This window comes from Leptothoe sp. ISB3NOV94-8A (assembly GCF_043421595.1).
GTDB classification, from domain to species: Bacteria; Cyanobacteriota; Cyanobacteriia; order Phormidesmidales; family Phormidesmidaceae; genus Leptothoe; species Leptothoe turfae.
The window spans coordinates 3,460,294-3,575,636 of sequence record NZ_JAXSQW010000001.1 but is presented as its reverse complement, the minus strand read 5'-3'; the positions used below and the strand labels follow the sequence as shown (position 1 = coordinate 3,575,636).

Annotated in this window: 98 protein-coding genes and 2 pseudogenes (2 of these 100 only partly in view); 58 read left to right on the top strand and 42 right to left on the bottom strand. The window is 48.1% G+C overall.

Features of this window, described 5'->3' with window-relative positions; genetic code table 11:
• From SPB21_RS15115 to SPB21_RS15105, 3 genes are all read left to right on the top strand, one after another.
• On the top strand, positions 1-139 hold the end of the coding sequence (locus tag SPB21_RS15115) for a DCC1-like thiol-disulfide oxidoreductase family protein (protein WP_499867044.1). 1,271 nt of this gene lie to the left of the window's left edge; 139 of the gene's 1,410 nt are visible here — the last part of the coding sequence; its start codon lies off the left edge, out of view; its stop codon occupies positions 137-139.
• Positions 140-231: 92 nt separating this feature from the next.
• Positions 232-1,521, top strand: coding sequence for a proton extrusion protein PcxA (locus SPB21_RS15110; protein ID WP_163698411.1), 1,290 nt, complete (start codon positions 232-234; stop codon positions 1,519-1,521).
• 187 nt (positions 1,522-1,708) lie between these two features.
• Positions 1,709-3,922, top strand: coding sequence for a protein kinase domain-containing protein (locus tag SPB21_RS15105; protein ID WP_499867042.1), 2,214 nt, complete (start codon positions 1,709-1,711; stop codon positions 3,920-3,922).
• A 20-nt stretch (positions 3,923-3,942) separates the two neighbouring features.
• Here SPB21_RS15105 and SPB21_RS15100 read toward each other — a convergent pair whose 3' ends face one another.
• Positions 3,943-4,806, bottom strand: a complete 864-nt coding sequence (locus tag SPB21_RS15100) for an alpha/beta fold hydrolase (RefSeq protein ID WP_499867041.1) — start codon at positions 4,804-4,806, stop codon at positions 3,943-3,945.
• Positions 4,807-4,937: 131 nt separating this feature from the next.
• On the opposite strand from SPB21_RS15100, the gene SPB21_RS15095 reads away from it, so the two are divergent.
• The gene (locus SPB21_RS15095) at positions 4,938-5,669 is read left to right on the top strand and encodes a HepT-like ribonuclease domain-containing protein (RefSeq protein WP_499061846.1); all 732 of its coding nucleotides are present in this window, start codon (positions 4,938-4,940) and stop codon (positions 5,667-5,669) included.
• Positions 5,670-5,681: 12 nt separating this feature from the next.
• Here the strand turns inward: SPB21_RS15095 and SPB21_RS15090 are convergent, their stop codons facing one another.
• The gene (locus SPB21_RS15090; RefSeq protein WP_499867040.1) at positions 5,682-6,524 is read right to left on the bottom strand and encodes a DNA adenine methylase; all 843 of its coding nucleotides are present in this window, start codon (positions 6,522-6,524) and stop codon (positions 5,682-5,684) included.
• Between the two features lie 111 nt (positions 6,525-6,635).
• Between SPB21_RS15090 and SPB21_RS15085 the strand changes: the two genes are divergently transcribed.
• The 4 genes and pseudogenes from SPB21_RS15085 to SPB21_RS15070 all read left to right on the top strand — a co-directional run.
• Positions 6,636-6,833, top strand: coding sequence for a DUF751 family protein (locus SPB21_RS15085; protein WP_006515175.1), 198 nt, complete (start codon positions 6,636-6,638; stop codon positions 6,831-6,833).
• 92 nt (positions 6,834-6,925) lie between these two features.
• Entirely contained in the window at positions 6,926-7,348 is a 423-nt protein-coding gene (rbfA, locus tag SPB21_RS15080) for a 30S ribosome-binding factor RbfA (protein WP_163667902.1), read from the top strand.
• A 192-nt stretch (positions 7,349-7,540) separates the two neighbouring features.
• Positions 7,541-9,175: a glycoside hydrolase family 3 N-terminal domain-containing protein gene (locus SPB21_RS15075; RefSeq protein ID WP_499867039.1), complete on the top strand. Its 1,635-nt coding sequence runs from the start codon at positions 7,541-7,543 to the stop codon at positions 9,173-9,175.
• 50 nt (positions 9,176-9,225) lie between these two features.
• Positions 9,226-9,300, top strand: a pseudogene (locus SPB21_RS15070) (PIN domain-containing protein); the annotation flags it as partial.
• Here SPB21_RS15070 and SPB21_RS15065 read toward each other — a convergent pair.
• Entirely contained in the window at positions 9,298-10,086 is a 789-nt protein-coding gene (locus SPB21_RS15065; RefSeq protein ID WP_163667906.1) for a DUF4058 family protein, read from the bottom strand. The pseudogene SPB21_RS15070 and the gene SPB21_RS15065 sit on opposite strands and share 3 nt — an antisense overlap.
• Positions 10,087-10,431: 345 nt before the next feature.
• On the opposite strand from SPB21_RS15065, the gene SPB21_RS15060 reads away from it, so the two are divergent.
• Positions 10,432-11,523, top strand: a complete 1,092-nt coding sequence (locus SPB21_RS15060) for a hypothetical protein (protein ID WP_499867038.1) — start codon at positions 10,432-10,434, stop codon at positions 11,521-11,523.
• A 17-nt stretch (positions 11,524-11,540) separates the two neighbouring features.
• Here the strand turns inward: SPB21_RS15060 and sppA are convergent, their stop codons facing one another.
• Complete coding sequence (sppA, locus tag SPB21_RS15055; RefSeq protein WP_499867037.1) at positions 11,541-13,361, bottom strand: signal peptide peptidase SppA; 1,821 nt, start codon at positions 13,359-13,361, stop codon at positions 11,541-11,543.
• A gap of 63 nt (positions 13,362-13,424) precedes the next feature.
• Positions 13,425-14,486, bottom strand: coding sequence for a type 2 isopentenyl-diphosphate Delta-isomerase (gene fni / locus SPB21_RS15050; RefSeq protein WP_348918244.1), 1,062 nt, complete (start codon positions 14,484-14,486; stop codon positions 13,425-13,427).
• A gap of 505 nt (positions 14,487-14,991) precedes the next feature.
• Between fni and SPB21_RS15045 the strand changes: the two genes are divergently transcribed.
• From SPB21_RS15045 to SPB21_RS15030, 4 genes are all read left to right on the top strand, one after another.
• Positions 14,992-16,380 (top strand): carbohydrate porin, encoded by a 1,389-nt coding sequence (locus SPB21_RS15045; protein ID WP_499867035.1) that lies wholly within the window; start codon positions 14,992-14,994, stop codon positions 16,378-16,380.
• Positions 16,381-16,481: 101 nt separating this feature from the next.
• On the top strand, positions 16,482-18,758 hold the full coding sequence (locus tag SPB21_RS15040) for a tetratricopeptide repeat protein (RefSeq protein WP_499867034.1): 2,277 nt from the start codon (positions 16,482-16,484) through the stop codon (positions 18,756-18,758).
• 61 nt (positions 18,759-18,819) lie between these two features.
• Complete coding sequence (locus SPB21_RS15035; RefSeq protein WP_163667916.1) at positions 18,820-18,966, top strand: hypothetical protein; 147 nt, start codon at positions 18,820-18,822, stop codon at positions 18,964-18,966.
• A gap of 149 nt (positions 18,967-19,115) precedes the next feature.
• A complete protein-coding gene (locus SPB21_RS15030; protein ID WP_163667918.1) occupies positions 19,116-20,408 on the top strand; it encodes a family 8 glycosyl hydrolase in 1,293 nt (430 codons plus the stop codon).
• A gap of 7 nt (positions 20,409-20,415) precedes the next feature.
• Here the strand turns inward: SPB21_RS15030 and pyrR are convergent, their stop codons facing one another.
• Together pyrR and SPB21_RS15020 are read right to left on the bottom strand one after the other, a co-directional pair.
• Positions 20,416-20,955, bottom strand: a complete 540-nt coding sequence (gene pyrR, locus SPB21_RS15025) for a bifunctional pyr operon transcriptional regulator/uracil phosphoribosyltransferase PyrR (RefSeq protein WP_163667920.1) — start codon at positions 20,953-20,955, stop codon at positions 20,416-20,418.
• A 160-nt stretch (positions 20,956-21,115) separates the two neighbouring features.
• Positions 21,116-21,547, bottom strand: a complete 432-nt coding sequence (locus SPB21_RS15020; RefSeq protein WP_006515165.1) for an Rrf2 family transcriptional regulator — start codon at positions 21,545-21,547, stop codon at positions 21,116-21,118.
• Between the two features lie 547 nt (positions 21,548-22,094).
• On the opposite strand from SPB21_RS15020, the gene SPB21_RS15015 reads away from it, so the two are divergent.
• Complete coding sequence (locus SPB21_RS15015) at positions 22,095-22,493, top strand: AbrB family transcriptional regulator (protein WP_006515164.1); 399 nt, start codon at positions 22,095-22,097, stop codon at positions 22,491-22,493.
• A 59-nt stretch (positions 22,494-22,552) separates the two neighbouring features.
• Complete coding sequence (locus SPB21_RS15010) at positions 22,553-24,037, top strand: hypothetical protein (protein ID WP_163667921.1); 1,485 nt, start codon at positions 22,553-22,555, stop codon at positions 24,035-24,037.
• On the opposite strand, the gene SPB21_RS15005 is transcribed toward SPB21_RS15010, so the two are convergent.
• Entirely contained in the window at positions 24,018-25,331 is a 1,314-nt protein-coding gene (locus SPB21_RS15005; RefSeq protein ID WP_499867032.1) for a GAF domain-containing sensor histidine kinase, read from the bottom strand. The genes SPB21_RS15010 and SPB21_RS15005 overlap by 20 nt on opposite strands.
• 287 nt (positions 25,332-25,618) lie before the next feature.
• On the opposite strand from SPB21_RS15005, the gene SPB21_RS15000 reads away from it, so the two are divergent.
• Positions 25,619-25,924: a DUF3155 domain-containing protein gene (locus tag SPB21_RS15000; protein ID WP_036018428.1), complete on the top strand. Its 306-nt coding sequence runs from the start codon at positions 25,619-25,621 to the stop codon at positions 25,922-25,924.
• A 138-nt stretch (positions 25,925-26,062) separates the two neighbouring features.
• Here SPB21_RS15000 and SPB21_RS14995 read toward each other — a convergent pair whose 3' ends face one another.
• The 4 genes from SPB21_RS14995 to ntcA all read right to left on the bottom strand — a co-directional run bounded on the left by SPB21_RS14995 (position 26,063) and on the right by ntcA (position 29,897).
• Entirely contained in the window at positions 26,063-26,587 is a 525-nt protein-coding gene (locus SPB21_RS14995; RefSeq protein ID WP_499868710.1) for a cofactor assembly of complex C subunit B, read from the bottom strand.
• A gap of 127 nt (positions 26,588-26,714) precedes the next feature.
• Complete coding sequence (locus SPB21_RS14990) at positions 26,715-27,092, bottom strand: PadR family transcriptional regulator (protein WP_006515159.1); 378 nt, start codon at positions 27,090-27,092, stop codon at positions 26,715-26,717.
• Between the two features lie 638 nt (positions 27,093-27,730).
• Positions 27,731-29,137 carry a DUF3084 family protein gene (locus SPB21_RS14985; RefSeq protein WP_163667928.1) on the bottom strand — a complete coding sequence of 469 codons (1,407 nt, stop codon included), beginning with the start codon at positions 29,135-29,137 and terminating at the stop codon, positions 27,731-27,733.
• 94 nt (positions 29,138-29,231) lie between these two features.
• The gene (gene ntcA, locus SPB21_RS14980) at positions 29,232-29,897 is read right to left on the bottom strand and encodes a global nitrogen regulator NtcA (RefSeq protein WP_006515157.1); all 666 of its coding nucleotides are present in this window, start codon (positions 29,895-29,897) and stop codon (positions 29,232-29,234) included.
• A 422-nt stretch (positions 29,898-30,319) separates the two neighbouring features.
• On the opposite strand from ntcA, the gene fabI reads away from it, so the two are divergent.
• The 3 genes from fabI (at position 30,320) to SPB21_RS14965 (ending at position 34,024) form a co-directional block, all read left to right on the top strand.
• Positions 30,320-31,096, top strand: coding sequence for an enoyl-ACP reductase FabI (gene fabI, locus SPB21_RS14975; protein ID WP_499867031.1), 777 nt, complete (start codon positions 30,320-30,322; stop codon positions 31,094-31,096).
• A 44-nt stretch (positions 31,097-31,140) separates the two neighbouring features.
• Positions 31,141-31,590 (top strand): SRPBCC family protein, encoded by a 450-nt coding sequence (locus tag SPB21_RS14970; protein WP_006515154.1) that lies wholly within the window; start codon positions 31,141-31,143, stop codon positions 31,588-31,590.
• Between the two features lie 64 nt (positions 31,591-31,654).
• Entirely contained in the window at positions 31,655-34,024 is a 2,370-nt protein-coding gene (locus SPB21_RS14965; protein ID WP_163667932.1) for a DNA methyltransferase family protein, read from the top strand.
• 13 nt (positions 34,025-34,037) lie between these two features.
• Here SPB21_RS14965 and SPB21_RS14960 read toward each other — a convergent pair whose 3' ends face one another.
• Positions 34,038-34,481, bottom strand: coding sequence for an ATP-binding protein (locus SPB21_RS14960; protein WP_163667934.1), 444 nt, complete (start codon positions 34,479-34,481; stop codon positions 34,038-34,040).
• A 2-nt stretch (positions 34,482-34,483) separates the two neighbouring features.
• On the bottom strand, positions 34,484-36,118 hold the full coding sequence (locus tag SPB21_RS14955; protein WP_499867030.1) for a SpoIIE family protein phosphatase: 1,635 nt from the start codon (positions 36,116-36,118) through the stop codon (positions 34,484-34,486).
• 277 nt (positions 36,119-36,395) lie between these two features.
• Here SPB21_RS14955 and SPB21_RS14950 point away from each other — a divergent pair, with 277 nt between their 5' ends.
• Positions 36,396-37,232, top strand: a complete 837-nt coding sequence (locus SPB21_RS14950) for a hypothetical protein (protein WP_499061854.1) — start codon at positions 36,396-36,398, stop codon at positions 37,230-37,232.
• A gap of 56 nt (positions 37,233-37,288) precedes the next feature.
• Here SPB21_RS14950 and rsmH read toward each other — a convergent pair whose 3' ends face one another.
• Complete coding sequence (rsmH, locus tag SPB21_RS14945; protein ID WP_163667942.1) at positions 37,289-38,182, bottom strand: 16S rRNA (cytosine(1402)-N(4))-methyltransferase RsmH; 894 nt, start codon at positions 38,180-38,182, stop codon at positions 37,289-37,291.
• Positions 38,183-38,382: 200 nt separating this feature from the next.
• Here rsmH and SPB21_RS14940 point away from each other — a divergent pair, with 200 nt between their 5' ends.
• Positions 38,383-39,567, top strand: coding sequence for an NAD(P)H-quinone oxidoreductase subunit H (locus SPB21_RS14940; protein WP_163667944.1), 1,185 nt, complete (start codon positions 38,383-38,385; stop codon positions 39,565-39,567).
• A gap of 69 nt (positions 39,568-39,636) precedes the next feature.
• Here SPB21_RS14940 and SPB21_RS14935 read toward each other — a convergent pair whose 3' ends face one another.
• Positions 39,637-40,389 (bottom strand): pentapeptide repeat-containing protein, encoded by a 753-nt coding sequence (locus SPB21_RS14935; protein ID WP_163699326.1) that lies wholly within the window; start codon positions 40,387-40,389, stop codon positions 39,637-39,639.
• A gap of 493 nt (positions 40,390-40,882) precedes the next feature.
• On the opposite strand from SPB21_RS14935, the gene SPB21_RS14930 reads away from it, so the two are divergent.
• On the top strand, positions 40,883-41,587 hold the full coding sequence (locus SPB21_RS14930) for a hypothetical protein (RefSeq protein WP_163667948.1): 705 nt from the start codon (positions 40,883-40,885) through the stop codon (positions 41,585-41,587).
• A gap of 81 nt (positions 41,588-41,668) precedes the next feature.
• Positions 41,669-42,652, top strand: a complete 984-nt coding sequence (locus SPB21_RS14925) for a pentapeptide repeat-containing protein (protein ID WP_163667950.1) — start codon at positions 41,669-41,671, stop codon at positions 42,650-42,652.
• Positions 42,653-42,676: 24 nt separating this feature from the next.
• Here the strand turns inward: SPB21_RS14925 and SPB21_RS14920 are convergent, their stop codons facing one another.
• Positions 42,677-43,432: a hypothetical protein gene (locus tag SPB21_RS14920; protein WP_163667952.1), complete on the bottom strand. Its 756-nt coding sequence runs from the start codon at positions 43,430-43,432 to the stop codon at positions 42,677-42,679.
• A gap of 842 nt (positions 43,433-44,274) precedes the next feature.
• Between SPB21_RS14920 and SPB21_RS14915 the strand changes: the two genes are divergently transcribed.
• From SPB21_RS14915 to SPB21_RS14880, 8 genes are all read left to right on the top strand, one after another.
• Positions 44,275-46,581 (top strand): cellulose biosynthesis cyclic di-GMP-binding regulatory protein BcsB, encoded by a 2,307-nt coding sequence (locus SPB21_RS14915; protein ID WP_250564717.1) that lies wholly within the window; start codon positions 44,275-44,277, stop codon positions 46,579-46,581.
• Between the two features lie 2 nt (positions 46,582-46,583).
• A complete protein-coding gene (gene bcsA, locus SPB21_RS14910) occupies positions 46,584-49,250 on the top strand; it encodes a UDP-forming cellulose synthase catalytic subunit (RefSeq protein WP_163699332.1) in 2,667 nt (888 codons plus the stop codon).
• A gap of 564 nt (positions 49,251-49,814) precedes the next feature.
• Positions 49,815-50,927, top strand: coding sequence for a response regulator (locus SPB21_RS14905; protein ID WP_163660718.1), 1,113 nt, complete (start codon positions 49,815-49,817; stop codon positions 50,925-50,927).
• A 104-nt stretch (positions 50,928-51,031) separates the two neighbouring features.
• On the top strand, positions 51,032-51,406 hold the full coding sequence (locus SPB21_RS14900; protein WP_006515139.1) for a response regulator transcription factor: 375 nt from the start codon (positions 51,032-51,034) through the stop codon (positions 51,404-51,406).
• 10 nt (positions 51,407-51,416) lie between these two features.
• Entirely contained in the window at positions 51,417-51,935 is a 519-nt protein-coding gene (locus tag SPB21_RS14895) for a chemotaxis protein CheW (RefSeq protein WP_499867028.1), read from the top strand.
• A gap of 108 nt (positions 51,936-52,043) precedes the next feature.
• Complete coding sequence (locus tag SPB21_RS14890; protein ID WP_499867027.1) at positions 52,044-55,256, top strand: methyl-accepting chemotaxis protein; 3,213 nt, start codon at positions 52,044-52,046, stop codon at positions 55,254-55,256.
• An 83-nt stretch (positions 55,257-55,339) separates the two neighbouring features.
• The gene (locus SPB21_RS14885; protein WP_499867026.1) at positions 55,340-58,507 is read left to right on the top strand and encodes a hybrid sensor histidine kinase/response regulator; all 3,168 of its coding nucleotides are present in this window, start codon (positions 55,340-55,342) and stop codon (positions 58,505-58,507) included.
• A gap of 105 nt (positions 58,508-58,612) precedes the next feature.
• Entirely contained in the window at positions 58,613-58,861 is a 249-nt protein-coding gene (locus SPB21_RS14880) for a MoaD/ThiS family protein (protein ID WP_163660726.1), read from the top strand.
• Between the two features lie 54 nt (positions 58,862-58,915).
• Here SPB21_RS14880 and SPB21_RS14875 read toward each other — a convergent pair whose 3' ends face one another.
• Genes SPB21_RS14875 through SPB21_RS14865 form a run of 3 tightly spaced genes read right to left on the bottom strand, consistent with a single transcriptional unit; the run spans position 58,916 to position 60,736 of the window.
• Positions 58,916-59,281: a DUF2237 family protein gene (locus SPB21_RS14875; protein WP_163660728.1), complete on the bottom strand. Its 366-nt coding sequence runs from the start codon at positions 59,279-59,281 to the stop codon at positions 58,916-58,918.
• Between the two features lie 10 nt (positions 59,282-59,291).
• On the bottom strand, positions 59,292-60,179 hold the full coding sequence (locus SPB21_RS14870; protein ID WP_163660730.1) for a hypothetical protein: 888 nt from the start codon (positions 60,177-60,179) through the stop codon (positions 59,292-59,294).
• A gap of 32 nt (positions 60,180-60,211) precedes the next feature.
• Positions 60,212-60,736: a hypothetical protein gene (locus SPB21_RS14865; protein ID WP_163660732.1), complete on the bottom strand. Its 525-nt coding sequence runs from the start codon at positions 60,734-60,736 to the stop codon at positions 60,212-60,214.
• Between the two features lie 184 nt (positions 60,737-60,920).
• Here SPB21_RS14865 and SPB21_RS14860 point away from each other — a divergent pair, with 184 nt between their 5' ends.
• Positions 60,921-61,175 (top strand): hypothetical protein, encoded by a 255-nt coding sequence (locus SPB21_RS14860; RefSeq protein WP_006515131.1) that lies wholly within the window; start codon positions 60,921-60,923, stop codon positions 61,173-61,175.
• A 13-nt stretch (positions 61,176-61,188) separates the two neighbouring features.
• The gene (gene mltA / locus SPB21_RS14855) at positions 61,189-62,340 is read left to right on the top strand and encodes a murein transglycosylase A (RefSeq protein ID WP_499868708.1); all 1,152 of its coding nucleotides are present in this window, start codon (positions 61,189-61,191) and stop codon (positions 62,338-62,340) included.
• Here the strand turns inward: mltA and SPB21_RS14850 are convergent.
• Positions 62,297-63,070, bottom strand: a complete 774-nt coding sequence (locus SPB21_RS14850; protein WP_499867024.1) for a P-loop NTPase family protein — start codon at positions 63,068-63,070, stop codon at positions 62,297-62,299. The genes mltA and SPB21_RS14850 overlap by 44 nt on opposite strands.
• A gap of 544 nt (positions 63,071-63,614) precedes the next feature.
• Between SPB21_RS14850 and SPB21_RS14845 the strand changes: the two genes are divergently transcribed.
• Positions 63,615-65,384: an ABC transporter ATP-binding protein gene (locus tag SPB21_RS14845; RefSeq protein ID WP_163660738.1), complete on the top strand. Its 1,770-nt coding sequence runs from the start codon at positions 63,615-63,617 to the stop codon at positions 65,382-65,384.
• A 184-nt stretch (positions 65,385-65,568) separates the two neighbouring features.
• Complete coding sequence (locus SPB21_RS14840) at positions 65,569-66,393, top strand: hypothetical protein (RefSeq protein ID WP_163699345.1); 825 nt, start codon at positions 65,569-65,571, stop codon at positions 66,391-66,393.
• Here the strand turns inward: SPB21_RS14840 and SPB21_RS14835 are convergent.
• The gene (locus SPB21_RS14835) at positions 66,341-66,790 is read right to left on the bottom strand and encodes a CoA-binding protein (RefSeq protein WP_499867023.1); all 450 of its coding nucleotides are present in this window, start codon (positions 66,788-66,790) and stop codon (positions 66,341-66,343) included. The genes SPB21_RS14840 and SPB21_RS14835 overlap by 53 nt on opposite strands.
• Before the next feature lie 32 nt (positions 66,791-66,822).
• Between SPB21_RS14835 and SPB21_RS14830 the strand changes: the two genes are divergently transcribed.
• The gene (locus tag SPB21_RS14830) at positions 66,823-67,263 is read left to right on the top strand and encodes a secondary thiamine-phosphate synthase enzyme YjbQ (protein WP_499867022.1); all 441 of its coding nucleotides are present in this window, start codon (positions 66,823-66,825) and stop codon (positions 67,261-67,263) included.
• A 78-nt stretch (positions 67,264-67,341) separates the two neighbouring features.
• Here SPB21_RS14830 and SPB21_RS14825 read toward each other — a convergent pair whose 3' ends face one another.
• Both SPB21_RS14825 and SPB21_RS14820 read right to left on the bottom strand, forming a co-directional pair.
• Entirely contained in the window at positions 67,342-67,692 is a 351-nt protein-coding gene (locus SPB21_RS14825) for a cupin domain-containing protein (protein WP_163699350.1), read from the bottom strand.
• 161 nt (positions 67,693-67,853) lie between these two features.
• A complete protein-coding gene (locus SPB21_RS14820; protein ID WP_499867021.1) occupies positions 67,854-68,249 on the bottom strand; it encodes a DUF1823 family protein in 396 nt (131 codons plus the stop codon).
• Positions 68,250-68,289: 40 nt separating this feature from the next.
• Here SPB21_RS14820 and SPB21_RS14815 point away from each other — a divergent pair, with 40 nt between their 5' ends.
• From SPB21_RS14815 to SPB21_RS14805, 3 genes are all read left to right on the top strand, one after another.
• The gene (locus SPB21_RS14815; protein ID WP_499867020.1) at positions 68,290-69,201 is read left to right on the top strand and encodes a biotin--[acetyl-CoA-carboxylase] ligase; all 912 of its coding nucleotides are present in this window, start codon (positions 68,290-68,292) and stop codon (positions 69,199-69,201) included.
• Between the two features lie 128 nt (positions 69,202-69,329).
• Positions 69,330-70,973, top strand: a complete 1,644-nt coding sequence (locus SPB21_RS14810; RefSeq protein WP_499867019.1) for a M23 family metallopeptidase — start codon at positions 69,330-69,332, stop codon at positions 70,971-70,973.
• Positions 70,963-71,418, top strand: a complete 456-nt coding sequence (locus SPB21_RS14805; RefSeq protein WP_163699356.1) for an acyl-CoA thioesterase — start codon at positions 70,963-70,965, stop codon at positions 71,416-71,418. The genes SPB21_RS14810 and SPB21_RS14805 overlap by 11 nt, the downstream gene beginning before the upstream one ends.
• Here SPB21_RS14805 and SPB21_RS14800 read toward each other — a convergent pair.
• From SPB21_RS14800 to menA, 3 genes are read right to left on the bottom strand one after another with little or no spacing between them, the layout of a single operon-like run.
• A complete protein-coding gene (locus SPB21_RS14800; RefSeq protein WP_163699358.1) occupies positions 71,312-72,715 on the bottom strand; it encodes an AMP-binding protein in 1,404 nt (467 codons plus the stop codon). The genes SPB21_RS14805 and SPB21_RS14800 overlap by 107 nt on opposite strands.
• Before the next feature lie 41 nt (positions 72,716-72,756).
• Positions 72,757-73,740 (bottom strand): o-succinylbenzoate synthase, encoded by a 984-nt coding sequence (locus SPB21_RS14795; RefSeq protein WP_163660755.1) that lies wholly within the window; start codon positions 73,738-73,740, stop codon positions 72,757-72,759.
• Between the two features lie 40 nt (positions 73,741-73,780).
• Positions 73,781-74,740 carry a 2-carboxy-1,4-naphthoquinone phytyltransferase gene (gene menA, locus SPB21_RS14790; RefSeq protein WP_284681681.1) on the bottom strand — a complete coding sequence of 320 codons (960 nt, stop codon included), beginning with the start codon at positions 74,738-74,740 and terminating at the stop codon, positions 73,781-73,783.
• 73 nt (positions 74,741-74,813) lie between these two features.
• On the opposite strand from menA, the gene SPB21_RS14785 reads away from it, so the two are divergent.
• Together SPB21_RS14785 and SPB21_RS14780 are read left to right on the top strand one after the other, a co-directional pair.
• The gene (locus tag SPB21_RS14785; RefSeq protein ID WP_499867018.1) at positions 74,814-75,053 is read left to right on the top strand and encodes a hypothetical protein; all 240 of its coding nucleotides are present in this window, start codon (positions 74,814-74,816) and stop codon (positions 75,051-75,053) included.
• A complete protein-coding gene (locus SPB21_RS14780; protein WP_163699361.1) occupies positions 75,025-75,828 on the top strand; it encodes a hypothetical protein in 804 nt (267 codons plus the stop codon). The genes SPB21_RS14785 and SPB21_RS14780 overlap by 29 nt, the downstream gene beginning before the upstream one ends.
• Positions 75,829-75,871: 43 nt before the next feature.
• On the opposite strand, the gene SPB21_RS14775 is transcribed toward SPB21_RS14780, so the two are convergent.
• Positions 75,872-78,328 (bottom strand): endonuclease MutS2, encoded by a 2,457-nt coding sequence (locus tag SPB21_RS14775; protein ID WP_499867017.1) that lies wholly within the window; start codon positions 78,326-78,328, stop codon positions 75,872-75,874.
• A 188-nt stretch (positions 78,329-78,516) separates the two neighbouring features.
• On the opposite strand from SPB21_RS14775, the gene SPB21_RS14770 reads away from it, so the two are divergent.
• The 5 genes from SPB21_RS14770 to SPB21_RS14750 all read left to right on the top strand — a co-directional run bounded on the left by SPB21_RS14770 (position 78,517) and on the right by SPB21_RS14750 (position 82,040).
• Positions 78,517-79,749 (top strand): DUF790 family protein, encoded by a 1,233-nt coding sequence (locus tag SPB21_RS14770; protein ID WP_499867016.1) that lies wholly within the window; start codon positions 78,517-78,519, stop codon positions 79,747-79,749.
• A 242-nt stretch (positions 79,750-79,991) separates the two neighbouring features.
• Positions 79,992-80,360 carry a response regulator transcription factor gene (locus tag SPB21_RS14765; protein WP_006515114.1) on the top strand — a complete coding sequence of 123 codons (369 nt, stop codon included), beginning with the start codon at positions 79,992-79,994 and terminating at the stop codon, positions 80,358-80,360.
• Positions 80,361-80,487: 127 nt separating this feature from the next.
• A complete protein-coding gene (gene upp / locus SPB21_RS14760; RefSeq protein ID WP_163660765.1) occupies positions 80,488-81,144 on the top strand; it encodes a uracil phosphoribosyltransferase in 657 nt (218 codons plus the stop codon).
• 12 nt (positions 81,145-81,156) lie between these two features.
• Positions 81,157-81,474, top strand: a complete 318-nt coding sequence (locus SPB21_RS14755; protein WP_163660767.1) for a ssl2009 family thylakoid membrane protein — start codon at positions 81,157-81,159, stop codon at positions 81,472-81,474.
• A gap of 266 nt (positions 81,475-81,740) precedes the next feature.
• Positions 81,741-82,040: a YggT family protein gene (locus tag SPB21_RS14750; RefSeq protein WP_006515111.1), complete on the top strand. Its 300-nt coding sequence runs from the start codon at positions 81,741-81,743 to the stop codon at positions 82,038-82,040.
• 101 nt (positions 82,041-82,141) lie between these two features.
• On the opposite strand, the gene SPB21_RS14745 is transcribed toward SPB21_RS14750, so the two are convergent.
• From SPB21_RS14745 to SPB21_RS14735, 3 genes are all read right to left on the bottom strand, one after another.
• Entirely contained in the window at positions 82,142-82,576 is a 435-nt protein-coding gene (locus SPB21_RS14745) for an FxLYD domain-containing protein (protein ID WP_163660769.1), read from the bottom strand.
• Positions 82,577-83,038: 462 nt separating this feature from the next.
• Entirely contained in the window at positions 83,039-84,574 is a 1,536-nt protein-coding gene (locus SPB21_RS14740; RefSeq protein WP_499867014.1) for an AAA family ATPase, read from the bottom strand.
• 67 nt (positions 84,575-84,641) lie between these two features.
• Entirely contained in the window at positions 84,642-85,835 is a 1,194-nt protein-coding gene (locus SPB21_RS14735; RefSeq protein WP_163660773.1) for an AI-2E family transporter, read from the bottom strand.
• 163 nt (positions 85,836-85,998) lie between these two features.
• On the opposite strand from SPB21_RS14735, the gene recJ reads away from it, so the two are divergent.
• Together recJ and SPB21_RS14725 are read left to right on the top strand one after the other, a co-directional pair.
• Complete coding sequence (recJ, locus tag SPB21_RS14730; RefSeq protein WP_499867013.1) at positions 85,999-88,365, top strand: single-stranded-DNA-specific exonuclease RecJ; 2,367 nt, start codon at positions 85,999-86,001, stop codon at positions 88,363-88,365.
• 123 nt (positions 88,366-88,488) lie between these two features.
• On the top strand, positions 88,489-89,523 hold the full coding sequence (locus SPB21_RS14725; protein ID WP_499867011.1) for a hypothetical protein: 1,035 nt from the start codon (positions 88,489-88,491) through the stop codon (positions 89,521-89,523).
• 126 nt (positions 89,524-89,649) lie between these two features.
• Here SPB21_RS14725 and SPB21_RS14720 read toward each other — a convergent pair whose 3' ends face one another.
• From SPB21_RS14720 to SPB21_RS14705, 4 genes are all read right to left on the bottom strand, one after another.
• A complete protein-coding gene (locus SPB21_RS14720) occupies positions 89,650-89,976 on the bottom strand; it encodes a hypothetical protein (protein WP_163660779.1) in 327 nt (108 codons plus the stop codon).
• Positions 89,977-90,373: 397 nt separating this feature from the next.
• On the bottom strand, positions 90,374-91,297 hold the full coding sequence (locus tag SPB21_RS14715) for a formylglycine-generating enzyme family protein (RefSeq protein ID WP_499867010.1): 924 nt from the start codon (positions 91,295-91,297) through the stop codon (positions 90,374-90,376).
• A gap of 73 nt (positions 91,298-91,370) precedes the next feature.
• Complete coding sequence (locus SPB21_RS14710; protein WP_163696898.1) at positions 91,371-91,511, bottom strand: hypothetical protein; 141 nt, start codon at positions 91,509-91,511, stop codon at positions 91,371-91,373.
• Between the two features lie 72 nt (positions 91,512-91,583).
• Complete coding sequence (locus tag SPB21_RS14705; protein ID WP_163660783.1) at positions 91,584-91,964, bottom strand: Cif family virulence factor; 381 nt, start codon at positions 91,962-91,964, stop codon at positions 91,584-91,586.
• Positions 91,965-92,065: 101 nt separating this feature from the next.
• Between SPB21_RS14705 and SPB21_RS14700 the strand changes: the two genes are divergently transcribed.
• Positions 92,066-93,049 (top strand): GlxA family transcriptional regulator, encoded by a 984-nt coding sequence (locus SPB21_RS14700; RefSeq protein ID WP_163696894.1) that lies wholly within the window; start codon positions 92,066-92,068, stop codon positions 93,047-93,049.
• Positions 93,050-93,072: 23 nt separating this feature from the next.
• Here SPB21_RS14700 and SPB21_RS14695 read toward each other — a convergent pair whose 3' ends face one another.
• From SPB21_RS14695 to SPB21_RS14675, 5 genes are all read right to left on the bottom strand, one after another.
• The gene (locus SPB21_RS14695) at positions 93,073-93,615 is read right to left on the bottom strand and encodes a sunset domain-containing protein (RefSeq protein ID WP_163696892.1); all 543 of its coding nucleotides are present in this window, start codon (positions 93,613-93,615) and stop codon (positions 93,073-93,075) included.
• A 194-nt stretch (positions 93,616-93,809) separates the two neighbouring features.
• A complete protein-coding gene (locus tag SPB21_RS14690) occupies positions 93,810-94,943 on the bottom strand; it encodes a DUF1822 family protein (RefSeq protein WP_499867009.1) in 1,134 nt (377 codons plus the stop codon).
• Positions 94,940-96,145, bottom strand: coding sequence for a sigma-70 family RNA polymerase sigma factor (locus SPB21_RS14685; RefSeq protein WP_499061878.1), 1,206 nt, complete (start codon positions 96,143-96,145; stop codon positions 94,940-94,942). The genes SPB21_RS14690 and SPB21_RS14685 overlap by 4 nt, the downstream gene beginning before the upstream one ends.
• Positions 96,146-96,265: 120 nt before the next feature.
• Positions 96,266-96,439, bottom strand: a complete 174-nt coding sequence (locus tag SPB21_RS14680) for a hypothetical protein (protein WP_499867008.1) — start codon at positions 96,437-96,439, stop codon at positions 96,266-96,268.
• Positions 96,420-96,845, bottom strand: a complete 426-nt coding sequence (locus SPB21_RS14675) for an NUDIX domain-containing protein (RefSeq protein ID WP_163660796.1) — start codon at positions 96,843-96,845, stop codon at positions 96,420-96,422. The genes SPB21_RS14680 and SPB21_RS14675 overlap by 20 nt, the downstream gene beginning before the upstream one ends.
• Positions 96,846-97,051: 206 nt before the next feature.
• Here SPB21_RS14675 and malQ point away from each other — a divergent pair.
• The 5 genes and pseudogenes from malQ to SPB21_RS14650 form a co-directional block, all read left to right on the top strand.
• A pseudogene (malQ, locus tag SPB21_RS14670) lies at positions 97,052-98,569 on the top strand (4-alpha-glucanotransferase); the annotation flags it as partial.
• Between the two features lie 329 nt (positions 98,570-98,898).
• Positions 98,899-99,663 carry a response regulator transcription factor gene (locus tag SPB21_RS14665; protein WP_163660800.1) on the top strand — a complete coding sequence of 255 codons (765 nt, stop codon included), beginning with the start codon at positions 98,899-98,901 and terminating at the stop codon, positions 99,661-99,663.
• A gap of 163 nt (positions 99,664-99,826) precedes the next feature.
• Positions 99,827-101,407 carry a gamma-glutamyltransferase gene (gene ggt, locus SPB21_RS14660; RefSeq protein WP_499867007.1) on the top strand — a complete coding sequence of 527 codons (1,581 nt, stop codon included), beginning with the start codon at positions 99,827-99,829 and terminating at the stop codon, positions 101,405-101,407.
• A 240-nt stretch (positions 101,408-101,647) separates the two neighbouring features.
• Positions 101,648-107,032, top strand: a complete 5,385-nt coding sequence (locus SPB21_RS14655; RefSeq protein WP_499867006.1) for a translocation/assembly module TamB domain-containing protein — start codon at positions 101,648-101,650, stop codon at positions 107,030-107,032.
• 211 nt (positions 107,033-107,243) lie between these two features.
• Positions 107,244-108,113 carry a tetratricopeptide repeat protein gene (locus tag SPB21_RS14650; RefSeq protein ID WP_163660806.1) on the top strand — a complete coding sequence of 290 codons (870 nt, stop codon included), beginning with the start codon at positions 107,244-107,246 and terminating at the stop codon, positions 108,111-108,113.
• Between the two features lie 132 nt (positions 108,114-108,245).
• Here SPB21_RS14650 and SPB21_RS14645 read toward each other — a convergent pair whose 3' ends face one another.
• Complete coding sequence (locus tag SPB21_RS14645) at positions 108,246-108,641, bottom strand: response regulator (RefSeq protein ID WP_036020131.1); 396 nt, start codon at positions 108,639-108,641, stop codon at positions 108,246-108,248.
• Positions 108,642-108,882: 241 nt separating this feature from the next.
• Here SPB21_RS14645 and gyrA point away from each other — a divergent pair, with 241 nt between their 5' ends.
• Positions 108,883-111,387 (top strand): DNA gyrase subunit A, encoded by a 2,505-nt coding sequence (gene gyrA, locus SPB21_RS14640; protein WP_499867005.1) that lies wholly within the window; start codon positions 108,883-108,885, stop codon positions 111,385-111,387.
• A 40-nt stretch (positions 111,388-111,427) separates the two neighbouring features.
• Positions 111,428-112,660, top strand: a complete 1,233-nt coding sequence (locus SPB21_RS14635; protein WP_499867004.1) for an ABC transporter ATP-binding protein — start codon at positions 111,428-111,430, stop codon at positions 112,658-112,660.
• A 45-nt stretch (positions 112,661-112,705) separates the two neighbouring features.
• On the opposite strand, the gene SPB21_RS14630 is transcribed toward SPB21_RS14635, so the two are convergent.
• A complete protein-coding gene (locus SPB21_RS14630; RefSeq protein WP_163702487.1) occupies positions 112,706-113,461 on the bottom strand; it encodes a hypothetical protein in 756 nt (251 codons plus the stop codon).
• A 528-nt stretch (positions 113,462-113,989) separates the two neighbouring features.
• Between SPB21_RS14630 and SPB21_RS14625 the strand changes: the two genes are divergently transcribed.
• Both SPB21_RS14625 and SPB21_RS14620 read left to right on the top strand, forming a co-directional pair.
• A complete protein-coding gene (locus SPB21_RS14625) occupies positions 113,990-115,123 on the top strand; it encodes an ATP-dependent 6-phosphofructokinase (RefSeq protein WP_163660814.1) in 1,134 nt (377 codons plus the stop codon).
• 212 nt (positions 115,124-115,335) lie between these two features.
• Positions 115,336-115,343 carry the 5' end (the start) of a TetR/AcrR family transcriptional regulator gene (locus SPB21_RS14620; protein ID WP_006515089.1) on the top strand. It continues 616 nt past the right edge of the window, so the window shows 8 of its 624 coding nt (coding positions 1-8); the start codon lies at positions 115,336-115,338; its stop codon lies beyond the right edge, outside the window.

Sequence of the window (115,343 nt, the reverse complement as noted above, 5' to 3'; positions counted from 1 at the left end):
TCAACAACCGGCTGTGGCGTTACTGCGTCAGGTAACCGATGGTCCGATAGTGCGAAGTCTAGCCCCTTTAGGCCAAGCGGCCCGGCTGGATCAGTCCTGGCACATTTTCTCCCCTGATGCTGATGGACAAGAGAGTTGAGTGCGATCGCAACCCTACCCAAGACTCCCCATTCCCCACTTCCCTGGACTTGATACTATAGTTCTGGCATTCCAGCGCACCCCAGTATCTCCATGCAGCTTCGCGCATTTTTTCGCAACGCAGGGCAGTGGCTTTTTAAGTCTCCTGACCAATCACTTGATCAGGCCTACGGAGCTGCTTTAGCTATCAAAAAGATAGAAGACGACTACTTCGACGGTAAACCCATCACTCAAGACAATAGTGAGTACGGGGACAGTGCCTATCGCTACATCGAAGGAGAAGTTGAGCGTAACATTGCCCTAATTCGGCAGCGAATGGAGGAATTTGAAGCTACTCGATCCAGCCTTTCTCAAGGGCGGCAGATGGAAGTGCAGTCCTACGACGATCAGCAGGATGAATATACCCTCGATCTAATTGATCAATCTGCCATCATCTTCAAGAAATTACGGTTTATTGATGAGATTTTGGGGCGCTACAACGACCTGTCTGCTTCGCTCACCTTGAGCAAGGTCAATGACACCAAGACAACTCAGCAAAATTCAAATAATGTCGCAGGCAAAACTGAGAAGAGCCGAGCCGGACTAGCCGCTCGCAGTAGCGTGTTACCACGCTCCATCTTGCGTACGGTCGATCGGGTTAAACAAGATCTCGATCCTAAGGCTGAAGCTGACGTGATGCGCGGTTTTCGCAAATCTCAGAATAAGACGAAAATAGCCTTACGCTTTATATTGCTGCTGGTGATTGTGCCCCTGCTTACCCAGCAGTTGACCAAGCACTTCATTGTTGGCCCTGTGGTGGACTATGTGCGCGAAACCACAGCAGCTGAGGTATTTCTCAACGATGAGATGGAAGAAGAAGCCCTACATGAACTACAGCAGTTTGAAGAGCGACTGCGGTTTGAGGTGATTTTAGGCAAAGTGGCTGCCCTGAATGAAATTCAATTAGAAGAGCGAGTATTAGCCAAAGCCTTAGATATTGAAGAAGAGTATCGTGAACGTAGTGCCGATTCAGTCAAAAATGTTTTTGCCGATATTTTTGCGGTGTTCGCGTTTTCACTATTGTTGAGTACCTGCAAACGTCAGGTTGCCACCCTCAAGGCCTTTATCGATGAAATTGTTTACGGCTTGAGCGATAGTGCCAAGGCATTCATTATCATCCTGTTCACGGATATTTTCGTGGGATTCCACTCTCCCCATGGCTGGGAGGTGTTATTGGAAGGTCTATCGCGCCACCTGGGGTTTCCGGCCAACCGCGACTTCATTTTTCTATTCATTGCCACGTTCCCGGTGATTTTAGACACGGTGTTTAAGTATTGGATTTTCCGTTATCTCAATCGGATTTCGCCATCCGCCGTGGCCACCTACAAAAATATGAACGAATAGGGGGAGGCCACTGGTAGAGACGTTCCATGGAATGTCTTTACCAATGGCCATAAAAAAAATTAAAGACGGTGGTTGCATCCGTGGGAAAACCCACTACACTGACCAATTAGTCCCGATACTGGTAGGGGGATACTTCCCCCGATCAACTTTTAGTGGGGCGCACACTCACCTGTGAAGGAGCCGATCAATGAGCACACCCTGGGAACCTGGCACCCCGTTGGGCGCACGCTATAACGTACTGCGAGAACTGGGAGAAGGGGGGTTTGGTCGTACCTATTTATCTGAGGACCTACATCGGTTTAAAGAGCTTTGCGTGTTGAAAGAATTTGTGCCCCAAATTGACGATCCGGGCTTATTAGCCAAGGCGCAGGAACTATTTGAGCGGGAAGCCAAGATACTTTATCAGTTGGAGCATTCCCAGATTCCCAAATTTCGCGAGTTGATGCGGGAAGGCGGCCAGCTATTCCTGGTACAAGACTATGTGGCAGGGACTACGTACCGTAGCTTGCTAAAAAATCGTCAGGACTATGGCGGTCATTTTAGTGAAACGGAAATTACCCAGTTGCTGTATCAGCTGCTGCCAGTGCTGGACTATATTCACGGCTTGGATATCATTCACCGTGATATTTCCCCTGAGAACTTGATTTTACGCACCCAGGATGGGCTGCCAGTGCTGATTGATTTTGGCAGCGTTAAAGAAATCGCCGCAACTGTGGAGCAAGAGCTGTCAGCGGCAGCCAATAAGACCCGCATTGGTAAAGCTGGCTATGTGCCGCCAGAACAGTTTCAGTCTGGCTCGGTGGATGCCACCAGCGATCTATACGGCCTGGCGGCAACCCTGGTGGTTTTGGCCACTGGAAAAGAACCTCAAGAACTTTTTGACATTTACGAAGGCGTCTGGAACTGGGAGCGTTTTGTCACCCTGGGTGAACCCCTAAATCAGGTGCTCAAGAAAATGTTGGCTCCATCTCCAGTGCAGCGCTATGCTTCTGCTGCTGCGGTGATGCAGGCTTTGCAAGGAGAGATGTTTGGGCAAGAAATGCCAGCAGAGGCTGATCTACCCTTTGATGAGACTGAGCTGCCGCCTATATACACTGATGGTGGTAGTTCTGTCGGTGGCAACGATGCTGACGTCTATCCCACCACCGAGGCAACTCAGGTTGTTTCTCCCTCATTAACGGCAACGACGCTAGATACACCTAGTGCTGTTAGTCCGATGAAGCAAACTGGCGATAGAAGCGGGTTTATTCAAGCCACAATTGGCTTGCTAGCGTTACTGGGCATCACGAGTTTGATCCTGGCATTGGTGGTGGGATTGGGGTTCCGCCCGCGCTGGCCTTTTGGGCAAAGAGCATCCCAGCCTGATCCTGTTGAGGATGTGCAAAATGGGATCACCCCAGATGAACGTGCTCGTAAACAGGAACTATTAGAGCGGCGTCAATCGTTAGGTGTGGGCGAAGCTTGGCTCAATCTTTGGGTAAATCAGCGTTTCTATGAGCAGTACCCAAACCTCCGGGGGCGTCCCTTAACGGTGTCGATGGAAGATGCTCCGTTGCGACTACGTTGGGACAACCTATCGATGGATACTCTTGATACGCTGGAGCTGCATTTGAGTATGCCAGCGCGACGTGGATTGGGGGCCTATGGAGCTGACGATCGTGAAAGCTGGCGCAGAACGGTAAATCAGCTCAATGTCAGCAGTCGGGCCCTGGATGATTTGGCCGATGCAAAGTTTACGGCTATTTTTCCTCAAGAGCGACGCGATGGGATTTTGGATCAGCCCATTGGTCAAGTATGGTATGCCCTGGCTCAAGATGGTGTGGATGATTTGAAGTCTGGCGACACCCTGGAACGGGTAGAGTTTGAACCGGGGACGTTTAGAGAACGGTTAACTGGGCAGCTAACCCCTGGTGAAGGGAAAGTATTTGTCTTGGATCTGGAAGCCGGGCAAAATTTGCGGCTCAATTTGCAAGCACCTCAGGAGAGTACGTTAATGTCTCTCTATTTGCCGGAGCCCACCCAAGACACGCCGTTTTTGCTGTCTGATTCATCTGAAACTACCTGGTCAGGACGGTTGCCCCAAAGTGGTTATTACGAAGTGGTGGTGGTATCTAATTCTCCCAATCCTCTCAACTATGCCCTGACAACGGCTGTCGACAACATTCGCCCCACACCTCCCCCAGATGAGACGGGTGAGGAGGAGGCTGAGAGTGGTGATACGCCGCCGACTAATGAAGGCTCAGCCCCCGATGGAGATGAGGCGACGGATGAAACTCCATCTGAAGGTGGTGACTCTACAGCCCCTGATAATGAAACGGATGATGCTGACGCAGAAACCCCAGATGGCAGTGACCAGAGTACTGATACCGATACCTCTGATACTCCCATCGTTGATTTTTAGTGGCTCTAGCATTGGCAAGTCTACAGCTCGTTCACGAAGGGTAAAAGTGCATCAATAAACTCAGCTGTTGATTCATAGGGCAGCACATTACGTCCTGGAATAAAGACGCCACGGGCGTTGGGAAAATGGTCAGTGTAGTCATCAAGACGCTGCTGGGCTGTTGTGTCTTGAGCGGTTCGGTCAATGGTGGATGCGGTTTTGCCCATGATGACAAGGACGGGCTGTTGGATGGCTGCGATCGCAGCCCCATAATCCTGTCGCCAAAACCCAGCCAAAAACGAATACACGGCATAGCGAGTGCCCATATCCCGCGAGCCGCCCTTGAGCATGGCTAACCAGGCATCAGTGACATCCTCTGCTCGATCAAACAGCTGTCGTTCAGAAAATGACTTGAGAAATTTTTGAGTGCGGGCGTATTGATAAAAGCCCCAGCCCAGGGGCGATTTAAATAGCGACCAGTTCAGCCGTTGTCGCCACTGCGGTGTCGGTGCAGTGATCAAGCGCCAGGCCGGTGGTCCCGATAGGGCCGCTCCTGCGACCGACTGAGTCATGGTTTTATCTGCCATCAGTTCCAGAGCCACCGGTAGCAGCGCCCCCTGCACCACAATGATGACGGGCCGTTGAATGACTTCCGAAATAAAGTAATGCAGCTGCTCCGCCCAGGCGCGGGGACTATAGGCACGACTGGGTAAATCACTGTCGCCACAACCCAATAAATCAGGCACATACAGGGGTCTCCCCTGCCACTGTTCGATCAATGGCTGCCAAAACTTGCCCGCTAGCCCCACACCAATGGGATGAATTAAAAGCAAAGGCGTTTCGGTGCTTTCTGTATTGTGTGTCTCATAGGCGCAGGTATACTGCTGCCAGCGATAGACTGCCATGGTCCTCGTTTCATAATGAAGTCGGTGCCAATTTTATCCCTGTCTGTGGCTATAGGTATAGTGCAGTAACCATCTGGGACATAGGCAATAAAAGAGGTGATAATAAGCCCATGGGGCAAGAGGTGTGAAGTATGAAAACCAATACAGTTTCAGCTTTGCCGTCTGTGCTGGTGGACAGATTGAACTTGACTGAGTCTGAAATTATTGATTTTTGTCAACGCTGGCATATTAAGGAACTGGGGCTATTTGGTTCTGCTATCCGAACAGATTTTCGAGAGGATAGCGATATTGACGTGTTGGTCGTCTTTAATAGCGATGGGGATTATTTAAATAGCGAGAACGTTCAGTGGGAACTGAACCAGCTAGTTAGACGTGAGGTGGACCTAACCCAAAAACGGTTACTACTGAATCCCTTTAGCCGGGCAGAAATACTGCGCACCTATTGTGTGCTTTATCCGTCAGAGCAAAGGAATTTTACGAACTTGATAGAGTGTGAGCCCACAATGACCGAGACAGCCCGAAATAATGCTGCGTTGCTTGACATGGTGAAAGCGATGGAAGCCATTGCTCGGTTTCTAGTAGGACGCACCTACGACGATTTGTTAGACGATGAACTGTTTCAAAGTGCTGTAGAGCGTCAATTAGAGATTATGGGCGAATCGGCGAATCGTTTGAGTGCTGATTTTCAAGCGACCCATGGAGATGTTGATTGGAGTGGTGCGATCGCATTGCGAAATATCATCATTCACAAGTACGACGACATTGACTATGCTCGCCTTTGGCAAATTGTGTCAGACGAAGTTCCGCAGATTTTAGGGCAGGTTAAGCCGCTCGTTCCACCATTACCGGAAGTGGATGAATAAAGGATTTCGATATCAGTAATTCATCACTAGAATTTCGTCTACCTTGCCGCGCTTTGTTGCGTTTGAATTAATGGCCCGAGTGGCGCTGACCCGTACGCAGCGATAGTCCCGATACAGGTCCTGAATAAATTCTGTGTAGGCGTTGCTCAGCAGTACTTTGCAGCCCCGCATGGTGAGGTCATCGACCACCGCTTTCAATCGTTCCTGTTCAGCGCGTTCAAAGCCGTTTCTGTAGTAACCCGTAAACGATGCTGTGGTAGACACCGGATCGTAGGGCGGGTCGAAATAGACAAAATCATCTGGGCCTGCATCAGCAACGGCGACGGCAAAGTCTGCTTGTCGGATGGTGACATTGGCCAGATTTAGATAGGCGCTGACGTTTCTTAAAACGATTTCATCGGCAATGGTAGGGTTTTTGTAGCGACCAAAGGGGGCATTAAATTGACCTTTGGAATTGACCCGGAATAGGCCATTATAACAAGTTTTGTTAAGAAAAATAATGCGGGCAGCCCGCTGGGTTGCAGTTTTATTGATAAAGTCAGTCTGACGGTCCCAACTACGGACTTCGTAGAAATAGGCCTTCTCGTTTCGGTGTTGCTGTAGGTTTTGAATGAGGTCATCGACGGAGCCTTTGACCACCTGGTAGCAGTTGATCAGTTCCTGGTTGCGATCGCTAATCGTTGCCCGTTCAGGCCGCAAGGTGAGTAGCAATGCCCCACCGCCGATAAATGGCTCATAGTAGCGACCATAGGAATCAGGCGCATACTTAAGTAGTTCCGGTATTAACTGCCGTTTACCCCCAGCCCATTTTAAGAATGGACGTAGCGCTACAGATGGGGAGGATAGTTGAACCATAAACTCTTAAGAATTTTCCTCTCAGGAGAAGCAAGCACCTACGGTAGGATAGATAGAGCCTATAATAAGCTGCTTAACTCCAAGGGCTGCTGCCGAGCCTTAATTTAGACGATGCAAGACTTTTTTTCCAATGTATCGCGGTATCCGCGTTATTTTATTACATTTACCCTGGGCGTACTCTACAGCATTGTTAAGCCCCTTCTACCGTTGTTCGAAAATCGCGTGACTGCAATTGCTTTGGTAGGTGCTATAGTGGCTGGCTTTATGTTCCTAACCTTTACCCTGAGAGCAATGCTGGGTTTAGCATAGGGCCCCCCACAAAGGAGGCCCCCCAATAATCGGTGGACGAGTGGGCATCGCCTACGTTCAAAATCCCCACCATTCATAAATAGGAGAAAATCATGGCAACAAGTCGTCGAGTAGCAAAGGTATCGGCGTCGATTAAGCGTGAAATTAGTCAGATGCTGGTGTCCGATATCAAGGATGACCGTGTCGGAGCGGGTATGGTGAGTGTCACTGCTGTTGATGTGTCCGGTGATTTGCAACACGCCAAGGTGTTTGTCAGCATTTACGGCACTGACGAAGCTAAAGCCGAAACAATGGCAGGCCTAGCAGCAGCCACACCCTATGTGCGCGGGGCATTGGGGCGGCGGTTACGCTTGAGACGTACACCCGAAATCATGTTCAAAGAGGATATTTCAATTGAGCAGGGCACTGACGTGCTCAACTTACTGAGCCGGTTGAAGCACGAACGCAATAGCGTTGATGAGAATGGTATTCCGACTGTGGTACCCAGTGCCGTTGAAGATGAGGATGGTTTGTAAGAACCACAATTTTCATCAAATTTAAGCAAATTAGCATGATTCCGTAGGAGCGCACTGCTGTGCGCCCAATGCAGGATATTGATAATTTGCCTAGATCTTGAAAAATGCACATTGATGCAAATCAGATATTGATAATTTGTCTAATTTGTCTAGATTTCGGAGGGTGCACGTCGGTATGCCCCTACGGCGTAAATGCTAAAACCCATTCTCCCCGACCCAGATAGCCTGTCACTACAGCAGCTCGTCGCCCAGATGATTGTGGTTCGGACCACCGGGCATCTGTTTGACCATGAAATCGCATATCCCCAATGGGAAGCCAACCAAGAACAGTTAGCACACTACATCACTGATCTGGGCGTAGGTGGTGTCATCCTGCTAGGCGGTAGCGGTGCTGAAGTTGCCCTACGTTGCCAGGCACTCCAAGCCATGGCGGATATTCCCCTCTTGATGGCAGCGGATATTGAAGAAGGTGTGGGTCAACGGTTTAGTGGTGCCACCTGGTTTTCACCACCCATGGCCTTAGGGGAAATTGCCCGAACGGATTTATCCCTAGCGAAAACCTATGCCCATCAGTTTGGCCAGTGCACAGCCTGCGAAGCCATGGCCATTGGTCTGAACTGGGTATTGGCTCCAGTGGTGGATGTGAACAATAATCCAGAAAATCCGGTAATTAATGTACGGGCGTTTGGAGAAACACCGGAGATTGTTGCTGAACTGACCCAAGCATTTATCGAGGGAGCGCAGGAGTATCCAGTACTGACAACGGCGAAACATTTTCCGGGCCATGGAGACACGTCAATCGATTCGCATCTGAGTTTGCCAGTTATTGACCACGATTTAAGCAGGTTAGATCGGGTGGAACTCTTGCCATTTAAGGGCGCGATTTTTACTGGGGCAGGTAAGGCCGTAGATAGCGTGATGACGGCCCACATTTGTTTGATTGCTTTAGATAAGCAGTATCCTGCCACGTTATCTAAAGCAATCTTGACGGGGCTATTGCGTCAGGATCTGGGGTTTGATGGGTTGATTGTCACCGATGCGATGGTGATGGGGGCGATTACGGAAACCTATGGCCCGTACGAGGCAGCGGTGCTGGCAGTGGAAGCGGGGGCAGATGTGATCATGATGCCTGCGGATGCGGAGGGTTGCATTCAGGCAATTTGCGAAGCAGTACGGGTAGGTCGCATAGATGAGGACCAGATTCGGGCATCGGTGGAGCGCATTTGGCGAGCTAAGTATAAGGTTTCGGGGCCTTTGGGGACTGGGCCGTCCTGTTATAATTGGGAGCCTGCGGAGCCAGTAACTCAGGTGCAGCAGCTGGCACAGCCTGAGACGTTAGGGCTAGCAAGGTCTATTTTGAAAGCATCAAGTCGGCGGGGGGGTGCTGAGTTTAGGCCAAAGGGACCGGGGCAAAATGTGATCCTCGTAGACGATGTTTTGAATTGTCGGTATTTATCGAGGACTGCTCCGGCGATTACTGAGCCGATGGGATGGGACTATGGGCTGACGCTGCTGGATAGTCGGTCGTCACAGTTGCCGAGGACAGGTTTGCCGACACTGGTGCAGTTGTTTGTGCGGGATAATCCATTTCGGCGTGGGGAGCCTGTGGTTCAGTTGGCCCGCAAGTATTTGGAGATGCTTGCAGGGGATTTGCAGGCGGTGGTTGTTTACGGCAGTCCTTATTTATTGGAGAAGTTGTCGCTGACGGATGATGTGCCCTGGGTGTTTAGCTATGGGCAGATGTCGATGGCTCAGACATTAGCGTTGACAACTCTAATGGGTGAAGCAGTTGCTGTTAGGGCGGTGGATCAAAGTTTTACAGATTAGCGGATTTGCGTTCTGTCAATTAGGTTAGGGGGAGGGCAGATAAGGATTTTTTGGATACAAGCGTATTAAATCGACCGTTTGATGACCAAACGCAACCTCGTATTGCCTTGGAAACCCAAGCATTATGTCGACTCTAACAGTGCAGCAATCCAGTCTTTGTCAGCTTGAGAAAACCTAGGGGGTGGCAACGGCTGCGAGTAGTCAATGCGTAAATCGTAACTGGCTCGCTCATATACCCCTGCAACAATAGTTTGCAAGTTTACCAAGACCTTCTCGTTAGCGACTTTTAGCGGTACTGGAAATTCCGGTAATGGATCACGGATGGTGGCTGCATACAGTGTTGCTTGAGGGCGTTGTTCTGCTCTGCTGACCAAGACATGGTAATGGGCAAGTTGTACGGCTCCCTGCATTGGCATTGGAGAGTCGCTACGCAACAAATCGATTTCAATTAGGTGAGAAGCGCTACCTAAAATGGTTTGTCGCTTTTCTTCGTAAACATTGCGACCTTTACCTTTCCGCTTATTTTTGGGAGACAGCACTTCTATCACTGTAATAACGGCATTACTACCGACTTCACGCACCTCTAGATAGCGTTCTTTGATTTCCGCTGGCATGGGTAGGGTAACGGTTTGAGGCTGAAATTGTCCTTCTATGCCAGGTGTTGATGGGGAATCTGGTGGCTTCGGATTATTTTGGGCGATACCGGCTAAAACTACTGCATCTGGAATGCCTACTAGTAGCTCATCGTCAGGAATATCTTTGTAAGTTCTGGTTTCAACTTCAATGAAGTAGTGGGGACGAAGTTGAGGGGCTAGGGTATCGGCAATCGCTACAATTAGTCGACTATGAAAAGACGACCAGAATGTTGGCTGTTCTAGATATGGATCCATCCCTGGAAATGGTGAGGGCATGGTGGCTGTGACAGTTTAAGCTTGCAGTGTTCAGATTAATCATAGCTCTGCTTCCCCTTTCCTTGTTCCCAGGCTCAGCCTGGAGAAGACTACTGTGGCTCTGCCACACTAAAACGAGACTGAGTGGAGCAACAGCAGACTTAGGTGCCGTCACAACATCAATTGATTCGCCCAGGACATGGAAGATTTCAAGGATTTAACCTTCTTCGATGCCTTCAGTATCGAGGACAGTATCGATCCATAATTTCAATCAATGCTTGCAATATTGTTAGCACAGAAGGGCTGTGCCAACATTGTATGGATTATTGTTGATGGCAACACGCTAAAACTTACCCGGTGCGGCAAATGAGTCATTGGCTTTCAAAATGCTTCAGGCAGGCGATCCAAAATACCGTTGCTGATTCAGGGGATGAAGCGAGCTGGCGGGCTGGCCCGATATCAGCATTTTTCAGATTAAATCCTCCCGAAGGTCCGCAGCCTCCCCAAAAGTATGATCCTGTCAGGCGTGTAACTCCCAAGGGGGTTGGGCTCAGCCTGCTGATCATTTCAGTTGCAGTACTCAGTCCTACGGCTGCCCAAGCTGCCAAGCTTACCCTGGGCGAACGGGCCGTCATTGGTCTATTTCGAGGGGCCGGTGGCTTACTGGGTTCTTTAAGTGGTGATTCTGGCCCACCAGGTATGGATACCCTCGCCAATCGTATCAGCACAGCCTTTCCGGACCATAACTTGACCGTTCAAGTCTTTGATTCTTACGAGGGGAATATCTTCAACTTTCAAGAAGTGGGCAGTGCTCAAGGGCTATCCTTTCTTAACCAGTTTGACGATGTTGGTGCTATTGGTCTAATTGGCTATAGTGGCGGAGGTCTGTCCGCGATGCGAACTGCTACCGGTCAGTCGCCTTCGCCGATTGATCTGCTGGTACAGATTGATTCCTATGAGCCACTGACTGGGAGGGACCAAGAAGATGAGGTTTTGCCCCCTAATGTGCAAACTGGCATTAATTACTACCAGCGTCGTAACCGCTTTAACTTTTTTAGGCCAGGTTGGGACCTGTTTGATTTAGGGGGAGCAAGCAACGTTAATGGGTCTGAGAATATTAATGTGGAGGAGTTATTTGGCGATCGCAACATCACCCACCGCACCATAGACGACGATACAAGATTGCATGATCGCATTGTGCAAGATATCGCCACCCATGTGTTGCCTAATCTCACCCTCCCATCCCATCCTCCTGAGGTCGCCACAGAAGATACTCCTCTTTTCGCGACATCCGCCCCGGTGCCAGTGCTGTCAGGTTTGGCAGATACAACAGATCTAAGCAGTTCGCCCGTAACTCTATTAGCTCAGTCTGATGCTAAATCTGTATCAGAACCCAGTTTGTTGCTTGCCCTTGGGGTAGTCGGAAGTGGGTTATGGGCGATTAGACAACAACATTAGACATCGTTGTTTAAAATCTACTCAATCTCGGTGGTAAACGGGAGTCTCATGTAGATTCCCTGGGGATCGTTGAGAGTTTTTAACAATGTTAGATCTTCTCTGAGTTTCATCGCTTCTTGAGAGATCGGATCCTGAGCCCAGGGTAACCTGGTAACAACGCCTACACCAAAGAGACTTTCAAAAAGTTGTTCTTCAAAGCTGGGAGGTTTGGGCAGTTCTTCCACGTGCCAATCATCCAATTCGGCAGCTTCGGCGGCAGCCGCGATCGCATCATTTAGTCCGCCCATTTGGTCCACCAGGTTGGCACTCTGGGCATCGGTGCCTGACCACACACGTCCTTGCGCCACCTGGTTGATTTTTTCTTTGGGGAGTTCTCGCCCATCTGCCACCAGACTCACAAAACGGTCGTATAAGGTGTTAACAAACCCCTGTTGCAGCTTCAGTTCATCCTCACTTTGGGGACGGCTAATGGTGTTAATATCGGCCAGCTTTGCAGTTTTAATTACATCCCAGGTAACGCCATTGCGGTTGGCAATTTCTTTGAAATTGAGCCGCAGGCCATATACTCCAATGGAGCCGGTTACCGTGCTGGGGGTGGCAAAAATCTGATCGCCAGGGGCCGCAATCATATAGCCCCCTGAAGCAGCGTAGTTACCCATGGAGACAATCACAGGTTTTTCCGCTGCTAAGAGTTCCACTTCACGGGCAATGATTTCAGATGCGATCGCACTGCCCCCTGGGCTATTGACCCGGAGCACCACCGCTTCAATATCATTGTCATGACGTACTTGGCGCAGCGTATCCGAGAGACCGCCGGAGGTAATGGTGCCAGGTGTGGTTCCCTCTCCATCGATAATTTCCCCACTGGCATACACAATAGCAATGGTATCCTTGCCAATATCAGGGCTTAGGGTCTGGCTGTAGCGATGAAGGCTAATCTGAGTGAAATCATCTTCATCCTCAACCCATTTTTCATCGGTTTGCTTAGTTAATGCCCTCAGCTCACTCAGCACATCGTCATAAAAAGCGACATTATCAATCAGTCCAGCTGTCTGGGCTTCGGCGGCTGGCAGTAAGCCTTGGTTCTCAGCAATTGCCTGAATGGATTCCGGTGTGGTTTCTCTAGCTTCACTGGCGGTGGTTAAAAACTCTTGCCATAGGTCAGTTAGCAGTGCTTGGGTCTGTTGCTTCTCTTCTGGGCTACTGGTGGTACGGGTAAATGGCTCGATGGCAGATTTGTAACGGCCAGCTCGCAACACTTGCACGCCCACACCATATTTGCTGAGCGCGCCCGCTAGAAACTGAATCTCGGCTCGAAAACCATTGAGTTCAAGAATACCTGCCGGGTTTAGATATAGAGAATCGGCTACCGAAGCAAGATAGTAGTCCCGCTCGCTCCAGACAGAGTTGTTTGCCAAAACCGGTTTACCGGAGTCGGCTTTAAATTTTTCCAGGGCGGCCCGGATCTCTTTTAATGTGCCCAGCCCAGCATTGGTATTGCCAGTGAGGTAAATGCCAGTGATATTGTTGTCGGTGGCAGCAGCCTCAATGGCTTCTAGGGCGCTATGCAGAGACATGGACCGATAGGGGTTACCGTAAAGCGTTTCTTCGAGTACGACACTGGCTCCTGAATAGGGCACCGCATCCACAATGTCGGTGGCCAGGTCAAAAACTAAGATCGAATTTTTTTCAACCTCAGGTTCTGTGTCACTGGACGCGGAGGTGATAAACAAGCCTGCCAGCCCGATTGCGCCCACACCCAGTAGGGCAATTAAACTGAATAGACCAACTAAAGTGCCAATGGCACTAGCTGCCATATATTTAAAAAAGTCTCGCATGGTGGGATGTGGGCAACGTTTGGAAAATCTGGGTTTGGAAAATCTGACTCAACGCAGATTACTCTATGGTATGCGCTGTAGAACTTGACTGTGTTTCAGGTCTTTAAGATTCCCTTGACCCGTACAAAACAGTGCAGTCTTAAGTTCGGCTATCAGGATATCGGCCAGGGTGTCCAGGGCTTCTTCGGAATTGTCAGCTGCTTTGAGGAATGGTAAGGCCATGCCGGCAATGTCAGCACCCAGGGCTAAGGTTTTAGCCACATCTAGACCGTTGCGTAGTCCGCCAGAGGCAATTAGGGGAATTTTGGGTGCGATCGCACGCACACTCACAATGCAATCAGCCGTGGGTATACCCCAGTCCGCAAAGGTTTGCCCCAGGCGACGTTGTTTAATATCCTGAGCCCGCTCACTTTCTACCCTGGCCCAGGATGTGCCACCAGCCCCAGCGGTATCAATGGCCGAGATACCTATATCAATAAGCTTTTTCGCCAAACCGCCAGAAATACCGTTGCCCACTTCTTTAGCAATGACCGGCACCGGCAGCTTTGCGCAGAGAGTCTCAATTTTAACCAGCAGACCGCTAAAGTCAGTGTCACCCCGGGTCTGCACACATTCTTGAAGTGGATTTAGATGCAAAATCAGGGCGTCGGCTTCTAACCAATCCACCACCCGCTGACAGTGTTCTAGCCCATAGCTATAGTTCAACTGCACCGCCCCCAGATTAGCCAGAAGTAGAGCACTCGGCGCATATCGACGGATATTAAACGTGGGCGCTAATTCTGGTTTTTCCACGGCCACGCGCTGAGAACCTACCCCCATGGCTAAGCCAAATTTCTGGGCGGCGACAGCCAGGCGTTGATTAATGACCCGAGCCTGTTCTGTGCCACCGGTCATGGAGGAAATGAGTAACGGTGTGGCCAGCTGTTTACCCAGGAATGTGGTGCTAATATCCACCTGGTCATAATTCAACTCAGGTAGACCACAGTGGATAAAGCGATAGTTTTCTAGACCAGTGGTGATCTGATGACATTGCACATCATCTTCGAGGCAAATGCGCAGATGATCCGCTTTGCGATCCTGAATAATTGCAGGATTGGTGTTGTCCAAGCTAACGGTTTGGCCCACGGTATGTTTCTATATTTTTGCTGATCTTGCTTTATCTAAAGTAAGCCCTAGGTTGAACCAATTATTGTTAGTCAACGTTTATTCACGCGTCTGACCAAGATACGTAAGATACATTGGGCGAACTCATGGCAAAACCGGAGTTTTCCTGGGGACGCATTCAAAGACTTTGTAAAGAACTGATAAAGGCGATTTGTCTTTAACTAAGAACTACAAGCCCAAACAGAGAGTTCACACTAGTTTTGGAACAAGATGGCGAATTAAGCATCTTGATATTCCAGGGTATTAAAGATGATTTGACCCGATGGGATAACTATGGGGTGAATACCGATGTGGCCCTAGATGTTTAATCTGTCACCGATATCAGGGTTAAAAAAACTATCTAAAAAGCTGTTGTTGGTTTTGTGGGATGGTTTTGTCTGTTTTGCCCATGGCATTACAGATTTACTGATTCCAAGGGTTAGCAACGCCCAAAATTCTTAAATAGGAACACTTATTGGAAAGGACTATGAGGGATATCGCTAGGAATTTTCAAGCCCTGCCGCTGGTGTCTTGGATGGTATGGATAGCCATGGCGGTAATTGCAGCTCCAGTGATGGCCTTACCTGTAGAAGCACTGCCGGAGACAGCGGAGACAGAAGAGGTTACCCTGGTGACGTCACTACCGGAATCTACTCCAGACGAAGCATCTAAGGAGGAGGAAGCGTCTGAGGAGGAAGAAGACGAAACGGCTGAGGCTACCAATGGGGCTGAAGCTGAGCAGATTCTTTTGGCCCAGGAAAATGCCAGTGATCTAGCGGAACCCGCAGACCCATTTTTCTTTGATGAAACCTCTGTTGAAGCATCTGAAGATGGCGTGCTTGCTCCTCTCTCGAATACGGAGTCAGAAATCGATGATGCAGTCACTGGAGAAGAGGTCGACGTCGAAGGGCCCCTCACACCACCGTCTCTCACACTTCAAACCGCTGCGATTGTAGAAGATGGTGATTTTTCTGCCCGAGCGCGTGTCTATGGTCACTACTTCTTGGAATCTAACGTTGCGTTTGTAGGTGCCGTTGACTTATCCACTGGCGATGCATTCTCAGACACGGATTCCACGGGTTTTAACGTCAGCGAACTTTATGTCGTTGCGTCTCCAACAAATTTGCCCAGTCTGCGAGGAGCTGCTGGGCTCATTGAGCTGACGTCCTTTTTTGATCGTAATAGCTTTGCTAAAGATAGTCTGACCCATTTCATTAATCCTGTTTTTCAGACGAATCCTGCCCTCGCGGCAACACAGCTTGAGTCCCAACCAGCAGCACTGATTCATTGGCGGCCCATTGATGAAATTATTCTCAAGGCGGCAACATTTTCGTCCGGTGGATTTGATGACTTGAACTTTGATGCCTTTGCTGGTGAATTGGGTATTAATGTCGGTAATTTTATTGTGCGTGGTACCTACGTGACAGCCACTGATAACGGTGATCGTGATGGTATCCCTGAGAGTTTTCAGCTCAACCGCAATGGCATTTTTGGCCCCCAGGAGGGGGATCGTGAAGAGTCCTACGGCATCAATGCCGAGTGGTTTATTCCTCAGCTCAATGCCGGATTGTTTGGTCGCTATGGTCATCACAGAAATACTGATTTAGATATTTCAGGCAATACCTACAGTTTTGGTGTTAATTTCCTAGACCTGTTCATGGAAGATGACCGTTTTGGCATTGGCTATGGTCGTGACCTTAGCGATGACGATCGACGTCAGGGAGATCGTCCTGATGTTTTAGAAACGTTTTATGACATCCGACTCGCCCCCAATGCTAGAGCCGCTGTTAGTTTGCAGCTGCGGGATGAATTCTCTGATGCGGTGTTTGGTGTCCGTGTTCGTGCCGATTGGGATTTATTGGAGCTTTTGGATTGATTCTGATCGGGTGGGCCGCCCACCCTTCTTTTTTGCCCTCCTTTTTGATTGATGTGTAGGCAGAACGCCATTCCCGGAGAAATATAGGAACCCTTATTGTTATGAACTGGTATCGTTGCACTTTAGGTCTATGCCTCGGTTTTAATTTACTGGCTGCTACGCCACTGATGTTGGCTCAGCCGGTGTTGGCCCAATTGCCCAATGCCCAATTGCCGGACTTAAATAATGAACCTGCCTTAGTGCAAGAAGGGTATGACCTATTTGAGAAAGGCTGGACTGATCAGGCCCTTGAAAAGTTTCTACAGGCGGTACAGCAGTATCCAGACTCTGTTCCAGCTCAGTTAGGGGTGGCTCGGTCCTATCTCAAGTTAGGTCAGGATGCCAATGCATTTGAAGAATTTCGTCGTTTGACAGGGCTTGATCCAACTAATATTGAAGCGCTGGAAACGTTGGGCTTTTTGGGGAGCTATCGCCCTGAATGGCGGACGGTTGGCATTGATGCGCTGACTACGCTGTTGGAGCAGCCGGGGTATGGACAGAATGGAGAGGTGCGATCGCAACGCGCCCTCCTCCTTTTTTATGATGGCCGCCTGGCTGAAGCCGTTGCTGACTACGAAATTGCCCTGGAGCAGTCCCCCCCATTGGCCACTCAGGTGGGCGCTGCCCAGGCCTTTGCCTATGGTGGACGCTCTGCCCAGGCCGTTGAATTGTTTGAAGGTTATATCAATGCTGGTCAAACTCTAACGGTGTTTGAAGCCCAGGCTTACAGTTTTGCCCTCCGCCAGCAAGATAATCCCAGGGCAGCAATCGAGGTGCTTACGCCGTTTCTCGATGCCAATGGCGATTCCATTCAACAGGCTCAAATTAAGGCAGAGCTTGCCACTTCCTATGCTGCAAATCGTGAATATGAGCGTGGGTTAGCATTACTAGATACCATTCAAGGCCAGCCGCTAGTGGTGGCTCGTGCCCTCAGAGGGATGACGTTCTACACAGATGCCCCTGTCGTGCAACGTCGTGCGATCTCAGCCTATCAAGGGGTCTTAACCAGCTCCAGCCTGACGGTGGGGGCCGCTCGTGAAGTGGCGGCTGCCCTGGGCGCTTATCCCAGTAGCCAGCCCACCACATTAGCGACCTATCGCCAGCTGTCGGCTCAATACCCCGATGACGTCAGCCTCTATGTACAGACCAGCATTTGGGAGCGACAGCTGGCTCAAATTTCGGCCTACGAGCTGCGACAGCGTCTGTTGTCGATCAACTTACCGCAAAATCCCACCCAGCTTCAGTACATTGCCACCAGCCTGGCCAGACTTGATCCCCCCGATGCAGAGCTAATCACGTTTTATCAGGATGTGCTTGCAGTGACTTCTGCTGAGCCATTTCTCCACTATCGTCTCGGCCAAATTTATCTTCAGAAAAATCAGTTGGACCTGGCCCAGGAGCAGCTGCGTCTTTATGCCGGAGATGATCCGGCTGTTTTTCTATTCCAGGCGGAACAAGCTCGTCGTCAAGATGATATCGACACGAGTATTGCACTATATCAGCAGCTGATTAATGACCCTACCAGTAGCAATGAGGTAGTGACCGGTGCTCTGCAAGGTCTGGCGGGTATCTATCAAGGTCAAGGTCAGTACGTTGAGGCCTTGGCTCTTTATGAAGAAATCATTGCCCTCAATCCCGGTAACGATGCCAAAATCCTGGGTCAAACCAGCCTGGCCTATCAGGGTAAATTTATTTCAGTCGAAACGGCGGAATCAGTTCTAGAGCAGTGGCTTGCCAATCACTCTACCAATGAAAACCCGCCTGAACTATATAGTCTGGTGGGTGCACTACCCGCGGATCCAGCCCGCAGCGAGCTGTATGAAGCGCTGCTGATAGCTAACTCTAATTCCATTGCGGTGCGTCAGCGTCAGATCCAGGTGCTGGCGATGACCGACCCCGATGCGGCTAATGAGGCTGCGGCGCAGCTCGTGGCTGATAACCCAGATGCTCCTGAAGTTTATCTGCTACAGGGACAGATTGCCCAAGACACCGATGATTTATCGACGGCGGCTAATGCGTATAACACTTTGCTAGAGCGAAACCCTGAGCAGTTTGATGCAATGGTCGGTTTGGCTGGGGTTCGTTTCCGGCAATTGCGCTATCAAGAGGCGCGCCGTCTATATGACCAGGCCATTGAACTGGCCCCGGACGATATTAATTTACGCCAGACCTCCATTAGCTTAACGGTGGCTCAAGATCGTCCTTTACGAGCATTGGAAGAAATCAATGCGCTGCAAAGTCGAGTCCCTAACAATTTTGGTCTGGAGCGCCAGGAAATTTTAATTAAAGAGGGATTACTACTTCATCGCGGTTTTCAACCTGTTTGGGAGCGTTATTAACCGTTTCTACATTTAGAGCCGTAATTTTTGGGTAAGACGTGAATCCAATCGCTCAATTTTGATGAGTTTCAGAGTGGTGTGGCAGGATAAGGACGTTTGCCGACAGCTTGGCACACTGGCTGTATATCGGTTTATATCAGTTTCCAGTCGATTTTCTATGGTGCAGGATGGACATCCTACACCGGATCAGCAAGCGATCACACCGTAAGTGATCACATTGTGCATCACACCGTAGTCAAAACTGAGTACTGATATACGTGGCAGCTAATTGAAGTGGCAACTAATGGGATATGTCGCGGTTTTAATTTGTTAGGACATGACTACAACGCTAGACCATATAAAAAGGATGGGACAAACATGTTGTCGAGAGCGGTTTTTAAATGGATACAGCGTTGGGGCTGTCTAGTCCTTTTGGGTCTTGTGCTTAATGTATGGATTACTGGTTGCTTGGTATCTGTGCGATCGCAGGCTATTTATAACCTACCAACACAGCTACCGGCTTCTATCACAATAGCTACGTCGGATGGTGCAGCTCAACAGTCTTTTTTTGAAACCACATGGCAGCGTTATCGCGATCGTTTTATTCAGGCTGATGGTCGGGTGATTGATTGGGAAAACGACGATCAGCGCACCACGTCTGAAGGTCAAGCCTATGCGATGTTGCGTGCATTGCTGATCGATGATCCTGAGACCTTTGATCGAGTACTGCAATGGGGCGAAGAAAATCTAGCGCGTCTGGATGAAGACGGTGAACTGCTCGACCATCTTTGGGCCTGGAAGTGGGGGCCTGATGCCGCACCGGGTGAAGCTCAGACATGGGGCATCCTTGACGAAAACTTTGCCACTGATGCCGATATCGATGCAGCGACAGCCCTGATTATGGCTGCCCGTCGTTGGAAAAAGCCAGCCTATTTGACCCTAGCAAAGATCAAACTCAAGGATATTTGGGACTTTTCGACAGCTGATATCGCCTTAAAAGATGATCTGTCTGGACATTATCTTTTGCCTGGCCCCATGGAGGCCTTTCATCCCTCCCCTGAAACCTGGTACCTAAACCCATCCTATGCAGCACCCTATGCTTTCCGGCTTTTTGCCCAAGTCGATCGACGGCGCGATTGGATGGAACTTGTCCATACCAGTTACAGAATGCTGGAAGAGAGTGCAAAAATCTCAGAACTAGGACTGCCTAGCGATTGGTTTTTGCTGCACAGTGAAGCCCCTCACTATCGAAAATTACCAGCCTCAGCCCCGCTTAGAAGTATTTATGGCTTTGATGCCTATCGAGTGTGGTGGCGAGTAGCCCTTGATTTGACTTGGTTTGAGGCTCCTCCAGCGGGCCACTACCTGAGCGAGCATCTCACACCCTTACTGGAACTTTGGCAACAATCTCAAAAGCTACCAGCCCAGATCGATCTGGCGGGTGAAGCGATGGTTGATTATGGGGCCACATCTCAATACGCCATGGTTTATCAGGCTGCTCGTCATTTAGATCCCAAGGCAGCCGAGGCGATTCGAGAAAATAAGTTGGCACTGGCAGACCCCAATGATTTTTGGGATGGAGATTCTGCCTACTACACGCAAAACCTTGCTTGGTTGGGGCTCTATCCTCCGGAATGGGTACCAGAATCCTGGTTCAGATCAGTTCGCTAGGCGTTTGTTAGGTCGGTTTCAATAACTCAACCGTGTCCTTGGGATCTACAGGCATAAGCTGTACATTGACCAACTCTTCGCGGGCAGTGGGTAGAGATTTGCCAATAAAGTCCGGATGAATAGGAACCTGCCGATGGCCCCGATCTATTAGCACAGCCAGACGAATCATATTGGGTCTGCCATAGTCCAGTACGGCATTGAGGGCGGCTCGAATGGTGCGCCCGCTAAAAATGACGTCATCCACTAACACAACTTTCTTCCCTGTCAGATCACAGGGCATCTCACTTTTTGCAGGTGTACGAGTGCTGATTTTATCGAGATCGTCTCGGTAAAATGTAATGTCGAGTTCTCCCACAGGAACTTTAATGCCTTCAAGCCGTTCCATTTGCTGGGCAATGGTATGGGCCAGGGGAATGCCACGGGTGTAAATGCCGACTAAGACTAAGTCATCCAGAGCATGGGTGCGTTCAATGATTTCAGAAGCCAAACGGTTTAGAGTACGGCGAATCGCCTCTGCGGATAGAATTTCAACAACCTGATCGGCCATAATTAAGGCGAGAAGTGAAAGCAATTTATGCCGTTGCTGATCAAGAGATACTTCTATCTATGTTGCCAGCGTACAATTGGCAATTCATAGATTAAGGGATCTCAAGGTACATTAACGCTTAGTTTAATAACCATAACGAAGACTTTCGACTTAGCAAGCCTTAAACCATAAAGTTTGTATCTTCACCTTGGGCCGCTTGCCAACTACGCGCATCGTAATAGAGTTCTTCTAGGGAAATTTTATAAAGCGTTTCTCTTAGTTTTTCCTGCAATTTTCGCCATAGGGTAAGTGTGACCCAGTCCTCAGCTTTTTCAGGAGATGCTAGCTCCAAAGGCGTAATTGGTTCGCCGACGGCATCTAAAATTTGGCCTAGATATATATGACTGGGCGCTTTTGCTAAACGATAGCCACCACGCGAGCCTCGAACTGATTCAACTAAGCCCGCTTGACGCAGTTGAATTAGCAGTTTTTCTAAGTAGGGAGCTGGTAGATTTTGTCGCTGAGCAATGAGTTTAACGGACGCTAAACGGGGTTGCAAACTCAGATCGAGCATTGCTTTAACACTATAGTGTCCGCGGGTTGTCAGTTTCATGGTTAAGGCGGATACTGGCTCGACTTTGAGGTTTAGAAAAAGGTGAATCTAGCCTCAGGTCAACAGGATAGATTAGGGAGAATTAGGGAAAAGTTAACATAAGAAGTTTCCATAATGATTAGACCCTGGACAAATTACTAGGTAAATCAACTCTTAATACAATTATCAAGAAATAAATGCAAACAGCGTGCACAAACGTATTTTAATCATGTATGATTCTGCTCGTTATCTACTGCGCAGTGAGTAGGTAATGTTTAAAAATAGTAATGGGCTGGGTGCTTCAGGGAGTTTAAAGCAATTTAATTGAAGCATTACTCGTGGACTCCTTCCCAAATATCTATGATTAGCTTTTGATATTGCGGACCAATGGAATGAATCCTGTATGAGGTGATAATTAGTTGATCATGTCTCCATTCAGAACGATGGTTTTTCTCGGGGAAAATATGAAGTTTACTCAGACATGGTTTAACAGTCACAGCAAGCAGAATCATTTCTTTAAGCAGTAAAAGCAAACTTCCAAACGTGTTCGTGTTAGAGATGTGGGTGAATGGCTAAACCGTCAAATTCAAATCCATTAACTGGTAAGACATTACTTAAAAAAGTAAAGGACTTAGAACATCTCTCTAGAGAGGAAAAGGCTAAAGCCTGTGGCTATTACACGGTGACAAAGAATGATGTTGTCCGTGTGAACATGATGAAATTTATGAATGCGCTGATTGATGCCGAAGGTATTCAATTGGATAGTATTCAAACAGGTAATGGGCGAGGCGGGCGTAGTGCAAGCTATCGAATTACTGTGCAATCTAACGGTAATTTGTTGATTGGAGCTGCCTATACCAAGCAAATGGGGCTAAAACCCGGAGATGAGTTTGAGATTTCTTTAGGTCGTAAGCATATTCGCTTAAAGCAGCTTAATGTCGATAGTGATGACGATGCTGACGAATAATCGTTTGTAATTGCGTCATCGTTAGTTGGCTCAATTCTTAGCTTTAATTCAGAAAAATTATGGGGTTGCCAGTAGTTTTAGATGTTGCCCTAGGGCTGGTGTTCGTTTATATGGCCTTGGGTTTGATTGCCAGTGAGGTGCAGGAAATTGTTAGCACTATGCTGCAATGGCGGGCTGAACATCTTAAGTATTCGATTGAGCAGCTGTTGGCAGGGGGACAATCTGCCGATCATCGTGCTGCTCGTAGGTTAGCCGACCAGATTTACAGTAGTCCCATGGTGCGTGACTTGAATTATGAAGCCCAGGGAATCATTGCTCGCTCGGCTCGGCAGATGCTCCATGTGATAGGTAGTGTGTATCGATTGGTGAGCCGTACCCGTAATGTATTTGGCAGGCAAACGTCCGGCCCTTCGTATATTCCGTCAGAAGCATTTGCAACCACACTGATGGAAACCTTGCAGTTGGAAGGGGTGCAAAAAACAGTAGTCGAAGCTCGCCTCAAGCGATTGTTGCAGGAGCGCATCATGCTTCCTTTAGGAGATACGCTGCATACGCTACGAGCAGCCGTTGGTGATGGTGCGCTGCTTGATGTCGAGCTGCGAAATTTGGAAGCGTCCTTAGAGAAAATATTCATAGACTATCGGACGGGGCGCACTGGTTTAGCCCAAATTGCCGATCGGGTCATGGCCGAGCTAGATCATTTTGCCGATCAGGGAGCTCAAGTTTTGCCTGAGAGCTATGGGGCAACCCAGGCGTTTACTCGGCGGCTAGGATACTTGCGATCGCAAATTGCCGGCGGCATGGATATGGCCGAAGGATTAGTCCATCAGCTACAGCCAAATTTGAAAGAATTGCTGGCGTTATTAACGAGTTCAGGTGAGCAAGCCGACTCCCGTTCTGAACTGGCCTATATCCGTCAAACCCTTGATGGCAGAATACCTGTACGTCTTCAAGAGAGTCTCAATATATTGGCTGAGCGAGTGAGTCGTCGCACCGGTGCCGCAGAGGATCAGTTTAAACTTTTCCAGCAGGAATTAGAACATTGGTACGACCGAGGTATGGATCGGGCCGCAGGGGTATATCGCCGTAACTCAAAAATAGTTGCCATTTTAATTGGTGTGGCGATTGCAGCTGCCGTTAATGCAGATACGTTTTACATTGTCAATCGTTTGACTGTAGATCAGGCGGTGCGTAATAGCGTAATTCAAACCGTTAACCAGGCATCCCTAGACACTCTCGTTTCCCCCTCTGACGATGCTAGAGCCCTAAGCGATGACCTACAGTCCTTAGGGACTGCTGTACAAACCACACTTTCGGACTATTCGCTGCCCATTGGCCGCTCTCCTAAACTGTTGGCGACTCAAGCGGTGCTAGAAGCTGATTGGCCCCTACCAATACCGCGCCATTGGTTTGGATGGATTGTGACAGGCTTGGCTGTTTCTATGGGATCTAACTTTTGGTTTGATGCTCTACGGCGGATAACGTCAGTCCGTTCAGCGGGGGCTAGACCTGCTAGTTCAACGGCTACTTCGGAGCGTCCATAATCGGTAGCCACACAATAAAAACTGTACCCTTATCAGCAGGTGATAGTTTTTGATGTAAGGGTACAGGTATCCATAGCGGTACTGCTGTTTGAGTCCAAATGGGGCTGATCAAGTCTATGGTCCCTCCCATTTGGATAACCAAATCTTTTGCGATCGCTAAGCCCAGGCCCGTACCACCAATGGCCCCCTGGGACTGAATCCCTCGGTAATGTCGTTCAAATAAATGAACTTGATCCTCTGCTGGAATTCCGGGACCATTATCGCCAATGACAATGCCTACGTAATTTTCTTTGGTTAATCCTCCCAGAAGCCAAACCCATGCTTGATGAGGTGCATACTTGAATGCATTGTCCAGTAAATTCGCAATCACTTCCTGTAATGCTTGGGCATCAACGCCTACGAGTGTTTGCGGGAAACCATCCAAGGGAGAATGCCAAAACTGTCGATTTCTTTCACTAGCAGCAGCTACCGTCACCATGATCAAGGGGTGAATCACATCTTCCAAACGTTGGGGGGTAATTTCTAAAGAGCGACCTAATGCAGGCAGCAGTGGCTTTTGACTAGTGTCAATGTTATCTGGTGGCAGCAGGGGAGGTGTGACTTCTTGGGCAATATCAGCATCCCCAATGTCAACTGCAGCGTCAAAATCAGTAACCAGTTCCTTCAGTCGTTGACTTTCACGTACAATACCGTCTGCCAATCTATAGTTGGGGTCATCTTGGGTTAATCGCCGCAGCATTAGCTTCCCAAACGTACCAATAGCGGTTAAAGGATTACGAAACTGATGTAGCAGGTTATGAAAAACGTCAGATTGTTCTCCTTGTAACGCCTGTTTGGTTTTGAGACGTTGACGTAACCATTGATTTTGCCGATCTAAAAAGCAACCGGCCGCTAAGCTCGTCGAGACCGTTTGTAAATACTGCTGTTCACTCGCTTGCCAGGCGCGGTCCGAACGCATGGTAACTAGGACGCCCATAACGATTTCCTGATGCATTAATGGCATAACCAGGCGTTCACCCCCCAAGTCTGGACCTGATGGTTCAATTCCAGTTAATTCTCCAGGTGAAGCACTATCTAGGTCTGATGGCGGTAGAGCATCGCGCTTAGTTCTAGGATCAAGCAAATCTTTGAAGTCGCCAGACTCTGGTAATTGAGCTATGGGAACCAGTATGGGTTCAGATTCTTGATCCATACCTAAGGTGAGATAGATGACAGACGATACCTCGCCGAATGTCCGGCGCAATAATTCGAGGTGAGCCTGACATAAATCTACTAATTCGGCACTGGCTGGCATGGTCTGGCCTTAAGTTGATCAATGGAACGATCCCTTGGGTATTTCACAAATCCGGATAAAATTATCTAAAGTTTAATTTTTATCAAGATAACCAGAAAAATTATGGGGTCTATATTGTCCCCGATTTTTTAGATGATTGTCACCAGCACACTTTCAGCCAGTACGCCACATTTTTAAAAGAAGTTGAAAATCTAAGGCACAACCGATATACTTTGCTGGGTTAAGTGTTTTTGTAACTATCAATACACGAAGCCGCTATTCAATAAATGCATGGGAGGTCAATTAACTTGGCACGGAGACGTAAACGCAAAAGCCGTCGCCGCCTCGAAGGGCGTCGTATTTTAGAGTCCGTTCCTCAATACAGCATAGAGAGTGGAGAAGCAAAGCCTGTGACTGCGGCTCGTAACTTCATCCATTCTGAAGGAATTCAACCACCTGCTGTACTACTGGTCAAGCGTAATGAGCATACCACTGACCGGTACTTTTGGGCAGAGAAGGGGCTGTTTGGTGCTCAGTATGTTGAAGAGAACCACTTTTTGTTTCCTAGTCTTCGCGCCTTAATTGGTGAAGAGGAAGAAGCAGTTCTGGGCTAAAAAGTAAAGGTTAAGTGCTTTGGTCAGCACTTAACCTGTTCAAACAAAACCTATAAAAGATTACCAGGGAGGTGTACCATTTGTGCCTCCCTTTTTGGCGAGTATTTTGATGCCACAAGCAGGCTGTTGTCCGACGTTTTACAAGAGTTGAAAGGGAGCATGGGCTTTAAGCTGAATAATTTCATCCCGATGACCCCTTACAGCTAGAGCACTCCCCTTATCTGTGCTGCTAATACGGAAAGCAACTTGTTCTTCACGTTTAGCCTGTTTCCAATAGGCAATGGCAACAACAGGGGATAACAAGACTAAGACAAAGAAAACTGGCCCATAGTTACTAAATAGAGTCGCCAATACCAAAGAAAAGCACATTAACGCTACAGCTGCTAAAAATGCCAAAAAAATAGCCAAAAAGATGCTAGGTCTCACTAAGCCAACTAACTTAACCCAAGTATCTTCATCAGATGCTGATACTTCGGGCATTAGGTGGTAGGCACGCTCCTCAAAATAGTCAAGTAGCTTTTGGTGTAATGTCTCTGGAGACTGATCGGTCAAAAATTCAGCGATCTCGGTACGATCCTTAGTAGCTGCTTTGATAAAAAAGAACAACCCTACTCCTAAAAGCATAGTTAGGAAAAAGGTTGACTGACTGACTGCACTTTCCACAACAGCTATCCCTGCAAAAACAACAACTACTGGAATCACATTGACTATACCCCAGTAGCTGTTGCTTATGCGGTTGACTGATTGCTAGATAGCTATCGAATCTAAGACGCATCCTTGAGACGATACCTTAAGAGCTCATTGCTCGACGCCTAGGTGTAGTATTACGCTGACCTAAAATATAACGCTGCCAAAGCTCTGCGAGCTCTCGTGCTTTAGTCTGCCAGTCAGGGCGTAGGCGGTACATTCTACGGGGACGGCCACGACCCTCAACCTTCTTCCAATAGCCCATAATCGCACCCTGATTCTCTAGGAATTTCAGAGCACTATAGAGCACTGTATCTGACAAACGATAGTCAGGGTACTCATTCTCAATCGCGTGAATCAGTTCAGTACCGTAAGAATCACGACGTATGAGTACCGAAAGGACGTAACAAACAGCTAATTCCTTATTGAGGTAGAGAGGCGGCGGATCTTCAAAAAATTGATAAATGTCCTCAAATTTCATGGTTTATTGCTCCGGCTGCAATAGGGATGGGTTTAAGACAGCTTGGCTATTGATGATTTGTTAATGGAGCATTGAAAAAGTGTTAGGTCCAACCTAACGGCTTTATAAATTAATGTTCCAAAGGCCCTTGAGTAGTTCAAGCTCAAGGGCTGGTGATGGTCACCAAACTTGGTAATGGTCACCACTATTTGGTGATAGTCACCATTACTTGGTGGAGATCACCAAATGAGAGGGCTTCTCAAAAGCTGACTGAGCTATTCAAGCTAAATGGTGACTATGACCTATGTTGCGTGTATACCCTTGTCATGGCAATAAGGAGCAAAAGCTACAGCCTCAACCTTAGATATTTCGCCAACCTAGATATTTCGTCAAAAGATTTTATTAAAAAATCTAAGCTTTATTTTAGACGCTAAAAAATGCTTAGTGGGATCGCTGCCTTATATAGTTACTATCCGCAAACAAAATATAAACTAGCTTGAGATTTTGATAATAAAAAATGCCTGATAGTCCTTTCTCCGTTCGCTGTTACTGATTTAGAGGATGAATCGATCCGTAAAATTTTCACCAGCCTAAATTTGGCAAACTGTACTAATAGTCAGAAATGCCATTTGATATTTTTCTAGTTCAAGGGCCTTGAGTTATGGTTCTTGTTCGTCCCTTGGTGAGGGTGATGAAGAGAGTTGGGTTTGGAATAGACGTTGACCGTCACGGCTAGCAACGAGTTCTAAAGCCAAAGGGCCTGTGGTGAAAATTTGCTTGCCTGCAACGGCTTCAATTTCCAGAGGAGCGCCATAGTTTTGCACCTGGTTAAGAAAATCGATAACAGGTTCACTAAAACCGCCAGCTACGCGAGGGTTATCTACGATGATGATGCCTTCTAAACTCGCTCTGATTTGAGCACTGGTAACCAGGGTGCGTAGGGCCTCTACTAAAGAAGGTGTGCTAGGGTAAGCTGCCTCGATAGGGACACGGGCTATGATTTCCCCCTGTTCAAAAACGATACGGTTGAGCTTGGCTTGCAGAGTGATTTCTACACATGGGGGAACTTCTTGCTGTACAACGCAGGGTTCACCGACTACATAGTTTCCCGAGACGCCAACGCGAATTACATATTGCTGACCGTCGGTGATATTCCTGGCGATTCCTCGAATGATTTGGGGATTAATGCGCAAAATTTGCACTGCCTTATTAGGGGCATCGGGCCAGATCGCATTTAAGGCTAATCGGTTGGCTTCTGATAAGAGTTGTTCGATTTCTGCTGTGGCGGCTGCAATGGAGGATGGCCGAGTGATTAGCAGGGCCAGGGTTTGGTTCCGACTAATGGCAACATTGCCAGCGCGTAATTTGAGGAACTCTGATTCTAAACGCTGGATCTCGTCCTCTAGAAAAGCTTGCTCAGTCTTCAATCGCTCCAGGGCTCCTTCTCGCTGGGCAATGGCGCGATCTCGCTGTAGCAACTCTTGGTCTCGCTGAGCCAGTGAGCGGTCTCGCTGGGCAATTTGTCGCTTGACCTCGGCCTGCTGACGTTGTAGAAGTTGACGATCCCGCTGTAGTCGGCTAATTTCTCCCTGGAGCTGATCGGCCTGTTCAGAAACAATGCCAAGCTGATTTTGAGTTTGACCAAGACGTTGTCGGATGATGGTTTCTCGTTCAGTGGCCTCATCTAAAAACGTAATCACTTCGGTCAGTTCACCTTCGGCATTAATTTTTTGACGAGTGACTCGATTGAGGGCTTGTTCTACTTCAGATTTAGCGATTTGAGTTTCTTCTAAGGCATTGCGGGCCTCTGATAAATTAGCCTGGGTTTCTTCAAACTCAAAAAGGCCTTTGCGTAGTTGCTCACTGGTGATCAGTAATAGACTCAAGGTTGAAGCCGAAATTACACTGCCCGTCAAAATACTGACAAGGGTGGCTGTTTGTCGGGGGCGAAGATTGAATAACGATAGACGTGCCTTTCCCACACGCATACCAATTCGGTCGCCCAGTGTGGCAATAAGGCCACCGAGGACGAGCACGGTCGTAATCAGTATTAGACCAACGTCCATCTAACGTCTATCCAACGGAGCAGAAGCACCTGAGCAGGCTCTCGTATAGGTTACTTGATTGTTTGTCACTGTGGTGAGTAAACCGACGATAACCCTAAGCAAACTGCTGGCTGAGAGCGACGGGATCGTGGACAGTTATTTTCTTTTTGTGAATAGATATCATCGTGTCTTGACGCAAATCCCCCAGTAGCCGTGTGACGGTAACTCGTGTGGAGCCAATGGCTTCGGCGATGGCCTGATGGGAAAGTTTGAGGTCTATAGTAATGCCGCTGGTGCTGGGCACTCCAAAATCGCGACAAAGAATGAGAAGAAAGCTGACAAGTCTAGAACCCATGTCCCGATGAGCCAGTGTTTCAATCATCATCTCAGTTTGCAAAATACGAGAGGATAACCCTTGGAGCAGCATAATAGAGAGCTCAGGATGTTCCTCAAGTGCCTGTTTCACTTGCTCAATGGGCATGGACATTAGTTCGACTGGTGTAAAGGCGACGGCATGGTAAAACCGATCTGACCGATTGCCTGTTAGCAGTGAAAGAACGCCAAAAACACTATTTTCCCTAAGCAGAGCTACTGTAATTTCTTCGCCAGCTTCATAGACTCTAGAAAGCTTAACGGCACCCTTCAGTAAAAAATAAACTCGTTCAGCCGGATCGCCTGGAAAGAAAATTGTCTTACCGCGCTCGTAGGTTTCGGCTACAGGGGGGAATGAGCCTGTGGATAGCTGCCGTAATAGGTTGGCAAGAGGTTTCTCTGTAGTCACGGTAGTGGGAGTATGCGATCTCAAAGCTATAGCAAATATTTGCAAATAAGAGTAGCTGAAAGCTGTAGTGGCAAACTGAGCCTTCAGGTTTTAAACCGATCAGAAGCGGAGATGCCGAAAACAATTTAGCAGCGTTTCTAACCAATCAGTGCCTCAGTAAAAATACTCAACCAATCGGTAGAAAACCTCCAATTGGTAAGATTTCCTGACTTTAGACCAATAAAACCCAAGTTCGTCGAGGCTTTTGTATAGCAATATACTAAACTTTGTTTTCCGGTCACCTTAATGACTAGCCTCAACGTTAATTGGGCTAACTCGCTGGCAAGGGTATTCATGGGAGCCATTTTTCAGTATGCTCCTAGGGGCCGTTCCGGCGGCATAGCCTTAATTAACTAATTTCGATACAGCTCCACCCAACTATCATGTTAGACCTGACTGGAAAAAATGCCTTGGTAACTGGTATTGCCAATAATCGTTCAATTGCCTGGGGAATTGCTCAGCAGTTGAGTAAGGCTGGTGCGAATATTGGTGTCACTTATCTTCCTGATGACAAGGGGCGCATGGAAAAAAAGGTTCGGGATTTAACCGAGCCTTTGCATCCTAGTTTGTTTTTGCCCTGTAATGTCCAGGATGATGAGCAGGTCCAGGCTACGTTTGATACCGTGAAGACCGATTGGGGCAAGTTGGACATTCTGGTTCACTGTTTGGCATTCGCCAATCGTGATGATTTAGCGGGAGATTTTAGCGATATTTCCCGTCAGGGGTTTCAAACTGCTCTGGATATCAGCGCTTACTCTCTGGTGAAGCTTGCTCAGCAGGCAAAAACTTTAATGATTGAGGGCGGCAGCATCCTTACCCTGACGTATCTGGGGGGTGTGCGGGTAGTGCCTAACTACAATGTAATGGGTATTGCCAAGGCGGCTCTGGAAATGAATGTTCGTTACCTAGCGGCAGAACTCGGGGCTAACAATATTCGAGTAAATGGGATTTCAGCCGGTCCGATCCGCACCCTGGCATCGTCAGCGGTGGGCGGAATTCTAGATATGATTCACCATGTAGAGGAAGTTGCTCCCCTGCGTCGTACAGTTACTCAGTCGGAAGTAGGAAATGCCGCAGCGTTCCTATGTAGTGATTTAGCCTCCGGTGTGACTGGGCAAATCCTTTACGTTGACTCTGGCTATGAAGTCATGGGAATGTAGTGGTCTTTGCAGCCATTAGTTCTTTGTTTTAGTCCATATCCCCCATGGCAAATTGGCTTGAACATAGCGTGTACGTTGATGTGGAGGCCCCCATTGAATTAGTGTGGGCTCTCTGGTCGGATCTAGAGCAGATGCCCCAGTGGATGAAGTGGATTGATTCGGTAGAACTTTTAGACGATCAGCCCGAACTATCTCGTTGGAAGCTAGCTTCGGGCGTTTGGGAATTTACTTGGATGTCTCGTACAGTTAAAGTGGTTCCCCATCAGATTTTGCAGTGGGAATCGGTAGATGGGTTGCCCAATCGTGGTGCAATCCGGTTTTATGGCCATCATGCTGGTAATAGCACAGTTAAGATGACCCTTTCCTATTCGGTGCCAAGTGTATTGGCCCGTTTTATGGAAAATGGCTGGTTGCGACAAATTGTCGACTCTACGCTACAGGCTGACCTGGAGCGATTTCGCCAAAAAGCTGAACAGGATGCTAAGGCTGGCTGAAGGGCATTTACTAGACCCTAGTGGTGATTGTTGATTACTTCGACGGGTGCTCATGAGCTTCGACATGCAGCAGGCAGAGACATGCTTGCAGTCTCTAGACCTGGTTATGTTGTTTACGGATGTGCTAGGGTGGGTCACCCCGGCTAATGGACGTGCGATCGCAATCAGAGCGTTCAATCACCCTTATCGTGCCCACTGCATCGCTCAGCGAGGTGATGCCCGAGTTTGGGAAATCAAGCTCAATAACCCCGAAGTTCTGACTGCAAAGCTAAAGACAAAACTCTATCAGTCCATCCATAAAAAATATCCGCATCCTTTAATTGTCTTTATTGATCGTCAGCGATGTCGGAGTCTTTGGTACTGGCAAAGCGCCTCTAAAAGTTCTCACTCAATGGTCTTTATCCCTCGGCAACCCTTAGCCGCATGGGAAGCTCGATTAAATTATTTGGCCGATTATAGCCCTGATTCAGGTTCCCTCGATTTACAGTCACAGTCTGTCAGCTGTGCTGAGTTTACTGAGCAGTTGCGACAACAATTAAATCATCTGAGTGACGGGATTATTGGGATCCCTAACAGCCATGATCGACGTTGGTATGCGGCTATATTATTGCAACGTTTGATTATTATCCACATACTTCAGCGGCGTGGATTTCTAAATCAAGATATTTGGTATCTGCATAATCAACTGGGGCGTAGTCAGCAACAGCAGCGAAATATCTTTTTTCGACAGGTGCTTCAGCCCCTGTTTACTCAAGGGTTATCTCTGCCTCCTCTTGAGCGTCCTCGACGGATTAGTTGGGCCGGTCAAATTCCTTACTTGGGAGACGTTTTTTACACCCATCCTCTTGAGCAGCAATATGGCGAGTTGGACATAGCTGATGCGCTGTTCGAGTCAATCTTAGTGTGGTTTGAGTCCCCCTTATGGCAACAGTTGACTCATTGCTCTCAAATCAGCACCATTGGTCTGGCGTTTGAACAAGTACTGATAGAGGGGCAGACTGATCATTCGGAGAATGTGACGGATGCTCTCGGTGTTTGTTGTGAGCTAATTCTTAATAAGTTCATGCTCTGTCATCTTGAGGTTGATCAAGGGCAAGCTGTGCCCGATTTCTGGGATATTCTATTTCGTGGACATCCTAGGCATCTACGCCAGCTAGTGCAGGACATTTTGCCGCAGTTTTCCGTTCTAGATCCAGCCTGTGGTGCTGGTACTTTGCTGCTGGCATTACAGTATCGGCTTGTTGACGTTTACAGTGCACTAATTGGGCAATTGGCCCATCAAGTTGACAGTCAGCTTGATATTTGGGTTAAAGGAGTACACACAGAACACCCTTCCTTGCTACAGACCATCTATCGCCGCGTCTTTAGGTATGGTCTTTATGGTGTGGACCTCAATCCAGCAGTGATTGATATCGCCCGTCTTCAGTTGCTGCTGGGATTGGTGACCATGGCGCGGCAACCGCAAGATATTGAACCCTTACCCAGTCTCGATTTCAATCTTGTTACGGGGGATAGCTTAGTAGGATTCATTCGGGTAGATGAGGCTGGATTTGATCGATTAAGAGCTTCAGAAACTCTGCTGCAGGGCAATTTGTTGCAGCCTTTAGCGGCTGAAAGCTATCGCACGATTCTCTCAGAGAAAAATATTGCTCTTGAACATTATCGGTCTCAGTCCTATGTGTTGGAGGAATTAAGTCAGGGTATCCCCCATTATGCTCGACTCGAATTTTTTCGAGATCAGATTAGTCGCCTTGATGTTAGAGCCCAGACCAAACTGAACGAGCTGTTGCTCACTGAATTTAGTCAAACCCTAGGTATCCAATTTAGAGAATCTCAATTACTGGAAGCTCCACGGCGGCGGTTGCTGCGTATTGAGGATATGACAGTCCTACGTCCTTTCCATTGGGGATATCACTTTAGCCATGTGCTGGAACAGTCCCATGGGTTTAACGTGATTTTATCTAGGCCTCCCCAAGGCTCGTTTCGACCCACTACCCAAGAATTTTTTCAACGCTTTTGTGACTTGGCTAAACGAAAAAATATTGATGTTCATACGTTTAAAACAGCTAAGCGTTCGCTGCTCAATACGGATGCTGAAATTGCGAATGCCTGGTTGTTGTACCAAAGCCAATATTCGTTACTAACCGATTATTTTTATCGTTCCCCACAATATGATCACCAAAGCCCTTTGCTTAAGGGGCAGCGGCAGCGGACTCAATTGCGTCGACACTGGCTTTTCATTGAGCGATGCTATCAGCTTTTGGCTCCTCAAGGCATCTGTGGCCTGGTCACATCCAATGACATCAAACATAGTCCTAGGGGAGTTGCTCTTCGCAGTTTGTTAGAGAACCAAACGGATAGTGGTTTATTAATGAATTTAACGGGTGCACAACTTTCTTCTGACCAATGCTTTCTTTGGTTTTGTAAGCAGTGACCTTGGGGTGAACCTATTTTGAGTATTCGACGGTTACACCTAAATCTTTTTCTAGGGTGAGGCAATTACGCCCATCTCCTACCCTGAGTTGATAGTCCACACGATCCATTAGCTGGTGCAGGATCAACCAGCCATAGCCTCCTTCTTGAGGGGAATTGGGGTTAGGCGTGCGATAGTTACGCATATCAAAACCATGGCCTTCATCCCAGACTTCTAGGGACAAGAAATAACCTTCAATACCGAGGCGTAGAACAACGGGAATATCAGGACGGTCTTGATGGGCATGGCGCACAATATTCGAATAAACTTCAACAATGACCAGTCGCAGTCGGCTTTCAACTTTTTGCCAATCTAGATCGGTATCGCTGCCTATTTCGGCTTTGAGTGAACTGAGTAGCCAATCTTCCACTACAGCCAAAAACTTTAAGTCACTGGGGATAGCAAGTTCAGTTTTCATAGCTAAAACCCTACCTCCAAAGACAAGATGGTTTGATCGTCATGTTGTTCGTTGGCTGCGGTATTCAATTGAGCCAGCAATTGCTCAAGATTCAACCCAGTGGTCTGTTTTTGCAGTAGCTGCCACAGGCCCTGTTGACCTAGCATCTTGTGCTGGCCATCAATGGTCACTAAGGCCTCAGTAATGCCATCGCTGGCCAATAGCAGAGCATCCCCATCCTTTAATGCTAGTTGGCCTGCTTGAGTCTGCCATTTCGGTAAAATTCCGAGGGGAACGCCGTTACCTTTCCTTAAATAAGTAGGTTCTGGTGGTGGCGCAGTGCCTTGCATTAAGAGTTTTTGGGACCACACCACTGGATAAACGTGGCCTGCGTTGGCATAGACTAGCTCCTTACTGGTGGGGGTGTATCGCACCAACACCATGGTAATCATGTGTTCGTTATTGACCAGATCAGCGTTGAGGGCCTGATTCAGGTTTGCCATGACGGTTTCAGGCCCCGGTGGTTGGCTGGCCGATAGTTCTCGACGCAGCAAGGAGATAGCACTAGCCATAAACAGAGCAGCAGGAACTCCCTTGCCAGAGACATCTCCGACGGCTAGCCAGATATCGCCTTGGGGATGGATAAAAACTTCGTAGAAATCACCCCCAACGGCTCGTGCCGCCTGACATTTTGCTTGAATTTTAAGACCAGGGATATCGGGCCAAACTTGGTGGAGCAGTTTATGCTGAATCTGCCGTGCCACCTCCAGCTCCGTACGCATCTGTTCAGTTTGTCGCTGGATATGATGGTGAAGTTTCGCCTGGGATATAGCCATCACTACTTGCTCAGTGATGCTGGTAAATAGGCTGACGGTCGTACTGTCCCATGTGCCTGCGATTTGGTACAGGGCAATCGACGCTAAGGGCTGATCTCGATAGGTAAACCTTGCCGCTAAACGAGTTAGGGAGGTATCTCCATGGGGGAACTTGTCTAACACGAGTTCCTGGCAGGGGGCACCTACTTCTGCCAAGTCAGCCATGGATTTTTCTGATTTAGCATAGGTGACCGGTTTGGGTGCTTCTCCGACTTCGACTGAATCCACGGGATATAAAACGGCATAATCGGCCTCAAAGGCTTTCCCTAGGGCCTCTGCCACTGTTTGGAGGGTACTGGCATAGTCCAGAGAACTCCGAATCGTTGTGGTAATTGAGTTATATAGCGATTCTTTTTTGAGGGACTGAGATAGGGCGCGAGTGCGTTGCTTGACAATGCGATATGTGTTGGCGGCTTGGTCAATAACTTGACGTAACTCGTTAGGTTTCCACGGTTTGGTAATGTATTTGAAAACTTTACCCGAGTTAATTGCATCCACTAAGTCTTCAACATCGGTGTAGCCTGTGAGGACAATACGAATGGTGTCGGGATATTGATCGGTGGTGAGGCTTAAAAACTCCGTACCATTCATTTTGGGCATGCGCTGGTCGGAAATAATGATCGCCATTTCACCGTACTGTTTAAGGCACTCCAGGGCGTCTTGACCACTACTGGCCCGATAGACACGATAGCTACGCCTAAAGGTGCGGTGCAGCAGCTCTAAGTTATCGAGTTCATCGTCGACAACAAGTAACTTGAGCTGTTCATGAGTGGTGGAACTCATACTATCCTGTGGGATATCTGATTCTCGGGGCATATTAGGGCCAACCTTGGGAAGATAATCACCAATTCACCAATATTTACCAGTCAATCTTAGTGTGCCCAGGGAAATCCTAGGGAGACTGTGCCCATTCCCATCAAAATTAATGCATTTCGCGTATATATAGGTGATGGACGTTCGGTTAGCTTTAAACTATGGTCTACCTAGAGATTTCTGCTGGTCGTTGATAACTATGGCTAAACATTCCTCAATTTGTTTAGGGCTTTCTGCAGTTTTTTCCATGGCGATTGCTTTATCGGGTGGGTGGGCTTATGGTCAGTCATCCCATCGTGATTTGGTTGAGGAGTTAGCGCAGCTAGATCGAGCAATTTGTCTTCAGCAGTGGGACCAAGCGATTAATATCACCAGTAGGTTGATAGCTTCTGCCTCTGTGTCATCTAGTTATCGTCAGGAATTGCTGAGTTTTAGACATCAGTTACAGGCATGGCGCATCAGTGAAACGACTCCTATCGTGCAAGTCAATTGCGATCGCACCCTCCCCATGTACCTCACCCTTACGGCTCCCGAGCCTGCTCAACCTCAGCCCTTAGATTGGAATAGCGCTTTAGCTACGTTTCGCAATCCTCGCCCCATTGTTCAGTTTGATAGCGACTTTGAGCCAACTGACACCTTAATTCCGCCTGAACTAACGGTGAACAGCCCTGACGCCCTAGTGGATTTTGCGATTCCCGTCGATACGACTGATGGTTTTAGTGTGGTGGGTGGCAGCATTAATAGCAGGCCGCAGGTATATAACCTGCTAGCTCGTTTAGGCGATCGCATATCCCTGGAGATAGATGTTACCCGGGCCTATATGGGGGGGGATCCCCATCTACTCCTATTCGATCACAGAGGGCGTTTGCTTGTGCAAAGCGAGATTGATGCTTTGCAGGCGTCAATTCAAGATTTTATGATTCCTAGCACGGATGTCTATTTTGCTGTGGTGAGTCCCCAAGGTACCAGCCCTATTCTGGATGCTGATGGTCTGATTGTGGGCTGGCAAACTAGTCAAAATAATAGCTTTGACTATACAGTGACCCTGACAGGCGTGACACCATATCAAGCGTTGTTGCCCTAGATTTGTTAACGGGTTGTGTTTTAGGCATAGGCTCTTTGAAGATGTAGAGCCCATGCCTAAATACGTTCTGCTAGCCGTAATTTTGCAGAGCGAGCCCTGGGATTGTGCCGCAATTCTGCCTCGCTAGCAGTAATCGGTTTTTTAGTTAAAACCTTGAGCTGTTCATGGTTCCGTAAGCCATGTTTGACCCGTCGATCTTCAAGGCTATGAAAGCTAATGATGGCTAGCTTGCCTCCTATTTTGAGCCAGTTAGGTGCTGTTTCGATTAGCTGTTCAAGCACGTCTAACTCTCGGTTAACGGCAATACGGAGGGATTGAAAAACCCGGGTGGCAGGATGAATGCGACCATGACGATATTTCCCTGGGACGCTAGCTGCGATCTCAGCAGCCAGCATGGTTGTGGTTTGAAACGGTCGACGCTCCACGATCCGACGGGCAATCCGGCGGGAGAGGCGTTCCTCACCATAGTGATAAAAAATGTCTGCCAGTTCACGTTCTGAACTGTGATTAACCAAGTCAGCCGCTGTCAGGGGTTGGTTGGGGTTCATACGCATATCCAATGTCCCCTCGTGGCGAAAACTGAAGCCTCGCTCAGGTTGGTCTAGTTGAGGGGAGCTTACGCCCAAATCTGCCAGCACGCCGTCAAAACCTTCGTCAGAAGGCTCAAAATCCGCAAAGTTACCATGCCAAAACGTCACCCTGTCCCCAAATTCCGCCAGGTTCCGTTGAGCGGCCTCTAAGGCCATAGGATCTTGATCTAGAGCCATCAAATGAACCGTAGGATCAGTTTCTAAAATCAAACGACTATGGCCCCCACCGCCTACTGTGGCGTCCAAATAATAACCATGGGGTTGAGGGGCTAACCCTGTCAAAACTTCCTCTGCAAGGACAGGTTGATGGTCAAAGGGCGTAGCTGAATTTAACGGGTCATCATTACTGACAGTATTCACGGATCGTCTCGTTGCAATTGGGACTGCATCATACCGCAGTGATGAGCTTGGCAAATGAGGTGAATTAATCGCTATATCTTGCTAGCGCAGAAAAATTAGGCAACAATCAGATCTACTTAATTGAGCTATTGCGCTTTTATTCAAACTTTCAGCGAAGAATCTTGCTAAAGTAAATCAGAGAATAATACGGCGTAGTTTCTATGACACGGCTCGAAACCAGAACAGAGCCCATGGTAATCAACCTGGGTCCTCATCATCCCTCAATGCACGGTGTGTTGCGACTCATCGTTACCCTCGATGGTGAGGATGTGATTGATTGTGAGCCCGTGATTGGCTACCTGCATCGCGGCATGGAGAAAATTGCCGAGAGCCGTACAAACGTTATGTTTGTGCCCTATGTTAGCCGTTGGGACTACGCGGCTGGCATGTTTAATGAGGCAATTACTGTCAACGCTCCTGAGCAGCTGGCTGATATTGAAGTGCCTAAGCGGGCCAGCTATATACGGGTGATTATGCTGGAGTTAAATCGCATTGCGAATCACTTGCTCTGGTTGGGACCATTTTTGGCTGACGTTGGTGCTCAAACCCCCTTTTTCTATATTTTCCGTGAACGGGAAATGATTTATGACCTGTGGGAAGCGGCTACAGGGGCAAGGTTAATTAATAACAACTATTTTCGCATCGGTGGTGTAGCAGCAGATTTACCCTACGGTTGGGTCGATAAGTGTGAAGACTTCTGTGATTACTTTTTACCCAAGGTTGATGAGTACGAAAAGTTGATTACCAACAACCCAATTTTCCGTCGTCGCGTTGAGGGTATTGGAACCATTACCCGTGAGGATGCTTTGAATTGGGGACTTTCAGGGCCTATGCTGAGAGGCTCTGGCGTTAAGTGGGACCTGCGCAAAGTTGATCATTATGAATGCTACGACGACTTTGACTGGGAAGTACAGTGGGAAACTGCTGGAGACTGTTTTGCCCGTTATATTATCCGCGTACGTGAGATGCGGGAATCCATCAAAATTATCCGTCAGGCCTTGAAAGCGTTGCCTGGTGGTCCCTACGAGAACCTTGAGGCCAAACGTATGGCAGAGGGACCTAAGTCTGAATGGAACAGCTTTGATTATCAATTTATTGGTAAGAAGATTGCTCCCACATTTAAGATTCCAGCAGGTGAACACTATGTTCGCTTGGAAAGTGGGAAGGGAGAACTCGGAGTCTTTATTGTTGGCGATGACAGCATCTACCCGTGGCGTTGGAAGATTCGTGCACCTGATTTTAATAACCTTCAGATCTTGCCTCATCTATTGCGGGGTGTGAAGCTGGCCGACATTATGGCAATTTTAGGAAGTATTGACGTGATTATGGGCTCAGTAGATCGCTAAATCGTTTTTTTTATGCGGCCCTGAGATTAAGCCGCTGTTAGGGATGGTGTGTAAGCAGCATCCCTGTTTTTATTCTGAACTACTTGACTCATCATCAATATTGCAGTCAGTAGCCTGATTTACTGAGTTGATGTAGCCTTCGTGAGCAGTTGATCCATCGGGGTAGGTGACAAAGGCCATGTCAGCCTGATCAAATCGAGTGTTGCGAGTAATGGCGTTGTACATGTCGGCGTAGCGCATATAGGCCTTTGTAAAATTAGCTCCGCTCATATCAGCTGCCCGTAAGATAGTGCCATAGAGACTGGCGCTTTCGAAGTTGCTGTTGACTAACCGAGCGGCACAGAGGTTAGCATCACGCAGTTCTGCATTAGTCAGGTCTGCCCGCTCTAAATTGCTATATTCCAAGGTGCCCTGGAGGATTTTGGCATTGCGTAGGTTAGCTCGTACTAAGCTGGCCTCCTCTAAATCAGCTCCTCGCATGTTGGTGTAGCTCAAATCCGCTTCATCCAACTTGGCTTCTCGGAAAACAGTATTAATCAATAAGCTATTACTAAAGTCAGCTCCCCGTAAATCGGAGCCAAAAAAATTGGCTCGACTCAAATCTTGATTGCTAAAATCCTTACCGCGCAGATCACAGCTAACACAGGTATAGTTTGGATGCTGTGGATCGGTCATAGCATCTAACGAATTATCCCGTTGAGTAACCGCTGCAGCAGGGTCGCTTGATTTTGATAGCGCCTTATTGACCTGTGGTAATCGCATAAGTAGTGGGGTCATGGCTGCAGATAAAATCAACAGGGTTAGCAGAAAGTTAAGTTTCATAGGCCATGCACTGCCGATAATAAAAGTTATCTAAAAAATCAAAATTATGGGCTCGTTTTAGAACCCAGAGTCAGAATAAAAACCTCTACCATTTATACCTGTCCTAATCCAAAGGACGCACACCAGAACATTCAGACCATGGTTATAGGTTTTACCTATCTAATAATCAATAAAAATTGGTTTTAATTATGCTTGACTCTAGTGTGTGTATTGATACCCTGAAGTTGAGTTCTTGTACCATCTGTTTCCATTATTCTTTATGGGATGTCGGCAACAGATGAGTCTGTTCTTATGGCTTTCTTAAACGGCCTCCTGACGTCAACGGTTTTGGATGGATTGTTTAAGGGGACCCTACAGACGGTAGCTCAACCTTACGTTATTATTCACCGATTACAGATTGAATTCCATGGGCTCATCTCCCTTTCGTAGTATTTTCTTACCATCACTAGTGTCATCCGGGTTGGCATTTGTTGTTATTACGTTACCGTTGTCAATGGCAAATTCAGTACCCACTTGGGTGTCTCCTAGTCAGGCTCGGGGTGATTTAGTTAGCCCTCTAGATAATTCGGCTAAGCCAATTATTCGTTACATTGGGTTGGCCATTCTGGGTAGTGTGGGGACTGGCATGATAACGGCAGACGTCTTGCGACGTCTTTATCGACGCCAACGTGCTCTCGCTGCAGTGCCTGCTCCATTTGAAGCCCCTTTAATTGAGCCAACTACTTCTTCAGAGGAGAAAACGTTTACTAGTTTCGACGATTCGGTGTCGCCTTCTATGGCGGTGGGTAGCTCAATGACATTAAATGGGCAGAGCTTATTGGCGACAAAACTGGCCCCAGGTCAAACAGTTGTTCATTTTAGAGGATATACCCAGAATGGTACTATTGACGGTCTTGAGTTAAAACCGATTTCTCTGGATGAGTTGATGCAGTTGGATGCCGATGTCACTCCAGTCGATATTCCTATACTTACGTTTCTAGAGCAGGTGGATCCGGCGCATTTAGATACTGGTGATGCCATGGTGTTTGGTGTACGTTATCAAAATAAGTACTACTGTTTATGGCGCAGTACATCAGACCAGGAAAAAGTGTTGGGATGGGCGAGACGTCTCATCCGGCAACATAGAGATGTGATTGTGACTCAGAATAGTGAGGCGCAATATTCGCTATGGTATGTACCCCCCAAACATCTTAGATAAATTAGGTGAATATCAAGTGCCCACATGAGGGGCATACGTTAGATTCTTATATTTATTTCTGTTTTTTATACGTAATGAAGTATGGCTGACTTATCTTCCCAGGTAATTGCCGCATATTCTCAGGGACGACGAGATTTTAGCTACTGTAAGATGCCGGCTATTCGGATGTCTCAGTATGAGCTAACTGGGATTGATTTATGGGGCTGTAATTTAGCGGATGCTCATTTGGCGGATGTTGATTTTAGCCAAAGCAATCTGCGGGGTGCTGATTTACAACGGGCAAATTTACGACGAACGAATTTTCAAGAAGCTGATTTACGGGGGGCATGTCTCCTGGGTGCTCAGTTAGAGGATGCCAATTTTCAGGATGCGATCGCAAACTATCAAACCCAATTTCCGGAAACCTTTGACCCTGCCCAGGCTGGAGTTCATTATTTGGGGTCTAAAGCTGCATTAATTGATTGCAACTTGAGTGAGCGTGATCTAGGTGGTATTGACCTTAGCCATAGTAATTTGGCTGGTGCTCAACTAAAAAAGACAAATTTGTTGGGAGCCTGGTTAGTCGGTGCACAGCTTACCGAAGCGAACTTAAGCTATGCAAATCTGAATTCCAGCAATCTCTCCAACGCCAACTTGCAACGGGCCAAATTCAAAGGTACTGATCTGACTAGGGCGAACTTATCAAAAGCCATCTTATTTGGTGTCGACTTAATTCATGCAGAGCTAAAAGAGAGTTGTTTATCCGGAGCTGTGTGTGATCCATCTACCCAGTGGCCCGAAGACTTTGATTGGGAGTGGGCTGGGGTTTATTGTCTAGGACCCAATCAATCTTTGTGGGCAGCTGATCTAAGTAATCTGGCGCTCGTTGGGGTTGATCTTAGCGGAGCTAACCTGGTCGGCGTTAATTTTACAGGGGCCGATTTATGGGGAGCTAATTTGCAAGGGTGCGATCTGCGAGATGCCTGTTTAGCTGGTGCAAATTTATGGGGTGCGAACTTGGTTGATGCAGACCTGACAGGAGCCGAAATCGACACCGCTAACCTTGAAGCTACCATGCTTTCCTAGGTTGTTTGAGCACCCAAATTGTCTCTAATATAAGAATTCTGTAGGTTCCGCAGGACGATTTGTTTGCCGTTCCTTAGGAAAGTCGACTTGATAAGGCAAGGGTGGTTCTTCAATGAGAATATGCCGGGTGCCCCAACCATCGTTATAGAGCTCAGGGCGTGCGCCCACCAGATTATCTACAGGTATATCTAGCACTTTTTTCATTTCTAAATAGCGCCGACCTTCAAAGGTTGTCTGGAGCAGTTCAGGGGATACCTTGAGACCTTGTTGCGCAAGAATGCGCTCTAGAGTGGTGAGCTGATCTAATGGAGTGTAGGTAGCCATAACAACAACTGTGTCAAGGGGTTCCACATCCATATTCAATTCTGACTGATCAAGCTGCCAAGTTTCTTTTCTGCTGCCATCATCAGCCAGCTGTTTGAAGGTCAGTTCTCCTTGCCAGCGACCATTTTGTACGTTGACGACCTGATAGTCCAAGATTGAATAGGTGGGTTTAGGTTCTACATTGTCATCAGTCGGCGAAAGCTGTCGCATTGCCAACACATTAAGTTCCGTTTGGTTAGGAAAGTTAGCTGTTCCTTGTAATTCATAGGTATAGTTATTCCTGCCTGGTTCTATGGTGAAGTCCATTTCAGCCACAGGTAACCGATTGATTAAAACAGGATTATTAGGTGTCTCGATTGAAAAACCGCAGCCGCTTAACACACTACCTAAGCCGCCAAGCAGGCAGAATAACTTTAGTCTACGAAGACTAGATGGCGTCATTATATGGAAAGACATAGTCAGTAAATAGTAAGTCCGGATAAATTACGTGGCTGTACTTTTGTCAGAATTTTTGTCAGAGAACAGATAAGAGCCTTCTCGTAGGGAGTCTTTGCTTGAAGCTTTAGTAATTGGCTACTGCCATAAACAACGGTTACAACAATTTCTGTTGTCTAACCGGAAAGAAACTTCCGTTATCTCCGTCAGAACTAGGTGAAATAAGTCATAAAAATCACTTTATATGACTTATAAAATCACTATTGAATCCATAGATCAATTTTGGGATGGGGTTGTTCCTAATGAATAGAATTAGGCCTTTTCACCGAAAAAATATACAAATTCTAGTGTTTTTAATGATTCCTTCATGCGTGAATTTGCCCATCATAGGTCAGTATAGGTATTCGTTAGTTCGTAAAAAACTTAATTATGAATAACAAAATATAGTAGTCACCTTAATCGTATCTTGATCTATTTTTGCCGGATTGTGGCGATTAAGCTTGATATTTGATCTTGGAAGACTGTAAAAAAGCTTCTTAATGCATTATTCCTTAAACAAAATAACACTAACCTTTATAGAGTTCTCAGGGTGAAGACTGATCTATGTGTAAATCAATAAGCTACAGAGCAAACCCTTGCAAAGAATTTTCTGACTGGGTAAGACTTGATTGAGACCCGCCTAGGGTTCATCAGGGTTTGTATATGTTTTGAAAGGGCAAAAGAGCCAATAATTTGATTATTTTGACCTAGGTATGTATCTGGGGGGAGTGCTTACAGCAGTGTTTTTAAGGATAATCAGAAAACGCTTATTTATCTCGCTATTTTTATCTGTTCTATTAATTGTGACCACCTTAGGGCCTAGTATGGCTCAGGTGACGTCATCTCCAGGAGCTTCTGATGATCCAGCGGAGGCAGGTACTGCTGTTGATCGTCGTAATCGTAACGAAGATGGTGCAACATTAGGACGAGATCTTCTGCAAGATGCTCAAGCGGCTGAATTAGAACAGGAAGATGGCAGTCAATATATTCTTGAATTCAATCGTAGTCCGGTCGTAGGTACACGCCTGCGTCTAGAGGGTATTTATAATGAGTCTCGGTTAAGGTTTACACGGCCACGTAACTGGTCGGTTAAGTCTGTCAAGATTCTGTTGCGTTATCGTCATTCTGGGGCTCTTTACGCAACTCGCTCCAATCTGAACGTGATTGTTAATGACAATAATGTTGGTAGTGTACCGCTAAATCTGAAACAGGGTGATACGGGCACCATTGTTTTTGACATTCCTACACGTATTCTAAAAGATTACAACGAGCTCATTATTGCGGGTTTGCAGAATAACTCACCCACCTGTACCCAGGATCCATTTGACCCATCACTTTGGACAGAAATTTTACCGGATTCAAAGCTGGTATTTAACTATGACGCTGAACCGTTCCAACTGGATTTCAATAGCTATCCCTATCCCCTGATTGACGTGCTCAGTTTGGAAACAAACCACATTGATTATGTTGTTCCTACTGAGCAGGATCAAGCTTGGTTAACAGCTATTTCACGGCTACAGACATCTTTAGGACGTATTGCTGACTATCGCCCTTTAGAAACAGATCTAGTTGAAAAGTTTGATGATGTAGCTGATGGCAACCGAGTCGTAATAGTTGGGACACCTAGTCAGCAACCCATGTTGGAGAACCTTAATTTACCACTGACTCTCAAAAATAAGCGTTGGTTGGATAACAAACAGACACTAATTTCTTCTGATACTGGTATTTTGATGTGGACTGTGCTTAAGGATAAACAGTCCCCTGTATTAGTAGCAACAGGTAATGGATCTACTGCTGTAGATAAGGCAGTGCGGTTCTTAACACAGTCTCAAGATCGCAAAATTGGTGCCGGTCAAATTGTTTTGGTAGATGAGGTGGAAGAAATTGAGGCACCTGACATTCGTGATTGGCCTCGTTATCTGCCCCTATCTGATAATTTTGAGCTCAGCGATCTAACAGGATTTAATAATGAGCCGATTGATGATGTGGTGATTCGGGGTGCTCATGCGCCACCGTTTGAATTTGATTTTAAGGCGTTACCGGACGATCGCTTTTTGCCGGGAAATGTGATGACTCTGCGGTACACCTATGGTCCCCAGGTAAACCCGCTCACATCTCTAGTGGAAGTGCAGTTAGACGGTATTACCGTTGCTGGTCGCCGTCTCGATTCGATTGACGGTAAGCGGCGATCCACCTTGAAAGTGGAATTGCCAGAACAGCACATTACACCTCAGTCACGGTTAAAAGTTTATTTGAGATTTGATCCACGGGAACGTCGTTCCTGTAGCCGTGTTACAGACCACCAACTATGGGGCACCATCCACAGCGACAGTGCCTTTAATCTCAACCGTCAACAGGTGGCAAAACTACCGGATCTAAATCTATTAAAGGCTGGTTATCCGTTTGCAGCACCTCAAGATTTGTCTCGTACTACCATTGTGTTGCCCAACAAACCCAGTATGACTGAGTTATCGTTGATGCTTGAATTAAGTGAGCGTCTCGGTCGTTTAAGTCGTTCAGAAGCAGTACGGGTCCAGGTTTATCCGGTTGGCAAACTGACCCCGGAAATACGGGAATCACAGAATCTGGTGGCTATTGGATTGCGATCTCAATTTCCCTTGGTTGAAGCTTTAGAAGCTGCGGAGTTTAACCTGAAAGATGGAGCCCGCCAATGGGGTGACAGTCAGGTTCAAACGTTGCCTGATGCAGAGGGTGTTTTACAGCAGCAACTATCTCCGTGGAATGAATCACGAGTATTGTTGACTATGACAGCTCAAAGTGAAGATGGTTTGAAGCAGCTCCGCGATCTCTTAGAACTGGATTCCCTATTTTTCCAGTTGCAAGGGGACACGGTGTTAATTAGTGCCAATGACGAAACGCCATCTCCTTATGACGAAAACGCCTATAATCTAGAGTTCTTACAGCGTTCTGCCCAGCAAGATATTCAAGAAAAGAGTGCGTTTCAAAGAGCCATCACCGTCATTCAGGGTAATTGGTTCCTCCTGATTCCCGGTATCATTGTGCTCTCATTGTTGCTCTATGGTGTTCTCCAAGCATACTTAAAACGAAATGATGCTCTGACGGCTGCCCAAGGTGTTATGACCGATCCATCTGCGCCAGGAGAACTTTAATTATGGCTGAACGAATATTCATTACCCATCGATTGAGAGACTTTCAGTCTGTCTTCAAAACCTATCTGTCTAAAAGAGTTCGGCCTTTACTGATTGAACTGCTGATCATTACGCTCCCCGATTGGTTTGATCAGAGTTTGCAGTGGCTCAATAAACAACAGCTATTGGTGTTGGCATTGTGTTTAACCACATTTGCCTGGCCTATCATGACAGCGCGGCCAACAATTCTGCAGCAGGGACTGGTGGCGTTAGCCCTATTGGGTGTAGGTCAGGTATTGTTGCGGTTAGAAGATCGCCAGACTAGCCAACGAGTCAGTGAATACTTGCATTTGCTATTGATAGCTGTTAGTACCATCACAACCCTGCGGTATCTGTACTATCGCTCTAACTACACGCTTAACTTAGGTTCTTGGCTGGATGGTTTCTTTTCAATTTTGCTGTTTACGGCAGAGCTTTATGCAATTGCTACTCTGTTATTGTCCTATTTCCAGACCTTAAGGATTCGCGAGCGTAAATCTATTTCCCTCGATCGTTGGCCACAGGAGAAATGGCCTAAGGTAGATATTTATATTCCTACCTATAACGAAGATGTTGCCATCGTCCGTAAAACCGTATTGGGAGCCCTCAAGATTGATTATCCGGCAGATAAAAAGGTTGTTTATGTGTTAGATGATGGTCGTGCTGAAAAATATCGGGAACGTCGCCTTGCCCTAAAGGCCATGTGTGAAGAGTTAGGATGTATGATGCTGACCCGTGACAACAACGATCACGCTAAGGCTGGTAACATCAATACAGCACTGGACAGAACAGACGGTCAGCTAGTGCTTATTCTAGATTGTGACCATATACCGGTACGAGGGTTTTTGCAGGAAACTGTTGGCTTCTTCTTTGATAAAAAATTAGCTCTGGTACAAACTCCTCACTGGTTCTATAATCCCGATCCATTTGAGCGTAATTTACTTACTCAAGGGCAGATACCCGTTGGTAACGAGCTATTTTACAAGGTGTTGCAAAAAGGTAATGACTTTTGGAATGCAGCCTTTTTCTGTGGCTCTGCAGCCTTGATTCGTCGTAAGTATCTGGTTGACGTTGGAGGGATTGCAACCGAGACAGTAACCGAAGACTGCCACACATCTTTACGATTGCACTCTCTGGGTTATCGCACTGTTTACTACGACAAAATTATGGTGGCTGGCTTAGCCCCTGAGAAATTTTCCTCATATGTAGGTCAGCAGGTTCGTTGGGCCAGGGGGATGGCTCAGATTTTACGGATTGAAAATCCCCTGTTTAACCGCAAACTTAATTTGCGTCTATCTCAGCGATTTTGCTATTTCAGTGCCACTTCCCATTTCTTTTTTGGCTTTCCCCGGTTGATGTATGCAATTGCTCCCAACCTGTTTTTGCTGTTTGGGATCAACCCTGTAAAGGGTTTAGGTATTGAGACATTGTTCTATGCATTGCCGCACATTGTGCTCTCAATGCATGCGAATCATATCTCCTACAAACATGTTCGGTTTTCTTTCTGGAATGAGATTTATGAATTTGCAATGTCATTCCAGGCAGGTATTGTGACATTGCTGGCGTTGATCAATCCACATTTGGGTTCCTTTAACGTGACTGATAAGGGAGTCTCAGTAGAATCTCGTAGCTTTGATATCGATAGTGTGCGCTATCTTGTGGTTCTAGGAGCGATTACAGCTGCGTCTCTACTGACTGTACCTATCTGGCTAATTCTCAGCCCTTTGGATACTCAGGCTGTACTGATCAACACCCTATGGTGTGTGTTTAACCTTTCTCTGGTTTTAACAGCGTGTCTGGTGGCATTTGAACAACCACAGCTGCGACAATCTCACCGGTTACCGCGTGAGCTAATTGCTCGCCTTTACAGTGATGATGGTCAAGTTTGGGAAGGTACAACGATTGATGTTAGTGAAACGGGCGCTCAGGTGCTGCTTGATGTTTGGCCCAATGTTTCTGACCGGGTACAGCTAGAGATTTTGGGTGATTATGGAGCGATCGCCTTACTAGATGCAGAAATTGTCAGAGCTACTGCAACAGATGCCTTGCAGACAAAGCTAGCCATTAACTTTGTCAATATGACTCAAGCACAGCAAGATGATCTCGCCATTGTGATTTTTTCTGATGTGCGCAGATGGTATTCCCAAATTCGTGAAAATACTGATAACCCATGGCAGTCCCTCAGCTTTATTTTGATGAGTTTGAGGCGAGCTTTCCAAGAGTTACGCCCAGCTAATAGCGTTAAGATGCGTAAACAAGTTGAGGTAATGAGTGACCTTAGATGGAAAGGGTGGGGTAGCAATGTTCAAGCTGCTATGATCACTGAGCTGGGGTCAAGGGACATGCGGCTAGAGTTGTTGGGTGATGCTAGTACGGCGGCTATTGCCCTGCAGGATAATCACCCCCTGTTACATTTGCAGGTCTATCCACAAGTGGATAGCGTTCATTCCTATGATTTGATGGCTCAGGTTGAGCGTCTTGAACTCGTACCTAAGCTTTCAAGTACCTATAGTGGCTCGGTTACAAACGCAGATTTAAATAATCCTAGTCAACTCTCGGATTATCGTGTGGCTTTGGAACTTACGTTCCCTGCATCCTTGGATCAGCAACAGCAGAACCAAATTAAAACGTTACTCAGACAGGTTGCCTAAAGATCACTGCTCGTGTGATGGGTTTCTAAAGCTCATTTGTTCTAGTTCGCAACTGCGATTTTCATTATTATTTCGTCATTCTAATGGTGTACGTAGCCTGGTAATGTCCTGTGATCCTGGGTATAGGGAATTATTACCGTAGTTCCTTTTTCTGTTACCTCTTTTATGAAGACTTTGTTTGGGCGTACGTAATTTTACTGGTATTCTCAAACTAAATGTACAAACTTACAGTGCTATATGTTCCTAAACTAAGGGGGATATAGTGGCTTATTGCAGGGTGATTAAAATTTTGATAAATGTGACCTTGAAACAGGGTTCTTCCAAATAGATGGTCCGGACTAGGGAGCAAATAGTGGAATTTCTTCATAGTGAAGTTGTCGCATAAATTTATTTCTATTGCCGCATATATCTATTTCCATAGGAAAGAAACCATTTGTATGGTTATTGAGTCGAAAATGTATATATCTATTCGTGGCCGTGTGTAATAGGTGTACTACCCATTGCTTTGGTCTAATTTAGCCCTAAAGGGTTTTGGCTTTTTGCTGTATCGTTAAACATTCAGTTATGAACAGTCGTTCGATTGTGGGTTATGGTGCAACCCAGAAGTTACATCCTCTAAGCTTTTTGGCTCAGTTGATCAGTCGGCAGGTGAGTGGTCACTTCAAGTTGTACTCGGGGACTAACTCATGGTCGCTTTTTCTTAACCAAGGCAAGCTTAATTTTGCTACAGATACTGATGCGCCCTTTGATCGCTTAGATCGTCATCTTCAGGACTTGAGTAGTGAAATTTCTACTCTAGTAGGTGCTGTGCGAGTTCAACTACGGTTGATGTTTGAGCAGTCACCTAAGCAGGCTCCCCTAACGCCAGATTATCAGGCGATTAGTTGGTTGGTAGAGCAATCTCATCTAACGCCGGAACAAGCGAGTGGGTTGATACGCGCCATGGCGATTGAGGTAATTGAGTCCTTTTTGGGTGTGCAGGAAGGTAGTTATGATTTACTTGGTTTAGAGGATATTGGTGAGTATCCGGTTCTCTGTCAGTTAGATTTACGTCCTATTGTTGAAATCTGTCAACGAAATCGGCGGCAGAGCTTACTATCATCCCCCTCAGCGGTGGCAGCTGGAGCGCCAGTGGTTTCTGTACAGTCTGTAGCTGCCTCTGTGCCGTCTGTTTCACCTGCTGCTAATAAGCTGGTGGATTCTGAATCCACTGCACAAGCTGGGGCTGCTGTTGTTAATCCTCAGGCTCGAGATGGAGGCGCTAACATGTCAGCATCTTCTGATGCTCGCAGGGCTGTTTACACAATTGCCTGTATTGATGATAGTCCAACTGTTTTGAACGCAATTCAAGAATTCTTGAATGATAGAAGTCTGAACGTTGTCCCTATTAGTGACCCGGTCAAGGCGTTGATGCAGGTTATGCGCTGTCGTCCAGATCTGATTCTGTTGGATGTAACCATGCCTAATTTGGATGGCTATGAACTATGCTCTTTGTTACGCAGGCATCCAAGCTTTAGAAATACGCCCATTGTCATGGTGACGGGTAATACGGGCTTTATTGATCGCGCGAAAGCCAAGTTGGTAAGGTCTTCTGGTTATTTGACTAAGCCATTTAGTCAGTCAGAGCTCTTGAAAATGGTATTTATGCATTTACCGGCCGTGGGGCCGAGACAGTAGTGAGCTAAATTGCTCATCTACTTCAATGTTTCAGATTTTGTGATAGTTACTATTATGAACACTGAGGGCGGTTGGCCACACATTTGGGGGATGACAGACAGACTATGACGGTAATTAAAACGGCTACAGTGCTAATCGTTGAGGATACACCCTCTGAACGAGAATTAATTAGCCATTATTTACAGGAAGAAGGCTACAGTGTCATCCATGCTGTGACAGCGCAAGAGGGGTTAGATAAGGCTATTTCTAGTCAGCCGAGCGTCATTGTTACGGATGTAGTGATGCCTGGAATGAGTGGCTTTGAGCTGTGTCGAAGCTTAAAGCGTGCGCCTGAAACAGAGAAGGTTCCGGTGATCATTTGTTCATCTAAGGATCAGGCAATTGATCGCCTGTGGGGTATGCGACAGGGGGCAGATGCCTACATCACTAAACCCTTTGAGCGAGAGGAACTACTGAAGGTAATTAAATCAGTATTGTAATTTTTTTAGTGTGCGATCGCATATCGTTTGTGAGGTCACTATTTTGTCTGCTTTATCTCTGAAAAAAGACAGGTCTGTACTGGCAAAGTCATTCTTAAAGTTCCAGTTGGCTCCTAATGTTGTAGCCATGTTTCCTGCCCGGGCTGTTCAGGAAGCGGTCGTGTTACCCACACGACGAGTGATGGCGATGCCCAATATGCCAGCAGCCCTCTTAGGGTTAACTAATCGCCGTGGCCGTGTATTTTGGGTTGCTAATTTAGTGCGCCTGCTGGGGTTACCAGTGCCCGATCACCACAGTCAACAATATAGCTTAATCGTAGTTCAAGGACAGTCAACACCCCTAGCGTTACAGGTTGAAGCTATTGATGGTATGGTCAGCTTTCCACCGGAAGCTATTCATCCCCCTCCAAATAATGTGAGCAGTATTATTTTGCCGTACCTCATAGGCTGTGTTACTCACAACGATGAAACTATTTTTATATTAGACGTTGAAGCCCTGTTACAGTCTCCAGTGCTACAGGCACCCTAGGCTCTTCCCTTGATTAAGGTTGTTATTATCTTTTGCTGATTTCTATAGTTATCTACTCTGAGTCATTCGACGAATTGTTATTGAAACGCTATCTAAAGGAAACTTCTTATGGGTATGGATGTTGGTACGAACTCAAATGCTGAGTCTAACTCTGAGGTAGATGCAGTGGATAATACCCCTAACCAAGAAGATAGTTCTCAGCGTGATCGGTTATTGGATGGTGTTGTAGTGAAATCTGTAGACGATATTCAAGAAAATAATAATGGCTTGGAGGATGCCCGTGAGCACAATCCAAATCAAGAACTAGCTGCCCAATTAGAAGAGATTGCGGCGGTTAGTCGTCGTAATGCATCTCCTCCAACCTCGTCTAACGGTGTGTCAAAACCAATGGCCAATGTGCAAGATCAACAAACTTTATCTTATCGAGGCGTAAAATATCCTTCGGCAGAGGAGCGGTATGCCCCTGAGAATCTTAAAATTTCTCGTGGTAGCGCTCTACTACAATGGTTTTATGACTTACCTGTTAGCAGCAAGCAGCTAATTGGTTTAATCTCCTCAGAGGTTATCTCCGTTATTGGCTTGGTTGGGGCAGGCTCACTCCTAATTATTAGCGGTGCCCGTCAGCAGTTATTAAAGCAAGCTGAGGCGGAACTAGCGGTCACGGATATTCAATACAACATTAAAGTCAACCAAATGGGGTTTGGTTTCCGGGGTCAATCCGAAAACACAGCCATTGTGACGCTGGCTGAGGGAGTAGCTAATGGTTCTGATATTAGTGCTAATCAGCGCGCAGTTGTTCGGGAGATTTTGCAGGGAGAAGTTGAGGCTCGCGATATTGAGTATTCTACGCTCATTGGCATAGATGGGAAAATCATTGTCAATGCCCAAACTGATCGCACTGGAGAAGAGTTTGATCCTTATGGGTTAGTTTCCCGTGTTGTTTCTGAGCGCCAGCAGATTAAGGCCAATGGTTTGGTTGAGCAAAGTGAGTTGCAACGCCAGGGAGTTGAGCTAACAACAGATGGAGATAAGGCGCTCATTCGATATGTAGCGACTCCTGTGTTTGCTCAAAACCAGACTGACCAATTAGTTGGGGTATTGATTGCGGGTGATCTCGTTAACGGTAAAACATCGATTGTTGAAGGCATTGTTCAAGCATTTGGAACTGGCTATGGCGCTATCTATTTGAGTGAAGGCTCCGATGATTTTCAATTGGCTTCCTTGGCTAATTTAGATGAAGGGGCCACTGAAATCGAAATTGGTGAAGAAGTTGAAGTTTATGATCAGAACCTGTTAGTAGGTGCATTAGACAGCCAAGGTGAAACGATTTCCCAACGTCTGGTGGAGTCCGAGGGTGATGCCTACGCTATGGCTGCAAAAACCTTGAGTGATATCAACGGTGAGCCGATTGGGATTTTAATCCGTGGGACTTCAGAGGCACGTTTACAGCAGTTAATTAATAGAAGTCTGCAGATTCAATTTTTGATTGCATTATTGGCTATTTTAGCTGATATCTTTTTAGCTCAGTTGTTGGGGCGTTCAATCGCTAGTCCGATTAAGCGTCTACAGCGTGCAACCGAGGCGTTTGCTGAGGGAGATCGTCAGGCAAAAGCCGATGTTTTTGCCAGGGACGAAGTCGGTCAGCTAGCAACTGCTTTTAACGACTTAACGAATACGGTGCTGCGTTCGGAAGGCACTCTACTGGATCAAGCGAGTGTCCAGGCAAGAGCGGCTCAACGGGCTAATCAACTAGCTAGTTTGACGAGTGACTTACGCAAAAATAATATCGATGAGGAGCGTTTGTACAGCATTGCTGTCAATGGTGTTCGTAAGGCGATAGAGACAGATCGAGTGATCTTTTATCGTTTTAATGAAGATTGGAGTGGTGAGATTATTTCTGAGTCCGTTGGCATGGGATGGCCTGCGGCGTTGGGGGCTACTATTAAAGATCCCTGTTTTGCTTCTGGCTATGTTGATCAATACCGTCGCGGTCGTATACAGGCAACCAGTAATATTTTTGAAGCCGGGTTGACTGAGTGTCATTTAGGTCAACTGACGCCATTTAAAGTTAAGGCCAATTTGGTTGCCCCCATTTTGGACAATGGAGAATTGATTGGTTTGTTGGTCGCCCACCAATGTTCGGGGCCCAGAGAGTGGAGTGAGTTGGATATTAGCTTCTTTAAGCAGGCTGCTTTGCAGATCGGTTTATCTATTGAACAAGTTAGTCTGTTCAATCAGAAACAGCAAGCACAGTTAGAGGCAGAGGCACTATCTGAGGAGCGGCGACAGCGCCAAGAGACTCTTCAAATGGAATTACTAGGTCTCTTAGACGATGTTGAAGGCGCTGCTCGTGGTGATTTGACGGTTCGTGCTGATGTTTCAGCTGGAGAGATTGGTACTGTTGCTGACTTCTTTAATGCCATTATTGAGAGCCTGCGACAAATTGTGACTCAGGTTAAAACTTCAGCGGTGCAGGTGAATACATCTTTGGGAGCTAACGAGGTTGCTATGCAAGTGTTGGCTGATGATGCCCTACAGCAGGCAGATCGCACAACGCAGACGCTTGATTCTGTAGAAAATATGACCATGGCCATTACCCAAGCAGCTGATCGGGCCCAGCAAGCGGCCGTTGTGGCTCGTGAAGCCTCCCAGACTGCTGAAGACGGCGGATTAGCTATGGATCTGACGGTACAGAATATTTTGGATCTGAGGACAACCGTCGGTGAAACGGCTAAAAAGGTGAAGCGATTGGGTGAGTCATCGCAGCAGATTTCTAAGGTCGTTTCCTTGATTAACCAGATTGCTACCCAGACCAACTTGCTGGCTATTAATGCGGGTATTGAGGCGGCCCGCGCTGGTGAAGAAGGTCAAGGTTTTGCTGCTGTTGCTGAAGAAGTGGGTGAACTAGCAGCCCGTTCTGCAGCTGCGACTCAGGATATTGAGCGCATTGTAGACAGTATCCAGAGGGAGACTGCTGATGTGGTGGATGCCATTGAAAGCAGTACTTCTCAGGTGGTTGAAGGAACTCGCCGAGTGGATGAGGCAAAGCAGAGCCTGGCGCGTATGATGGAAGTATCTCAGCAAATTGATGCTCTAGTGCAGACAATTTCTGCGGCTACCGTTTCCCAGGTAGAAACAGCAGCCAATGTGTCCACACTGATGCAAGAAATTTCCCAGGTGTCTGAACGTACATCGATTTCTTCCAAAACTGTATCGGAAGCGCTACAACAGACGGTTGCAGTGGCTAAGGAGCTAGAACTTTCTATGGCTGCCTTTAAGGTGGATGATCAGGAGGCTTCAAGAGCATCTCAGGAGCAATAGCAGGTCATTATTGAATAGATGCAGAGCGAATAGTTTGATCGATAGGCAGTCACATAAGGCAGGTATCCAATAGGTGCAGCGTCATGGCGGTTGATAAAGAACTTGAAATTAAGCTTCAGTTCCTGGATGAAGCTGATGAGTATCTACAGACTTTAGATGGAGCCCTGCTGGATTTAGCGCAGAAAGGTGTACTGCGTAACGATATTGACGCAGCATTGCGCTCATCCCACTCGATTAAAGGTGGGGCTGCCATGATGGGGTATGTGCTGCTAAGTGACTTTGCCCATCGCCTTGAGGACTCATTGAAGGTCCTCAAACTGCAGCGCGATGGTTTAGTGATTGATGATGATTTAGAACGATTGCTACTGTCGGCGGTGGACATTTTACGTCGAATCATTGAGTGCGATCGCAACCAGAAACCACCTGACGAAACATGGCTGAACGGTACAGCCATGCCTATTTTTGAGCAGCTTTATGAGATTCTAGGAGAAGCTGATCCTGAAGACGAGAATATTTTATTGTCTTCAGATGAAAATCAGGATATTATTCCTGTTCTGTTTAGCACTGAGGTTGAAGGCTGTCTTAATCGATTAGAAGCGGCTATTTCTAGTCAAACGCCTCGGCTGCGTGAAGAGGTAGACATCCTGGCTCAGGAACTGGGCGGTTTAGGGGAAATGCTACAGCTCTCTGCTTTTTGTGAGCTGTGTATGTCAGTTGGACAGGCTATCAAGATGGCGAGTGATGACCAAGTTATGGAAGTGGCTCAAGCCGCTCTCACGGCCTGGCGACAGTCTCAGACTTGCATCTTAGATGGTCAAGTGGAACAGTTGCCCGTTGCTCTGTCGGGGTTGAGTTTTGAAGTGCCTGTAGTGACAGCTACCTCAGATATCTTTAGTGATGTCGATCTAAACGTCAGCGATCCGTTGGCGATGGACGATCCCATGCTCAATGATGGTCAGGGAGTAGAGGATGATTGGGCCACTATATTGGCTCAGGCGGAAAATGCACCCGTTGACCAGGATATTTTTGCGCAAGCCGCAACAGATAACTCGCAACCTACAGAATTTCTATTTACTGAAGAGATTCAGCCAACAGTACCTATTCAACCTGAAGCAGCAGATCCAGCGGTAGAGTCCGAATTATCAGGAGACGCTGTTCAACCAGTCAGACCGTTTGTGGAATCTGGTTCACCGTCTGTCGAGAAAGAGTCTGCTGCATCGCAGGCTGCATCGCAGGCTGCAGAATTTCGGTTTTCTAGCAAGTCCGGTAATGAGTCTAAGGTCGCTCCGGATGCACAGCAGGATACGACTGTAAGGGTTTCGGTGCGACAGCTGAATGAACTCAATGATTACTTCGGTGATTTAACAATTGAGCGTCATCGACTTGACAGTGAAGTAAAACGTCTGAGGACGTTGGTGAAACTGTTGCACGAGCGGTTGCGTTCCTTAGAAGAATCGGAAGAGGATCTGCGCGATGTCTACGATAAAACAGCCAGCAATAATCCACCGATGCTACCAGCTGCTGGTAATAATGGTTCTGTTGCCCTGGTCTTGAACCAAGGGGGGGGCAATGGCGTTACAACCCCTGGGTTTGATGCCCTAGAGATGGATCGCTATGATGAGCGACATCTGCCCTTCCGCGACATGATGGAAACCGCTGTCAGGTTGCGAGAAGTTGCTGACGATATTGAAATTAGTGTTGATACAGCCGAGCAATCATCACGCAATTTACAGCGTACTACTCGTCAGCTACAGCGTAATCTCAATCAGCTGCGCATGCGGCCTTTATCAGACATTACCAATCGCTTTCCACGGGCCTTACGTGAGCTGTCGCTAGAGTTTAGTAAGCCTGTGGAACTCAAGGTTGAAGGCGATAAAACTTTAGTTGATCGCAATATTTTAGAGTCCTTAAATGATCCCTTAATGCACATTCTGCGTAATGCCTTTGACCATGGTATTGAGGCTCCGGCAGAACGCCTAGCGGTAGGTAAACCAGAGCAGGGCACCATTACCATTAGTGCCCTACAACGTAGTAGCCGGACGGTGATCACAATTCAGGATGATGGTCGCGGTATTCCCTTAGAGAAAATTCGTGCTCGTGCGAAAGATATGGGATTAGATGAATCCCTATTGGCTACCGCAAGCGAAACTGACCTGTTGTCACTCATTTTTGAGCCTGGATTTAGTACGGCTAGTCAAGTGACTACGCTATCCGGTCGTGGTGTCGGTATGGATGTGGTTCGCAACAATCTTGAAGAGATTCGTGGTGATATTAGCGTAGCGACCAAAGCAGGGCAAGGATCGACGTTTACCATTTCGGTGCCTTATACGCTTTCTGTTACTCGGGTGCTGCTGGCCGAGAGTAATCGTCTCCCCATGGCTATTCCGACCGATAATCTTCAGGAAATCACAGAGGTTGCAGACGACGAAATTTACGACGATGCTGGGCGTGAAATGTTCACCCGTAATGGTGAGCCAATCCGACTGATCCGCATGGCTAAGTGGTTAGCATTTAACTGTGCTCGGCATATTGAAAGTTTGGAAATGAGCGCTAACGTGACGGTGCCGACAGTTTTGGTCTTCCGATATAACGATCAACTATTTGGCTTACAAATTGACCGCTCATGGGGCGATCAAGAGGCGGCGCTGCGTCGGGTGGAAGGGAATGTTCCTATGCCTACAGGATTTAACAACTGCACTATTTTGGGTGATGGACAAGTTGTGCCTTTGCTCAATGCTCCAGAATTTCTCCGTTGGGTGTTGAGTTGTGAAGGGTCCAATATCAAAGAAGCGTCAGTTCTATATGGTAATCCTCTACTCAGTGGCAAGCTGAGTGACCTGCAACCTGATGTAGCCGCCAGTGTGTCTAAACAACCGACAATCATGGTGGTGGATGATTCGGTCAATGTGCGACGGTTGCTGGCCCTTACGTTGGAAAAGCAAGGGTATCGAGTGACTCAGGCTAAGGATGGCCTAGATGCGTTGGAAAAACTCAATGCTGGCTTAGATATCAATGCGATTGTGTGTGATATTGAAATGCCGCGTTTAGATGGATATGGCTTCTTGGCTAAACTGAGGTCCCATAAGCGTTGTTCCCATATTCCAATTACGATGCTGACGTCGCGTACCGGTGATAAACACCGTCAGTTGGCGATGAAGCTGGGGGCCAATGCTTATTTCTCGAAGCCCTATCGTGAACAGCTGTTGCTGGATACTTTGGCAAATGCTGTGTTTAATGCGCCTTTGAATTAGGTTTTGGTGAGACGTTGCATGTAACGTCTGTACATTAGCCAAAAGACAGTTTATTCCCGTATATTTTAGGATCTATGGAGATGAACGATAGGGTGGGCAACGGGAATGATTTCCATTACCTTAAAGCTGTTTGCGGTATATCAGGATGTTTTGGGGTGTCCTGAAATGACAATGGAGTTGCCTGAGGGGATAACGGTTAGGGAATTGTGCGATCGCATCTGCAATCAATACCCGGATCTAAAAAAATGGCAAGGCCTCACGCGTTTTGCCATTAACCTCAATTTTGTTGAAGCCGATACTCCCCTCAGCAATGGTGATGAAGTTGTTTTAATTCCACCTGTTAGTGGGGGTTAGGGCTGTGGAAAAGACGTTGCATGTAACGTCTGCACATTCCAAAATCATTAATAGTTACTCGGTAGCGTGTTTTTGCAGAATTTCAAGGGAAACTATTTGTAAGGCAGCTTCATGGGTTGCGGCTAACACCACTTTGGGAGCCACACCGGCATCATGGGCTTCTTTCCAGCGGCTAGCACACAGGCACCAGCGATCGCCGGGTTTGAGGCCAGGAAATTTGTACATGGGCATGGGTGTACTCAGATCATTACCCTGAGCCTTGGTGTAAGTTAAAAACTCTTCTGTGACTTCAGCGCAGACGACATGAGCGCCTAAATCATTCGGTCCTGTATTACAAGTACCGTCACGATAAAATCCTGTCATTGGACTGGTGCAACATATTTGTAGATTGTCACCCAGAACGTTTTTTATAATCGCCATAGCCTTAGATCTAAATTTCAGCAACAGCTCGCTCAACGAGCCGACGAGTGAGGGTCTGAACACCCGTGTGCTCATAATAGTTGATGGAAATATCTAGAAAGGCACCAAAGTAGTCCATTTTGTCGTCAGCTATATCCACAAATGTTTTGAGATTAGCTGCTACGCTTTGGGGTGTAATGCCTTTAGATTCAACAAAATTGCCCATCCAACCTTTGACTGACTCAAAGCTAGCGCCAATAAATGTGAGCTGGTCAGCTGTTTTAGCGCCAGGCACCGCTTCCTTAATGGCTTTGAACGCTGGATTGTTATCCAAGTCTTTAGGGGTGAGATTTCCTAAAACAGTTTCGGTTTGCTTAATAAAGTTAGGACCCAGGGGAACAAGACCGTCAAAACATACCAGTGCGGCCATCCGGATCAACGACTCACCGCCATAATCTCCCAGTGCTTTAATAAAATCACCCACGCTGTCGCCAGGGATGCCATTGATTTTGCAGAAAGCAACGATTTCAGTCACTAGCTTCATGCACAGATCGATGGTCTGAGCTTTGTCAGCCTTGGGTGTGAGGCGATTGACAATGGACAGAAAGCGGACATTTTCTGTCATTTTATTGGCCAAAGCCGCTTGGCCTAAAGCCCGCCCTGTGGAGTCAATGGTTTGATAGAGCCACATGGCTCTTTGGTATCCTTCAGACTTATCGTTATAGAGCTGAATAGCCCGTGCCCCAATTTGTTCAATTAGAGCCGTGTCACTCTCCCCAGTAACCTGTCGGATAGTATTTTCGAAACCGACAATGTTCTCCCATTCTCCAGGTAGTACCTTATCAAGGGAACGGAGGGCAAAAACCGTGAGATTTTTCTGAGGTAACTCGTTGACTAGCTCATAAATCGACTTGCTCATGTTGATGTCCTTGTATGATGGCGCAGGCGATATTAGTTGACGAGTTTAGCAAGACCATCAAGATCAAACTTTTCTAGCCAAGCTTCCCGATCAGAGGGGGTGAAATCGGTGTCTCGAGAGAGGACTTTTACTTGTAATCGATCAGATACTAGTAGGCTGCTGGCGGTACTGCCAACTTCGACTAAAGGATAGCCTGCAAGGGTGCGATCGCTATTTTGATATTTAAGGGTGGCGCTTGGATTAGAGGCGGTATCTGATACCGATAGCATCGCCAACGTATTGCCATCTTGCTTCAGCTTGGCTTCAGCAAAGCCGTCTTTTTCTTGGGTGTAGACCCGCTCAAATCCATTAGCTGTGGGAAAGAACTTGTTGAACTCACCGCCGTTAATAACAGCTTTCTTGTCAACAGCGACTGCGGGTGTTTGCTCTTCAATTTGCTCCCATTTAGCAGTGTCGCTTGGTAAGGATGCTTTAGATTGGGTGAGCTGACAGCCACCCACAACAAGCAGCCCGATGAGCAAAAGAGCACCGATGGCTACGGAAACTTTACGCAACATGAAGTTTAAAGAGTATGGCTATTTATGGGACAGAACCAGGACCAAAAATACAGATAAACTCTACCGCCATTTATAGAACACCAGAGAGTCGACCAATATTTTGTAAGTATTCGTATCGTTTTAGATGCAATTTTTGACAGCTGGAGGTCCATAATAGGGCGATGATTTAAATCGACGAGCCGTTATGCCCAGGAAACCAAGCGAATTTATTGTCCATCTACTTTTTGATGGCGGCCATCATGAGGAAGTAAGGTTTTCATCGATTCAAGATTTTCAAAAGTGGTATAGCAATGAGCTAATGCCCAAGTCCTCTTCGGACGACTTTATCAAGGTGCCATTGCCAGAGATTAATCCTGGTGAATATATGGTGATTCGTCCCTCTAGACTAGTGGCAATTCGTGTAGAACCACAGTTTAGTTCTAGTGTCGAGCGGTTTTAGGTGGCAGACAGTGATGCTAAGTGGGCGGTGGTTCCGTACGGTTCTGGTCACGACTGTGGTGTGTGCCCCGATGTCGGCAGCGGCAGTGCCGTTAAATTTGGTTAACTGCCATGTCGAGTTTTTACCGGAGCTATGTTTGGGGTACGACGCTCAGTTTGGCCAGGATCGTAGCCGATTACTTCAAGCTGTTGACTATAGCCTGGATTATTTAGAGACAGAGGCTGCAGTGACAGCCTATGAAGAGTATCCAGTGTTAAGTATTACTCGGGAACGGGTACAGCGTAGTTTGGTGCGTTTCCGTGAGTTGGTAGCCACTAGTCATTCAGCACAGCAGCTGCAGCAGTCTGTTCGACGAGAATTTGACTTTTATCGGTCGATTGGGAGTGATGACAATGGTCAGGTGGACTTTACCGGTTACTTTGAGCCCACATACAGGGCCAGTGCAGTGCCCACAGCGGAATATCGCTATCCCTTGTATGGCCGACCTGCGGATCTAGACACCTGGCCATTGCCCCATCCCACCCGCTCTGATTTAGAAGGAATGGATGGCTTACAGGGAGAGAAGGGGCCTTTAGCGGGTCTAGAGTTAGTCTGGCTGCAAGATCGTTTGGAAGCGTTTTTGGTGCAGGTGCAGGGGTCAGCCCGACTACAGTTAACCGATGGCTCAGTCATGTCAGTGGGCTACGCTGGCCGTACGGAGTACCCCTACGTGAGCATTGGCAGGGCTTTGATTGATGATGGCATTGTGGCGGAGTCAGAGTTAACTCTGCCGGTGTTGCTTGACTATTTTGAGCAATATCCAGAGGCGCTTGATCGCTACTTGCCCCAGAATGATCGGTTTGTATTTTTCAAGGCGACTGGGGGCTCCCCTCCCATGGGTAATCTGAACGTACCTGTGACGGCAGGTCGTTCTATTGCTACAGACAAGACACTGATGCCGCCGGGGGCTTTGGCTTTGATTAGTTTAAACCTGCCGGTGCCCACCACCACGGATAGCTGGCAGTCCATGGCGATGAATCGCTATGTGCTGGATCAGGATACGGGTGGTGCGATTCGTGGTCCTGGTCGTGTGGATATTTTTGTGGGTACGGGCACTAATGCTGGAGAACAGGCTGGATTGATTAATACGAGTGGGCAGCTATATTACTTGCTGCTGCGTGAGTAGGTGCTGAGTCACTGAAAATAGGTGTGGGAACGTGAATGGAGAGGTTGCGATCGCAAATTTGTTGACGCAAATCATCGTCGTTGAAACTGCCAATAAAACAAGTATTCTGAGCCTTGCGATACTCAATCAGCTGAATCAGACGCCTTTGATTGTCTCGATCTAGATGATTGATGGGCACATCAATCACAATCACGCTGTAATCGATGGCAAAGGTACGAGCCAGATTAGCTTGATGTAGTTCAGCTAAGGTCAGGTGCTTAGGTGCTTGGTGCCACAGCCGTCGAGGTAAACCCACCCAATCTAAAACATGTCGACTTTGTCCTTCGGCTTGAACGCGGGAAAGTCCGAGGTTAAGGAATGGCTTGGAGACACAATCCATCACGATGGATTGTGTCCGTAGTGTTTCGCTGCACCCTAGATGGCCGATAGTGCGGGCTTGAATTTCGCCCGTTTGCCGCTGAGATAGTTGGGATAGGTTTAACCATTGTCTCTGGTGATCAACCCAAATGGCCCCAGCATCAATGCGAAAATGACCACTCAGCGTATCGAGTAATAATCTGTTGGCGGACGGTACGTAACTATGTAAGTGAACACATTCTCCGCCTCTGAGGGTGAATGAGATATCCTCTAGGCCTGGAAAGTGTTGTTTAATGGTTTGATCGGCGCTTTTGTAAAGTCTTTCTACCTGTAGCTTGATATTGTTATAGCGAATCTCAAAAGGAGTTTCCATAGGGCTTGGGTGTTTTGAGGGGTGGGAGTTTTGAAATTGTTTAAATTGTTAAATATCGCCCTAGTAAATACTGGGCGAGAGCTTTGTCTCAACCAAGTTTGACTTTGGCGTTAGCTGACAAGCCTGTGCCAAAGCTAAATTTGGCAAAAGCAAAATTGAGACGCTGATTTTAAATGGGGATAACGTTTGACTATGAAAAAACTTGTGAGCTAGGTCGTAAACCTAGAACTCTATTAGCGGTCTATCCAAGAAAGCTGCCAATAATCTCGATGCAGATAGACCTCTACTGGTAGTTAATGTGTAGCACCTGTCTAAGTAGAATACCTAAAAAGTTTGGATTTCAGGGTCAAGCTATGGCGATCTTCTTAAAGCCTTCAAATAAGGTATCCGGACTTCTGTCGTTGTTTTAGGACTTCTGTCGTTGTTTTGATGGATTGGGCCATCGATTTAGGTCAACCCATGTGATTAAGCTGCAGCGGTGATAGTTCACAATGGAGGAACTGGAAATATTGATGTTTCCTTCTATCCTTAGATGTCAGGGATTATGACCTACCCACTCCAACGTTTGTTGACCTACGGTCGTCGCTATCGCCGACGAATTTGGCTGGCCAGTTCAGCCTCAGTTCTCAATAAACTATTTGATTTGGCCCCGCCAGTACTCATTGGTCTAGCGGTGGATGTGGTGGTTAAACAGCAGGATTCACTCATTGCCAACTGGGGTGTGGCGAGCATTCGCGGGCAGTTTCTATGGCTGTCAGTACTAACGGTGATTGTTTGGGCTTTAGAATCAGCGTTTGAATATGCCTATAACTGGCTGTGGCGCAACTTGGCCCAATCGATTCAGCATGATCTGCGGTTAGATGCCTATACCCACCTTCAGTCCTTGGAACTGGCCTTTTTTGAGGAGCGCAGCTCGGGTGGCTTGATGTCTATTCTCAATGACGACATCAATCAGCTGGAGCGATTTTTGGATCGCGGGGCAAACGAAGTTCTGCAGGTGGTGACCACTGTGCTACTGATTGGTGGAGCCTTTTTTGTCATGGCTCCTAAGGTAGCGTGGCTGGCGATGTTGCCCATGCCGTTTATTGTGTGGGGTGCGATCTCATTCCAAAAATATCTGGCCCCCCGCTACGCTGAGGTACGAGAGCGTGTGGGTTTATTGAATGGTCGTCTGGCCAATAACCTAACAGGCATTGCCACTATTAAAAGCTACACAGCTGAGGCCTATGAAAATCAGCGGGTAGCAGCAGATAGCGAAGCCTATCGTCGGAGTAATCGTGGAGCGATCGCACTCAGTTCTGCATTTATTCCCCTGATCCGTATTCTGATTTTGATCGGATTTACGGCCACCCTGCTATATGGAGGTTTAGAAGCAGTGGCTGGCAACCTGGCTGTGGGTACCTATAGTGTGTTGGTATTTCTGACGCAGCGGTTGCTGTGGCCTTTGACTCGTTTAGGCGAAACCCTGGATCAGTATCGGCGTGCCATGGCCTCCATCGAGCGGGTGATGGATTTGCTGGATACGCCTGTGGCTATTCGCCCTGGGGATTATCGGTTGCCCGTTAGTAATGTGCGTGGCGATATTGCATTTAAGGATGTGACCTTTGCTTATCATGATCGCCTGCCGGTGGTAGAACACCTAACTCTGAAAGTGCCTGCCGGTAAAACAACGGCGATTGTCGGTGCGACGGGTTCCGGAAAGAGTACCCTAGTCAAACTTTTGCTGCGCTTTTATGAAATCAGCAATGGGCAGATCATCCTTGATGGTCACGATTTGCGGCAGCTACATCTAGATGATTTACGTCGAGCCATTGGTTTAGTCAGTCAAGATGTGTTTTTATTCCATGGAACGGTGGCTGAGAATATTGCCTATGGCAGCTTTAGCGCAACGTCCGCTGAGATTGAGAAAGCGGCCAAACTAGCTGAAGCCAATGATTTCATTGAGCAGTTGCCCCAAGGGTATGACACCATCGTCGGTGAGCGCGGCCAGAAACTCTCAGGCGGTCAGCGTCAGCGGTTGGCCATTGCCCGTGCGTTGCTAAAAGACCCACCGATTTTAATTTTGGATGAGGCCACATCGGCGGTGGATAACGAAACTGAGGCGGCCATTCAGCGTTCGCTAGAAAAGATCACGTGCGATCGCACCACCATTGCCATTGCCCATCGGTTATCAACGGTACGAAATGCCCACTGTATCTATGTCATGGATCGAGGACAGTTAGCAGAATGGGGAACCCATGAGGAACTCCTAGCTCGTTCTGGCATCTATGCCAATCTATGGCGCGTTCAAATGGGTGAGCGCGTACCGATGTAACGAATAGCACCGCCCTGATTTACCTGATTTCAGTATGTGTAGGCTCAATGTGCATCTAAATCTTTAATTTATAGACTTCCATAAGCCACCTAGAAATTCCGGGCTTGGCTATGCCACTTTGGATAGTGGATTAACGCTAATCGTTCTGTACGCTTGCGTCATCAGTGTTTTCCCCAAACTATCCATGGAACGAAATAGGACTCAATCTAAAGCGGTCACTCGTCGTCCAATGCAACCTCAGCAACGACCCCTTTATTGGTTACCTACAGCATCAGGTATGTTAGCGCTAACCGTTGGGGTCCAAGGCACTGCCAATGCCCTGGGAGAATGGCCAGGGTTTTTAGGGCAGTCCAACACACCGATCAACGAGTTGGGAGAGACAGACAATACCGCTACAGCTGTCGATACAAATGGGACCTCCTCTGTAGAACCTGCTCTGCTCAGGCCAAGGTTTTCTCAAGCGAGTCCACAGGCTCAGCAAGTCCGTCAGGCTGAGGCCCCACCTTCTTTCCCAAAACCTATTACAAATTTGGAAGACTACCGTCGAGATTTGCATCGTCGTTCGAATGCCGTCGAATCTCAGTTATTAGGTTTGCAGCAACTGTTATCCATCCAGGCCTATGGCACAAGTTTTGCTGATCGACTTTTGGTCGAAGATGACGCCTATCAAACTAAAATGCGTCAACTGAAGAGTTTAGAGGCGGAACTACTCCAAGCCGCTATTGCCCAAGCAGATACAGCCACATTCAACCAAATTTATGTGCGTTTGTATAACACTGATCGAGAGCTACGACGGATCGCTCAGATGCAGTTACAGCGCCATATTGAACAAGCTCAGACCAATTCAACCCTGGGGTTATGGCAAGAGCCGATGTATGTTCAATCACTGCGATGGTTGATGGAACATACCCATGAGCGTCATCAGCTCCAAGCGCGTCAGCAAACCTTTACTGCCACTATGGTTCAACGGACGCAAATGAGTGCTGAATCTTTTGAAATTCAATCTTAAGACAGGCATCCATGACCACTTGCCAGCCATGATCAATGGCTTGTTGGGCAACACCTACATCATAGATATCTAGCTGGGTCCACAAACATTTCACCTCAGACATTGTCTTGAGTGTCAGGAGTTGTTCCATAAGGTCAGGGAGAAACTCACTACGGCGAAAGACATTCACGATGTCAATGGGGCCAGGAACATCGGCTAGGTGAGCATAGCAACGATGGCCGTCAATCTCTTTAACGGCAGGGTGAGTGGGATAGACAACGTAGCCTCGCTGGCGCATGTATTGAGCCACTTGATAGCTGGGGCGTTGGGGTTTAGGAGAGTGACCCACAACAGCGATATACTTCGTTTTGGCCAGAACATGCTTAATGACAGTTGGATCTTTATACAGGGTGTTCATGGCTTGTGACTGTTAATGGATATCGCGAGCTCATGCAAATTGTTTCTCACTATCTACTATTTGACACGGCTGACACTATTGATATCCTAAACATTACTTCAGCGATTCAACAGCAAGTGACCGTCGCTAAGGTGAGTCAGGGCCATGTGGTTATTTTTTCTTGTCACACTACGACAGCCTTAACTGTCAATGAACATGAAGAACGGCTATTGGTGGATATCAAAACCTATTTGCGTAGCCTTGTTCCGCCGCAGGATCGCTATTTACACAATGACCTGCATTTACGAGATGTGCCCTCTGATGAGCCCATTAATGCGCACTCACACCTGATGGCGATGACCCTGGGCAATAGCGAAACGGTGCCAATTGTGAATGGTCAACTGGCTTTAGGGACCTATCAATCGGTGATGTTGGTGGATTTGGATGGCCCTAGACAGGGACGGAAGGTCTTAATCCAAATTTGTGGTTCTTAGGGATCTCTTCGAAAAATCCCCGTTTTGTAGAGACGTTCCATGGAACGTCTCTACAAAACGGACGAGGTTAATGAGGGATTAGGGGATACGAGGATCTTCCTTGTCCGAATGCAGGGTTTGACCAGGGGTGAGATACATAAACTTTGACCCATTAGGTGCGCCAGGCTTATGCCAGATTCCCTTAGGCACCACAAATGTTGAACCAGCTGAGGCAACAACGTGTTGCGGCGTTTCTCCATCCAGCAGCGTCATTTCAAATTCCCCTTCAAGGATGTAGAACCATTCATCCGTGTCTGGATGCATTTCCCAGACCGGTGAAATGCCGGTGATGCTACATGCGCCCACATGGTTGCCGTTAAAGGGTACAACGTCGACAAAAGATCCCTCAGAGTGGGCAGTGAGTTCTGCGTAGACGTTTTTGATTTCCATATTGGGTGGGGAATAGGGAGCGGATGTTCAAGGGGAAAGCATTTGGCTGATGGCTGCTTTTACCCCAAGATTGGAGCGTGACAAATCAGTGATAACACATCAAAATAGTTTATGTGTACTATTTGGGGTGGTCAGATTGTGGGAGTTTCTCCGGCTATGGTTTAAGTCTCATTTTTGGGTGAGTCTTTGAGCAAGCCTTTGAGTTGCATATGGCTGAGTAGCCAGCTAGTCATGGTGGCTCGCCGGGTTAGGCGGGGGACTAGCTGATCAATGCTATAGCCTTTGAAGCCTAGATAGGTTTTAAGTAATTGCTTATTGGATTTAGGAATTGAGCGGGTGAGTTGCACCGTTGCAGGGCGACTCTCGATAAAGTTGGGCGGTTCAGGAAACTTTTCTTGCAGGGGTTCGATGACGTTACTGGCGTCCCACTCCTTGGTAGCCTCGTCATAGCGATAGCCCAAATAGTGCCAAACTAAGCGATTAACAACATCGTCCTCAAGTTCTTCGTTAAGAATGGCCCAGAGGGTGGTTTCGGTTAAGGGGGGTAACTCGGTCATGACAGGTAGCAATGCAATAGAGCCTTAGGATAACAATCTGTTGACCGGTAAAATTAGCTGGTTTGGTCTAGCAAGCGGTTCCAGCGTTTTGGAAGAACGACTGATCTTAGACGATTTTAATCGGGATGCGGTTAATCAATCATTGGCAATATTGCCGATGCCTGAAACGCCTTCATTTTTAAAGGCTGTGCGTCCCAGGTTTGATGTCCATGTATTTGGGCAGGTGGCATCGACGAATGCAACCCTGTGGGCGATGGCTGATGCTAAGGCAGGAACGGTTGCGATCGCACACACCCAAACCGCTGGTAAAGGTCAGCGAGGCAAACAATGGGAGTCTTCATTAGGCGGCGTCTATCTATCGGTGATGCTAGAGCCCGACTGGCCTGCTGACCGAGCGGCCCAACTTACCCTCTGTAGTGCATGGGGCATTGTCAGCCAATTTAGATGGTTAGGCATTCCGGCGCAAATCAAGTGGCCCAACGACATTGTGGTGGCTGGTCAAAAGCTGGGGGGGATTTTGAGTGAAAGCAAGCTGGAACGGGGAACTATAGCTCGTGCCGTGATTGGAGTAGGGATTAATGTCTACAATCCAGTCCCGGTAACCGGTGTCACTTGGCACAAACTCACTAAAGTCAAGGGTAAAGAGGCTGTTGCCAGCTTGAGTGAGGTGGCTGCGGCTGTGCTGCTAGGTATCTGGCGAGGTGTTTTTTATAGGAATCATACAGATGGCAAAAGTTTCACGGATGCTTATCAAAGTCTGCTGACCAATCTAAATATGCCTGTAGTTCTGGAAGGAAAGACGTTAAGGGTAGTTGGTGTTACGGAAGCGGGACACTTAACTTTAAAGTCTTCGTCACAGGTCTCAAGGGATGTTAATCAGACAGTTGATCAACTGGTCTACATCAAACCCGGTGAGCTGTCCCTCGGATACTCCCACACTGATATTGAATAGCAAGCACCCGTATTGGGTGGCGTGACTTCGATTCAGTTTCCTAATAACTTCATTTATTTTGTTCTTCTTACACTAAATTCCTTAATCACTAATCTAAATCGTCACTCGAACTATTTATTTATCTTCCTATGGCTGATTTTTGCCCATCTCCTTCGGCATCGTCTAATTCTGATGCGTCCAATACTAGCTCCAGTAACGTTACGCCTAAGATAATTGTTGCTAACAAGCAGCCTGGACAGTTGTGGAAAAAAATCGGCATAGTCGGTTCCGTGGCTGTGATGGGTAGTCAGCCAGTACTGGCTCAAATTGATATGCCTGCGGGTGAGATGGATGCGCCATCTGTTACCGCTGAAGCAACTCCTTTTATTGCTGCTACGCCAGATGCACCGGAAGTGTCTACTTTAGTAGCGCCGCCGCTTGTAGTGTCTCCAGAGGCGGCTCCTCCTGAATTTTCCCCCGCTCCTCAGCCCGTGCCATCTAGTGCGATAGACGCGATTACATCCCAGGTAGACATTGAGATTACTGCCCCCGTCCCTGAACTGGCCTTGGAGCCAGAATTGCTTGAATCGGAGCCTGCAGTCGAATTAGAAGACGGAAAAACTGCTGATGCTGACGCTACGGTGGCAGGAGCAGAAGAGGCGACTGACACTGATGCTACGGTGGCAGAGGCAGAAGATGTAACAACGGCAGAAGAGACGACTGACGCTAACGCTACGGTGGTAGAAGAAGCAGAGGATGCGACTGACGCTGATGCTACGGTGACGGCAGGCGAGACAATATCTGATGGGGAAAATGTGATCCCTGCCGTGGAAATCGTTACCCCCAGTGACGTTGTCCCTGGAGCCATACCTACGGTAGAAGACTTAGCATCTGAATTTGGGGATGTCTTCGTTGATCCAACTGAGTACAGCGAAGGGGAGACTCTGGATTCAAATGCGCCTGATGTCGTTGTTTCAGAACGATCGACGGGATGTGAGTATACGGTTGATGCTGAAACTCTCAGTGGCTGTGGCGCTGGCGAAGATACTGCAACGGTTGCTAGTGGGCCTGGAACCACTATTTCCGAAGCTGCCATCAATATCGGCCCGGTGAGTATTAGCCGCTCGGGCGTCCGCTTCTCTGGTGGTGCTACCACTGTGGCAGGGCGTGAGTTTTACAACACGGTTGCAAAGCCACTGGTTGAACTACAGGCGGGTGAATCCTTTATCTTTCCCCTGGCGGCTCCATCTCCCATTACATCGTTGTTTGGCTGGCGTTGGCACCCTATCCACCATACCTATCGCTTCCACAGTGGAACAGACCTCGGAGCTCCTCAAGGCACGCCCATTCTAGCCACTCAATCGGGTCAGGTTTCCGTGGCTGATTATTTAGGAGGGTACGGTCTGACGGTGATTTTGCGGCACAATGACAACACCTTAGAAAGCCGCTATGCACACATGTCTCATATGCTCGTGCAGCCAGGTGAGTGGGTAGAGCAGGGAGAAGTTATTGGACTGGTCGGTTCCACAGGGGATTCCACCGGACCACACTTGCACTTTGAGCTACGTCAGTTGACCCGTGAGGGATGGTCGGCGATTAACCCTGACGATGTATTGAGATATGCGTTGGCTAACCTCAACAACCGCATGGATGGTCGGCCACTACAGGCGCTCAACATTATTCCTTCAGCTCAGGCAGCTGCAGTTCAGGCGGCTTTGCCCAAGGGCGTCAAAACCGAAACGATGGTGAAGGATGCGCCCCACTTCCGCCCAGCTCAACCCCATGCCCAGTAAAGAGCCCGGCAACAATAGGGATGTTTTATTTACCTATCGCCGCACTATTCGTTTCCATGAAACGGATGCAGCTGGTGTGGTGTACTTTGCCAATATTTTGACCCTTTGCCACGAAGCCTATGAAGCGGCTCTAGCTGATGCGGGCATCAATACTCGAGAGTTTTTCGGGGGAATGGCCTTAGCAGTACCGGTGGTCCATGCCTCTGTGGACTTTCGGCGACCGCTGCACTGTGGTGATGAGGTTGAGATCGCGCTCACACCTCACCGCTTAAACGAAACCACCTTTGAAATTCGCTACTGCCTCAAGGGTGCCGCTGAGAAAACCGTAGCTACCGCCCTTACTCGCCATGTCTGTATTGACAGCACGAGTCGCCAGCGTCATCCCCTGAGCCCCGAACTGGAGCAATGGATGCAGTCAGCCACTCCATCACTACCGAACGATTAACTTTGCCTTGGGCATTGCGGGGCAGCTGTGCAACCCAGTGCCAATGCTTGGGATGTTTGTAGGCGCTGAGCACAGGTTTTAGAGCTGCCTTGAGCTTTTGTGGAGTGGTTTGACTATGGGGTGCTGGGACGCATAATGCTGCCACTGCCTGGCCCCATACCGGGTCGGGCAAACCCACGACGCATATATCCTGTACTAACCCCGTTGCCAATATGGCGGCTTCCACCTCTACAGGAAAGACATTTTCACCACCAGTAATAATTTTCTGACTGTGGCGTCCGACGATGTGTAGGTGGCCTTGCTGATCGATATAGCCAAGATCGTCTGGATAAAACCAACTTTGGTGTGGCGACAACGGTATTGCGGGCCAATAACCCAAGCCCAAAGAGGCTGTCCTTAAAGCTATTCGACCCATGGTGCCTACGGGCTGAGGTTGAAATGATTTCAGTTCGTGGACGGCTAGGGTGACATGGGGCAGGGGTGAGCCGTTACTGCGTACCCCCTGTTGAAAGTCTGTAGGCAATAAGGTGGCTACCTGGGCCGCTGTTTCACTCATGCCATAGGTAAGGGCGATGGGTAACTGAGCTGTTTGTGCAAGTAAAGTAGGCCAAGCGGGAGCCCCGCCTAGCAAAATGGCTCGGAACTGGGAAAGCCAGAGCAGGGTGTTGCCGTTCTTTATCAACCTCTGTAGTTGGGTGGGCACAAGGGAGATAAACCAGGTCTGATTGGGTTGAACTAATCGCTGATCTGCGTCTAAGTCTTTGAATGGCTGGATGATGAGTTGACCGCCGGACAACCATACGCGTATTGCCTGCATGAGACCGCTGACATGGTACAGCGGTAAAACGCAATAACTATTGACCGGTGTTTGGTCAAAATGGGTTAAAAATCCCTGGGCTGCTGTACTGAGAGTTGCCCAGGTATGGATAACAAATTTGATTTTTCCAGACGTTCCTCCGGTGGCAATGAGGATCTGTCCTGGCTCTGGTTGCTGGTTCGATAAATTAAAAGATACAGGAGGAGGTTGGCCAAGAATTACATCGGGTTTTAGCTGTGCTGCCACCTGCTGCCATTCCTGTTGCTGCCAGTTAGGATTTGCCAGCACTAGAGCAGCTTTAGCCAGCAGCCCGCTCCAAAGATATGCCAAGAACTGTGTCGGTTCAGCCTCATTGATCAACACCACAGCATCCGTTGGAATTTGCCGAATGCGATCGCACCAGGGTTCGTTTAGGGTATTCCAAATATCCCAGGGGCTAGGGCACTCATAACGGGGTGCTCCTAGGTTTCCATTGTTCATTGTTGTCCCTATGTCTGGTAAGTGTTGTCTATTTGCCGGGACTATCCCAATCTTTGCCATAGCTGCTGCCAATTGGTCTGGCTGAGACCATCATTGGTAAACCACTGTTCGGTACCCAACCCCAAGGCTCGGTGGGGAATATCAGGGTAAGCCATGGCCAAGTCGATGGCTAGTCGAATCAAGGCCTGACGACCAACGGCGGTTTCAAATACCGATGAAATCACCAGATCGATCGGATACTTGTGATAGAAATGCTGTAATCGTTGGGGTGAACCCATGATGGCTGCTTTGATCACATAGATGCCATCCCAGCCTTGGTGAAAGTGAGCCTTAAGTTGCTCTAAGCTGGCAATGGATTCATCTAAGGCAATGGGGGTTTGATAGCGATAGCTGAGTCGCATCAGAGTATCAAAGTCTTTAGGGGGCAGGGGTTGTTCTAAAAATTCGATGCGTTGGTTATTGCGATCGCACCAATCTAACCACTGTCGTGCTGCCAATTCATTTAGACCCCCATTAGCGTCTAAACGCAGTTTGGCCCCTAATGGCAGCTGACCCAGCAGCTGATCGAGCCAATCTATTTCTTCAGCCACTGAGCCCACACCAATCTTGTACTTAAAGACGCGGTAGCCCTGTCGCCATAGCGTTTGCCACTGTGCTAGCGAAGCTTGACCCCTAGCCAATAGAACCCCACATTGAGCATTGGGTAAGTCGATTGGCCGTAGTTTGCGCTCTAAGCTAGCAAAGACTGACTCCAGACCAAACTGACAGGCAGGTAGTGTGGGCAATAAAGAAGGCACCCTATGGTCCGATAATTGAGTCGGCAGTTGCTGGCAGAAATCTAAAGCCTGCTCAAAGGTTTCAGAGCCAAACCAGGGGAGCGGTGCCACCTCACCAAATCCACTGCGCCCATCTTCATCGGTCAGTTTAAGAATGAGTCCCTGACGTACTTGCCATTCCCCATGGTGGGTGCGTACCGGCTGTCGAAACCGACGATTATAGGGACGAAACTCAAACCGGTAGGACATGGTGATAGGTACTGAGTCAATTCAATCGGGAGCCGCTTGACTAGCGTAATTTAAGGGTGATCGGCAGCAACAGTCCCAGGCATACGAGTATTCCACAACAAAACTGGAAACGTATGGCCACGAACTTAGCATTTTGTACCAACTCGGGCTGATTGTGATAGCGCTTCACATGGCGACAAAGTTGAATGGCAAATGGGGCACTGACTAAGGTCAAGATCAGGCTGCTGGGAAACACTTGCAGAAGCATGCCTCCAAGCAAAATCACAAAAATGCTGCCACATAGCCATGGTAAAAGTGTTGCCCCCCCCAGGGTGCCCAGGCGGACAATGGGAGAGCGTTTACCGGCAGCTATATCATCATTGACTTGATGGAAGTGGGAGCAAAATAGCACTAATGTAGTCGTCATGCCAATAACAGCCCCTAATCCCCAACAAGCCAGGGAAAATGTCTGGGCTTGGGAATAGTAAGCCGCGCCCACGCCGAGACCAAAGCTAATAAAACATAAAGGTTCGCCTAATCCTTGATACCCTAACCGGAAAGGAGGTCCCTGGTAGAGATAGCCCAGGGCACAACAAATTAAAATCAGCCCCAGAATGGTCATATCTTGCTGCATGAGAGCAATGGCGCTTACGCCAGTAATCCCTAGGGCCAAACTGAGATTGCCAAGCCAAAAGATTAAAGCTTGGTTTTGAGTCAGGTTTACCAGGGAATGATGTTTATTTTTATCAATGCCAGTGTCGGCGTCGTAAACGTCATTGCTGAGGTTTTCCCAGACTAAAAGCAGTATTGCTGACAGCAAAAAAATGGCCAGGATGCGCCCGTTTAACTGTTCTGTTTCTAGACGCGCCAGTAAGCTACCCACCAAAATGGGAATGATGGCAACGCTGTACATCGGGGGCTTAATGGCGGCAACCCAAAGAGATTTGGGAGCGGCAGGGTTGTCAGAATCTTGAGTGACAGAGGCTTGATCAGAGGCTTGACCAACTGTAGGGATGACCATTTGGACGTAATTTCTTTGCAACTATAAAACCCATAGTTAGCATAGCGGTTGGCATGTCAGTCTTATTTCGACCATGAGCGCAAGCGAGTTTCCTGAACATCAGGAAACTGGGAAGAATACACCTGAGGACGGTGACTGGCACCAGGATATGACTTCACGCGCTGTTTTACTGGCACAAGCTCAACAAGGTGACCCAACTGCGATCGCAACCTTGATCAATCAATCTCTCAAAACTAAAAACGTTACTATCCAGGTGCGTCAGAAAGGAGAGTTATATCAAATCCTTGTACCATCCCCATCCCACGGCAATTGACGAAGCTGTCCCTGTCACGCCTCTATTGCAAGAGTGGGCGATTAAAGACTGTGTGCAAACAGCAGAACTCCTGGTAACGGCACCCGATCTGTTGCAAGGGGATGGCAAGAAGAACAAGATCATTCCCATTTCTAAAGAGACCCATGAAATTTTCGAAGGGGTGCTGCTAAGTGACATTTCTATACAAAAAATAGTCAATGACCCAGATGGGCAAGACCAAAAAAGTTTCCGGGTGGTGTGTGTCCAATCCACCTATGACCGGACTAAACATGAACCAGATTCTGAGGCTTATATCCACAAACATATTGTTGGCGAACTTGCAGCTAGACCCATTGCCCTCAACTGGCCTGAAGAACCCTACAGTGAAGCTGAGGCCAGGGTGAGCGCGTTGAATAAAACAGCCAGTGTTTACGCTGTTTTTATTCGCTTGGGGGCTTACATGCTCTTTTCTGTAGTGGGGGTTTTCCTCGCTGTTCTTTTCTGTTCCTGCTATACCTGCTACACCTTGGAAGGAATCTATAAAACAGCATTTGTGTTAGGTCTGATAGAAACCGTTATCTTTTATATTCCGTTTTTAGGTGGGTATCTATACGGCATCATTGCGGAAATCATTGCGGTTGGCCTGACCAGCCTTGTGGTTAAAGAGTTTAATGTTGACTGGCGAGATGGATTTGGCGCTCTAGCGATGGGAGCGGCGGTGATTATTTGTACACGGTTGGTTTTGTCCTTTGTACTCTTTGCGGCCATTGCCTATTTTTTCCTGTTAGGCCTTTAACAAAAAGGGCGTATTACTACGGACGCAAAACTAAGCACTGATCTTAAACCTGGGCTACGGTCACCCCTGTACCACCATCTGCCTGTTCAGCGTTGTCAAAGCTCTGCACCTGGGGATGTCGCTTGAGAAACTCGCGGACACCGCGTTTTAGTTTGCCAGTGCCGTGGCCATGGATGATCCAGATGGGGCCAGTGGATTTGGCAATAAAGTTTTCCAGGTCGGCTTCGGCTTCAGCCACACGCATGCCCCTGAGGTCAATGGTGTTTTTGGAGGTGCGTACGGCTGGAGCCTCTGGTTCCTTTTTGGCAACTTTGACCGTTGTGCGGCGTTTCTCGGGTGCTTTTTCGGCAGCGGGTTTAGACGTCGCTGTTTTTTGACCCGTGAGGGATTCAATGTCACTGAGATCGACAATGGTTTTCATCAAGCCAAAGCGCACGGCCACTTTACCGTCACTATCGGGTTCACCGACGACTTCGGCAGTTTGGCCCCCCAGACCAATCAGACGGACTTTTTCACCCAGTTTAGGCTTGTAGTCGGTGATTACTTTTTTGGCAGGATGGTTGCCCTTGGGTACCTGTTGCTGCTGAGCAATGTCTTCGACTAACTCGGTTGCCCTTTGGGCGGCCTGGGCGGTGGGATTTCCCTTTTGCAACTGGCGAATAACCGTGGCAATTTCAGCTTTAGCTTCGGCCACGGCTGCTTGAATCGCTTTTTCCTGTTCTAGCTTTTGACTGCGTTCCCACTCTTTAATAGCGGCAGCCTTGCGTTCGATATCTGCTTTGAGGGCTTCGGCCTGGGCAACGATTCCGGCAGCCTGTTTAGCTTGGTCCTCCTGCCGCTTACGCTGGGCTTCAAGGCCAGCGATGACCTGGTTGACATCATCTTGTTTACTCACGCCCACATAGGTTTGGGCTGTATCAATTACGTTGGGATTGAGCCCTAACCGTCGAGCAATGGTGAGGGCATTGGAGCGACCGGGAATACCCCACAGCAGCCGATAGGTGGGAGACAGGCTGACGTCATCAAACTCCACTGAGGCATTTTCAAAGCGCTCATCCTGATATTTGAGGGCCTTGAGTTCACCAAAGTGAGTCGTAGCTACGGTTAGACGAGTGTGGTTGGCTAGGTGTTGCAGGAGTGCGATCGCAAGCGCACTACCTTCTGTCGGGTCAGTCCCCGCCCCCACCTCATCCAAAAGCACCAACGAATTTGTGTGGTGGGCACTACCCACCGCTGCCGTATTGTCCGCATCGTCTATCCCATCCGCCCCAATCGCATCCAAAATCTGACCAATACGGCGAATATGTCCTGAAAACGTCGACAGACTTTGCTCAATCGATTGCTCGTCACCAATGTCTGCTAAAACCTGATCAAACCAGGGTAGTTCTACAGGTTCACGAGCAGGCACAAATAGTCCCACCTTGGCCATCAGGGCTGCTAACCCCAGGGTTTTCAGCGTGACTGTCTTACCCCCGGTATTGGGGCCTGTAATGGCTACTACCCGAATATCGGGGTGCATGGTGATATCTGTGGGAACCACCGTGGGGCCTTCTTCATGGCGCTGTTGCCACACTAATGTGGGGTGACGTAGCTGCCGCAGAACCGTGCGCTCATTGGTTTCACTAAACCGAGGGGGATTAGCCTCTAACCAGAGGGAGTAGCGAGCCCGGGCAGTGGCCAAATCCAACGTTGTGACGATGGCCATGAGCTGCTCCAGGTCCTCGCTGACTGCGGCCACTTGTCCAGTCAGGCGCTGCCGTACCAATTCTTCTTCGCGGGTCTCTTGACGCTCTAGCTGACGTAGACGGTTGCCAAATTCCACCACACCCTGGGGTTCTATATATAGGGTGGCACCGCTTGTAGACACATCATGGACAATGCCGGGAATAGACTCTTTCTGAGGGGCTTTCACTGGTATTACAAAGCGTCCGGCTCGCTGAGTAATCAGGGTTTCCTGCAAGGCCCCTGAATGCCGTTGCATGATGCGCTGTAACTTGGCATGGAGCTGATCGTGGGTACTTTTAAGGTTTTTACGAATGCCGGCCAGTTTTGGATTGGCCCGGTCGGTAACCTTACCCCGATCGTCGATGCAGTGGTGGATTTCTTTTTCTAATTCTGGATAGGTACGCAGCTGACCCACCAAGGCCTGTAGCACTGGGAAAGCCTCTTCCTCTTGGGCATCGATGGTGCGGCGTAACTGACGGGCACCCGCTAGGGTGGTGGCAATGTGCAACAACTCGTCCCCAGACAAAATGGCTTGACGCTTCGCCCGTTCAAGGGCATCACCCATGTCCTGAACACCCCGAAAATTAAGGGGGGATTTCTCTTCTAGTCGGTAGGCTTCACGGGTCTGAGCCAAAAGCTGTTCACTTTCGCTTTGGTGCTCGGGAATGCGCCCGTGGCGAGCGGCGAGGGCACCCAGCTTAGTAGCGGCAAACGTGGCCCACTGCTGACATAAACGGGGCCATTCTAAGAGGTCTAAGGTTTCGGACTGGATCAAGGGTTAGAAGGGAATATGTAATGCTCTGGGTGAGGAAATTTTTGAGTTCTTAGTTCTTGGTTCTTGGTTTGAGATGTCTCTGACCAAAAAGGGCTTGAGGGGGACACAACTCAAAATTCAAAACTCAAAATTCAAAACTCAAAATTAATTGTGCTCTTAACTAACTATATAGCCTCTATCTTAGGAACATGCTTCCTTCTGACTTGCTAATCCATCGCCCTCGGGGTGACTCCATTGATGCAAAACAGCTGCCGCTGAGTAAAGATTGGCTTGCGATCGCAACTAATCTCATTTCTCTATTCCAGGCGACAGTGGGCGATACCCAAGGGAGCCTGAACCAAAAACTGCAAGAACTTGAAGGTGAAGACACCGACTACCGGATCAAACGAGGCTTAGCCCATATCCTTCGCAGCAGTTTCAGCACATTTGAGATTGTTAGCCCTCTAGAGCCTCAGGCATTAAGACAGCGTGTCTTTGCCCTTGCCGCTGCGAGTGTGCCATCCCCTACAGCAGCACAGCAGCATCTAGAAAACTTGGCCAGCCAGCTGACCCAGGAACTCGACAAAGATGTTGAGCCCATTCACATTCAGCAGGGATTATACGCTGACCTTAAGGAGAATCGTATTCTTACCCAGTTTGATGCCCCTACACCAGAGGCATTGCTCCATCGCTATAACCTATCCCAAGTACAGGGCATCTTTTATCGAGCCAGTCATGTGGTCTTAAATCTGCACCGTAATGATCCGGGTGAGTACAAGCTGATGTTCCGGTATCTAAAGCTATTTCGGTTGATGGCCTACATTGAAGGGGAAGCAGACCAGGGGTTTACCGTTACCATCGACGGTCCAGCCAGTCTTTTCAAAGCCAGTACTCGCTATGGCCTCGATATTGCCAAGTTAGTACCTGCTATTTTGCATGTGACACGTTGGCACCTCAGCGCCACACTGCAATGGAAAGACACTTATACCAAGGCGCTGTCTGCAAAAAGCTATACCCTTGACTCTGAATGTGACCTGGTAAGTCACTACCCGCCGGGTAAACCCTACGACAGTATGGTTGAAGCCGCCTTTGCCGACCGCTGGATGACCCTTGTGGAGAAGGGGAAAACTCCGTGGCAGTTGGAACGAGAAGTTGATTTAATCCCAATCCCTGGCAGCGTCATGATTCCTGACTTTCGGTTAGTGCATCCCGACGGTCGTGTCTATTTATTGGAAATAGTAGGGTACTGGCGACCAGAGTATCTGCGCAAAAAGTTTGCCCAGGTGCAAAAGTCCGACTGTCAGAATTTGATTCTGGCTATTTCAGAACGGCTAAACTTAGCAAAAGCCGGTATCGATATAGACAATGTACCAGCCAAGATTGTTTGGTTTAAAGATAAGCTACAGCCTAAATCTCTACTGAGCCTGCTGGAAGAGCTATGAATAATAGGCAACTGACGTGACGAATGCTTCTTATCTTTTTCGTATAATTAATAATTAATACGATAGGGATAGCTAGTAAGGCCACATTTCTAAATTAGAGCCGTCTAACTGTTTAACTATCGCTCGTAGTAAAAGTCATTGCTTGAAGTCGACTGAATTCGTATTATTAGCTGGTTACGTTTAATCTAGCCCTCTGATATGGGCTAACTAACACTTGAGGAACTCTACCTATCCCCTGCATTATGACCACGGTTTTGATTGTGGATGACAGTTCAACCCTACGGGAGATGATCTCTGGTCTCCTGATCAAAGCGGGTATGACTGTTTTAGAAGCTGAAGATGGCGAGAAAGCAAAAGACATGATTTCGTCAAGGCCACCGGATCTTGTGGTGCTTGATATCGTTATGCCTAATATGAATGGCTATGAGCTGTGCCGCTGGGTCAAGAACAACGGCCCCACAAAGGACGTGCCAGTGGTTATTTGTTCATCTAAAAATGAAGAATTTGACCGTTATTGGGGGATGAAGCAGGGGGCAGACGCCTACATTGCCAAGCCGTTTCGCCCGGCCGAGATGGTGGAAACGGTTAAACACTTGCTGCGGGGGCGATAAGTATAGGGGGCTTATGGCCTAGGGAGTGGGTAAAAAGTCCAGCACCTAAACCCTAGACCGCCTCGCTATCAAAGGCGTATGATTGGGCAGATTTGAGCCCATCTTACTGTCTCTATTAGCATTTCCCATGGCAATTCAGCTGCGGATTCACGTTCCTCCTCACCCATTAATCAAACATTGGCTCGGTGTGTTACGGGACGTTAACACACCGTCTGCTGTATTTCGCAGTGCCATGACTGAAATGGGGCGATGGTTAACCTATGAAGCAATTCGTAATGATTGGTTACCCACTGTGGATGCCACCATAGAAACGCCGCTGGCTCCTAGCCCTGCGACATTTATCAATCCTGAAATGCCGCTGATGGTGATCCCCATTTTGAGGGCGGGGTTGGCGTTGATGGAAGGCGTCCAATCGGCATTGCCTACGGCTTCGGTGTATCACCTTGGTTTTGTTCGCAATGAAGAAACCCTGGAGGCCAGCTGTTATCTGAATAAGCTGCCGGATCAGATTGGTCCCAATACTCGCATCTTGATCAGTGAGCCAATGTTGGCGACGGGCGGTACAATGATGGCCACTATGGCAGAGTTAGTGAAGCGTGGTGTGGACCCGTCTCTGGTTAGGATTGTCTCAGTAGTAACGGCTCCCCCAGCGCTACAGAAACTTGCTGAAGCGTACCCCCAACTAGTTATTTATGCAGGCATTATCGATGAAGGTTTGGATGAAAACGGCTTTATCGTTCCAGGTCTAGGCGATGCTGGGGATCGCACATTTGGTACTAATTAATCACGTCACATCATGAGTCAATCGAGTAACTTCACTGGTGGATTTTTTCTAGGAGCTCTGTTGGGTGGGCTAGTTGGTGGTGTGGCTGGAGTACTTGCCGCCAATCGGATTAATCGTGTAGAGGATGACAAAAGTACAAGTTTTAGTCAATTATCAGAAGATATTCGCCAAAATTTGGCTGATATAAGTGACGATGAACGCATGGAAATTGCTCGTCGCGGTCTTGAGGATAAAATTTCTGAGCTAAATGCGGCCATTGAGGATGTCCGTGAGCAATTGGGAAGTACTAATGGTCGAGCTGCTGACTATGAAACATCGACCACCGATTAATGCGGTCGGTTTGCTGCTATTGACTTTAGGGGACGCATGGATTTAGCAAAATTGCGCTATGTCCGTATCTTTCAGATAGAACTGTTCTGAAGATTAGCAACACTGTCGGTTTATATCGGCTTTCAACACTCTACTAAGGGGTGAGAGGTACCGTAAACTCAAGTTGTAATGCTTTGAATCAAACCCCTTTTAGGTTGTAGAACTCATCGGTTACACTAAACACCAGGCCCTAGAGTTATTCTCTATTTTCGTAAGGTAGGATACCTATGCTTCAAGTCATTCCTGCAGCGTTAGCCCAGTTTATCAGTATCTATTTAGCTCTGCTGTTGGTACGGGTGCTGCTTAGCTGGCTACCAAACTTAGATTGGGGAAATCCTCTCCTGTCTGCGCTTAGTCAGATTACCGATCCATACTTGAATCTGTTCCGATCGGTGATTCCTCCTTTGGGTGGAATTGATTTTTCTGCGATTTTGGCCTTTATTGTGCTTCAGTTTGTTCGCAGTGCTCTGGTGCAAGCAACCTATGCGTTGGCTGCAAGTGGTTACATGGCTTATTCGAGCTTCTAGCGGGTTGCATGCAACAATGTTTCCAGAATGAGCAAAGTTTGTTTGAACAAAAAAGGGCGATGCTAACAGCATCGCCCTTTTTTGTTCTCAAAGATTTCAACTTAATCTATTCGACCCTGGCGTCTGACTTTGCCTACAAATCCAGAGGCCTTAAAGTTCTTTAACTTGAGCGGTGGGGGTTGATTGGCAGCGATGGACACACGGATTTCAAAGTCGCTGCTGCCAGGGGGAACATAGTCTACGCCACCGAGTCGACCACGATTTTGCATGACTGGATTGTTGTTTTTGTCGTAAATACGACCAAAAATATCAGCATTGAGAATGGGCTTACCAGAGTTGTTGGTTAATGTGCCTGTGACCAAGTAGCAGGTAGCTTTGCCAAGGCTGCCTGAGTCAACGATGCCTTCTGCATATTCGGCTGGGCACTCAGCGTAAGCGAGGTTAGACACGTCTAACGGTGTCATTGCCTGGGCTGGTGATGCCATGAGCCCAAAGCACATGATTAAAAAGGCGACAATGGTTGCACGAAAAGCCATGGAAAAAATCAGGGTAGGTTTTAATTATGGTACGGGTCTATGGTGCCAAAAACATACCCTGATGGCACAAGTGCTTCTCTAAACGGTTTGCTGACGATTGGGCAATACCCACACGAGCACTGGTGTTAGCAAGATCATTGCCAATGAAAAGCTCAGGCAAATCCAAAGTCCTTGAATTTGAGCAGGGTTCATGGGAGGTTTCTCCAAAACGGTAAGATAGTGTGTCAGGTCAGCTAACGGGTATGTCAGATCAATGGACTCCTGTGTCCAAACACCTGACGCGTCAAAAAGTTGTGAGCAAAAGAGCAAGTACTCAACGTTACAGAGCTTTTGCAGAGAATACCCGAAAACACCGTCTGTCTGTTAGAAACTGTAAGATCCGCTTAGTAAGCGTTTACATAAACTCTTGGAAAAGGCCGCTCTCAGTGTTGTTGCCCCCGATAGAGTTACATCTTGAAAGATTTACTTAACTCGTACAAATCGATCGGTCGCCATACAACGCAGTCTTTGGATATCTTCTCGACGAGAGATCGATAAAGGAACGGTTGTTTTAATGGCTTGAACCAGTAACGGTGTATCGAGTGAGCACTGCTCGTGTATGGATTGATATAAGCTTGATACAATAATTTGCTGAATTTCGGCACCGCTAAAGCCCTCGGTAGCCTGAACCAGTTCGGCCATGTTGAAATTTCCGGGAGTTTGGTGGTGGCGATTGAGATGAATGGTAAGAATTTTGGCGCGATCTTGTGCATCGGGTAAGTCCACAAAGAAAATCTCATCAAAGCGCCCCTTGCGTAGCAGTTCAGGCGGCAGCTGTGAGATATCATTGGCTGTGGCAACAACAAAAACTTCTTGGGATTTTTCCTGGAGCCAGGTTAAGAACGAACCAAAGAGGCGACGGCTTAAACCACCATCCGTATCCATGCTCTGGGTACCCCCCATGGTTTTTTCGATTTCATCAATCCACAGAACAGCGGGGGCCATTTTCTCAGCTAGAGAAACAGCTTGGCGAAAGTTCTTTTCTGAGCCGCCCACATACTTATCGTAGAGCCGCCCAGCATCCAGCTTGAGCAAGGGTATTTGCCATTCACGGGCAATGGTTTTAGCCGCTAAGGATTTTCCACAGCCCTGGATGCCTACGATTAAGATGCCCTTCGGTGGTGTGAGATTTAGTGCCTGAGCCTGGGGGCTAAAGCCTGTGCGAGCACGATTTAACCAATGTTTTAAGTTGTCGAAACCGCCCAGCTCAGCCGTGTTTTTTTCAACCGGTATATAGTCAAGTAAACCGCTTTCACGGATAATTTGCATCTTGCGCTCTAGGACTCGACTAATGTCCTTGGCTGTCAGGTGACCGTCTTCTAGGGCGGCGTAGGCAATCACTTTTTTGGTTTGGTTTAGCGTCATTCCCTGGGTTGTGCTAACCAGGGTACGCATTTCCTCTGGGCTTAGTTTGACCTTGATGCGTCCCCGTAATGCCTGTACGGCTTCCACAATGGCTTTATGCAATTCATCCCGATCAGGCAAAGGCATATCAAAATAGACCGCCTCATGTCCGATCTCCCGTGATAGAGATACTTGCTCACCTGAGATCAGGAGAGTGGACTGGTTGTGGGCAAACTGCTGGGCAACTTCGCGGAAAAGTCGGGTGACCACCGGGTCGTTAAAGTGGGTAGAAAAATCTTTGAGCCAATAGATGGCGCGGTGGGCAACGGCTTGCATGTGCCGCAGTGCATCAACGGGCTCAGCCGTATCATGATCCACAGCAGCACGACTGGCTCCAGGTGGTGCATATTCGTTTTGCCAGCGGTTATACTGGTTACCCTCAAGTCGGACTAGCCCTTGAGCAATACTCCATTCATAGATAGGGAGTTGCAAATCCAGGGTAGCTTTGTTGATTAGTTGCTGTATGCGTTCCTCTTCAACTGTTTCCACCACAATGATGGGATGAAACGACATGATTAAGGTTTGCAGGTGACGAACGCTGGCAGCAAAGGGCATAAGGTAACGATCCAGGTGTAGCTGGGCTCAGGATGCCCAGATAGTAATAGAAAGGAAAAGTAACAGATTAGCCGTTATTTATGGGACTACCTGTCTCCTTAACTTCTTCATTGGAGTCCGGTGTGATTCCAGAGAATGGTTCCGGTTGATCAAGAAGAGATTCTGGACTGTCAGGTCCATTGGCTACAGCTACTTTCCAAGGAGCAAAATTAGGAACCTCCCACTGGTCAAGAATATCTTTGATTACGAGTTCCTGTAGCCAGATTTTAGCGACAACGGCAAGCGGTAGGGCTAACACAAGACCGAGAAAACCAAATATGAAGGCAAAACAAATTTGGGAAATTAGGGTGAATGCTGGTGGCAAAGAGATTTGACGGGCCATTACCGTTGGCGTCAACCAGTAGCTTTCAATCTGTTGGATGATGACATACCAAATAATAACTGGAACAATCTTTAAAGGGTTGGTGGGGTCTTGAAGGGCCACCATGGCTGGAAAAATAACGCTTATGCTGGGTCCGACGTTAGGTATAAAGTTGAGAACGCCTGCTAGTAGGGCATGAGTTAGCACAAACTTGATTTGTAATACCCACAGACCGACAAAACTTAAAGAGAAGATAAAAACTGAATTGAGAACAATACCTCCCATCCAGTTGCATAGGGCGATTTCGCAATCTTGTAAAATGCCATCTGCTCGTCGGCGATAAAAGGATGGTATGAGACGTAGTAAAGTGTTGCGGTAAATGGTTGGATTCCCTAAGAACATTAGGGATAGGATTAATACCAGAAGAAATTGGAGTAGAACTCTCAGTGAGGAGTTGAAAAATGTAAAAAAGTTGTTGAAAATATCTAAATTGTTAAAAGCATTGAGTAATGCTGAGTCTGGAGAGGTCGCCCAGTTGATAAATTCCTCTAATTCGGGCAAACGAAACTGATCGGGTAAGTACGTTTCAAGTTGAGCCAGCGTTTCAGGGAGCTCGCGAATAGCATCAATGATGAGAGCGATTAACAGTTCAAATTGTGCGACAAAGGGGGGGACTACTAAAACTAAAAAGAGGGTAACGACTAAAAAACTACTCGTCAGTACTAGGGGGACGGCAAATCGTCGGGGAACGCCTGTTTTCTGTACACGACGTGCGAAGCTGTTAAGTGCGATCGCAAGCACCACTGCCATAAACACCAACAGTAAAATTGCCCGTAGCGCCCAAAGAATATAGAAAGTCGCTAAGATGCTGATCAGGCCAATCCATTCACCAAGCTTCACGAAATACTCCTGACTATCACCACGGCATACTATGCTTACTGGTTATCGGATTTGCTCCAATACAGAACTACCTCACCATAACCAGACGGAATTCCGCCCATTTTAGCTAACCTACTACAAATAAAAATCTTTCAAAAGAAAAACTAGCCTATTCACCGTTATTTTGACCACACCCACTCCTCAGTGGCAGCTCCCCAACGACGAGACGATTTCCACCGATTGGGTCGAGACTGTCCAGACGATTGCGAATTCACCCAATCCGCCAAAGCGAGCGGCGGAACTACTGTGGCAACGTGGCATTCGCACAGCCGAGCAACTAACAGCGTTTATTGCCCCTGATACCTATCAGCCTACTCCACCAGCTGCTTTTGGCTCAGAAATGAAGCAAGCTGTGGAACGCATTCTTCAGGCCGTGGAGCATCAAGAAACCGTCACGATTTGGGGAGATTTTGATGCGGACGGTATTACCTCTACGGCGGTGTTGTGGGATGGTCTACGCCAGTTTTTTCCAGATGGACAGCTCAACTACTTTATCCCTAACCGGCTGACTGATGCCCATGGTCTGTCTATCCATGGCCTTGAGGCCCTGGCAGATGCAGGGACAACCTTAGTGATCACCTGTGACAATGGGAGTACTAACCTCCAAGAAATCGATCATGCCCGGACACTGGGGATCGATGCGATCATTACCGATCACCACACCTTGCCGGATGAGCGACCGAACGTGGTCGCCATCATTAATCCACGTTATTTTGAACCCGAGCATCCCCTGGCTAACCTGTCTGGTGTTGCGGTTGCCTACAAGTTAATCGAAGCACTCTATGGCTGTCTGACACCCACACGGCCTCTGGCAGAGCTGACGGATTTAGTGGCCATTGGTCTAATTGCAGACTTGGTGCAGCTGAGCGACGACTGTCGCTACTTAGCACAAATTGGTATTCGTCAACTGCAGACCCATCTAACAACAGACGATCCAATTCGTCCTGGGGTGGCTCAGCTACTGAGGCTGTGTCGTCGAACCGGCGATCGCCCTACGGACATTTCCTTTGGCATTGGTCCCCGCATCAACGCCGTTAGCCGTATCCATGGCGATGCCCGATTTTGCGTTGAGCTGCTGACCAGCCAAGACCCAGACCGTTGTCAGGAGCTAGCAGAACAGACGGAAATCGCCAATACCCGTCGTAAGGCCTTGCAAAAGGATGTTTACACTCAGGTGAGCCAGCAGCTGAGTGGGGTAGATATGGCCACTGCCCAGGTAATTGTGCTAGCCGATGCTCAATGGCCAACGGGTGTATTGGGAATTGTTGCTGGTCAAGTGGCTCAGGAGTACGGCAAGCCAACAATTTTGCTCACCATTGATGGTGAGGTAGCGCGGGGCTCAGCTCGGTCAGTGAATCAGATTGATCTGTATCAGCTAGTGACAGACCAGGCGCATCTATTAACTAGCTTTGGCGGGCATCCCTTTGCGGCAGGCATGACGTTGCCGGTGGAGAATGTCGGTGTGTTTGCCGATGCCCTGAACCGGCAGCTGCGGCAGGTGGGAGTCACCTCTGGTCCGATGATTCAGGTGGACTTGGACGTGAGCGTATGTGAGCTGGGTAAGGAGTTATTTCAGCAGCTAAATTTGCTAGAGCCCTATGGCATGGGCAATCCGGTGCCCCGATTGTTGATTCGCCATGCTTGGTTTGATAATACTTGGCATCAGAAGATTAAAGACCCAATCTCGCATCGTAAGCTGAGATTTATCAAAACCCATTTTTTGATCAAGGACGATACGTCGACAGCTGGATTTCCGGGACTGTGGTGGGGCCACTATAAAGATGACCTGCCCGTGGGTCGTTGTGATGTGGTGGTAGAGATAGATTTTAATGCCTATTCTCGACGGAAACAGCCCCAGTATGGCGGCTATGAGGTGCGGTTGATCGATGTGCGCTCTGTGGAGTCTGAGACTGCTGTGTCGGTGGCCATACCCAAGCAGCAGGTGATTGATTGTCGTGCCCAATCTTCTGCAACAGATGTATCCGATGCGCTGGTGGTTACCCAGTGTCCGACGACATGGCAAGACCTGCGCCCCTGGTTTCATCAGGCTAACCAGCAGCATGCGCCTTTGGTGTTGGCCTATGACAAGCCTGAGCCGGTGCCTCCGATTGAGGTGTGGAAGCGGCTAGTCGGTATTGCCAAGTATCTGGCGCGCACGGAGACATGTGTGACGGTGGCAGAACTAATGACAAAGCTGGAGCTGGGAGAGGTGGCGTTAGGAGCTGGGTTAGCTGCATTGGGTAGTTTAGGGTTTCAGATCAGAGAGACTGATTTGGATGCGCCTATGGAAGTCGGAGGGCTTCCCCCATCTCCTTTACTATTTTCCTCTATGGCCATCACTCTCCTATATGATGCGAGTCTGGCTGCAACAACAGAACAACAACAGACTAAGCTACGGTTGTTCTTAGCAAGTTTACGAGAAGAACAGTTTCAGCGAAAGTACTTTTCTGATGTGCCTGTAAATGTTGCTCAAACGGTTATGGAGCGATAAGCGTATGAGTGCTAGAACAATCCCAAGCCTGAGTGATGTCTTAACGTTTCATGAATGTCTGCTGAGGCAACACCGTGGCGCTGTAAGCTGAGCCTGAGCTAACAGCGCCGTGCTTCTATTCTGATGAGAATTAATAAACAGACTGATTTAGAACTTGTTATTGTCAGTGCCAGCGATCGCAACGGGTTGATTTTGCCACTGATTATTTTGAGCCTAACAGTATTGGGATGTATCCTTATCGTTTCTAGTGGAGAAGTGCCTGCCTATGGTTTCTGGTTACTGGCGGCTTTGGGAGCCTATGGCCTGTATATGCTCTACCTGGCGCTACAGTCGGAAACGCTAACCTTGGATAAGACGGTTGATGCAGTTAGATGCGATCGCAAAACCCTACTTGGCACTAAACGTTGGCAGCTGCAATTCTCCACACTACAGGATGTCAGCGTAGGTACCCACAAACGTCGATATAAAAAGCGCAATGGTAACTATGGAACGCATTGGTTCTACAACCTAACGTTTGCAACCAGCGATGATCAGAAAAAAGAGATGCTCTACTACAATGATGGTGAGGGTGTAGATGCAGCGTTGCAAGCCATCAAAGAGTTTTTAGGTGAAACACCCTTGCAAGGTGATAATCCGCGCGAACGGCAGTTCAATGCCTCCAATCACCGCATGAGAATAACACCGGATTATCAAACCTGGCGCGAGGCTATTTTTAACATTGATGCTGGCCAGGCAGGGGGTTCTGACAGTGCTATTGATCCAGTGTATGCTGTGCTGATGGACGTTGGTATGATGGATGAGCGCACATCGGAAAAATGGGCGATATCGTTGACTGCGTTTCTATCTGGCGAGGCTTCTTTTCGACCCACATCAGGGGGTGGCATGGTTGGGTTGGGGGCTGACCTCAAGGTGGCCCAAGTCGCTCAAGAAATTGTTCAAATGGCTCAAACGCTACTGCCAAAAGCATCTCCCATCGAGGACCATGCTCTACCTGAACCTGACCTGATTCAGTTTCTCTTTCTGACGCCCGATGGAGTTTATGGCGTGGCAGACGATCTACACCGGTTACAGAAAAAAACTGACGATCCTTTTAATAGCATGTTGAACAAGTTCGGATTTATTCGTCAGTTTGCCGATCAGCGTATAGATCAAAGATAGGCCTCTCTTCTCACACATTTACGTATGACATATACGATGTTGAGGGCAAAGAGAACGTTTTCTCATTCTATTTTTATGATTAGGGAGCCTTTAGAATTAAGCTCAATGTACTCTGCTATCTTTGTGTTACGTAGGGTTTGTTATTAATAATTCTCTATGATCATCGGATACCAAAAACCAGCTGACGGTATCTTCTGTTTTCTCTCTGGCAAGGTAGAGATCAAATGGACCAGATTCTTTTTTTTCTCGACTGGTTAGCTGGATGGTAGCTTGGTAGGTGCCTTGAATGTGAAATATATCGTCATCTTGAGGTTCGCGTAGGGTTACTTCAACCTGACGGAGTTTAACGTTGGGCAGTTGAGGTACTTTGGGCGCTAGATGAATGATTAGTGCCTGCTGGGTTTGGGCCATTTTGATGGCTAGGCCTTGTTCTATGACTGATTGAGGTGGCATGGTGCCAAAACTGCTACAGGCTTGTAAGAGTAAAACTAGGCTAAGCAGACATAACCAATGTAAACGACCCATAATCCTTTATCTACAGCAACGCCCTAATTTTAAAGTTGACCTACCAGGATGTGAAGTAGAACATGGGGATTGTGATTTCCGTTTGTGCTTATACAGGCTACGGAAATAGGGGCAATGCTGCAAAACTCTGGCTAAAGTTTGGGCCTGCAACCAGCCTAATTCTAGAAAACCGCCCAGCATACTGGCTATGATGGACCAGGATAGCCTCTGCTAAATATTTCGGATATTCGGCTAATATTTCAGTCAATTGAGTCTGTAGGAAGAGATTGGTGAGAATCTTTTCTTTAACAGGGTTGGGGATGTCCGCACTTTTGTGGCTTAGGACTTAGTTGTCCTCCATCACTAGGCGGAACCCAAATAGGATATGTCGAGATTCTACAGGCCGATCATGCTGGTAGGCGGCGCGACAAAAACCGGGGAAATCGTCCCAACTGCAGCCCTTGAGGAAAACCTCAGCGCCACCTCTAGTCAGAGTGCTGGTGTACTCAAACACATTTCCTGCCATATCCTCGATGCCGTAAGGACTCTGGCTCAATGGATAAGTCCCTACATCACTTGTCCCATAGGGACCATTTTTGGCCCAATTTGTCCCATCATCTCGCCACTCACGACCCCAAGGAAAGTAGCGTCCATCTGTCCCCCGCGCTGCCTTTTCCCACTCCAATGCTGTCGGTAGCCGATAGCTGACGCCATCTTGACCAGAGCGCCACTCTGCATAGGCCACCGCATCTCCATAGGAAATCAGCACCACCGGATGATTTTCCTGCCCTGCTGGATATTGGTCTTCATGCCACAGATAAGGTTCCACCTCATTGTAGTCATGGACTAAAAAGCCCTGTTCCTGATAATCCGCTGCCGAAATCCCTGGTGATCGATGCTCTGTTGTTAGCACGAATGCCTGGTAGTCCGCATTGGTGATCAGGTTTTGGCCCATGCAGAATGAAGGCAAGGTCTCTGTGCGTCTGTCTGGTTCCCGCTCAAACCAACCCCGCTGACGGTAGCCCGCTTCGGCTGTAGCCACATCCTCGGGCGAATCCGCAAACCCTTCTGCACTGATGCGATAGGCGTAGTCGCGTTCGGTGCGATCGCTACCTGCAATAAAGTCACCACCCTCCACATATGCAAATCCTGGCATTGCCTCACAGTCCGCCTGTGTCATCTCAGGCGTAGATCCAGATGTGACATCCTGACAGCCGATCAGCATCAACAGCGACAACAGACTCAAGTTTCTATGGATTGACCTTGTCATAGCTGTTCCTCTCACCAAGACGTATGACATATTAAAGCGTTAGCCTGAGAATGGGCTGTGAATATTATCGGCATTATGTCGAAACGGATGCCTGTACTACGCCCGGCGGTCCCAAACCCAGACCAAACTGTTGAATGCCCTCAACCCTAGCGGTCTCGACAACAATATCCCCAATAAAAATAGACGATCTAAAAGTGGCTGTGCCTTTTGCCATCCCTGCAAATTACAATGCGAATCACGTATTACCAAGCTTCTCAGGGCAGTACATTTTATCTCCTACATGCAGTTAACCTTGCGCCTCGAACCTATCTTCTTTCAGCTTAGCAGTACCATCAGCCTGCAAAACCCATAGCTCTTTATGAATCACTCCATGGGCCTTGTTCATCTTCCATTTCGAAGATAAAACAGCTGTTGTTGCATCCAGGACTTTGATCTTAGGTTCGATGTACTCCACATCAGAAAAACCATCATCAATCAGTTGTTGCCAAAATGCTTGGATCTCAGCGTGCCCTGTAAAAGTACCGAAGGGAATAGCCTGCATGATGGCAGATGCCTCATATTGAGCTGTGCAGCCTGCGGCATCACCTGTGTTAAATGCCATTTTCCATCTTGAACTAGCTTCATTGACAGCTGTTAACAAGGTTGAATTTTGAGGGACCTGGTTCATTGTTTGGATTCCTTTGCCGGTATACATTACCCAGGTTAGTGATACTCAAACTGGAAAAACAGTGTCAAAATCGACTTATTTGATGTCATTTCTGACAACCTATGGTTCAGCAGATAACGATTGGTCTCCTGATGTATCCTGGTGCACAGCTGTCAGCGGTTTATGGTCTGACGGACCTGTTTTTTACAGCTAATCGGATAGCGATGGAGCATACCCCACGAACTGTGGAACCATTGTCAGTCAGCCGTTGGCAGCTAGCCCCGAAGTCAGGATCCGTAGAGGTTCTGGATAATACTGACTGCCCAAATCAACTAACGGTAGTCATTATTCCCCCTAATCTTGAAAGCCAAGGAACAGATGAGCCAGACGTTGTGCTATTGGACTGGTTAAAAACACAACATGACGGAGGAGCTGTCATTTGTTCTATTTGTACAGCGGCCTTTGTACTGGCTCGTACTGGCTTGCTAGATGGCCGACCTGCTACCACCCATTGGGCTTTGAAAGAGGTGCTGGCAACTCAATTTCCTAAGGTGCGAGTGCGGACCGAGCAGATGGTAATTGAGGATGGCGATATCATCACCGCAGGAGGTGTGACGGCTTGGATTGATTTGGGCTTGCGTCTGATTGACCGATTTTTAGGCCCTTCAGTAATGCTAGAGGTGGCCCAGTTTTTTCTTATTGATCCTAACGGTCGAGAACAACGGTTTTATAGCAAGTTTGCGCCTCAGTTCTACCATGGTGATGAGGCGATATTGCGAGTACAGCATTGGCTTCAAGCCCATTACAGTGAGTCCATATCTATTGCTGATATGACGACTGTGGCCGTATTGGGAGAACGCACATTTTTACGTCGTTTCAAAAAAGCGACTGGCATGAAACCTATTGAATATCTTCAGGCTTTGCGGGTAGGTAAAGCGAGAGAAATGCTAGAGTTTTCTCAAACCTCGTTTAGTGAAATTGCCTGGAAAGTTGGATATGAAGATCAGGGTGCGTTTCGAAAAGTCTTTTATCGGTTGATCGGGCTGCAACCCAGTGAATATAGACGTCGATTTTCTGTACGAGTGATAACTGATGTGACTAGCTAACTTTGAGGCGCAGTTGGTTAAAATTATTTAGAGGCTTTACTCCAGCCCTTTTCCATAGCCTCTGCCTCTGTACAAAACCACTTTTCACCCTGTTCTGGACTGATTACGGTTGTTTGATAATCTGCCATATTTGGTAGGTGATAAATCTTTTTGCCCGTATTGATGGAGATGTTACCTTTAATGGTGCAACCTGGTTTGGTAATGGCAGTAATCAGGCCAGGAGAACGGCTGGACCTAAACTCCAGAATGATCAGAGCCATGGCAGATAGCATAATCACGCCGATCATAGTTTGAATTCGCCCACTTTTTTTTTGCTTAGGGAAACTGGGTTTTGGTGATTTAGGTTTGATGCCTGCGATGGATGCTTTCGCCGCCCGGACTTTTCCTTTTGGAGTGATAACTCGCTGATACAAAATAGTATCGCCCACCTTAGGGTGAGGACTATTTTCTGGAAGCGCACTGATATGGAGGAAGACGTTTTTACCTCCATGATGGGCTTTGATAAAGCCAAAGCCTCTGCCTTCTTTCCAGGTGATTAACTGCCCTTTCGTCAAAATAGGTTTCATGGACTGTTCCCTAAACTTGATGCCTATTTTGTAGGCTTACTAGTCTGATTATGGGATGACAGGACAGTATAGTTAACGCTTTTGTGAGGCTATGTAAAATAAAGTCATTGCGGTTCAGGGGGGGGGGCTCTAAGTGATTTGTTATCCCCAACTAACTTGATGGCATCAAGAGACTGTATATCTCTGACAACCGTTTAGCTAATGAAGTCTTCTTGGCAGGTGCTTTCGGCAAGCTGGATATGGACCCTCAGTCGTTGACCGGCTGAACAACGAAACGGAGGAATCTGGATGTAATCATCATGCGCCCCAGCTTTTACACTTTTTAGCAGTTCCCCAGTTTCTGATAGCTCTAAGGCGAGCATGACATTGTTAGGCAAGATGGTGTCGCTAGATGGATAAAGCTGAATCCGAATATTACGACGCTTGTTGGCCTCAATATCCACACTAAACATCAGCAACAGATCATCGGGAGCAGTATTCAGAAAGATCTTTTTGCCACAGGTGAGAACAGCTGTTCCGTCAGCATCTGAGCGCAACCTCGATATTTGAGACTGAGGAAGCAACACATCTAAGCTTTGCCAGCCTTGCTCAAAGATATTTTCTAGCCAGTCTTCGATGCTGACGGTAGTGGCATTTTGTCTCTTGATATATAAAGCTTGTCGCCACTGGTCGTTGCTAAACAATGCCCCCCACTGGCTAAAATTGATTGCTAGCCTAGGGTCAGGTACATGCGCTAATTGTTGCACTAGGCTTTCCGCTTGAGTGGCGGATAAATCAGGCAGCATATCTATTGGGCTAGATTGGACTTGTTCCATTTGCTGGGCGACCCAAAAGGTAGAAAAATCCTGTACTAAATCTATCTCCTTAAGGCGGTAGACACGTTCAGCAGAGTCGTAGTCACTCTTAAATTGAAGCTGTCCGTAGGTCGTGTAGCCCCACAACACCAGGTGTTGCTCATCAACATCAACGTAGGCAGCAATGTAATAATCTGCAGACCAGCCAGGTAGATCAACCCATTCTTGAGGTACTCTTAATTCCGCTGCATCGATTGTTTCGGCAAGAATTACCACAATTCGGTTGTTGCCCAGTGATAGGGGTAAGCCCTCGACAACATGCCAGATGTCAAAGGGGGCTGCATGGGGCCATGAACCCACAGCTTGGTCAAATTCTTCCTGGAACCATGACATGAGTGCCTCTAGCCCCAAAGAGTGTAAATAGATACGCCAGCGAGCAGCTGGATCGGAAATGGACGTACTATGCTGCCACTTGATCGGGTCGGTTGGTACTTCCAGAACAGGCTGTACGGGATTGTCAAATAACACGCTCATTCCAATACCTTTGGTAACTCTGGGGAATAGTGACGCTGCAACCACTCATGTATTACCTCACTAACACTAGCTAGTACGGTAGCTTCATTGGGGATATGCAAGGTTTCTTGACTCCAGGTTGTAACACTGAGAAGTAAGCGTTGACGGATTCGACTAAGCTTACGAGATACTTGATATTGCTTGATATCTAGCTGATTGGCAATATCATTCTGGGTAAGTGCTTGCTGATAATACAAGGTTAACAATGTTTGACTAGGTGCATCTAAATTTGCCACTTCATTTTTCAAGATGGCTCCAATTTGCTGTGCACGTAGTTGCTGTTCTTTATAGTCTTCAGTAGCGAGTAGCTCTGTCATTGGAGTGTCATGGGTTTGTAGAGCATCTAGCTGTTCTTCACCGGAGTCATCATATTGAGGTTGATTGAGGGATGTTATAGAAGGTGTCAAATAAGATCTCGCGATCGCAGCTAACTGGGTGAGCTCTCTCAAGAGTTCTTTAGTACCAACATCTATACTTATATCTACACCGTTAGAGTTAGGGATCAGATTGTAACGAAGTTGGTTATAGCGTGCAGAGATGGCCTGTAATTGTTCTTTGTTTGGAGGCTGTAATCCGCGAACCAACCGCCCTGGCTCAGGGATGCAAACATCTTTAAAACATTTCCAGATCAAGATTAAGGGGTCTAAGTGGATGTATCCGGCTGACTGTAGGGAGTTTTTTAACTGCGTTTGACTCAGTCTGCGTAATAATCCCCAGTCGCTACTGATGTTAATGGCTTGTTGCTGGCGCAGTTGGTCTCTAAGGCAGTTGCCAAATGCAGTGCGGGCATAGGCTCTGAGATTGCTGCTGTAGTCAGGATTGTAGCCATTGAGAATTCGATCAACGTGTGCGATCGCAATCTGAAAGCCATCTGCAAGGGAGCACTGAACCATGGGAAACCGACGGGTCACATGATCGGCTGCCCAATAGCAGGGTTCTTGCAAATAGGCCCATAGATGTTTGGTGGCGTCAGGAGTCTCCTCTCTGAGTCGATACCAATATAGGACCCAATCCTTTTCTGAATGCTCCAATGGTCTATTTTGAAGCAGTTGCTGTTGCATGTTTCTGGCCAGGCGTGGCTCAGATACCCATGCATCAAACCGATCTCCCTCGAACTGGATAAATGTGGAGAAAATTGCCAAAATGTCAGTCCGGGGACGCATTGTCTAATTACAAAATTGCACAGCAGTACGTTGACAAATCCTGTGGGTCATTAGTTCTGGCTCCATTCAGGGTTAAGGGTTACGATACTATAATGCGTTCGATTCTACGTAAGATCACGGTTAACTTATAAATTGACGTACTTGATTTAGCCGCAATGCTTCAAAAGACGACTCTGCCATAGCTTTAGTCCTAGTATGGTCGTTTTCCATAATGGCGATAATGCCAATAGCCTTAGCACGGTCGTTTTCCATAATGGCGATAGTGCCAATAGTCTTAGCACGGGCGTTTTCCATAATGGCGATAATGCCAATAGTCCTGCAGAATCTTGTCATGATCAAAGCAGAGACTATCAGGCAGCTCCCATAGATCGAACACCTTAAAGTTTTTGGCATCGTCCCCCGCAGTGGGTTCTCCAGTAGCTGTCGCTAAGAAAACAATACTAATGGTGTGTTTACGTTGGTCCCGGCTGGGGTCAGAATACACATGAAATTGCTCTAGTAGCTTGATATCTAACCCAATTTCCTCTTTCGCCTCGCGAATTGCTGCTGTTTCCACCGACTCGCCGTAGTCCACAAAACCACCGGGAATTGCCCAACCCAATGGTGGGTTCAACCGCTCAATCAAAATAATCGGACGATTTGGTCGATCGATTAATTCAATAATGATGTCGACAGTGGGAGCGGGATTGCGATAGGCCATAGGGTCGCTAACAGGTGTTCTTAACAGGACGGTCTTGCATCAAATAACCATGCTAAAGTCAATTGGCTTGGATTAAGGCCAAGACATTGTCAAAGCTTAAGCTCTTAGACTTTGCTTTGGTGAAGAACGGCTGTGCGACTCCCTGTCTTTACATCCATGCCTTTATAAAACAGTGGGCATTGCCCTTCAACTAACCCAGTACCCTTTATTCTTCACCCTTCGTCATGGCATTCACCCGAGCTAGTGGTATTTTGTTGCACCCCACGTCGCTACCCAGTCGTTATGGCATTGGAGATTTGGGACAAGCGGCCTATGGTTTTGTGGATTTTTTAGTGGAAACTAAACAGCAGCTTTGGCAAATTTTGCCCCTAGGACCAACGGGCCACGGTAACTCTCCCTACATGTGCTATTCGGCCATGGCCGGTAATCCTTTGTTGATTAGCTTAGATGAATTAGCAGAGCAGGGGCTATTGGAGAAAGCTGATCTGGGAGAGGTGCCTGAGTTTTCCGCTGAGCGGGTGGAATATCACAAAGTGATTCCCCATAAGCTGGAATTACTAAAGAAAGCGGCTCAAAAATTCCAGATGAAGGAGCCTCAAGAGTTTCAGGAGTTTTGTCAGGCCCAGGCCTTTTGGCTAGAGGATTACAGTCTGTTTATGGCGCTGAAGGATGCCAATCAGGGGGCCAGCTGGACTGATTGGGACCGGGCAATTGCTAAGCGGGAACCAGAAGCGTTAGACCTGTGGCGAACTAAGTTGGCGGATGCCATCTTTTTGCAGAAGTTTTTCCAGTTTGAGTTCTGTCGCCAGTGGTTTGCCCTCAAAGCCTATGCTAATGAGCGACAGATTCAGATTATTGGCGATATGCCGATATATGTGGCCCACGATAGTGCGGATGTATGGGCATTCCCCGAGAACTTTATGGTGGACCCTGAGACACTGCTGCCGTCTCAGATGGCAGGGGTGCCGCCGGATTATTTTAGTGAAACCGGTCAGCTGTGGGGGAACCCCACCTATAACTGGGAAGAGCTAGAAGAAACCCAGTTTGATTGGTGGCTTAAACGAATTAAAACGTCCCTATCCTATGTGGATCAGATTCGCATTGATCATTTTCGTGGGTTTGAGTCCTATTGGGCGGTGCCTGAAGGTGAAGAAACCGCGATGAATGGTCAGTGGGTTGAAGCACCCGGTGTGCCGCTGTTTGAACGGGTGGAAGAAGTATTGGGTAAGCTGCCGTTTTTAGCAGAAGATCTTGGCATCATCACCCCTGAAGTAGAAGCTCTGCGGGATAAGTTTGGTTTCCCAGGTATGAAGATTCTCCAGTTTGCCTTTGGCTCGGACCATCGTAATCCGTATTTGCCATTTAATTGCGATCGCAATTTTGTTATTTACACAGGCACCCACGACAATGACACCACCGTTGGTTGGTATAGCAAGGCCAATGATTATGAAAAACAACGCCTGATCGACTTTGTGGGTGGTGTGGCCCCGGAATCAGTGCATTGGGCGATGATTCGTTTGGCCCTGTCTTCTGTGGCTACTCTATCTATCGTTCCCCTGCAAGATTTACTCGGTCTAGGCTCCGAAGCCCGCATGAATACCCCAGGACTCGCCGAAGGTAACTGGGAGTGGCGGTTTGATGCTGCCATGTTGAATCCCACTGTATGCCATCAATTTAGAACCCTCACAGAGTTGTACGGGCGCGCTACCCATCAATGGCCCTAAACATCGTCAATCTTGATGGATTTACTTGATATTGATCGGGCAATGACGTAGCCATTGCTTAAGTTTTGTCATGAAAATCTCTATTAACTTTGTCTGTGTTTGTAAACGAAGTTAATAGAAAAATTTCGAGAAGATAAAAATTTAGTTAACGCTCCAGAATGATTTATGGGTCAAGTTAACAGAGGTGGAAGACTGGTTTATAGCTTGTGGAGTTTCCCCTACACAACTCGACGTGTAGTCAAATTTACTGAAAATGATCAGTTCAAACAGGGGTCTTCCTTGCAATATCCCTGATAGAATCCAACCTAGAGGTAATTAAGGCGACATGTATGGCCATGGTTTCTAGCGGGCTAGCTCCTATCCAGTCCTCGCTGCGGGTAGGTTTAGGTAGAGTGTTAGTCGTTGAAGACGAAGAGCTGATCAGAGAGACAGTAGCGCTGGCCTTAGCTGAAGAAGGATTTGAAATTGTCGTTGCCGCAGACGGCCCAACAGCGTTAGAGAAATTACTGGGTTCGGCTGATGGTAGCAAAGATGCAATTCCAGACATCAGTCTGGTGATTTTGGATCTGATGTTGCCAGGAATGAATGGATTAGATCTTTGTCGATTGGTACGGCATCGAGGTCTGAATGTGCCCATTTTGATCCTCAGTGCCAAGGGGACAGAAATGGATCGCGTTGTCGGTTTAGAAGTGGGTGCCGATGACTACCTGTCTAAGCCATTTGGCATGCGTGAGCTGATTGCTAGATGTCGGGCTTTGCTGCGCCGCTATCAATCTACGGCTAAGTCAGAAGATAGTTCCGCACTGCGCTTTGAGGGTATTACGCTACATCCCAATGAGTGCAGGGCATTTCTCAACGATGTTGAACTTAACTTGTCGCCAAAAGAATTCAAAATCCTAGAGCTGTTTATGGGACGACCTCGTCGGGTGTGGTCCCGAGATCAGATTATTGATCGTGTCTGGGGGTATGACTTTATGGGGGATAACAAGACAGTGGATGTGCACATCCGTTGGTTGCGCGAAAAATTGGAAGAAGATCCAAGTAAGCCTAAGTACTTGAAGACTGTGCGTGGGTTTGGTTATCGATTGGGTTAAATGATTAGAATGCAAAGTTGCAGTACTTAATACTGCAATTGGTCCGAATCCATAGCTGACTGATTGTTAAGATATCTATGCCCTTAAGCATATCTATGCCTAAGGGCTACAGGATAGTGAATTGTTATGGGGCGTAGGATGGATACTGCCAACCCTCTTCGCTATGGTCAAAATCCCCCATGAACCGGTTGCGGTAAAGCGTAAACAGTTTCTCCACGGCATGGTGGTTTCACCCCACACGGTTGCCGCCAAAGCTGGTGAGACAATTTTGCAGCAGGGTGGCAATGCTGTCGATGCAGCCATTGCTGTCAGTGCTGCCCTGTCAGTTACCTATCCCCACATGAATGGTCTGGGTGGGGATGGTCTGTGGTTGATTTATGATGCGTCCACTCGGCAGGTAAACGGCTTGAATGGATCAGGTCGTTCGGCTGCCTGCTTGAATAAGCCCATGGTGCTCTCGCAGCGAGGGGCCGCCGCTGCCATAACGGTACCTGGAGCTGTTGATGCTTGGTGGGAGGCCCATCAACGGTTTGGGCAGTGGCCCTGGGCATCTCTGCTGAAGCCTGCTATAGAGCTGGCCCAAAAGGGCTACCCGCTGTCGTCATCCCAGTTTCGCTGGACTCGGAAAGATCGAGACCTATTGATTAGGGACGCTGGGGCAGCAGCCACATTTTTGGCCCCTGAACAACGTCCTGGTTGCACGGTTAAAAATCCAGCATTAGCACAGGTACTGGAAACCCTGGCTAGGGATGGTGTGGATGCTTTTTATCGTGGGCCTATTGCCCGCGCCATTGTTGATTATGTTGCGCCCCTGGGGAGTCCCCTGAGCTTGGGAGATTTTGCCAATCACCAGAGCGACTGGGTGGAGCCGATGACGACCACCTATCGAGACCATACCATCTATCAGCTGCCCCCCAATACTCAGGGGCTGTCAGTGTTGCAGATTCTGAATTTAATTGAGCCCTACGACATCGCTAATTTGGATGAGGTCAGCTATTACCATCTGATGGTGGAAGCGACTAAGCTGGCGTTTTGCGATCGTGACCGTTGGATTGGCGATCCCTCATTTACCCATGTCCCACTAGAGCAGTTAGCCTCAAAGGCCTATGCCGATCGGCTAAGAACTCAAATTAATTTATCCCAGGCCCGAGTTGAAAACCCCTTGCCAAAGGGGGGCGATACTATCTATGCAGCGGTTGTAGATCGCTACGGTAACGCTGTTTCCTGGCTGCAAAGTTTATATTTTGACTATGGCTGTGGCGTTGCGCCCCCAGAACTAGGCTTTGTGCTTAACAATCGAGGTGCTATCTTTTCCCCTGATCCAAACCATGCCAATGGAGTAGCTCCTGGTAAACGCCCCCTCCAGACATTGATTCCTGGGATGGCTTTGCAACATGAACGACCTCACCTGGTTTTTGGGACCATGGGTGGGGAAGGTCAGCCTCAAACCCAAGTTGCCCTGCTTACCCGTGTCTTAGATCTGGGCGTCGATATTCAAACTGCCATCAATATGCCCCGCTGGCGTTGGGGCCGTACCTGGGGTGAAACGTCTGCTCGACTGGCGTTAGAAGGACGTATTAGTGATGACATTTGCCATGGGCTACGCCAGCGCAAACATCAGCTTCAAATCGAGGCGAATTGGTCCGAAGCCATGGGCCATGCCCACATGATTCAGGTGCAGAAGACCCGTCTTTTTGGGGCCTGTGACCCCCGAAGTGACGGTTTAGCCATTGGCGTTGGTTAGAGTGAAATCGAGCAGACCCTTCAGATCGGTTCACAAAAGATAAATAAAGGCAAAATAAAATTTTTTTAGAAAAAGGTTATTTGGCTGGCCAGGAAATAGCTAAAACCTTGGCAACATCTCTAACCGGCTGCGGCAACGACTAAAGGTTGCCGCAGCTTCATCCCTGGTTTCACTTCAAATCTTACAAAAATCCTTGATGGAAGTTTGTTAGAGTAGTCGCGCACGTAGTTCCATGCCCCCATGACTTCGCCTAATACAGATAGACCTCCTAAAGGGCGGCTATTTTGGAAAAAAGTAGCCATTACCCTAGGGGCAGGTACCCTCATACTTGGCACCGCTGCCGCCATAGGGGCTTGGGTTTTTATCAATAGAGGATTAACGCCGCTATTGGAACGGCGACTCTCCACTCTTTTAGAACGTGAATTAGAACTCGGTGACCTACAGGGCCTCTCTTGGAATGGTTTACGGGTAGGGCCTTCTAAATTAAATGCTACGGAAACCGATCCCACCTATGCGACGGCGCAGACTGTAGATGTGGGATTTAATCCACTGCAGGTGCTATTCCAACGGGAGCTAGAGATTGACCTCAGGTTAGTCGGGGCCGAGGGCTATGTGGAGCAGCACCCGGATGATGGCTGGCTAGGCATTGATGTACCCACATTTGAACCGGTGGAAGATCCGCTAATCAAGGTGCGGATGGATGATATTGATTTGGTAGATAGCCAAATCACTGTGGTCCCCTTACCAGCGGATGGGGCAGAGCCGACACCGTTAACGTTGGTCGATCTTAATGGCACTGTGGCGATTGAGCCAGTGGACGTTAATGGCCAGGAGGCACAACGAATAGAGTTTGTAGCCACCATCACACCGCCCAACGAGGGTGATTTAGAAATCACTGGTGCTGTAGTGCCGACACCTTCTGGGAATGATGAACAGCCTATACAGCAAGAAATTAGGCTGAATGTCAATGCTCAAGGAGTCGCTGCTGAGACGGGTTTGGCCTTTCTGTTGCCCACGTTAGGACAACAGAATTTGCCCCTGGCAGCGACGGCTGGCCGGGTTAGCGGTAACTGGACCGTTTCATTCTTGCCAGACCAACCGGTAACCGTGGATGGAGCCGGTAGCCTTGATAATGGTCAGCTACAGCTGACATCCCTGCCAAATACGGGCCCCTGGGGTAATACTATCGAGGATATCGATGCTGAAGCTCGATTTAAGGGCACTACGATTACGGTTGACAGCGCCAGGGGAAACTATGAAGACTTGGTGGCTACGGCCACGGGTACCGTTGACTGGAATGGCGACTATGACCTGACTGCCCAGGTTGCAGATGTGGACCTTGAACAGCTGTTAGAGCGTTCTGAGGTGGAGTCGCCCATTGCTCTAAGCGGTGTTTTTGACAGCAACATCGCGATTACGGGGCCAATTTTGCAGCCCCAACTCTCTGCCAGGGTTGTGGCTGATGGCCCAGTCACCGTTGATCGACTGGTGCTGAATGATGTCAATGCTGATGTGGTGCTAGAAAGCGATCGCATTGAAAATTTATTAAACACGGTGACGGTGGCTCAAATTAGTGCCACCCCCGAGCTTGGGGGGCAAGTCACGGGTAGTGGTGTTTTGAATCTGGCAAATTTACCCGATGGCCCACCAGAGTTGGACTTTGAGGCTACGGCGACGAATGTGCCAGGGGATGCGATTGTTGCGCTCTATGATGTTGAGCAACTGCCAGTCACCCTGGGCGCGATTGTTGCGACAGCAACAGTTACCGGTCCCATTGCTGCCTTAGAAGCCCGAGTTAATGTCCAGGCCCCCACCCTTGCCTATGGCGGTCAGGTTTATCCAGCCAATGCCACGGCAGTGTTTGCCGATGGCGGTTTCTCCATTCCCCAGGCATTGGTGCAGGTGGGTGCAGGTACTCTAACCGGTAGCGGTGACGTCGGGACAGATAGCTGGCAGGCCAATATCGCCGCTAATAATATCGATTTACAGGCATTGGGCATTGCCCAGGCTCTCGCGGGTAATCTCAATGCCGATGTTGCCCTGGCAGGTCCGGTTCAAGGGGCTTCCCTGGAAAACCTGCTGGCCATGGGAGACTACAATCTGCAGTTGGCCGATGGGTCAGTACAGGGCAATGCAGAGCTGGTAAACGGTCGCTGGCAAACCGATGCCAACCTCAACACCATTGGCCTCAGTCAGTTTGCAGCACAGCTAGGGGGCACCACCAGCGGCACTGTAACCTTATCGGGGGATGTCAACGCGCGTACCCTGGCGGATCTGCGTGGGCGGGGTGATTTAAGTTTCTCCGCTGGCCTGGCCGGATTCTCTCCGCAGCTAGCGGGGTTAGATGCCCCCCTCACCAGTCGCTTTGCCTGGACCGGCCAAGACCTACTCATCGAAGACGCTAATAGTGCTCAGCTCCAGGCACGGGGGGTAATTTCTCCCCAGTTTGAAGGCAATCAGTATCAGGGGATTCGTGGGTTTGAGTTAGATTTAGACGCCCAGCGCTATCCGTTGGCACTACTGCCTGTCCCTGTCCCCTTATCCGGTTTTGCTTCATTATCAGACGGACGGTTAGTGGGCACCCTCGATAACCCCCAGTTTAGCGGGACCCTTCTACTGGAAGATTTTGCCGTCAATCAGGTCGCCTTTGATCCAGTGCTATTGGGGCCGGTCAGCTACCAGGGTCCATCAGGACTGATGGTGGATTTAGATGGGCAAACGGGGCCAGCCACCCCCGATGGTCTAGCCGATGGCATTGCGGTTAATTTTCAAGCTCCCCGAAACATAAACTTTGATGTCAGCTGGCAAGGGGCCCAAGCCTCTGGCCGCACCGAGGGAGATATTTTACGGGCCACACTCCAGGATCTGCCGCTGCAGGCCTTAGGCTTACCAACGGTAGAGCGTCTGGGGGGAGGCCTTAAGGGCACCCTGTCTTCCCGGGGTGAATGGGTCGTCGACTTGAATCGTCAAACCCTGGTGGGCGATGTCTTTATTGCTCAGCCAGGGGTGGGGTATCTCAATGCTCAACAGCTTACGGGGCAATTGGCCTATCGGGATCGGCGGGTCTTTGTGGAACGGGGTGAGCTCATTTTCAACCCATGCTCCAATCGGCTGAATGGTCAGGCATTGCCCTCCTACTGTGGCGCTCCGGATGTGGCTGACAGTATCTATCGCTTCAATGGCAATGTGCAGCTGGATACCCTGGCTTACAATGCCAATGTTTCTGTCGAAAATGGTGATATCAAGGACGTATTCACGGCCCTTGCGATTACAGACCTGGATGATTTAATCCAAACATTTCAGGCTCCAACGTGGGTAGAAAATCAGCCATCTCCTGAAGAGATTCCACAGGTATTAGCTACCCAGGCGACGGGTAATACCGAAGCAGCATTATTAGACCAAATCCGTCGGTTGGCGGAAATTCAAGATATTCAGGAGCAAGAGGCTCTGGCTGAGGCACAGAACCCGATTCCGCCCCTAGATGAGCTGGAAGGACGATTTGATGCGATTGTTCGCCTCAGCGGTCGCCCCCAGGAAATTCCCGAAATTATGTTTGACGTTGACGGTCGTTCCTGGACTTGGACCAGGGACTTTGTGGCCGATCGGGTGGTGGCGCGGGGGCAGCTGGCCAATGGCAACCTAACGCTACAGCCTGTGCGTTTAGAGACCGCTTTGCCACCGGACGGAGAAGGGAATCCACGTCAGGCATTTGTTAACCTGGCCGGTAACCTATCGCTGGTGGAAGAAGATGCATCCAGCTTGCAGTTGGTGGCTGAGGACCTGCCGGTGGCAGCGGTGCGCGATATTTTCAATTTGCCAGTGGGGCTAGAGGGGCGATTGGATTCGATCGCAAACTTTAGTGGCGGTTTGGGCAATCCAACGTTGCGAGGGGATGTTGTTCTGACCGATGGCAGCATTAACGAGCAACCCATTGAGCAGGCGGAAAGCCTATTCCTATATGAAAATGCTCGCCTACTGTTGCAAGGTGAGTTGCTACAAGTCGATAATCCCCAGCCCCTGACCCTGGTGGGAGATATTCCCTATGCCTTTGACTTTATGACCGTGCAACCCGCTGATGATCGGATTGCATTGACCCTGGATGTGGCTGATGAGGGATTAGCTCTGCTCAATGTTCTCAACAATCAGGTGATATGGGAGTCTGGCAAGGGGCAAGTCTCCCTTGAGGTGGGGGGGCGATTGAGTCGACCCACCATCAGCGGTTCGATGAATGTGCGAGAGGCGGTGTTGCGATCGCCATTGCTACCCGATCCCCTCACAGACTTTAACGGAAACGTTGTTTTTGAAAACAATCAGATCAATGTGCTGGAGTTGCAAGGACAGTACGGTAACGGTCGGCTACAGGCCGCAGGGAGCTTCCCCCTATCATTTCCTTTTATTATCGATAGCGCCGAGCTGGCCCTTTTAGGAGCTGACGACCCAAGCGATGTCGCCGAGGACAACGATGCTACACCTGCTGTTACAAATCCTCCCATTGCCGATGCTGCTATTCCAATGCATCCCTCTGGTGCCCTGACGTTTACCCTGGACGACATCGATCTAGACCTGCGGGGTATTTATGAAGGAGGCGTTAACGGCCAAGTGGTCGTCGGTGGCAGCCTCTTATTAGGTGGGCCTCAGTTAGGTGGTGTGGTAGAGCTTGCTAACGGTCGTTTGTTTTTACCTGAAGGGGGTGACGCTGCGCCCACATCAGAACCCGAACAAATCTCCAACTTTATTCCTCGGTTTGAAAATCTCAAACTTACGTTAGCGAGAAATATCCAGATCCAACAAAGTAATTTACTGAATGTAGTTGCCCAAGGAGATTTGCGCGTTACCGGTCCCCTCAGACCATTTCGAGCCATTGAACCCGAAGGAACTATTCGGTTACGGTCTGGCCGCATTAATCTCTTAACCACCACATTCCGATTAGCCGGTCGTGATAACGTGGCGCGATTTGTGCCGGAGCGAGGGATCGCTGATCCACTCCTGGATATACGATTGCGTACCTCGGTGACCGAAACCCAACAGCTGAGTCCTGGGGTAGAAGCAACAGCATTTGCCTCCTCAGAAGTGGCCGATACGTCTGTCGATCCCTTCCAGGGCACTGCGGGCATCGAAACGATTCGTATACGAGCTACCTATCAAGGCAGTGCCAGTAACCTCCTCGAAAGTTTATTCCTCTCAGACATCAGTGATTCAGTGATTGAATTTTCTAGTTCCCCCCCTCGCTCTAGACAGGAAATTGTTAATTTACTTAGCGGTAGCTATATTGCTGCATTACAGTCGGGGCAAGGGGTGATTAACTTCTTTGGAGGAGCGTTGCTAAATACTGTGCAGGATTTTGTGATCAGCAGACTCAACCTGAGTGAATTCCGTCTGTTCCCTGTAACTGGTGCTTCTCGATTCTCCAACGAGGAAAATAGTGGTTCTGCCCTAGATGTTGCCACTGAAGTGGGATTTGATGTGACTGATAACATCACCCTATCACTGTTGAAAATTTTGACCGATAGCACCCCTGCAGAATTTAATGTGCAATATCGCCTGAGTGACGAATTTTCCATCCGTGGCACCACTAATTTCGACGATCGCAATCGAGTTTTGCTAGAGTTTGAAACACGGTTTTAGTCTAGATACTTTCTACCTGGACATGGCTTCTCATAAATTTATCAAATTGCTGATAAACGCTGTGGGTGGTGTATCTATACTGATAACTAGTCTCAGTAGACGAAGTCAACCAAAGGCAGCTCCCACCACACACTTGGCTTGATTGCTATGCAATCGTACTGAGCGCACCTCCCGGATCATTTCCTAATATTTAACCATCCGTCCACTTCCTATGAATCAGCTCATATCTCGGCTTACTCGCCCTGCCCTAGCGGCACTTCTGGCTTTGTTTGGTTGTGGCTGGACGGCACAGGCTGTAGAGGCCCAAGCCCTGCTGCCCTATACGCTCCCCCTAGATGAAGAACGGCTGACAGCAACGGGGCTCACCTTGGCTCAGGAGGCGGCTCAGCTGGCTCAGTTCCAGCAATACGAGGAAGCCTTGGCGCGGATTCAACTGGCTGCTCAGCTTGCGCCCCAGGACCCGCAAATTCTGGCGTTGATGGGAAGCTTGCACCTCCAGGTTGGCGACAGTGCTGCAGCGGTGACTGCCTTAGAAACTGCCAAATCCATCAGCAACGACGATCCCGTTATTTGGTTTACCCTAGGGTCCGCCTACTTTAGTGAAGGAAAGTATCTCCAGGCGTCTAACTCCCTAGAGAAGGGGCTGAGTTTAGAACCCGGCAATCCCGGAGCTCACTTTGATTTAGGCAATGCCTATTACAAACTTAACCGTTATGATAAAGCTATTGAGCAGTATGAATCTGCCATTAGCTTTAACGAGTCTTTCTGGCCAGCGGTTAACAATATTGGTCTGGTTCTGTATGAAATGGGGCAATTAGAACCTGCTATTGAGCAATGGGAGCGCTCTCTGACTCTTTCTGATGAAGAGCCCGAGCCGACATTGGCCATTGCCGTTGCTCGTTATGCTGCCAATATCAATCGCCCTGCTGCTATTGAATCGGCCACTGCAGCACTGGAGCGTGACAGTCGCTATGCTGACTTGGCGTTCCTTGAAGAGAATCTTTGGGGTGATCGTTTACTGAGCGCAACAGAAGCTATGTTCGGTACACCCGGAATCCAAGAGGTTCTGGCTGGACTGTAGACGAAGCCTGACTTAAACCAACAATTTAGATCCTCCAATAAATATACTACCTAGGCATTTAGGTAGTATATTTGATCTAACTTAATTGTTCTATAGAGGTTTAATTTTTTCGACTGATTGCATCTGCTATGGCTAATCGCTAATCATAGCCTTAACATCGTCCACAAATTTTTGGTGGTCAACAATGGGTTTAGAGATATAGCCATCGGCTCCGCTTTGCTGTAAAAAGTTTTCGCGATCGCCATCCATAGCATGGGCTGTCACCAAGATAATTGGTAAGGCTGCAGTGCTACTATTTGCTTTCAGCATTTGGGTGATACGGATGCCATCTACCGGTTTCCCTTGATAAACACTATGGGATAGGGAAACATCCATCAAAATAACGTCTATTTCACCGCTTTCTGCAATCTGTATGACTTCATCCACGTTTTCTGTATGTTTGACCGCTAAGCCGCCGCGCTTCGTCAAAATCTTGGAGAAAACGCGTGCGTTGATCATGTCGTCTTCCACAATTAAAACTGTTTTCATAGGCGGTTTTGTTAACACAGCAAAGTTACTATAGCCGTTGTTGGTCATTGACCTGGGTTCAATAGGTCAATTCAGGGCTTGTTGAAAAAACACTGACCCAGTGACGCAGGCGTTATCAAGTCTATTGAATTCTTGATCGATTTGGATTTGAACTATTGCGGATCCATAACGCTTGTGTATAAGGTACAGCATTGGTAAGGCTAATTACTGTCTTTAGGACGGCTTTCAAGGATACGAAATCATGGCAAACCAGCTAAATGCGTTTTCGGATGAGCAAATTGTTGTCACTTCTCTTCATACAGAGGTGCAACGATCATATCTGGAATATGCCATGAGCGTAATTGTGGGGCGGGCCTTGCCAGACGTGCGTGATGGCCTGAAACCAGTGCATCGGCGCATCCTTTATGCAATGCACGAATTGGGTTTGACACCCGACCGGCCCTTCCGCAAATGTGCCCGTGTAGTTGGGGATGTGCTGGGTAAATATCATCCCCATGGCGATCAGGCGGTTTATGATGCGCTAGTGCGTATGGTTCAGGATTTTTCGACTCGCTATCCGCTGCTAGATGGCCATGGAAACTTTGGGTCAGTGGATAATGATCCCCCAGCGGCCATGCGTTACACAGAAACGCGGTTGGCCTCTGTAAGCCATGAGTCTTTACTGGGTGAAATCAGCGAAGCCACTGTCGATTTTATTGATAACTTTGATAGCTCTCAGCAAGAACCAACGGTATTGCCAGCCCAACTGCCTAATTTATTGCTCAATGGCAGTTCTGGTATTGCGGTGGGGATGGCAACGAACATTCCTCCCCATAATTTGGGAGAGATCATTGATGGTTTGATCGCGATTATTGATCGGCCCACGATTTCAGATGAAGCACTGTTTAAGCTGATTCCTGGTCCAGATTTCCCGACGGGAGGGGAGATTACGGGTACCAAAGGCATTCACGATGCTTATCGTACTGGTCGCGGCAGTATTCCGGTGCGAGGGATTGCTGGCTTTGAGGAAATTCAACCAGGTAAGGGACGACAGCGTCGCAATGCCATTGTGGTGACAGAACTGCCCTATCAGGTAAACAAAGCGGGCTGGATTGAAAAGGTGGCTAATCTGGTCAATCAAGGCAAGCTTGATGGCATTGCGGATATTCGTGATGAAAGCGATCGCGATGGCATGCGGGTAGTGATCGAGTTGAAGCGAGAAGCTCATCCCCACAGTATTTTGGCCGCCCTCTACAAGATGACGCCCCTGCAAAGTAATTTTGGGGCCATTATGTTGGCACTTGATGGGGGGCAGCCGATTCAGATGCCCCTGCGTCACATGCTCCAGTCTTTTCTGGATTTTCGTGAAGAGACACTAGTCCGACAGTACACTAACGAACTCGAAAAAACTGATCGACGCCTGCATATAGTCGAAGGTCTGTTGACGGCCCTCGATAGCATTGATGAAGTGATCGAAATTCTGCGGGCTGCGCCAGATGGTTCCTCGGCAAAGCTGGAGATTAGTGAACAATTTGAGTTGAGCGATCGCCAGGCCGATGCAATTTTGGCCATGCCCCTAAGGCGCTTGGTCGGCTTAGAACAAGACAATCTGCTTAACGAGTTTGATGAGCTATCGACGACAAAAGAAAACTTAGAGCGTTTACTCTCGGATCGCAAAGAACGACTCAAGGCCCTCAAGAAAGATCTTAGAAAGCTCAAGAAGACCTTTGGTGATCAGCGTAGAACTCGTTTGCAAACCGCTAGCGAACGGGCGGCTGAGGAAGAACGGTTGGCTAATCTTGTGGCTGAGGCCCAGGAAGAGGAAACTGTGGTGGAGCTGACTCGTAAAGGCTATGTCAGACGTTTGTCGCCGCGAACTTATCAGCGACGGCAGGGCAAACAAGAAGATCTGCCCATTAAGCTGACTGAGCTTGATGATGTGACAACCCAGACGGAGTTTGCATGGACCACCCATAATTTGTTGGTATTTTCTCGAGATGGTAAAGCCTTTAGTCTAGCGGTGGGGGATATCCCCCTGGCTCAGCGACAGCAGTCTAAGGGGCAACCTTTGGTTAATTTGTTGCCCGATGCCATTGGGAATGATCCGGATGCTGTGCTTCCTCCTATTTTGATGACGGATGAGGTGATGACACAGCAGATTATTTTGGTGACCGCCCAAGGAAAAATCAAACGGTTGCCGTTGACCGAGTTTGAATCGATTACTGGACGTGGGTTAGTGGCAATTAAGCTCAAGCCCGGGGACCACTTAGCCCATGCGGTGATTGCTGATTTAGAGCAGGATCTGATGCTGGCTTCTTCTGGAGGACGTCTTTTGCGATTTACCATTGATCGTGAGCAGTTGCCGGATACTAGTCGAAATTCCCAGGGCACCCAAGCTATTCGGGTACTCAAGGGAGAATCTGTTGTTGGCTGTGTGCCGATTCAAAATAAGAGCAAGCTGTTGCTGATGTCGACGAAGGGCTATGCCAAACGGATGCAGGTGGCTGCGATTAAGCGCAGTAGCCGAGGGGGGATTGGTTCTCAGTCGTTTAAGTTTAGTCAAACTGGCGATCGCCTGACGATATCGTTAAAGGCTCCTGACTCTGCTGACTTTATTGTCATGACCAGTGAAGAACGAGTGGCTAGTTTGGCCGCCGAGCGTGTGCCGTTGCAGGGACGAAGTCAACCGTGCGATCGCATGTTTACCCCTGCTCGCGGTGAGCTTATTACCGATATTCTGGTATCTGTAGATTGCGTTGCTAACTAAGCTGCGCCTAATTGTCCTGATACCTAACTAGGAATCCAACGTGGCCGAAGTTGTTATAGACAACGTTTATAAGACATTTCCGCGTCAATCCTCCGAGGCTAAGTCAGCAACGGTGCTCAAGCGGATCCATCTAGATGTCGAAGACGGTGAGTTTATGGTGCTTGTAGGACCGTCTGGCTGTGGCAAAAGTACGCTACTGCGTCTGATTGCTGGGTTAGAAAGTATTACTGGCGGCACCATTACCATCGGTGAGCAGCGGGTGAACGCTTTGCCTCCCAAACAAAGGGATGTGGCCATGGTGTTTCAAAGTTATGCCCTCTATCCCCATCTCAGCGTGTATGACAACCTGGCCTTTGGTCTGCGGCGCACCGCTGGTGATTTACCGACAATCGCCCGTTGGCAACAAGCATTATTCGGGGTGAGTCGGCTACTGCCCCCAGGGTTTCACTATTGGCCAGAGCGGGAACAGGCCATTGCTAAACGGGTAAAAGCCATTGCAGAGATTTTGCAAATTACGCCATTGTTAAAACGGTTGCCCCGCCAACTCTCCGGTGGGCAAAAACAGCGTGTAGCCTTGGGGCGGGCCATGGCCCGTAATCCCCAGGTGTTTTTAATGGATGAACCCCTATCTAACTTGGACGCGAAGCTGCGCACCGAGACCCGTGCCCAAATTGTCACTCTGCAGCGTCGGCTCGGGACCACCACGATTTATGTCACCCACGATCAGGTGGAAGCCATGACCATGGGTGACCGGATTGCTGTGATGAACCAGGGGGTGATTCAGCAGATCGCTGCCCCTCTAGAGCTATATCGTTCGCCGGTTAATCGGTTTGTGGCCGCGTTTATTGGTTCACCACCGATGAACTTTCTCACGGTACAGGTACAGGCTCCCCTAACCTTGACTCATCCTGCTTTTCGAGTGACATTACCGAGCCATTGGGAGCCGATTTTGACGGCCTATGGCAATCAACCGTTGACCCTGGGCATTCGTCCCGAACACCTCCGCCTTACAGTGCCTGCCCCTAAACATCTGGCCGTTACTGTGGTCCGTGCTGAGGCCCTGGGGAGTGAAACATACCTCACGGTAGCTTTGGCGGATGGCATGGGAGTGGGTGCTGCCGGGGACGTATCGGAGGAAAAAACACTGCGAATGCGTCTTGATGGTGTTGAAGAAACGGTGCCTCGCCCCGGCGATCAGCTGACCATCGGGATTCGAGTGGAGCACGTTCATCTGTTTGATCCAGAGACTGGGGCAGCCATTAATGTAGCTTGACGCCCATAGTTCACAACATCAATCGCAACCGTTAGTTGCCAGATTTTAGTTATCAGATTTGTGGCGTAAGCGTAACCCCAACCCTGTCAGGATTGCGATCGCAACACCTGATGTGGGTTCCGGTACTGAGGGTGGATCAACAATGTCTGGTTCTTTAACCATCACCTGGAAATTGCTAATGGTCACCTGGGCCCGCCCCCCGCGATTATCAGCTGTGCCAATTTCAAACCCAAAGATTTGATTGGCGGCAACCTTGACCAAACTGCTGCCCGATTGCGTTGCAGACCCATTGCGATCGATAAGCTCGGTAAAGACCCCATCCGTCTTGAGAGACGTGGGGGGGAAATTGCCCAGAGCAAACCCAAAGGGGTCAAAGGCAGGACCAAATGTATCAGCTGTGGTGTAGTCCCAGTCAAACGAAATTATGCTGGTTTCTGGCACAGTCACAAATACAGTTGTGAAGCTGGTGTCGCATAAAAACAATAGGTTTGGCTGAACGGTGTCGCATGCCAACCCAAACTCATCCAAAATTGAAGCCTGATCGCTACCCAGTAAAGTTAATGAATCCGGTGCATTTGTAAAATCTACCGAGCCATTAAAGGGAGCTAGCGGAACACCCTCGATCGTGATTTTTGAATTGTCGATACCTGGAAATGCTGGACTACTGTTGAACAACTCCCAGTTTTCGGGGGCAAAGTTGTCCACAAAACCCTGGGCACTCACTGTCTGGGCTGTTGTGCTAATGACAACAGCAGATGTAACCAATGCGCCTAAAACAGTATTTATAATGGCTTTTGCCATCGTATTCCGCAGTAAAAAACCTTAACCTTATTGCTTTAACAAGGGTTAGTAGACCTAACCGGAAGATGACCTGATATCCGTACAAATCAATACGTGCCTAAAGACGTATTTCCGATTGATTTGCCATTACGCCGAATATAATCTTCCTAAAATTGAAATGCCGAGATTGGCGATGGGCATTTACATAAACAATATTGTTGCTTTGGCTTTGTTAAGGTTGGTTGATGGCAAACTCACAAGTTTCAGTAAAGACCAATTAATTGGCAATAAATTCTGAGATTGGCATCAGTAATTACGCTGTTTTTTGTGGGTCAACTTGCCTTTTCTAGAGTACGGACATGTAGTGGGTTTAGCGTGAAACGTCTGATAATCCTTGATATAGCATCAAATACCGTAACTATGCGATACAAAAAAGTTGCGGATTATATCTTCCTATCAATAATTTTTCAGAATACGGCCCTGGTCCATACACTTATTACTCAAACGCTGTAGCTTTAAAGGCGCGACTTGATAGCCAGCGTGAACATTATGGGACAGCATTGGGACAGAAAAAAAATTGGCTTACTGACAAGTGGTGGAGACTGTGCAGGTCTCAATGCCGCCTTACGAGCGGTGGTGCACCGAGCCAATGGCTATGGATGGGAGGTAGTCGGTATTTCCCGAGCTACCCAAGGCTTAATGGCCCGCCCACCTGAGTATGTGGAATTTGATGTATCGAGTACCCATAACTTATTACTAGCGGGTGGCACCGTTCTGGGGACTACAAATAAGGGAAATCCGTTTGATTTTCCTTTGTCCGATGGATCTACTTGCGATCGCTCCCAAGACATTATCGACGGTTACCATCTGCTCGGGTTAGATGCCCTGATTGGTATCGGGGGGGACGGCAGCATGGCCATCCTACGTCGCCTCGCCCAGCAAGGAGGTCTAAACTTAGTCGGCATTCCCAAAACCATCGACAATGACCTTGGCTGTACCGAGCGTTCCATTGGGTTTGACACGGCGGTAAATATTGCAACCGAGGCCCTGGATCGGCTGCATTTCACTGCGGCTAGCCATTCTCGGGTGATGATTTTAGAAGTGATGGGGCGAGATGCCGGTCATATTGCCCTCAATGCAGGGATTGCCGGGGGAGCTGACATTGTCCTGTTGCCTGAAATTCCCTACACAATCGATAACATTTGCCAAACCATCAAAGGCCTAAAGCGCAATTTTGCCACCATCATTGTGGCGGAGGCGGTGTGTACCGAAGCTGGTGAAAAAGTTGTTCAAACCAATCGTTTGGGGCAGTGTCGCCTGGGCGGTATTGGTGAATATTTAGCAGAGCAAATTACTGAGAACATTGGTGCTGAAACTCGTGTGACTGTACTTGGTCATGTGCAGCGGGGGGGTACACCGTCACCGTTAGATCGAGTTCTAGCGACGGCCTTCGGTGTAGAGGCCGTGGATTTGATTGCTGCTGAAAAGTACGACCACATGGTGAGCTGGCAAAATCGTCAGGTGGTGCATGTGCCCATTACCGAGGCGATTGCTGAATATCGGGCTGTGAACCCCCAGGATACGCTGGTTAAAACGGCCCGAGGCATGGGTATCTGCTTGGGAGATACTAACTGTCACGCGGTCAACACCCATATTCGCCGTGACGCTACGGTGTTTGCCTAGGCCCTACGCTTGTCAGCGAGATTCTGGGCTTTCCAGGGCTGGTTGCTCTGAAGTTTTAGCTTGAATCTTTAGAACAGCCAGCTATCCTGTTGCCTACGTAGACAGCTGGGTGAATGTAAGCTTCTGTTAACCAATGACATGATTGCGCGGGTGACGATAGACAATAACCCCATGTCTTCAGTCATTGTTCGTACCTATTAGCACACCACTCTATGCAATT

Coding starts and splice junctions, on each gene's coding strand:
- SPB21_RS15110 (WP_163698411.1), top strand. CDS start 232: ATGCAGCTTCGCGCATTTTTTCGCAACGCAGGGCAGTGGCTTTTTAAG.
- SPB21_RS15105 (WP_499867042.1), top strand. CDS start 1,709: ATGAGCACACCCTGGGAACCTGGCACCCCGTTGGGCGCACGCTATAAC.
- SPB21_RS15100 (WP_499867041.1), bottom strand. CDS start 4,806: ATGGCAGTCTATCGCTGGCAGCAGTATACCTGCGCCTATGAGACACAC.
- SPB21_RS15095 (WP_499061846.1), top strand. CDS start 4,938: ATGAAAACCAATACAGTTTCAGCTTTGCCGTCTGTGCTGGTGGACAGA.
- SPB21_RS15090 (WP_499867040.1), bottom strand. CDS start 6,524: ATGGTTCAACTATCCTCCCCATCTGTAGCGCTACGTCCATTCTTAAAA.
- SPB21_RS15085 (WP_006515175.1), top strand. CDS start 6,636: ATGCAAGACTTTTTTTCCAATGTATCGCGGTATCCGCGTTATTTTATT.
- rbfA (WP_163667902.1), top strand. CDS start 6,926: ATGGCAACAAGTCGTCGAGTAGCAAAGGTATCGGCGTCGATTAAGCGT.
- SPB21_RS15075 (WP_499867039.1), top strand. CDS start 7,541: ATGCTAAAACCCATTCTCCCCGACCCAGATAGCCTGTCACTACAGCAG.
- SPB21_RS15065 (WP_163667906.1), bottom strand. CDS start 10,086: ATGCCCTCACCATTTCCAGGGATGGATCCATATCTAGAACAGCCAACA.
- SPB21_RS15060 (WP_499867038.1), top strand. CDS start 10,432: ATGAGTCATTGGCTTTCAAAATGCTTCAGGCAGGCGATCCAAAATACC.
- sppA (WP_499867037.1), bottom strand. CDS start 13,361: ATGCGAGACTTTTTTAAATATATGGCAGCTAGTGCCATTGGCACTTTA.
- SPB21_RS15045 (WP_499867035.1), top strand. CDS start 14,992: ATGAGGGATATCGCTAGGAATTTTCAAGCCCTGCCGCTGGTGTCTTGG.
- SPB21_RS15040 (WP_499867034.1), top strand. CDS start 16,482: ATGAACTGGTATCGTTGCACTTTAGGTCTATGCCTCGGTTTTAATTTA.
- SPB21_RS15035 (WP_163667916.1), top strand. CDS start 18,820: ATGAGTTTCAGAGTGGTGTGGCAGGATAAGGACGTTTGCCGACAGCTT.
- SPB21_RS15030 (WP_163667918.1), top strand. CDS start 19,116: ATGTTGTCGAGAGCGGTTTTTAAATGGATACAGCGTTGGGGCTGTCTA.
- pyrR (WP_163667920.1), bottom strand. CDS start 20,955: ATGGCCGATCAGGTTGTTGAAATTCTATCCGCAGAGGCGATTCGCCGT.
- SPB21_RS15020 (WP_006515165.1), bottom strand. CDS start 21,547: ATGAAACTGACAACCCGCGGACACTATAGTGTTAAAGCAATGCTCGAT.
- SPB21_RS15015 (WP_006515164.1), top strand. CDS start 22,095: ATGGCTAAACCGTCAAATTCAAATCCATTAACTGGTAAGACATTACTT.
- SPB21_RS15010 (WP_163667921.1), top strand. CDS start 22,553: ATGGGGTTGCCAGTAGTTTTAGATGTTGCCCTAGGGCTGGTGTTCGTT.
- SPB21_RS15005 (WP_499867032.1), bottom strand. CDS start 25,331: ATGCCAGCCAGTGCCGAATTAGTAGATTTATGTCAGGCTCACCTCGAA.
- SPB21_RS14990 (WP_006515159.1), bottom strand. CDS start 27,092: ATGAAATTTGAGGACATTTATCAATTTTTTGAAGATCCGCCGCCTCTC.
- SPB21_RS14985 (WP_163667928.1), bottom strand. CDS start 29,137: ATGGACGTTGGTCTAATACTGATTACGACCGTGCTCGTCCTCGGTGGC.
- fabI (WP_499867031.1), top strand. CDS start 30,320: ATGTTAGACCTGACTGGAAAAAATGCCTTGGTAACTGGTATTGCCAAT.
- SPB21_RS14970 (WP_006515154.1), top strand. CDS start 31,141: ATGGCAAATTGGCTTGAACATAGCGTGTACGTTGATGTGGAGGCCCCC.
- SPB21_RS14965 (WP_163667932.1), top strand. CDS start 31,655: ATGCAGCAGGCAGAGACATGCTTGCAGTCTCTAGACCTGGTTATGTTG.
- SPB21_RS14960 (WP_163667934.1), bottom strand. CDS start 34,481: ATGAAAACTGAACTTGCTATCCCCAGTGACTTAAAGTTTTTGGCTGTA.
- SPB21_RS14955 (WP_499867030.1), bottom strand. CDS start 36,118: ATGAGTTCCACCACTCATGAACAGCTCAAGTTACTTGTTGTCGACGAT.
- SPB21_RS14950 (WP_499061854.1), top strand. CDS start 36,396: ATGGCGATTGCTTTATCGGGTGGGTGGGCTTATGGTCAGTCATCCCAT.
- SPB21_RS14940 (WP_163667944.1), top strand. CDS start 38,383: ATGACACGGCTCGAAACCAGAACAGAGCCCATGGTAATCAACCTGGGT.
- SPB21_RS14935 (WP_163699326.1), bottom strand. CDS start 40,389: ATGAAACTTAACTTTCTGCTAACCCTGTTGATTTTATCTGCAGCCATG.
- SPB21_RS14930 (WP_163667948.1), top strand. CDS start 40,883: ATGGCAAATTCAGTACCCACTTGGGTGTCTCCTAGTCAGGCTCGGGGT.
- SPB21_RS14925 (WP_163667950.1), top strand. CDS start 41,669: ATGGCTGACTTATCTTCCCAGGTAATTGCCGCATATTCTCAGGGACGA.
- SPB21_RS14920 (WP_163667952.1), bottom strand. CDS start 43,432: ATGTCTTTCCATATAATGACGCCATCTAGTCTTCGTAGACTAAAGTTA.
- SPB21_RS14915 (WP_250564717.1), top strand. CDS start 44,275: ATGGCTCAGGTGACGTCATCTCCAGGAGCTTCTGATGATCCAGCGGAG.
- bcsA (WP_163699332.1), top strand. CDS start 46,584: ATGGCTGAACGAATATTCATTACCCATCGATTGAGAGACTTTCAGTCT.
- SPB21_RS14905 (WP_163660718.1), top strand. CDS start 49,815: ATGAACAGTCGTTCGATTGTGGGTTATGGTGCAACCCAGAAGTTACAT.
- SPB21_RS14900 (WP_006515139.1), top strand. CDS start 51,032: ATGACGGTAATTAAAACGGCTACAGTGCTAATCGTTGAGGATACACCC.
- SPB21_RS14890 (WP_499867027.1), top strand. CDS start 52,044: ATGGGTATGGATGTTGGTACGAACTCAAATGCTGAGTCTAACTCTGAG.
- SPB21_RS14885 (WP_499867026.1), top strand. CDS start 55,340: ATGGCGGTTGATAAAGAACTTGAAATTAAGCTTCAGTTCCTGGATGAA.
- SPB21_RS14880 (WP_163660726.1), top strand. CDS start 58,613: ATGATTTCCATTACCTTAAAGCTGTTTGCGGTATATCAGGATGTTTTG.
- SPB21_RS14875 (WP_163660728.1), bottom strand. CDS start 59,281: ATGGCGATTATAAAAAACGTTCTGGGTGACAATCTACAAATATGTTGC.
- SPB21_RS14870 (WP_163660730.1), bottom strand. CDS start 60,179: ATGAGCAAGTCGATTTATGAGCTAGTCAACGAGTTACCTCAGAAAAAT.
- SPB21_RS14865 (WP_163660732.1), bottom strand. CDS start 60,736: ATGTTGCGTAAAGTTTCCGTAGCCATCGGTGCTCTTTTGCTCATCGGG.
- SPB21_RS14860 (WP_006515131.1), top strand. CDS start 60,921: ATGCCCAGGAAACCAAGCGAATTTATTGTCCATCTACTTTTTGATGGC.
- mltA (WP_499868708.1), top strand. CDS start 61,189: ATGCTAAGTGGGCGGTGGTTCCGTACGGTTCTGGTCACGACTGTGGTG.
- SPB21_RS14850 (WP_499867024.1), bottom strand. CDS start 63,070: ATGGAAACTCCTTTTGAGATTCGCTATAACAATATCAAGCTACAGGTA.
- SPB21_RS14845 (WP_163660738.1), top strand. CDS start 63,615: ATGACCTACCCACTCCAACGTTTGTTGACCTACGGTCGTCGCTATCGC.
- SPB21_RS14840 (WP_163699345.1), top strand. CDS start 65,569: ATGGAACGAAATAGGACTCAATCTAAAGCGGTCACTCGTCGTCCAATG.
- SPB21_RS14835 (WP_499867023.1), bottom strand. CDS start 66,790: ATGAACACCCTGTATAAAGATCCAACTGTCATTAAGCATGTTCTGGCC.
- SPB21_RS14830 (WP_499867022.1), top strand. CDS start 66,823: ATGCAAATTGTTTCTCACTATCTACTATTTGACACGGCTGACACTATT.
- SPB21_RS14825 (WP_163699350.1), bottom strand. CDS start 67,692: ATGGAAATCAAAAACGTCTACGCAGAACTCACTGCCCACTCTGAGGGA.
- SPB21_RS14820 (WP_499867021.1), bottom strand. CDS start 68,249: ATGACCGAGTTACCCCCCTTAACCGAAACCACCCTCTGGGCCATTCTT.
- SPB21_RS14810 (WP_499867019.1), top strand. CDS start 69,330: ATGGCTGATTTTTGCCCATCTCCTTCGGCATCGTCTAATTCTGATGCG.
- SPB21_RS14805 (WP_163699356.1), top strand. CDS start 70,963: ATGCCCAGTAAAGAGCCCGGCAACAATAGGGATGTTTTATTTACCTAT.
- SPB21_RS14800 (WP_163699358.1), bottom strand. CDS start 72,715: ATGAACAATGGAAACCTAGGAGCACCCCGTTATGAGTGCCCTAGCCCC.
- SPB21_RS14795 (WP_163660755.1), bottom strand. CDS start 73,740: ATGTCCTACCGGTTTGAGTTTCGTCCCTATAATCGTCGGTTTCGACAG.
- menA (WP_284681681.1), bottom strand. CDS start 74,740: ATGGTCATCCCTACAGTTGGTCAAGCCTCTGATCAAGCCTCTGTCACT.
- SPB21_RS14785 (WP_499867018.1), top strand. CDS start 74,814: ATGAGCGCAAGCGAGTTTCCTGAACATCAGGAAACTGGGAAGAATACA.
- SPB21_RS14770 (WP_499867016.1), top strand. CDS start 78,517: ATGCTTCCTTCTGACTTGCTAATCCATCGCCCTCGGGGTGACTCCATT.
- SPB21_RS14765 (WP_006515114.1), top strand. CDS start 79,992: ATGACCACGGTTTTGATTGTGGATGACAGTTCAACCCTACGGGAGATG.
- upp (WP_163660765.1), top strand. CDS start 80,488: ATGGCAATTCAGCTGCGGATTCACGTTCCTCCTCACCCATTAATCAAA.
- SPB21_RS14755 (WP_163660767.1), top strand. CDS start 81,157: ATGAGTCAATCGAGTAACTTCACTGGTGGATTTTTTCTAGGAGCTCTG.
- SPB21_RS14750 (WP_006515111.1), top strand. CDS start 81,741: ATGCTTCAAGTCATTCCTGCAGCGTTAGCCCAGTTTATCAGTATCTAT.
- SPB21_RS14745 (WP_163660769.1), bottom strand. CDS start 82,576: ATGGCTTTTCGTGCAACCATTGTCGCCTTTTTAATCATGTGCTTTGGG.
- SPB21_RS14740 (WP_499867014.1), bottom strand. CDS start 84,574: ATGCCCTTTGCTGCCAGCGTTCGTCACCTGCAAACCTTAATCATGTCG.
- SPB21_RS14725 (WP_499867011.1), top strand. CDS start 88,489: ATGAGAATTAATAAACAGACTGATTTAGAACTTGTTATTGTCAGTGCC.
- SPB21_RS14720 (WP_163660779.1), bottom strand. CDS start 89,976: ATGCCACCTCAATCAGTCATAGAACAAGGCCTAGCCATCAAAATGGCC.
- SPB21_RS14715 (WP_499867010.1), bottom strand. CDS start 91,297: ATGACAAGGTCAATCCATAGAAACTTGAGTCTGTTGTCGCTGTTGATG.
- SPB21_RS14710 (WP_163696898.1), bottom strand. CDS start 91,511: ATGGCAAAAGGCACAGCCACTTTTAGATCGTCTATTTTTATTGGGGAT.
- SPB21_RS14705 (WP_163660783.1), bottom strand. CDS start 91,964: ATGAACCAGGTCCCTCAAAATTCAACCTTGTTAACAGCTGTCAATGAA.
- SPB21_RS14700 (WP_163696894.1), top strand. CDS start 92,066: ATGGTTCAGCAGATAACGATTGGTCTCCTGATGTATCCTGGTGCACAG.
- SPB21_RS14695 (WP_163696892.1), bottom strand. CDS start 93,615: ATGAAACCTATTTTGACGAAAGGGCAGTTAATCACCTGGAAAGAAGGC.
- SPB21_RS14690 (WP_499867009.1), bottom strand. CDS start 94,943: ATGAGCGTGTTATTTGACAATCCCGTACAGCCTGTTCTGGAAGTACCA.
- SPB21_RS14685 (WP_499061878.1), bottom strand. CDS start 96,145: ATGCGTCCCCGGACTGACATTTTGGCAATTTTCTCCACATTTATCCAG.
- SPB21_RS14680 (WP_499867008.1), bottom strand. CDS start 96,439: ATGGAAAACGCCCGTGCTAAGACTATTGGCACTATCGCCATTATGGAA.
- SPB21_RS14675 (WP_163660796.1), bottom strand. CDS start 96,845: ATGGCCTATCGCAATCCCGCTCCCACTGTCGACATCATTATTGAATTA.
- SPB21_RS14665 (WP_163660800.1), top strand. CDS start 98,899: ATGGCCATGGTTTCTAGCGGGCTAGCTCCTATCCAGTCCTCGCTGCGG.
- ggt (WP_499867007.1), top strand. CDS start 99,827: ATGGTCAAAATCCCCCATGAACCGGTTGCGGTAAAGCGTAAACAGTTT.
- SPB21_RS14655 (WP_499867006.1), top strand. CDS start 101,648: ATGACTTCGCCTAATACAGATAGACCTCCTAAAGGGCGGCTATTTTGG.
- SPB21_RS14650 (WP_163660806.1), top strand. CDS start 107,244: ATGAATCAGCTCATATCTCGGCTTACTCGCCCTGCCCTAGCGGCACTT.
- SPB21_RS14645 (WP_036020131.1), bottom strand. CDS start 108,641: ATGAAAACAGTTTTAATTGTGGAAGACGACATGATCAACGCACGCGTT.
- gyrA (WP_499867005.1), top strand. CDS start 108,883: ATGGCAAACCAGCTAAATGCGTTTTCGGATGAGCAAATTGTTGTCACT.
- SPB21_RS14630 (WP_163702487.1), bottom strand. CDS start 113,461: ATGGCAAAAGCCATTATAAATACTGTTTTAGGCGCATTGGTTACATCT.
- SPB21_RS14625 (WP_163660814.1), top strand. CDS start 113,990: ATGGGACAGCATTGGGACAGAAAAAAAATTGGCTTACTGACAAGTGGT.